General features: G+C 66.5%; 103 protein-coding genes, 1 tRNA gene and 1 other RNA gene (1 of these 105 running past the window's edge). 54 read left to right on the top strand and 51 right to left on the bottom strand.

Annotated elements, in window-relative coordinates:
- Positions 1-469: 469 nt before the first annotated feature.
- The 5 genes from ssrA (at position 470) to VGV41_RS22620 (ending at position 3,605) form a co-directional block, all read left to right on the top strand.
- Positions 470-886: a transfer-messenger RNA gene (gene ssrA, locus VGV41_RS22640) on the top strand.
- Positions 887-982: 96 nt separating this feature from the next.
- Positions 983-1,534, top strand: coding sequence for an SspB family protein (locus VGV41_RS22635; protein WP_326866501.1), 552 nt, complete (start codon positions 983-985; stop codon positions 1,532-1,534).
- Positions 1,535-1,583: 49 nt separating this feature from the next.
- Positions 1,584-2,984, top strand: coding sequence for a class II fumarate hydratase (gene fumC / locus VGV41_RS22630; protein WP_326866500.1), 1,401 nt, complete (start codon positions 1,584-1,586; stop codon positions 2,982-2,984).
- 199 nt (positions 2,985-3,183) lie between these two features.
- Positions 3,184-3,372 (top strand): DUF4169 family protein, encoded by a 189-nt coding sequence (locus VGV41_RS22625; RefSeq protein ID WP_326866499.1) that lies wholly within the window; start codon positions 3,184-3,186, stop codon positions 3,370-3,372.
- Positions 3,369-3,605 carry a ribbon-helix-helix domain-containing protein gene (locus VGV41_RS22620; RefSeq protein ID WP_326866498.1) on the top strand — a complete coding sequence of 79 codons (237 nt, stop codon included), beginning with the start codon at positions 3,369-3,371 and terminating at the stop codon, positions 3,603-3,605. Before VGV41_RS22625 ends, VGV41_RS22620 begins: the two co-directional genes overlap by 4 nt.
- Positions 3,606-3,609: 4 nt before the next feature.
- On the opposite strand, the gene VGV41_RS22615 is transcribed toward VGV41_RS22620, so the two are convergent.
- The 3 genes from VGV41_RS22615 to VGV41_RS22605 form a co-directional block, all read right to left on the bottom strand.
- A complete protein-coding gene (locus VGV41_RS22615; protein WP_326866497.1) occupies positions 3,610-7,104 on the bottom strand; it encodes an AsmA-like C-terminal region-containing protein in 3,495 nt (1,164 codons plus the stop codon).
- 169 nt (positions 7,105-7,273) lie between these two features.
- Positions 7,274-8,698 (bottom strand): FAD-linked oxidase C-terminal domain-containing protein, encoded by a 1,425-nt coding sequence (locus tag VGV41_RS22610; RefSeq protein WP_326866496.1) that lies wholly within the window; start codon positions 8,696-8,698, stop codon positions 7,274-7,276.
- Between the two features lie 97 nt (positions 8,699-8,795).
- Positions 8,796-8,933 carry a hypothetical protein gene (locus VGV41_RS22605; RefSeq protein WP_326866495.1) on the bottom strand — a complete coding sequence of 46 codons (138 nt, stop codon included), beginning with the start codon at positions 8,931-8,933 and terminating at the stop codon, positions 8,796-8,798.
- A gap of 198 nt (positions 8,934-9,131) precedes the next feature.
- Between VGV41_RS22605 and VGV41_RS22600 the strand changes: the two genes are divergently transcribed.
- The 3 genes from VGV41_RS22600 to VGV41_RS22590 are packed head-to-tail and all read left to right on the top strand — an operon-like array spanning position 9,132 to position 11,074.
- On the top strand, positions 9,132-10,091 hold the full coding sequence (locus tag VGV41_RS22600; protein ID WP_326866494.1) for a C-terminal binding protein: 960 nt from the start codon (positions 9,132-9,134) through the stop codon (positions 10,089-10,091).
- Between the two features lie 6 nt (positions 10,092-10,097).
- Entirely contained in the window at positions 10,098-10,601 is a 504-nt protein-coding gene (locus VGV41_RS22595; protein ID WP_326866493.1) for a thioesterase family protein, read from the top strand.
- Positions 10,602-10,639: 38 nt separating this feature from the next.
- Positions 10,640-11,074, top strand: coding sequence for a PaaI family thioesterase (locus VGV41_RS22590; protein WP_326866492.1), 435 nt, complete (start codon positions 10,640-10,642; stop codon positions 11,072-11,074).
- Positions 11,075-11,095: 21 nt separating this feature from the next.
- On the opposite strand, the gene VGV41_RS22585 is transcribed toward VGV41_RS22590, so the two are convergent.
- Complete coding sequence (locus VGV41_RS22585; RefSeq protein ID WP_326866491.1) at positions 11,096-12,094, bottom strand: NAD(P)H-quinone oxidoreductase; 999 nt, start codon at positions 12,092-12,094, stop codon at positions 11,096-11,098.
- 187 nt (positions 12,095-12,281) lie between these two features.
- Here VGV41_RS22585 and VGV41_RS22580 point away from each other — a divergent pair, with 187 nt between their 5' ends.
- From VGV41_RS22580 to VGV41_RS22570, 3 genes are all read left to right on the top strand, one after another.
- A complete protein-coding gene (locus VGV41_RS22580; RefSeq protein WP_326866489.1) occupies positions 12,282-15,092 on the top strand; it encodes an ATP-dependent helicase in 2,811 nt (936 codons plus the stop codon).
- A 162-nt stretch (positions 15,093-15,254) separates the two neighbouring features.
- Positions 15,255-15,449 carry a type II toxin-antitoxin system HicA family toxin gene (locus VGV41_RS22575; RefSeq protein WP_326866488.1) on the top strand — a complete coding sequence of 65 codons (195 nt, stop codon included), beginning with the start codon at positions 15,255-15,257 and terminating at the stop codon, positions 15,447-15,449.
- 3 nt (positions 15,450-15,452) lie between these two features.
- Complete coding sequence (locus tag VGV41_RS22570; RefSeq protein ID WP_326866487.1) at positions 15,453-15,743, top strand: type II toxin-antitoxin system HicB family antitoxin; 291 nt, start codon at positions 15,453-15,455, stop codon at positions 15,741-15,743.
- Positions 15,744-15,874: 131 nt separating this feature from the next.
- Here VGV41_RS22570 and VGV41_RS22565 read toward each other — a convergent pair whose 3' ends face one another.
- From VGV41_RS22565 to VGV41_RS22555, 3 genes are read right to left on the bottom strand one after another with little or no spacing between them, the layout of a single operon-like run.
- Positions 15,875-16,462, bottom strand: coding sequence for a hypothetical protein (locus VGV41_RS22565; protein ID WP_326866486.1), 588 nt, complete (start codon positions 16,460-16,462; stop codon positions 15,875-15,877).
- A 25-nt stretch (positions 16,463-16,487) separates the two neighbouring features.
- Positions 16,488-16,877 carry a HigA family addiction module antitoxin gene (locus VGV41_RS22560; RefSeq protein WP_326866484.1) on the bottom strand — a complete coding sequence of 130 codons (390 nt, stop codon included), beginning with the start codon at positions 16,875-16,877 and terminating at the stop codon, positions 16,488-16,490.
- Positions 16,877-17,899, bottom strand: a complete 1,023-nt coding sequence (locus tag VGV41_RS22555) for a hypothetical protein (protein ID WP_326866483.1) — start codon at positions 17,897-17,899, stop codon at positions 16,877-16,879. The genes VGV41_RS22560 and VGV41_RS22555 overlap by 1 nt, the downstream gene beginning before the upstream one ends.
- A 139-nt stretch (positions 17,900-18,038) precedes the next feature.
- On the opposite strand from VGV41_RS22555, the gene VGV41_RS22550 reads away from it, so the two are divergent.
- The 3 genes from VGV41_RS22550 (at position 18,039) to VGV41_RS22540 (ending at position 19,363) form a co-directional block, all read left to right on the top strand.
- Positions 18,039-18,524, top strand: a complete 486-nt coding sequence (locus VGV41_RS22550; protein ID WP_326866482.1) for a septal ring lytic transglycosylase RlpA family protein — start codon at positions 18,039-18,041, stop codon at positions 18,522-18,524.
- Entirely contained in the window at positions 18,521-18,937 is a 417-nt protein-coding gene (locus VGV41_RS22545) for a CAP domain-containing protein (protein WP_326866481.1), read from the top strand. Before VGV41_RS22550 ends, VGV41_RS22545 begins: the two co-directional genes overlap by 4 nt.
- Positions 18,938-19,060: 123 nt before the next feature.
- A complete protein-coding gene (locus VGV41_RS22540) occupies positions 19,061-19,363 on the top strand; it encodes a hypothetical protein (protein WP_326866480.1) in 303 nt (100 codons plus the stop codon).
- Between the two features lie 78 nt (positions 19,364-19,441).
- On the opposite strand, the gene VGV41_RS22535 is transcribed toward VGV41_RS22540, so the two are convergent.
- On the bottom strand, positions 19,442-19,753 hold the full coding sequence (locus VGV41_RS22535; RefSeq protein WP_326866479.1) for a polyhydroxyalkanoic acid system family protein: 312 nt from the start codon (positions 19,751-19,753) through the stop codon (positions 19,442-19,444).
- Between the two features lie 49 nt (positions 19,754-19,802).
- On the bottom strand, positions 19,803-20,075 hold the full coding sequence (locus tag VGV41_RS22530) for a GlsB/YeaQ/YmgE family stress response membrane protein (RefSeq protein WP_326866478.1): 273 nt from the start codon (positions 20,073-20,075) through the stop codon (positions 19,803-19,805).
- A gap of 105 nt (positions 20,076-20,180) precedes the next feature.
- On the opposite strand from VGV41_RS22530, the gene VGV41_RS22525 reads away from it, so the two are divergent.
- The 5 genes from VGV41_RS22525 (at position 20,181) to VGV41_RS22505 (ending at position 25,086) form a co-directional block, all read left to right on the top strand.
- A complete protein-coding gene (locus tag VGV41_RS22525; protein WP_326866477.1) occupies positions 20,181-20,645 on the top strand; it encodes a pyridoxamine 5'-phosphate oxidase family protein in 465 nt (154 codons plus the stop codon).
- Between the two features lie 147 nt (positions 20,646-20,792).
- The gene (locus VGV41_RS22520) at positions 20,793-21,536 is read left to right on the top strand and encodes a L,D-transpeptidase (protein ID WP_326866476.1); all 744 of its coding nucleotides are present in this window, start codon (positions 20,793-20,795) and stop codon (positions 21,534-21,536) included.
- Positions 21,537-21,608: 72 nt separating this feature from the next.
- Complete coding sequence (locus VGV41_RS22515; RefSeq protein WP_326866475.1) at positions 21,609-22,505, top strand: 50S ribosomal protein L11 methyltransferase; 897 nt, start codon at positions 21,609-21,611, stop codon at positions 22,503-22,505.
- Positions 22,506-22,515: 10 nt separating this feature from the next.
- Complete coding sequence (locus tag VGV41_RS22510) at positions 22,516-24,336, top strand: aminopeptidase P family protein (protein WP_326866474.1); 1,821 nt, start codon at positions 22,516-22,518, stop codon at positions 24,334-24,336.
- Between the two features lie 315 nt (positions 24,337-24,651).
- Complete coding sequence (locus VGV41_RS22505) at positions 24,652-25,086, top strand: hypothetical protein (protein WP_326866473.1); 435 nt, start codon at positions 24,652-24,654, stop codon at positions 25,084-25,086.
- Here the strand turns inward: VGV41_RS22505 and ligA are convergent.
- The 8 genes from ligA to VGV41_RS22465 all read right to left on the bottom strand — a co-directional run bounded on the left by ligA (position 25,080) and on the right by VGV41_RS22465 (position 37,271).
- A complete protein-coding gene (ligA, locus tag VGV41_RS22500; protein WP_326866471.1) occupies positions 25,080-27,230 on the bottom strand; it encodes an NAD-dependent DNA ligase LigA in 2,151 nt (716 codons plus the stop codon). The genes VGV41_RS22505 and ligA overlap by 7 nt on opposite strands.
- A 40-nt stretch (positions 27,231-27,270) precedes the next feature.
- Positions 27,271-28,941, bottom strand: coding sequence for a DNA repair protein RecN (gene recN / locus VGV41_RS22495; RefSeq protein WP_326866470.1), 1,671 nt, complete (start codon positions 28,939-28,941; stop codon positions 27,271-27,273).
- A gap of 243 nt (positions 28,942-29,184) precedes the next feature.
- Positions 29,185-30,045 carry an outer membrane protein assembly factor BamD gene (locus VGV41_RS22490; RefSeq protein ID WP_414705188.1) on the bottom strand — a complete coding sequence of 287 codons (861 nt, stop codon included), beginning with the start codon at positions 30,043-30,045 and terminating at the stop codon, positions 29,185-29,187.
- Positions 30,046-30,223: 178 nt separating this feature from the next.
- Entirely contained in the window at positions 30,224-31,174 is a 951-nt protein-coding gene (gene lpxC / locus VGV41_RS22485; protein WP_326866469.1) for a UDP-3-O-acyl-N-acetylglucosamine deacetylase, read from the bottom strand.
- 395 nt (positions 31,175-31,569) lie between these two features.
- Complete coding sequence (ftsZ, locus tag VGV41_RS22480; protein ID WP_326866468.1) at positions 31,570-33,288, bottom strand: cell division protein FtsZ; 1,719 nt, start codon at positions 33,286-33,288, stop codon at positions 31,570-31,572.
- A gap of 69 nt (positions 33,289-33,357) precedes the next feature.
- Entirely contained in the window at positions 33,358-34,683 is a 1,326-nt protein-coding gene (ftsA, locus tag VGV41_RS22475; protein ID WP_326866467.1) for a cell division protein FtsA, read from the bottom strand.
- A gap of 132 nt (positions 34,684-34,815) precedes the next feature.
- Complete coding sequence (locus VGV41_RS22470; protein WP_326866466.1) at positions 34,816-35,775, bottom strand: cell division protein FtsQ/DivIB; 960 nt, start codon at positions 35,773-35,775, stop codon at positions 34,816-34,818.
- Between the two features lie 362 nt (positions 35,776-36,137).
- Positions 36,138-37,271: a sensor histidine kinase gene (locus tag VGV41_RS22465; RefSeq protein WP_326866465.1), complete on the bottom strand. Its 1,134-nt coding sequence runs from the start codon at positions 37,269-37,271 to the stop codon at positions 36,138-36,140.
- 1,307 nt (positions 37,272-38,578) lie between these two features.
- Between VGV41_RS22465 and VGV41_RS22460 the strand changes: the two genes are divergently transcribed.
- Both VGV41_RS22460 and VGV41_RS22455 read left to right on the top strand, forming a co-directional pair.
- Positions 38,579-39,229 carry a hypothetical protein gene (locus VGV41_RS22460; protein ID WP_326866463.1) on the top strand — a complete coding sequence of 217 codons (651 nt, stop codon included), beginning with the start codon at positions 38,579-38,581 and terminating at the stop codon, positions 39,227-39,229.
- A 67-nt stretch (positions 39,230-39,296) separates the two neighbouring features.
- Positions 39,297-39,539 (top strand): PilZ domain-containing protein, encoded by a 243-nt coding sequence (locus VGV41_RS22455; protein WP_326866462.1) that lies wholly within the window; start codon positions 39,297-39,299, stop codon positions 39,537-39,539.
- Between the two features lie 10 nt (positions 39,540-39,549).
- On the opposite strand, the gene VGV41_RS22450 is transcribed toward VGV41_RS22455, so the two are convergent.
- The 5 genes from VGV41_RS22450 to ftsW form a co-directional block, all read right to left on the bottom strand.
- Entirely contained in the window at positions 39,550-40,470 is a 921-nt protein-coding gene (locus VGV41_RS22450; RefSeq protein ID WP_326866460.1) for a D-alanine--D-alanine ligase, read from the bottom strand.
- Between the two features lie 141 nt (positions 40,471-40,611).
- Positions 40,612-41,526 (bottom strand): UDP-N-acetylmuramate dehydrogenase, encoded by a 915-nt coding sequence (gene murB / locus VGV41_RS22445; RefSeq protein ID WP_326866457.1) that lies wholly within the window; start codon positions 41,524-41,526, stop codon positions 40,612-40,614.
- A 17-nt stretch (positions 41,527-41,543) separates the two neighbouring features.
- Positions 41,544-42,947 (bottom strand): UDP-N-acetylmuramate--L-alanine ligase, encoded by a 1,404-nt coding sequence (murC, locus tag VGV41_RS22440; RefSeq protein WP_326866456.1) that lies wholly within the window; start codon positions 42,945-42,947, stop codon positions 41,544-41,546.
- Between the two features lie 59 nt (positions 42,948-43,006).
- On the bottom strand, positions 43,007-44,104 hold the full coding sequence (gene murG / locus VGV41_RS22435; RefSeq protein ID WP_326866455.1) for an undecaprenyldiphospho-muramoylpentapeptide beta-N-acetylglucosaminyltransferase: 1,098 nt from the start codon (positions 44,102-44,104) through the stop codon (positions 43,007-43,009).
- 132 nt (positions 44,105-44,236) lie between these two features.
- A complete protein-coding gene (gene ftsW / locus VGV41_RS22430; RefSeq protein ID WP_326866453.1) occupies positions 44,237-45,391 on the bottom strand; it encodes a putative lipid II flippase FtsW in 1,155 nt (384 codons plus the stop codon).
- Positions 45,392-45,661: 270 nt separating this feature from the next.
- Between ftsW and VGV41_RS22425 the strand changes: the two genes are divergently transcribed.
- Positions 45,662-46,621 carry a 2-dehydropantoate 2-reductase gene (locus VGV41_RS22425; protein ID WP_326866451.1) on the top strand — a complete coding sequence of 320 codons (960 nt, stop codon included), beginning with the start codon at positions 45,662-45,664 and terminating at the stop codon, positions 46,619-46,621.
- On the opposite strand, the gene murD is transcribed toward VGV41_RS22425, so the two are convergent.
- The 8 genes from murD to mraZ form a co-directional block, all read right to left on the bottom strand.
- Positions 46,578-47,975, bottom strand: a complete 1,398-nt coding sequence (murD, locus tag VGV41_RS22420; protein WP_326866450.1) for a UDP-N-acetylmuramoyl-L-alanine--D-glutamate ligase — start codon at positions 47,973-47,975, stop codon at positions 46,578-46,580. The two genes, VGV41_RS22425 and murD, sit on opposite strands and share 44 nt — an antisense overlap.
- 27 nt (positions 47,976-48,002) lie before the next feature.
- Positions 48,003-49,088: a phospho-N-acetylmuramoyl-pentapeptide-transferase gene (gene mraY / locus VGV41_RS22415; RefSeq protein WP_326866448.1), complete on the bottom strand. Its 1,086-nt coding sequence runs from the start codon at positions 49,086-49,088 to the stop codon at positions 48,003-48,005.
- A gap of 10 nt (positions 49,089-49,098) precedes the next feature.
- The gene (locus VGV41_RS22410; RefSeq protein WP_326866447.1) at positions 49,099-50,532 is read right to left on the bottom strand and encodes a UDP-N-acetylmuramoylalanyl-D-glutamyl-2,6-diaminopimelate--D-alanyl-D-alanine ligase; all 1,434 of its coding nucleotides are present in this window, start codon (positions 50,530-50,532) and stop codon (positions 49,099-49,101) included.
- 154 nt (positions 50,533-50,686) lie between these two features.
- A complete protein-coding gene (locus VGV41_RS22405; RefSeq protein ID WP_326866446.1) occupies positions 50,687-52,135 on the bottom strand; it encodes a UDP-N-acetylmuramoyl-L-alanyl-D-glutamate--2,6-diaminopimelate ligase in 1,449 nt (482 codons plus the stop codon).
- Between the two features lie 110 nt (positions 52,136-52,245).
- Positions 52,246-53,979 (bottom strand): penicillin-binding protein 2, encoded by a 1,734-nt coding sequence (locus tag VGV41_RS22400; RefSeq protein ID WP_326866445.1) that lies wholly within the window; start codon positions 53,977-53,979, stop codon positions 52,246-52,248.
- A 5-nt stretch (positions 53,980-53,984) separates the two neighbouring features.
- Positions 53,985-54,356 carry a cell division protein FtsL gene (gene ftsL, locus VGV41_RS22395; protein WP_326866444.1) on the bottom strand — a complete coding sequence of 124 codons (372 nt, stop codon included), beginning with the start codon at positions 54,354-54,356 and terminating at the stop codon, positions 53,985-53,987.
- Between the two features lies 1 nt (position 54,357).
- Positions 54,358-55,389: a 16S rRNA (cytosine(1402)-N(4))-methyltransferase RsmH gene (gene rsmH, locus VGV41_RS22390; RefSeq protein WP_326866443.1), complete on the bottom strand. Its 1,032-nt coding sequence runs from the start codon at positions 55,387-55,389 to the stop codon at positions 54,358-54,360.
- Complete coding sequence (gene mraZ / locus VGV41_RS22385) at positions 55,386-55,865, bottom strand: division/cell wall cluster transcriptional repressor MraZ (protein ID WP_326866442.1); 480 nt, start codon at positions 55,863-55,865, stop codon at positions 55,386-55,388. The genes rsmH and mraZ overlap by 4 nt, the downstream gene beginning before the upstream one ends.
- 449 nt (positions 55,866-56,314) lie before the next feature.
- Here mraZ and VGV41_RS22380 point away from each other — a divergent pair, with 449 nt between their 5' ends.
- The 6 genes from VGV41_RS22380 to VGV41_RS22355 all read left to right on the top strand — a co-directional run bounded on the left by VGV41_RS22380 (position 56,315) and on the right by VGV41_RS22355 (position 62,595).
- Positions 56,315-57,133 carry an N-acetylmuramoyl-L-alanine amidase gene (locus tag VGV41_RS22380; protein ID WP_326866441.1) on the top strand — a complete coding sequence of 273 codons (819 nt, stop codon included), beginning with the start codon at positions 56,315-56,317 and terminating at the stop codon, positions 57,131-57,133.
- A 128-nt stretch (positions 57,134-57,261) separates the two neighbouring features.
- The gene (gene fliF, locus VGV41_RS22375) at positions 57,262-59,019 is read left to right on the top strand and encodes a flagellar basal-body MS-ring/collar protein FliF (protein ID WP_326866440.1); all 1,758 of its coding nucleotides are present in this window, start codon (positions 57,262-57,264) and stop codon (positions 59,017-59,019) included.
- A gap of 75 nt (positions 59,020-59,094) precedes the next feature.
- Positions 59,095-60,132, top strand: a complete 1,038-nt coding sequence (gene fliG, locus VGV41_RS22370; protein WP_326866511.1) for a flagellar motor switch protein FliG — start codon at positions 59,095-59,097, stop codon at positions 60,130-60,132.
- Between the two features lies 1 nt (position 60,133).
- Positions 60,134-60,751, top strand: coding sequence for a FliH/SctL family protein (locus VGV41_RS22365; RefSeq protein WP_326866439.1), 618 nt, complete (start codon positions 60,134-60,136; stop codon positions 60,749-60,751).
- Positions 60,752-60,770: 19 nt separating this feature from the next.
- Positions 60,771-61,121, top strand: a complete 351-nt coding sequence (gene fliN, locus VGV41_RS22360) for a flagellar motor switch protein FliN (protein WP_326866436.1) — start codon at positions 60,771-60,773, stop codon at positions 61,119-61,121.
- Between the two features lie 100 nt (positions 61,122-61,221).
- The gene (locus VGV41_RS22355) at positions 61,222-62,595 is read left to right on the top strand and encodes a sigma-54 dependent transcriptional regulator (protein ID WP_326866434.1); all 1,374 of its coding nucleotides are present in this window, start codon (positions 61,222-61,224) and stop codon (positions 62,593-62,595) included.
- Positions 62,596-62,675: 80 nt separating this feature from the next.
- Here the strand turns inward: VGV41_RS22355 and VGV41_RS22350 are convergent, their stop codons facing one another.
- Positions 62,676-62,858 (bottom strand): hypothetical protein, encoded by a 183-nt coding sequence (locus VGV41_RS22350; RefSeq protein WP_326866432.1) that lies wholly within the window; start codon positions 62,856-62,858, stop codon positions 62,676-62,678.
- Positions 62,859-62,982: 124 nt separating this feature from the next.
- Between VGV41_RS22350 and VGV41_RS22345 the strand changes: the two genes are divergently transcribed.
- From VGV41_RS22345 to flhA, 7 genes are all read left to right on the top strand, one after another.
- A complete protein-coding gene (locus VGV41_RS22345) occupies positions 62,983-63,327 on the top strand; it encodes a DUF952 domain-containing protein (RefSeq protein ID WP_326866430.1) in 345 nt (114 codons plus the stop codon).
- A gap of 84 nt (positions 63,328-63,411) precedes the next feature.
- Complete coding sequence (locus VGV41_RS22340; RefSeq protein ID WP_326866428.1) at positions 63,412-63,678, top strand: hypothetical protein; 267 nt, start codon at positions 63,412-63,414, stop codon at positions 63,676-63,678.
- Positions 63,679-63,726: 48 nt separating this feature from the next.
- Complete coding sequence (locus VGV41_RS22335) at positions 63,727-64,080, top strand: hypothetical protein (RefSeq protein WP_326866427.1); 354 nt, start codon at positions 63,727-63,729, stop codon at positions 64,078-64,080.
- 12 nt (positions 64,081-64,092) lie between these two features.
- Entirely contained in the window at positions 64,093-64,659 is a 567-nt protein-coding gene (locus tag VGV41_RS22330; protein WP_326866426.1) for a sigma-70 family RNA polymerase sigma factor, read from the top strand.
- Positions 64,656-65,348 (top strand): anti-sigma factor, encoded by a 693-nt coding sequence (locus tag VGV41_RS22325; protein WP_326866425.1) that lies wholly within the window; start codon positions 64,656-64,658, stop codon positions 65,346-65,348. Before VGV41_RS22330 ends, VGV41_RS22325 begins: the two co-directional genes overlap by 4 nt.
- An 83-nt stretch (positions 65,349-65,431) precedes the next feature.
- Positions 65,432-66,004: a fasciclin domain-containing protein gene (locus VGV41_RS22320; RefSeq protein WP_326866424.1), complete on the top strand. Its 573-nt coding sequence runs from the start codon at positions 65,432-65,434 to the stop codon at positions 66,002-66,004.
- A 223-nt stretch (positions 66,005-66,227) separates the two neighbouring features.
- Positions 66,228-68,342, top strand: a complete 2,115-nt coding sequence (gene flhA, locus VGV41_RS22315; protein ID WP_326866423.1) for a flagellar biosynthesis protein FlhA — start codon at positions 66,228-66,230, stop codon at positions 68,340-68,342.
- A 65-nt stretch (positions 68,343-68,407) separates the two neighbouring features.
- On the opposite strand, the gene VGV41_RS22310 is transcribed toward flhA, so the two are convergent.
- Together VGV41_RS22310 and VGV41_RS22305 are read right to left on the bottom strand one after the other, a co-directional pair.
- Complete coding sequence (locus VGV41_RS22310; protein ID WP_326866422.1) at positions 68,408-69,226, bottom strand: hypothetical protein; 819 nt, start codon at positions 69,224-69,226, stop codon at positions 68,408-68,410.
- 38 nt (positions 69,227-69,264) lie between these two features.
- A complete protein-coding gene (locus VGV41_RS22305) occupies positions 69,265-69,504 on the bottom strand; it encodes a hypothetical protein (protein WP_326866421.1) in 240 nt (79 codons plus the stop codon).
- Positions 69,505-69,784: 280 nt separating this feature from the next.
- On the opposite strand from VGV41_RS22305, the gene VGV41_RS22300 reads away from it, so the two are divergent.
- From VGV41_RS22300 to VGV41_RS22285, 4 genes are all read left to right on the top strand, one after another.
- A complete protein-coding gene (locus VGV41_RS22300; protein ID WP_326866420.1) occupies positions 69,785-70,468 on the top strand; it encodes a hypothetical protein in 684 nt (227 codons plus the stop codon).
- A gap of 163 nt (positions 70,469-70,631) precedes the next feature.
- Complete coding sequence (locus VGV41_RS22295; RefSeq protein ID WP_326866419.1) at positions 70,632-71,687, top strand: ABC transporter substrate-binding protein; 1,056 nt, start codon at positions 70,632-70,634, stop codon at positions 71,685-71,687.
- The gene (locus tag VGV41_RS22290; protein WP_326866418.1) at positions 71,684-72,487 is read left to right on the top strand and encodes an ABC transporter ATP-binding protein; all 804 of its coding nucleotides are present in this window, start codon (positions 71,684-71,686) and stop codon (positions 72,485-72,487) included. Before VGV41_RS22295 ends, VGV41_RS22290 begins: the two co-directional genes overlap by 4 nt.
- Positions 72,484-73,251, top strand: coding sequence for an ABC transporter permease (locus VGV41_RS22285; protein WP_326866417.1), 768 nt, complete (start codon positions 72,484-72,486; stop codon positions 73,249-73,251). The genes VGV41_RS22290 and VGV41_RS22285 overlap by 4 nt, the downstream gene beginning before the upstream one ends.
- A 25-nt stretch (positions 73,252-73,276) precedes the next feature.
- On the opposite strand, the gene VGV41_RS22280 is transcribed toward VGV41_RS22285, so the two are convergent.
- Positions 73,277-75,106 (bottom strand): radical SAM protein, encoded by a 1,830-nt coding sequence (locus VGV41_RS22280; RefSeq protein WP_326866416.1) that lies wholly within the window; start codon positions 75,104-75,106, stop codon positions 73,277-73,279.
- A gap of 217 nt (positions 75,107-75,323) precedes the next feature.
- On the opposite strand from VGV41_RS22280, the gene VGV41_RS22275 reads away from it, so the two are divergent.
- From VGV41_RS22275 to VGV41_RS22260, 4 genes are all read left to right on the top strand, one after another.
- On the top strand, positions 75,324-75,572 hold the full coding sequence (locus VGV41_RS22275) for a hypothetical protein (RefSeq protein ID WP_326866415.1): 249 nt from the start codon (positions 75,324-75,326) through the stop codon (positions 75,570-75,572).
- Between the two features lie 212 nt (positions 75,573-75,784).
- The gene (locus tag VGV41_RS22270; protein ID WP_326866414.1) at positions 75,785-75,994 is read left to right on the top strand and encodes a hypothetical protein; all 210 of its coding nucleotides are present in this window, start codon (positions 75,785-75,787) and stop codon (positions 75,992-75,994) included.
- A 102-nt stretch (positions 75,995-76,096) separates the two neighbouring features.
- Positions 76,097-77,236 carry a hypothetical protein gene (locus VGV41_RS22265; RefSeq protein WP_326866413.1) on the top strand — a complete coding sequence of 380 codons (1,140 nt, stop codon included), beginning with the start codon at positions 76,097-76,099 and terminating at the stop codon, positions 77,234-77,236.
- 129 nt (positions 77,237-77,365) lie between these two features.
- Complete coding sequence (locus VGV41_RS22260) at positions 77,366-79,033, top strand: NAD-dependent malic enzyme (RefSeq protein WP_326866412.1); 1,668 nt, start codon at positions 77,366-77,368, stop codon at positions 79,031-79,033.
- A gap of 67 nt (positions 79,034-79,100) precedes the next feature.
- Here the strand turns inward: VGV41_RS22260 and fliJ are convergent, their stop codons facing one another.
- Together fliJ and fliI are read right to left on the bottom strand one after the other, a co-directional pair.
- The gene (gene fliJ / locus VGV41_RS22255; RefSeq protein WP_326866411.1) at positions 79,101-79,523 is read right to left on the bottom strand and encodes a flagellar export protein FliJ; all 423 of its coding nucleotides are present in this window, start codon (positions 79,521-79,523) and stop codon (positions 79,101-79,103) included.
- A gap of 108 nt (positions 79,524-79,631) precedes the next feature.
- A complete protein-coding gene (fliI, locus tag VGV41_RS22250) occupies positions 79,632-80,957 on the bottom strand; it encodes a flagellar protein export ATPase FliI (protein ID WP_326866410.1) in 1,326 nt (441 codons plus the stop codon).
- A gap of 433 nt (positions 80,958-81,390) precedes the next feature.
- Here fliI and ctrA point away from each other — a divergent pair, with 433 nt between their 5' ends.
- A complete protein-coding gene (ctrA, locus tag VGV41_RS22245; RefSeq protein WP_326866409.1) occupies positions 81,391-82,092 on the top strand; it encodes a response regulator transcription factor CtrA in 702 nt (233 codons plus the stop codon).
- Positions 82,093-82,389: 297 nt separating this feature from the next.
- Complete coding sequence (locus VGV41_RS22240) at positions 82,390-82,809, top strand: DUF1236 domain-containing protein (RefSeq protein WP_326866407.1); 420 nt, start codon at positions 82,390-82,392, stop codon at positions 82,807-82,809.
- Positions 82,810-82,877: 68 nt separating this feature from the next.
- Here VGV41_RS22240 and VGV41_RS22235 read toward each other — a convergent pair whose 3' ends face one another.
- The 6 genes from VGV41_RS22235 to chpT all read right to left on the bottom strand — a co-directional run bounded on the left by VGV41_RS22235 (position 82,878) and on the right by chpT (position 89,131).
- Positions 82,878-83,747, bottom strand: coding sequence for a protein-glutamate O-methyltransferase CheR (locus tag VGV41_RS22235; protein ID WP_326866406.1), 870 nt, complete (start codon positions 83,745-83,747; stop codon positions 82,878-82,880).
- A complete protein-coding gene (locus tag VGV41_RS22230; RefSeq protein WP_326866405.1) occupies positions 83,744-84,859 on the bottom strand; it encodes a chemotaxis response regulator protein-glutamate methylesterase in 1,116 nt (371 codons plus the stop codon). The genes VGV41_RS22235 and VGV41_RS22230 overlap by 4 nt, the downstream gene beginning before the upstream one ends.
- A 19-nt stretch (positions 84,860-84,878) precedes the next feature.
- Positions 84,879-85,244 (bottom strand): response regulator, encoded by a 366-nt coding sequence (locus VGV41_RS22225; RefSeq protein ID WP_326866404.1) that lies wholly within the window; start codon positions 85,242-85,244, stop codon positions 84,879-84,881.
- A 29-nt stretch (positions 85,245-85,273) separates the two neighbouring features.
- Positions 85,274-85,735, bottom strand: coding sequence for a chemotaxis protein CheW (locus tag VGV41_RS22220; RefSeq protein WP_326866403.1), 462 nt, complete (start codon positions 85,733-85,735; stop codon positions 85,274-85,276).
- Positions 85,732-88,350 carry a hybrid sensor histidine kinase/response regulator gene (locus VGV41_RS22215; RefSeq protein ID WP_326866402.1) on the bottom strand — a complete coding sequence of 873 codons (2,619 nt, stop codon included), beginning with the start codon at positions 88,348-88,350 and terminating at the stop codon, positions 85,732-85,734. The genes VGV41_RS22220 and VGV41_RS22215 overlap by 4 nt, the downstream gene beginning before the upstream one ends.
- A 148-nt stretch (positions 88,351-88,498) precedes the next feature.
- Positions 88,499-89,131, bottom strand: a complete 633-nt coding sequence (gene chpT / locus VGV41_RS22210; protein ID WP_326866401.1) for a histidine phosphotransferase ChpT — start codon at positions 89,129-89,131, stop codon at positions 88,499-88,501.
- 117 nt (positions 89,132-89,248) lie between these two features.
- Here chpT and VGV41_RS22205 point away from each other — a divergent pair, with 117 nt between their 5' ends.
- A complete protein-coding gene (locus VGV41_RS22205; RefSeq protein ID WP_326866400.1) occupies positions 89,249-90,088 on the top strand; it encodes a 3'(2'),5'-bisphosphate nucleotidase CysQ in 840 nt (279 codons plus the stop codon).
- On the opposite strand, the gene VGV41_RS22200 is transcribed toward VGV41_RS22205, so the two are convergent.
- A complete protein-coding gene (locus VGV41_RS22200) occupies positions 90,089-90,586 on the bottom strand; it encodes a YHS domain-containing (seleno)protein (RefSeq protein ID WP_326866399.1) in 498 nt (165 codons plus the stop codon).
- Between the two features lie 168 nt (positions 90,587-90,754).
- Here VGV41_RS22200 and VGV41_RS22195 point away from each other — a divergent pair, with 168 nt between their 5' ends.
- From VGV41_RS22195 to VGV41_RS22185, 3 genes are all read left to right on the top strand, one after another.
- Positions 90,755-91,270, top strand: coding sequence for a DUF1134 domain-containing protein (locus VGV41_RS22195; RefSeq protein WP_414705191.1), 516 nt, complete (start codon positions 90,755-90,757; stop codon positions 91,268-91,270).
- Positions 91,271-91,439: 169 nt separating this feature from the next.
- The gene (locus VGV41_RS22190) at positions 91,440-92,747 is read left to right on the top strand and encodes a hypothetical protein (RefSeq protein WP_326866397.1); all 1,308 of its coding nucleotides are present in this window, start codon (positions 91,440-91,442) and stop codon (positions 92,745-92,747) included.
- 127 nt (positions 92,748-92,874) lie between these two features.
- Positions 92,875-92,949: transfer RNA gene (locus VGV41_RS22185), tRNA-Val, on the top strand.
- Positions 92,950-93,156: 207 nt separating this feature from the next.
- Here the strand turns inward: VGV41_RS22185 and VGV41_RS22180 are convergent.
- The 4 genes from VGV41_RS22180 to VGV41_RS22165 form a co-directional block, all read right to left on the bottom strand.
- On the bottom strand, positions 93,157-93,546 hold the full coding sequence (locus VGV41_RS22180; RefSeq protein ID WP_326866396.1) for a DUF971 domain-containing protein: 390 nt from the start codon (positions 93,544-93,546) through the stop codon (positions 93,157-93,159).
- Between the two features lie 25 nt (positions 93,547-93,571).
- Entirely contained in the window at positions 93,572-94,453 is an 882-nt protein-coding gene (locus VGV41_RS22175) for a helix-turn-helix transcriptional regulator (RefSeq protein ID WP_326866394.1), read from the bottom strand.
- A 62-nt stretch (positions 94,454-94,515) separates the two neighbouring features.
- Positions 94,516-95,760: an NAD(P)/FAD-dependent oxidoreductase gene (locus VGV41_RS22170; RefSeq protein ID WP_326866392.1), complete on the bottom strand. Its 1,245-nt coding sequence runs from the start codon at positions 95,758-95,760 to the stop codon at positions 94,516-94,518.
- A gap of 103 nt (positions 95,761-95,863) precedes the next feature.
- Entirely contained in the window at positions 95,864-96,115 is a 252-nt protein-coding gene (locus VGV41_RS22165; RefSeq protein WP_326866391.1) for a hypothetical protein, read from the bottom strand.
- Between the two features lie 219 nt (positions 96,116-96,334).
- Between VGV41_RS22165 and VGV41_RS22160 the strand changes: the two genes are divergently transcribed.
- The 3 genes from VGV41_RS22160 to VGV41_RS22150 all read left to right on the top strand — a co-directional run bounded on the left by VGV41_RS22160 (position 96,335) and on the right by VGV41_RS22150 (position 99,751).
- The gene (locus VGV41_RS22160) at positions 96,335-96,748 is read left to right on the top strand and encodes an Hsp20/alpha crystallin family protein (protein ID WP_326866390.1); all 414 of its coding nucleotides are present in this window, start codon (positions 96,335-96,337) and stop codon (positions 96,746-96,748) included.
- 19 nt (positions 96,749-96,767) lie between these two features.
- The gene (lon, locus tag VGV41_RS22155) at positions 96,768-99,197 is read left to right on the top strand and encodes an endopeptidase La (protein ID WP_414705190.1); all 2,430 of its coding nucleotides are present in this window, start codon (positions 96,768-96,770) and stop codon (positions 99,195-99,197) included.
- 182 nt (positions 99,198-99,379) lie between these two features.
- The gene (locus VGV41_RS22150; protein WP_326866389.1) at positions 99,380-99,751 is read left to right on the top strand and encodes a BA14K family protein; all 372 of its coding nucleotides are present in this window, start codon (positions 99,380-99,382) and stop codon (positions 99,749-99,751) included.
- Positions 99,752-99,806: 55 nt separating this feature from the next.
- On the opposite strand, the gene tcuB is transcribed toward VGV41_RS22150, so the two are convergent.
- Together tcuB and tcuA are read right to left on the bottom strand one after the other, a co-directional pair.
- Positions 99,807-100,907 carry a tricarballylate utilization 4Fe-4S protein TcuB gene (gene tcuB, locus VGV41_RS22145; protein ID WP_326866388.1) on the bottom strand — a complete coding sequence of 367 codons (1,101 nt, stop codon included), beginning with the start codon at positions 100,905-100,907 and terminating at the stop codon, positions 99,807-99,809.
- A complete protein-coding gene (tcuA, locus tag VGV41_RS22140; RefSeq protein WP_326866386.1) occupies positions 100,894-102,282 on the bottom strand; it encodes an FAD-dependent tricarballylate dehydrogenase TcuA in 1,389 nt (462 codons plus the stop codon). The genes tcuB and tcuA overlap by 14 nt, the downstream gene beginning before the upstream one ends.
- Before the next feature lie 119 nt (positions 102,283-102,401).
- On the opposite strand from tcuA, the gene VGV41_RS22135 reads away from it, so the two are divergent.
- Entirely contained in the window at positions 102,402-102,617 is a 216-nt protein-coding gene (locus VGV41_RS22135) for a hypothetical protein (RefSeq protein WP_326866385.1), read from the top strand.
- A 335-nt stretch (positions 102,618-102,952) separates the two neighbouring features.
- On the opposite strand, the gene VGV41_RS22130 is transcribed toward VGV41_RS22135, so the two are convergent.
- Together VGV41_RS22130 and VGV41_RS22125 are read right to left on the bottom strand one after the other, a co-directional pair.
- Complete coding sequence (locus VGV41_RS22130; RefSeq protein ID WP_326866384.1) at positions 102,953-103,144, bottom strand: hypothetical protein; 192 nt, start codon at positions 103,142-103,144, stop codon at positions 102,953-102,955.
- A gap of 169 nt (positions 103,145-103,313) precedes the next feature.
- The gene (locus VGV41_RS22125; protein WP_326866383.1) at positions 103,314-103,517 is read right to left on the bottom strand and encodes a hypothetical protein; all 204 of its coding nucleotides are present in this window, start codon (positions 103,515-103,517) and stop codon (positions 103,314-103,316) included.
- A gap of 186 nt (positions 103,518-103,703) precedes the next feature.
- Between VGV41_RS22125 and VGV41_RS22120 the strand changes: the two genes are divergently transcribed.
- Positions 103,704-104,343, top strand: the 5' portion of a protein-coding gene (locus VGV41_RS22120) for a hypothetical protein (protein WP_326866382.1). The gene runs 113 nt beyond the window's last position; the window shows 640 of its 753 coding nt (coding positions 1-640); its start codon is at positions 103,704-103,706; its stop codon lies off the right edge, out of view.

The raw sequence follows: 104,343 nt of genomic DNA, 5'->3' as shown, positions 1-104,343 counted from the left end.
GCTGGGCCACAGTGATGGTATTGCCGGCGCCGGTCACAGGACAACCGGCAATGATCGGGGCCCGTAGTGGTGGAAAGGCCTTGGCTGCGAAAGCAGGAGGGCCTGAAAGGAGAGTCCACCAGGGGCGGGGCGGAGCAGACCTATCAAACACCGCGCGCGGGACGCCTTGGGTCTGGCGGACTTGCGGTTATTCGGACTTCAGCATGCCTCGATGCTGCGAGGCGTCGAGGTCCGTGGGTCCTCAGGGCCCAAGAGCGTCCCGCGCGCCCTCGGTACTTCTCGGGAGCGGCGGAATGGGAATGCGGACTGCGGCTCACCCGGGGCCGACCAAAGAATACGGGCGATGAGTCACGCGTGGCGCGAAGCGGGCAAGCCCGCCGCGCGCGGCTGTTTGACATCTGAATCGACGAGACGCGTCAGGCTGAGCCACGATCTTGCCTCACCCTCCCCTGGAGGGGGAGACGGGTCAGCCCTTTTTTCCTTAAGCCTTCGGGCCTATATTCGGGATGCCGGGGCAACCCGGCTATGGCGATAAACGGCTGTCGTAATAAACCCATCGGACCCGGGGGCAGTACCCGGCGCCTCCACCAGTGCCGCTCGATTACGAAGGCCCCCTCCCAACTCGGGGTGGGACCGGTTCCCACCGCAAGGCGGAACCACCGGGCGGCACCGGCGGGGGCGAAATAGGATCGACGAGGGCGTAAAGGGCGGACTTTTGCTCGGCATGGTTCCGCCGTTATCGGGCCAATTCCATAGTTGCCAACGACAACTATGCTCCGGTTGCTCTGGCTGCGTAAGCAGCTCGACTAACCAAGCCTGCAAGCCCTAACCGTCTTAGCAGCGGTTAGGCGGGGTTCGGAGGCACCTGGCAACAGAAGCCTCCACTTCCTTCCCCTCGCCGCGACTCCCATCTAGAACAGCGACCCCGTGCCTTTGCCGCGGGCTCGCGCTAGCATCGGTACCGCCGTCCGGAAGACGTCACATGCCCGACCACATCCGCTACGATCTTCTCACCCAGCAGGCGCTGCGCAGCGTCGTGCGCAACGTGCTGACCGACGCGGCGAAGAAGGGTCTGCCCGGCGAGCACCACTTCTACATCTCGTTCGACACCCGCGCCGAGGGCGTGCGCCTGTCCGACCGGATCAAGGCGCAATACCCCGAGCAGATGACCATCATCCTGCAGCACCAGTTCTGGGATCTCGAGGTCGACGAATCCGGCTTCTCGGTCGGCCTTTCGTTCGGCGGCGTGCCGGAGAAGCTCGGCGTGCCGTTCGAGGCGATCAAGGGCTTCTTCGACCCGTCGGTGCAGTTCGGGCTGCAGTTCGAGGAGGTCGCGGAGACCGAAGGCCAGCCTGCCGCTGAGGCCGCCAAACCCGCGAGCAAGAAGAAGCTGCCGTCGACCCCTGCGCCGGCGGCCGCTCCCCCCGCCCCCGCTGCCCCGGCCGCCGCAGCGACCGAAACGCCGGAAAGTCCCGACGACAAACCGACCGGCGGCGCCGAAGTCGTCCGTCTCGATCGATTCCGCAAGAAGTAGCGGCGGCCCGAGCCTTGCCGCCGGCGGGGCACGGCCATAGGTGAACGATATGGCCGACGTACCGACGACCCGCACCGAAACCGACTCCTTCGGACCCATCGACATCCAATCCGACAAACTGTGGGGCGCGCAGACGCAGCGCTCGGTCGAGAACTTCCGCATCGGCAGCGAACGCATGCCGCTGCCGCTCATCCACGCCCTCGGCCTCGTCAAGCGCGCGGCGGCGGACGTGAATCGCGATCTCGGCAGCCTGGATGCGAAGCTCGCCGACGCGATCGCCGCAGTCGCGCAGGACGTCGCCGACGGCAAGCTCGACGATCAATTCCCCCTCGTCGTCTGGCAGACCGGCTCCGGCACGCAATCGAACATGAACGTCAACGAGGTGATCGCCAACGTCGCCAACGTGAAGCTCGGCGGCGCGCTCGGCGCCAAGAAGCCGATCCATCCGAACGATCACGTCAACATGAGCCAGTCGTCTAACGACTCGGTGCCGACGGCGATGCACATCGCGGCGGGAATCGAGATCGAGAAACGGCTGAAGCCCGCCCTCGAACATCTGCACGCCGCGCTCGATGCCAAGGCGAAAGAGTTCGAGCCGATCGTCAAGATCGGCCGCACGCACACGATGGACGCGACGCCGATCACGCTCGGCCAGGAGTTCTCCGGCTATGCGGCGCAGGTCGCATCGTCGCTCCGGCGCATCGACATGGCCCGGCACGAGCTCTATCCGCTGGCGCAGGGCGGCACCGCCGTCGGCACCGGGCTCAACAGCAAGCCCGAGTTTGCCCGGCGTTTCGCCGATCGCATCGCCGCCCTCACCGGCCTGCCCTTCACCTCCGCCGACAACAAGTTCGAGCACATGGCCGCGCACGACGCCTACGTGTTCGTCCACGGCGCGCTCAACGCCGCCGCGGCGGCGCTGTTCAAGATCGCCAACGACATCCGCCTCCTGGGCTCCGGCCCGCGCTCGGGGCTCGGCGAGTTGTCATTGCCGGAGAACGAGCCCGGCTCCTCGATCATGCCGGGCAAGACCAATCCGACGCAGGCGGAAGCGCTGACGATGGTGTGCTGCCAGGTGTTCGGCAATCAGACGGCGATCACCGCCGCCGGCAGCCAGGGCCACTTCGAGCTCAACGTCTACAAGCCGGTGCTCGCGCACTGCATGCTGCAATCGATCCGGCTCATCGCCGACGCAGCCGTGTCGTTCACCGACAATCTCGTCGTCGGCATCAAGGCCAACGAGGCGCGCATCCGCGAACTGCTCGAGAACTCGCTGATGCTGGTGACCGCCCTTTCTCCAAAAATTGGTTACGACAATGCGTCGAAAGTCGCCAAGGCTGCGCACGCAAACGGCACCACATTGCGCGAGGAGGCCGTGAAGCTCGGCTTCGTCAGCGCCGACGAATTCGACCGGATTGTCCAGCCCGGTCAAATGACTCGCCCGCGTTGAGCCGCTTGGTCGCTGTGCAGCGGCGTCAATCTTTCGCTAAGACTGTTCCCACGATATGCATGCGCAACCGGCGCGATGCCTGTACCGGAACACATCCGGCGGCTGTCATCGCGACGGCCGAAGGGGGTACCAATCGCTCGCGCAATAAGACCCATGCGCTATCGCGGCGCACTCATGGGTTGCGTTCTGGACGACTGTCATGGCCGAACTGATCAATCTCCGACTGGCGCGCAAGCGCGCGCAACGCCGCAAGGGCGAGCAGGATGCCGAGAACAACCGGCTCGTGCATGGCGAACCGAAAGCGCTGCGTGACCTGCGGCGTCTGGAGGCACAAAAGAACGCGCGCGCGATCGAAGCGCATCGCCGCGAGCGGGGGGACGGCGAATGAAGTCGCCGGTCGTCAAACGCTCGATCGTCATCGCCGGCCACAAGACAAGCGTCAGCCTCGAAGACGCCTTCTGGGCCGGACTGAAGGAAATCGCCCACGGCAAGGACATGACCCTGTCGGAGATGGTCGCATCGATCGATGGAGGCCGCGGCGACGGCAATCTCTCCTCGGCGATCCGTCTCTTCGTGCTCGATTACTATCGCGATGCGGCCAGAGCCGCGCGCGGGATTTGAGCCATCAGCGCACCGGCGGCTGCGGCAGCGCTTGCACCGACACCGGTGGCGGCAGCGGCGGCGCGGTCACCGATGGCATCAATACCGGCGGCGGCGACACCGGCGCGAACATCGGCACGGCGGCCTGCTCCTTCGCAGCCCGCTCCGCAGCGGCGCGCGCCCTGGCCGCCGCTTCCCTTTCCGCAGCGCGTGCCTTCGCGGCGGCATCTTCTGCGGCCTTGAGCTTCCTCGCCTCGTTGTCGACCGCGCGCAGCGTCAGCCAACCGGTCAAGGCCGACACGTCGACGCTGCGCGCCGGCGCGGACACCGGCCCTTTGATTGCCATGTAGATGTCGGGCCGTGCACCACCGGCGATGTCGGCGCCGGACAAGATGACATGCCCATCGACGAGACCGTTGGTCAGATCGAGCGCGCCCGACATGGTGAGATCGGCGGAGTCGCCGCTCGTCTTCGTGGTGTTGAGCCGCACCTGCCCGGCGCTGACCACGAGATCCGCCTTGGCGTGCTTCACCGCGAGCTCGCCGCTCTCCAGCGCCTTGCCGACGATGTCCGACACCCGCGACGTTTCGATGGGCACACCCTGATCGACGGCATGCGTGACGACATCGAAGGCGCGCGGATCGAGCCCGGCGATCTGCGCATTGTCGAGCGTCACCGCGCCGCCGCCTCGTAATGAGCCGACGAGCGCGGCCGGGCTCAGCCCGTTGCCCGCCATCTCCAGCTTGAATCCGAGCGTGCCGCCGAGCGGCGGACGGGCGCCGGACGAAAGCAACGCGGTCGCGTCGCCGCCCGTGAGCGAAAGCGTCATCGTCGTTTGCAGGCCGTCATCGCGCGTGAACGACAGCTGCCCCTTGAGCGCGCCGCCGGCCAGCGTCCCGGCGATGTCGTCGACCCGCGCCTCCCGCGCGCCGAAATGCAATTTGGCGGCGACTTCGCGCGCGGCGAGCTGCGGCGACAGCTCCACGCGGTGCGCCTTCACCGCGACGTCGCCCTGCACGCTTCCGATCACGCCGGCCGCGAACGGTTCGCTCGACCAGGACCAGCGATCCGCTTTCGGCGGCGCGGACGGCAAGCCGATCGCCGCCGCGATGACCGGCGGCGCATTCACCGTGTCCACCTCGAGGGCGCCGGCGACGCGATTGATGTCGCCGAATTTGATCTCGAGGTTGCCGTCGAGCTTGGCGCCGCCGACCGCCGCGCGGATACGGCGCAGGCTCAGGTCGTTACCGGCGAGCACGGCGCGGCTGGCATAGCTCACGGGCACGGTCCCGTTGGCTGCGAATGCGGCGCTGGCATGCGGCACCGCGACCTGCAGATCGGCGCTGCGCTTGACGATATCGGCCGTACCTTTGAGGCTGGCAGCGAGATTGCCCGCGCCGACGGCAGCCTCGACGTGCATGGTGCCGCGCGCCGGCCCGGATGCGGCAAAGGTCAAATGGCCCGGCCCGCTCGCGACGTTGAACACGCGGTCGAGGCGCAGCATCGACACGAGCGCCGAACCGTTATCGGCATCGAGCCGGCCGCCGACCCGCAGGTCGCCGAGCGTGCCGCTGTGCAGGTCGACCTTGCCGGAGGCGTCGACGGTAAACTTCGTCGTGCCGAGCGTGCCGGCCAGCGACACTTGCCCCGTGCTCGGCGGCGCGCCGTCGGCGACGGTGAAGCCGGCATGCAACTTCGCCGGCGACATCACCGCTGCGGCCGGTGTCAGCGCATTAGCGGTCTGCGGCGCCAGCCGCGACAGCACCGCCAGCACCGGCTTCATGTCCGGCGCGTCGAGATCGGCGGTGAGGCTGCCTTTCTGCCCGGTCTTCTCGAAACGGATGCGGCCCTGCGCCGAGAATTTGGCGCCGCCGAGATCGGCGACCGACAGGTTCTCGATGCGCAATCCATCGCGGCCCCAGGTCAGCGACGCCTCGGCGTCACGCGCGCTGAAGCCGGACAAGGTCGCGTGCTTGAGATCGGCCTTGAGCGCGATCTCCTGCGGCCCTTCGACCTGCGAGCCGGCCGCCATGGCCTTGCCGAGCGCGATCGCGGCGTCGAGATCGATGTCGTCGGCCTTGAGACGGGCGTCGAGTTTCGACGGCGCCCGGCCCGCCGCGTACGTGTAGACGAGACCGCCGGTCACCTGCTTGTCGTCGAAGCGCGCCTCCAAGCGCTCGATGGCGACCTTGTCGGTACCGAAGGTGACGTCGCCGCGCAGATGGAGCGGCTTGAGATCGCCGGCGGGATCGGCCTCGCGTCCTTGCCACCAGGCGAACAGCAGCTTCGGGTCGGTCGCATCGACCACTGCCGGCCCGGTGAACGACGTGCCGTTGTCCTTGATGGCAAGCTTGCCGCTGAGCGCCACCTGGCTGAATCCCGGCGCCTGGAATTCCAGCTTCTGCAGATTCCAGCCGCCGTCGACCGAATTGAAGTCGCCGCCGACGTTGCGCAGCGAGTGGCCGCCAAGCACGACCTCGTCGACGCTCAGGCCGATGTCCATCGGCAGCGGCGACACGAAGGCGGCGGCGCCGCTTCCCTGCGCCAGCTTGCGCAGGGCCTCGGCCGGCGTCGGGTGCTGGCCGTCCGGCCCGGCCAGCATGTGGTCGAGATCGAGGCGTGGCGTGTTGAGTTCGGCGGTGAGCGACGGCGCCTGGCCGAAATCGAGGCGCACCGATCCGGTCAACTTCAAGGCTTCGGTGTCGGCGCCGTAGACGACCTGGAGATTTTGCAGCAGCGCCGAATTGGCTCCTGCGGCGAGCTTGCCACTGATGTGCCACGGCGATGCGCTTTTCATTCCGGGCGGCGGACCGAGACTAAGGCTACCGTCGAATTTCGGCTTGCCATCGGTGAAGGTCAGCGCGCCGTCGCTGGCGATGCTGAACGGATGCTCGGCCGGCTGCAGGCCGATGCGCAGCTTGATGCCGTCCGACCCGTAGCGGCCGGAGGCGAGATCGAGTGAGTAATGGTCGCCGCCGGCGACGAGGCTGCCGCTGCCGTTGAACGGCCCGAGCAGCGAGCGGGCGCGGCCGTTGAAGAAGACGTGGTCGAGCGTCAGCGTCGTGGCGCCGCTGGCGTCCTTCACGATCAGCTTGCCGCCCTCGACCTCGAGCCGCTCGACCGTCAGCGCGTCGGGCGCGAAGCCGAAGGCAAACTTCGGCAGCCGCAGGTGGCCGCTGGCGTCGACGCCGACCGTGATTTCGGGATTGGCGAGACGCAGATCCTCCGCCTGCCACTGGCCGCGCATCAGCGGCGTCAGCGCGAACTGGACGTCGAGCGCGCCGGCGCGGATGGCGTTGCCGCCCTGCCCGACGGTGACGTCGTGCAAGGTGAGCCGCGGCGACGGCAGCAGGCGGCCGTCGATCGGCCCAGCGACATGGACGGGCGCGCCGACGAGGCGGCCCGCCTCCGCCTCGATCACCGGACGGTAGTTGCTCCAGTCGATGAACAGCGGCCCCACCAATGCGGCCACCAGCGCAATGATCAGGGCAATCGCAATGCCGAGGAGCGTCGTCTGCAAAGGCAACTCCGACGGCGCGCGCGGCACGCCGCAAACCTGTCAAAACCTGTCGAGATTTTACGCCAGTTCTGCTGATTGTTGGCGGCAAATGTGTGTCGGGGTGCCGCACCGGCGCGACAGCCGGCCGCGCGAACCGGCCGGACGTGACGACCTTAGCGGTACCGGCCCCTCAGATGGCGACGATCTTGCCCGGATTCATCAGATTCTGCGGGTCGAGCGCCGTCTTGATCGCCGCCATCGCGGCGAGCGCCGCGGGCCCGTGCTCGGCAAGCAGGTACTTCATCTTGCCCTGCCCGACGCCGTGCTCGCCGGTGCAGGTGCCGTCCATCGCCAGCGCCCGCTCGACCAGCCGTTCCGAGAGCGCCTTGGCGCGCGCGACTTCGTCGGCGTCTTTGGTGTCGACCAGCAGCGACAGATGAAAATTTCCGTCGCCGATATGACCCACGATCGGCGCCAGCAGCCGGCTGGCAGCGATGTCGGCCTGCGTCTCGGTCACGCAATCGGCCAGCCGCGAGATCGGCACGCAGACGTCGGTGGCGACCAAGGCGGAGCCCGGCCGCAGCGCGAGACACGACATCGCGGCGTGATGCCGCGCCTCCCAGAGCCGCGTGCGCTCCTCCGGCCGTGTCGTCCAGGTGAACGGACCGCCGCCGAATTCGGCCGCGATTTCGCCGAAACGCTGCGACTGCTCGGCGACCGAGGCGTCGGTGCCATGGAATTCGAGGAAGAGCATCGGCGTCTCGGGCAGGCCGAGCTTGGAATGCAGATTGACGGCGCGCACCTGCAAGGCATCGAGCAGTTCGATGCGCGCGATCGGGATGCCGGACTGGATGGTATGGATGGCGGTGTTGCAGCAGGCCTCGACCGAGGGGAACGGACAGATGCCGCCCGAGATCGCCTCGGGGATGCCGGACAGCTTCAACGTCAATTGCGTGATGACGCCGAGCGTGCCCTCGGCGCCGATCATCAGCCGCGTCAGGTCGTAGCCGGCCGAAGTCTTTTTCGCCCGCCGCGCCGTGTCGATAACCTCGCCGTTGGCGAGCACGACCTTCAGCGACAGCACGTTGTCCTTCATCGTGCCGTAGCGCACCGCATTGGTGCCGGAGCAGCGCGTCGCCGCCATGCCGCCGAGCGAGGCGTCGGCGCCGGGATCGATCGGGAAGAAGAGCCCTGAGTCGCGCAGCTGTTCGTTGAGAGCCTTGCGCGTGATGCCGGGCTGGACCACGCAGTCGAGGTCCTCGGCGTGCACGGTCAGCACTTTGTTCATGTCGCGGAAGTCGATGGAGACGCCGCCCTCCGGCGCATTGACGTGACCTTCCAACGACGAGCCGACGCCGAACGGGATGATCGGCAGATCGTGCTCGGCGCAGATGCGCACGATGCGCTGCACGTCCTCCGTGCTCTGCGGATAGATGACGGCGTCGGGCGGCTGGTTGGGGATCCAGGTCAGCGTGTTGCCGTGCTGCTCGCGCACGGCCTGCGAGGTGACCACGCGATTGCCGAAGGCGGCGGACAGTGCGGCGACGCCGGCGGCGCGCGCCGCGGGATCGCGAGAGTTCCGTGTGTCGCCGGGAGCGGCCGTAGCGCCTGCCATACTTGTTGTCCCTCGAAGAGCGGGCAACGTGTGGCGGGTCGTCCGGGTCAGGTCAAGCGCACAGGAGCGGTGGGAGATAATCCCGCTGCGCGTGGCGCTAGCACCACTCGAAGGGACCCTGGATTTCCGGGGCGCTGTTTTTCGCGGGCACGCTGTTGGTCGCCGACGCCGCATAAAACGCGATCATCGCCACCACGAACAGCAGATACAGCGCTCGCGCAAGCCGGACGAGCATTGCCCCGTCTCCTTTGACTTGCGCTCAGGATAGCCAAGGACACTGGCGCGGCGGCGGTATACTTAATGTTTGGTTAACGCCGGAGCCGGCCCTGTGGACGGTTCTGTATCGGATGCCGGGTTCCCTGCCCGATGGACGGGCAAATTCGGCTGGCGTAGGTTTTCGCCCCGTTCTCAATCGCCCAAACTGGAGTTCGCAATGGCCGGCCCCGTAATCGCCGTCACCGACAGCGTGTTTCCCACCCTCGACCCTGCCAAGGCGGCGCTGGCGCGGCTCAATCCGACCTATCGAATGGCGAAGAGCGCGAGCGCCGACGACATCCTCGCCGTCGCAAGGGACGCCGACGCCCTCCTTATTACCTACGCCAAGATCACGCGCGAGATCATCGGCCAGTTGACGAAATGCAAGGCGATCGGCCGCTTCGGCCTCGGCGTCGACAACATCGACCTGCCGGCGGCGAAGGAAAAAGGCATCGCCGTCAACTACGTGCCGGACTACTGCATCCGCGAAGTGTCCGACCACACGATGGCGCTGCTGCTGTCGCTGATCCGCAAGGTGCCGCTGTCGAACAAACTGGTGCAGGCCGGCCGCTGGGAGATGCCGGCCGTGGTGCCGATCCGCCGCATCGAGGGCACCGTGCTCGGCCTCGTCGGCTTCGGCCACATCCCGCGCCTCGTGGCGCCGAAGGCTCAGACCTTCCGCATCAAGGTCATCGCCTACGATCCCTTCGCCAAGGCGGAGTTGTTCAAGGCGGCCAATGTCGAGAGCGTCGATTTCGACACGCTGCTGCAGCGCTCGGATTATGTCTCAGTGCACGCGCCGTTGATGGCGCAGACGCGTGGCATGATGAACGCCGATGCCTTCGCCAAAATGAAGAAGGGGGCCTACGTTGTGAACACGGCGCGCGGGCCGCTGATCGACGAGCCGGCGCTGATCGCCGCGCTTGACGCCGGCCAGGTGGGCGGCGCCGGCCTCGACGTCGTTGCGACGGAGCCGCTCGCCAAGGATTCGCCGCTGCTCGGCCGCGACAACGTGATCGTCTCGCCCCACACGGCGTTCTATTCGATAGAAGCGCTGGAGGAATTGCAGAGCAAGTGCGCCAGCGACGTCGCCCGCGTGCTGAGCGGCGAGAAAGCCGTCTACCCGATCTCAGCCTGAGGCGCGATGCTCGACCGACCCGAACCGCTGTTCTTCGCCCCCTTCGTCTCGTCGATCATGACGGTCGAGCCGCAGTGGATCGACTACAATGGCCATCTCAACATGGCCTATTACAACGTGCTGTTCGACCGCGCGGTGGACGAGGCCTACGAGCTCATAGGTGTTGGTCTCGATTACCTCAAGCAGCACCGGCATTCGACCTTCACCGCCGAAGTGCACGTGCGCTACGTGCGCGAGCTGAAGCAAGGCGACCCGGTGCGAGTCACCTTCCAGTTGCTCGGCTACGATGCCAAGCGCATCCACTATTTCGAGCAGCTGTTCCACGCCACCGAAGGCTGGGTGTCGGCGACGTCGGAGAACATGACGCTGCACGTCGACATGATGGCCAAGAAAGTCGCGCCGTTCCCCGATTCGGTGATGCGCTCGCTGGCGGCGATGAAGGCGGCGCACGAGCGGCTGCCGCGCCCGGAAGCGGCGGGCCGGCGGATTGCAATGCCCGGCCGCGATTGACGGCTTCTTCTTCCCTCCGTTTGCAAGCGAGACGATTCATGTCGAACGACAAGCCTGCCGTGCCGCCTTTCGATCCCGCGGCCGCCGGTTGGGAGCCCTACGGCCACGAAGGCTTCATCGGCCTGGTCGGTCCATTCTGGGCGCGCAAGGCGGGCGACAGCTACGAGTACGCCTTCCTCGCCGAACCCAAGCACCACAATCGCCGCCACGTCGTGCAGGGCGGCATGCTGATGACCTTCGCCGACCGCTCGATGGGCATGGCGTGCTGGTACGCCAACGGCAAACGGCCGCAGGCGACCGTTCAGCTCGACATGCATTTCGTCGATGCGGTGCAGATCGGCGAGTTCGTCGAGGCGAAATGCGAGGTCGTCCGCCGCACCCGCGCTTTGATTTTCATGAACGCCGATCTTGTGGTCGGCACGCGCGTAGTGGCAACCGCAAAAGGCATTTGGAAAACGCTGGGCGTGTCGTAACGACAGGCCGCGCAGGCGCGTCTAGAGGACGAGTATCACCTTGCCGACGTGCTCGCCGCTTTCCATGCGGCGGTGCGCGTCCGCCACGCCGCGCAGCGGGAATGTCGAGTCCACGATCGGCTTGATCTCGCCGCTTTCGATCAGCGGCCACACCGCCTTGCGCACGGCGGACACGAGACGGCCCTTCTCTGCGATCGGGCGCGGGCGCAGACGCGAACCGGTGAGATACAAATTCCGGCCCTGGATGAGGCCGCAGTCGAGCTCGAGCCTGGCGCCCTGCTTGAGCGCCAGCATCACGAGACGCCCGCCCGGCGCCAGCAATTCGAGCCCGCGCTGGATGTAGTCGCCGCCGACCATGTCGAGGATGACGTCGACCGCGCCGACGCGGCGCGCTTCCGCGACGAAGTCCTGCGTCCTGTAATTGATCGCCTTGACCGCGCCGAGCTCTTCGCAGCGCCGGCATTTGGCGTCTGTCCCCGCTGTGGCGAGCACGCGCGCACCGAGTCTGTGCGCGAGCTGGATCGTGTGCGTGCCGATGCCGCTGGCGCCGCCGTGCACGAGGATGGTCTCGCCCGGCGCCAGCCGGCCGATCTCGAACACGTTGCTCCACACGGTCATCGCCACTTCCGGCAGGCCGGCCGCCTCGACGAGGCTGACGCCGGCCGGGATCGGCAGGCACTGCACGGCCGGCACCGCGCAATATTCCGCGTAGCCGCCGCCAATGAGCAACGCGCACACTTGCGCACCGACGGCCCATTCCGTCACCCCGTCGCCGACGGCGACGACGGTGCCGGCGCATTCCAGGCCGAGAATGTCGGGCGTGCCCGGCGGCAGCGGGTATTTGCCGCGCCGCTGCGATAAATCCGCGCCATTCACGCCGGCTGCCCCGACTTTGATCAATACTTCGCCGCAGGCGGGCTTCGGCACCGGCCGCTCGACGACTTGCAGAGCTTCAGGACCGCCCGGCGGCGGCGCGACGACAGCGAGCATGGTGCGGGGAATGGTCGGGTTCGTGCTCATGCCGGCTCCTTTAGCACGCCGGCACCGCGGTTTTTCCACGTGCCCACGCGATTTTCCCGCGAAATCCGCGCCGAATAGGCCCCCTGCGAGCGCGGCACCTCGAAATCGCCCCCCACGAATGCCATCTTTGCCCTAGACAGAATCATTGCGGGCGCTCGATGCGCCCTCCTCCTCCTTTCCGAGCAAAATGTCAGAGCCCAAGCGTCACGACCCTGTTCCATCGCGCCAACCCGCTGCGGGCGGGATTGGGGCGCGCGCCATGGCGGCGCGGGCCGGAAACATGCCCTTCGGTCATGAACTCAACCCGGAGCAGCGCGAGGCGGTCGAGACCCTGGACGGGCCTGTGCTGGTGCTGGCCGGCGCCGGCACCGGCAAGACCCGCGTGCTGACGACGCGCATCGCCCACATCCTCACCCTCGGCCGCGCCCACCCCTCGCAGATCCTCGCCGTCACCTTCACCAACAAGGCGGCGCGCCAAATGAAGGAGCGCGTCGGCACCATGGTCGGCCACGTCGTCGAGGGCATGCCGTGGATGGGCACGTTCCACTCGATCGGCGTCAAGATCCTGCGTCGCCACGCCGAGCTGGTCGGGCTCAAATCCGACTTCACCATCCTCGACGTCGACGACCAGGTCCGCCTGATGAAGCAGTTGCTCGAAGCCGAGAAGCTCGACGAGAAGCGCTGGCCGGCGCGCATGCTGGCCGGCCTGATCGACGGCTGGAAGAACCGCGGCCTCACCCCCGATCAGGTGCCGGCCGGCGAGGCGGCGAGCTTCGCCAACGGCAAGGGCCGGAAGCTCTATCAGGCCTATCAGGACCGGCTGAAGACGCTCAACGCCGCCGACTTCGGCGACCTGCTGCTCGAATGCATCCGCCTGTTCCGCCAGCACCCGGACGTGCTGCGGCAGTACCAGAGCCGGTTCAAATTCATCCTGGTCGACGAGTACCAGGACACGAACGTGGCGCAGTATCTGTGGCTGCGGTTGCTGTCGCAGAGTGCGCCGTCCCCCTCACCCGCCTCGCCGCTGCGCGGCTCGGCACCCTCTCCCACAGGGGGAGAGGGTGAGGAGAGCGCGCGGCATACTCCGTTACCCTCTCCCCTCGTGGGAGAGGGTGGATCGCCTGAGCGCAGCGAAGGCGAGCCGGGTGAGGGGGTGAGCCTCGAAGATACGTGGGATGCACCCGAAAAAAGTGCCCCTCACCCCGACCCTCTCCCCGCAAGCGGGGAGAGGGAGCAGGCAGCAAGCGGGGCGAGGGAGCAAAAAAACATCTGCTGCGTCGGTGACGATGACCAGTCGATCTATGGCTGGCGCGGCGCGGAGGTCGATAACATCCTGCGCTTCGACCATGACTTCCCCGGCGCCAAGGTCATCCGGCTCGAGCGAAATTACCGCAGCACCGGCCACATCCTTGCCGCCGCCTCGCAGCTCATCGCCCACAACGAAGGCCGGCTCGGAAAAACACTCCGCACTGAGGACGAGGACGGCGAGAAGGTGCAGGTCACCGGCGCCTGGGACTCGGAGGAAGAAGCCCGCGCCATCGGCGAGGAGATCGAGGGCCTGCAACGCGCCGCACGCGAGCGCGGCGAGGACCATCCGCTCGACGAGATCGCCATTCTGGTGCGCGCCTCGTTCCAGATGCGCGAGTTCGAAGACCGCTTCATCCAGCTCGGCCTGCCCTACCGCGTCATCGGCGGCCCGCGCTTCTACGAGCGCGCCGAGATCCGCGACGCGCTCGCCTATCTGCGCGTGATCGCGCAGCCCGCCGACGACCTCGCCTTCGAGCGCATCGTCAACACGCCGAAGCGCGGCCTCGGCGACGCCACCGTGCAGATGCTGCACGATTATGCGCGCAAGCAGCGCATTCCGATGACCGAGGCGGCCGACCGCATCTCCGCCACCGACGAGATGAAGCCGAAAGCGCGCGGCGCGCTGCGCGGCCTGATGGACAACTTCGCGCGCTGGCGCGAGCAGAAGGACAAGCTGCCGCACACGGAGCTGGCCGAGATCGTGCTCGACGAGTCGGGCTACACCGAGATGTGGCAGAAGGACCGCTCCGCCGACGCCGCCGGCCGGCTCGAAAACCTGAAAGAGCTGGTCAAGTCGATGGAGCAGTTCGAGAACCTGCAAGGCTTTCTCGAACACATCTCGCTGGTGATGGACACCGACCGCGGCGAGCAGGAGCAGTCGGTCAACATCATGACGCTGCACTCGGCCAAGGGGCTGGAATTCGACACCGTGTTCCTGCCCGGCTGGGAGGAAGGCTTGTTTCCGCACCAGCGCTCGCTGGACGACCAGGGCCGCGCCGGCCTCGAGGAAGAGCGGCGGCTGGCGCATGTCGGCCTCACCCGCGCGCGCCGGCGGGCGAAGATCTATTTCGCCGCCAACCGGCGCATCCACGGCCTGTGGACGTCGAACGTGCCGTCGCGCTTCCTCGACGAGCTGCCGGAGCAGCATGTCGAGGTGAAGGAGGCGGCCGGCGGCACCGGCGGCTTCGGCATGTCGGGCTACGGCCCGAGCCGCTTCGACGAGATGGGCGCGTTCGGCTCGTCCTATTCGACGCCCGGCTGGCAGCGCGCGCAGGCGCGCAAGGGTAAGGGCGGCTTCTCGGAGAACGGCGCGCCTTACGGCAAGACGGGCCGCCGCGGCGGCCCTGACGGCGACACGCCGGACGGCGTGTTCGACCAGCGCGACGAATACGATGAGGACGGGCACGGCGGCACCACAGCGTCCCCTCTCCCCTTGGGGGAGAGGGACAGGGAGAGGGGTGGCCGTGCGCACGGCGCCGCCCGCGCACCCAAACGCGCCCCCCTGACCATCGAAGGCGAGCTGATCGCCAAATCGACCGGCACCGCCTCGGCCTACGCCGTCGGCGACCGCGTCTTCCACCTCAAATTCGGCAACGGCAACGTCACCGCCGTCGACGGCAACAAGCTGACCATCCGCTTCGACAAGGCGGGGGAAAAGCGCGTGGTGGATAGTTTTGTGGAGAGGGTGTGAGGGGCTTCTCCCTCTCCCCGCCCTGCGGGGAGAGGGTCGGGGTGAGGGGCAGAGACAGCGCTCAGACTCGCGGAAACGCCCCCTCACCCGGTTCGCCTGCGCTATGCTCCGGCGAACCGACCTCTCCCCGCCCGCGGGGAGAGGTGAAAAACGGGGGCTCCCTTGCTCCGCGACAGCCGTGATATCGTTCGCAGGCTGCTGGACGACGGCTTCGAATTGAAGTCGGTGCAGGGATCGCACCACAAATATGTGCACCCGGCGAAGCGCCTGATGGTCATCGTGCCGCATCCGAAGCGCGACTTGCCGCCGGGCACCGTGCGCAGCATCTATAAGCAGGCCGGCTGGCCGAAGGACTGACCGATGCCCTACTACATCGCCCTGATCCACAAGGATGCCGACAGTAGCTACGGCGTGTCGTTCCCCGATCTGCCGGGCGTGGTCACCGCCGGCGACAGCATCGACGAAGCGATGCAGCACGCCGCCGAGGCGCTGGAATTCGCCGCCGAGGATTGGGAGAGCAACGGCCGCAAGGGCCTGCCCTCGCCGCGCACCATCGACGAGCTTCGCTCAAATGTCGAATTCCAGGAGGACGCCGCCGACGCGGTCGTCGCGGCCGTGCCGTTCCGCGCCAAGGCGGAAGCGGCCGAGTAAGGTGACCGCGCCCTCCACCTCAGGTTCGGCAATGGCAATGTCACCGCCGTCGACGGCAACAAGCTGACCATCCGCTTCGACAAGGCGGGGGAAAAGCGGGTGGTGGATAGTTTTGTGGAGAGGGTGTGAGGCTACCGGCGCCCCGCCTCATCCCAAGACTTCAAATTCGCCATAAGCGCTTTCAGTGCCTGACGAGGCTCATTAAAATGCTCTGATCGGTACTTGTCAAATTCATGGGTATCCAAAAGGCGAATATGAACGTTATTGCGATGATCCCACAGCTGTTTCAGGCTATCGCGCTCTTGTTCAGAGAGCCATCCGCGTATAGTTGCCCGATCGAGTCTCTTCTTAACGCCCGCCATCGAAGCGAATATGCCTTGCCCGGGAATGTGAAGCACAGCCTCAAGGACGGTCCCAAGCGTTATGATCGCCGACTTGATCGTCATTTCCTTCGCAATGCCCGACAAGTCAGTTCGCGCCAATAGCCACCAAACTACATCAATATACATAAATCCGTATGCGCAGCTGGATTTCTGCCTTTGGCTGAGGTACGAGGGACAAAGGTTCCGATATTGCTCCGCCGTTCCAATTAAGCCGCGAGGAAAATTAATTCTTGAGTTATCGCGTGCCGAGCGACCGCAATAGTCCTGTATTTCCTGCACGAGACGCCCAGCCGTCGAGACGGCTCGTATCAACTCAGCATCATTGGCAATAGCCATAACGATACACCCGCAATCTGCGCCTTCACTCTTCACCGATCGATAGATCGGCTTTCTTTGATTTTTGGGCAAGCGGGGATATTTGTTGTAAGTCCCTTCTTAATCCAAGCGCAGCATCATACAAGTCGACATTCATTTGCAGATTAAGCCACAGCTCCGGTGTCGTTCCCGTTGCCTTTGCAATTCGCAATGCCATAGCCGCCGTAATTGACCGCTTTCCACCCACAATTTGATTTACACTTAAACGTGAAACGCCGATCTTCTTGGCAAACTCTTCTTGGGTAATACCATGCTCCTCCAAGAAATCATCATGAAGAATTTCACCAGGCGTAGCAGGTCGGCGCGATACAGCCATTTCCGACTTCATCTTTTTCCCTGCTTCCTCACTTTTGTTCCAAGCGAACGTCAATCGCATCACGCCGCATCCATTCGAAGGTGATCCACCACCGATCGATGACGTGAATGTAATAGCGAGCAGGCTTTGACCGCGCACGTTTTGCGATACGCCCATGACCCGCAAATCGCGCGTCGTCGAGATTTGTCGCGGCAGCGAGAATGTCGAATTGACGCGCCGCCTTCGCAGCGACATACGTCGGCACGTTTTTGGCCGCGCCAACCGCGCATACGTCGCGCGCAGACCGATTTCCAAAGTACAACATTTGAAGTCTCCGGTTGAGAACAGGTGAACGAGGGACACTCGCTCTTCTCAGGCGGAGAAACTCCGGTGCGTAATGAATGAGTCAGAACCCAACGGTGCGTGTTTGGCGAACTATCTAGATCGCTGGCACCTGACGCGCTCCGAAAGCGAGCCCGGATGCGCGCAATCCGATATATCTTTTCCGAAAAGATCGCTTGCAGCGCCGACACCATCTCGTACAGCGACGAGAAACGATCTGCATATCGTAGTGCGGCCTCTTCCCAAAAAGACTCAATTTCTTTCGTGGAGATATGAAATACTTGGTCAAAGTCAGCCCAGTGCGGCTTAACCTCCGAGGCCAAAGAGAGCGCAGATAAAGATTTTCCAGAAATCGCCTCATATGAGAATGTCAGTCGATGCGCGTTGTCGATCTCATAAAAGAAACTCCAAAACTGTCTGGGATTGTGCAGCTTCTGAGATGAAACGAAGCCATTTAATACGCAACCAGTTCCGCTTTGATGAAGGGTCGGTAGATATAGCCAATCCTCATCTGCACGAACTATCGTCGCGCGGAACGGGCTAAGAACGTCGGCGAACGCTAATACATTCGAGACATTGAAGACATCGTCGACGGCATCCGGAGAGTTTTGAAGAAACTCCGGAATTACTATCGGATAGGAGAAGCGCGCGTTCGGATCGAAAAAATCCCGATGACCTATGTCATGCGCGATCGCAGCGCGGCGCGCTAGCCGAACCGCTTCCAGATCTAATCTTTCAGTTATCACCCGCGTCGAAAGCATGCATACTTGTAATGCTCCTGATTGCATTAGTCAACCGAGTTGCGACTTGCTCACCAGCCCCCCGATTTGACCCTACCCCCCTACCACCACCTCCTTTCCGCCTTGTTCTCGCCCTTATTGACCCGCTAGTTCCCATCCCATGATGGGGACAAAATCCTGCAAATCGTACCACTTTGCGTCACGCGCCGCGACAGCGGCGCTGATCGCAACGGCCGCGATTTTCGGCGCCACCGCGCAGGCGAATGCCGGCGGCTGGCGCACCGTGCACAAATACGTCAAGCGCACCGGCAAATGCTCGGGCGAGGAAATCCTCGCCAGCTATTACTGGACCGGCAAGCGCACCGCGACCGGCGAAGCCTTCGACGCCAACGGCAACACCGCGGCGGCGCGCACCTGGCCGCTCGGCACGCATCTCACCGTCGTCAATCCGCATAACGGCCGCTCGGTCACCGTGCGCATCAACGACCGCGGCCCCTACGGCGTCGCCTTCGCGCAGGGCGCGCGGCTCGATCTGGCGCGCGGCGCCGCGCACCGGCTCGGCATGAGCGGCGCGCAATATCTCTGCGTGACGACCGGCGCGGCCAAGGTGATGACCGCGCAGGAAACGGCCGGCGCGATCCCGTGACGACGCCGCTGCGCGCCGTGCGGCCGTTGCGCGCGATCCTCGCCGCGGCCGCGTGCCTCGCGCTCGTCACGCCGGCTGCCGCCCTCGATCTCAATGCGTTTCGCCGCGAGCATCATCTGCCGCCGCTGCACGTGAGTTCGGCGATGGCCGGCGCGGCCTCCGCGCACGCGCACGATCTCGCCGCGCGCCAGCATCTCGACCACGACGGCTTCCGCAGCCGGCTGTCGAGGTCGACGATGGCGGCGGAGAACGTCGCTTATGGGTGCGGCACGCAGGACTGCGTCATCCGCATGTGGGCGCGCTCGCCCGGCCACCGCCGCAACATGCTGATGAAGGGCGTCACGCATTACGGCCTCGCCTCGGCGCGCGGCGCCAACGGCCAGACCTACTGGGTGCTGGAGATGGGGAATTAAGGGCCTCGTGTCCCGGGCGCAGCGCAGCGCCTGCGCGCGTGACTATCCGCGCCCACTATCCCCGCGCCCGCACGCGCCTATAATCCCCGCCCGGGGAGACGCGTTTCCGGGGATTTTTCGATCATGCGGACTTTGACCGCGCTGCTCGTGCTGAGCGGCACACTCCTGCTTGGCGTCGCGCATGCGAGCGACATCAGGCTGCCCAAGGCCAGCGCCGACGAATTGCAGAAGATTTGCACCAATGTCGGCGGCTCGTTCTCGCCGGGCACGGACCGCTACGGCTGCGGCACCGACTGCAAGGGCGGCAAGGGCACCGACTGCCTCGTCACCTGCGCGCCGGATAAGCCCTGCACCGCGCAGGTGATCGGGGCCAAGCGGCCGCGCACGATCGAGCAGGCGCTGGCGCCGGCGAAGAAGAAGCGGTGAAGGCTCTGCCCCGTTGATCGGGATCCCCGGGTCAAGCCCGGGGATGACAGCGCCGAAAGCCTGCGGCTTTCGCCGCCGTCACTTCTTCTCCAGCATCAACTGGCCCTTCCGGCCGATGACGCGCTGCGCGGCTTGCGCGAAGCGCTGCAGCAGCCAGGGCAGCCGCACCTCGACGCGCACGGCGCCGTCATAGACGGCGATCGTGCCGTGCGCCCGCTGGCCCAGCGACTTGCAGGCGAAATGCAGCGTGTCGCCGTCCCAGCGCTCGTCCTCCAGCGTGATCAGCATGGCGAACTCGCTCTTGGCGCGGCCGAGGCCGTCGCGGATGCGGCGCACCGCCTCGTCCTTGCCGAGGCGGTGCGGAATATTGACGACGAGCGGCTCGGACATGGCGGACTCCCGGCGGACTGCTCCCGTCATGTAGGCGCCGCCGCCGCGATCACCACCGGCGGCCGCCGCCGGACACCAGGCGGACGATGAGCAGCAGGATCACCGCGCCGATCGTGGCGTCGATGATCTCGCGCACGAGGCCGGCGCCGAGCCCGATGTGCAGCCGCGGCAGCAGCCAGCTGGCGATGAAGGCGCCGACGATGCCGATGCAGATGTCGCCGATCACGCCGAAGCCGGCGCCACGCACGATCTTGCCGGCGAGCCAGCCGGCCACCAGGCCGACCAGCAGGATGACCAGAATGCCTTGATCGCTGAAATTCATGATTTCCCCCCTGTGATGGACTGCGCCAGTATCGGCGCAGGACCGCGGCCGGAGGAACTCGTAACCCACCCCCAAAGTTCCATCCGGCTTGACGGGAGGCCGGCGATGGCCATGCTGGCGGCCCTTCCGCCGCACGAGAACCCCATGCCCTTCTCCGACACCCTGAAGACCCTGATCCGCAACGCTTGGGACGACGGCTATCCGCTGCTCGTCGCCACCTCCGGCCCGCTCGGGCCCAATATCACGCCCAAAGGCAGCATGATCGTCTACGACGACCAGCACCTCGCCTGGTGGGAGCGCTCCAAGCGCGCGGTGCTCGAGAACCTCGGCCACGACCGCCGCGTCTGCATCATGTATTCGAGCTTCAAGGCGCAGCGCGACGGCGTCCTCGAATCCGGCTTCCTGCGCTTCTTCGGCACGGTCGAACTGCACGAGAGCGGGCCGGTGCACGACAAGATCTTCTCCATGCTGCTGCCCCGCGAGCAGACACATGCCGGCGCCGACGCCGGCATCGGTGCGCTGGTCAGGATCGAGAAGGCGATCGACGTCCGCGGCAAGCCGTTCATGTGAGGCGGCTTCAGACCCCCTGCGAAGGAGGCATGGTGCGGCGCGGAACGCCAGCGCCGCCAAAGCATTGAATTTCCTGTGATCGCCTTAATCGGGCCTTGGCCACAGCCAAGGGTCGTCCTGAGTTGGGCTGGTTTCGGGAGTATCCAAATGCGTATCCGTCGGCTGGGCGCGCTTGCCGCCGCCACATTCCTCGTCGCGCTGACCGCGCCGGCGTCTGCCGACATCCTTATCCACGTGGACAAGACCTTGCAGCGCATGACCGTCAGCGTCGACGGCGTGCCGCGTTATGTCTGGCCGGTGTCGACCGGCGGAGCCCACTACGACACGCCGTCCGGCTCGTTCAAGCCGAACCGCATGGACAAGGACCATCACAGCGAGGAGTACGACAACGCGCCGATGCCCTACGCGATGTTCTTCGACGACAAGGGACACGCCGTCCACGGCACCTACGAGAAGTCGATCGGGCGGCCGGTGTCGCATGGCTGCGTGCGCTTGTCGGTCGCGCACGCCAAGACGCTGTGGGACTTGGTGAAGGAAGAGGGCATGCCCCACACCAAGGTCGTGCTCGACGGGCATATCCCGACCGGCGGCGCGCTGGTTGCGAGCCGCGGCTCCGCCGGGCGGCCGATGTCGATCGAGCCCGATCAGGACGACACGACCGGCTCCGTGCCGCCGGCCAACACCTATTCGCGTAGCTACGGCAATGGCGGCAATGGCGGTTACTACGCGCAGCCGCAATACCCGCAATCGAATGACGGCCCGCGCTACGCCGTGCAGCCGCAAAACGACGACGACCAGCGCTACGCGACGCGGCAGCGTTTCCAGCGGGTCTATCGCAACGACAATGACGACAACCGGCCGGCGCCCTTCCCGTTCTTCTTCGGGCGCTGACCGCCGGATTCTTGTGCCGTCGCCGCGCGATCCCATTGCGCGGCAACGGAACTCCGGCCACCTTCGGCCGGCATGACCGAAACCATTGCGGCCCGCCTGACCTGCGACGAGAAGACCGCCCGCCGGGTCGCTTCCTACCTTGCCGAAAGCCTCGACGCCGAGGAGGCCGCCTGCGCCGCCTTCGAAAACGAGCGCGGCCAATGGGAAGTCGCCGTGCACGTGCAGGGCGCACCCGACGAAGCGCGCCTGCGCGATCTGGTCGCGCTGGCCGCGGGAAACGACGCGGCGCAGGCCCTGCGCTTCGAACAGGTTAGCGACACCGACTGGGTACGGCAGAGCCTCGAGGGGTTGAAGCCCGTGCGCGCCGGCCGCTTCCTCGTGCACGGCTCGCATGACCGCGACCGCGTACATGCGAATGACATCGGCATCGAGATCGAGGCGGCGCTCGCCTTCGGCACCGGCCATCACGGCACCACGCGCGGCTGTCTGCTGGCGCTCGACGACCTGGCGCGGCGGCGGCGCTTCGCGCGCGTGCTCGACATCGGCACCGGCTCGGGCGTGCTCGCCATCGCGGCCGCCAAGCGCCTGCGTACCCGCGTCATCGCCAGCGACATCGATCGCGTGGCGGTGAACGCCGCGCGCAACAACGCGCGGCTCAATGGCGCGCCGCACATCGCCTTCATCCACGCGCCCGGCGCCAGCGCCCGCGCCATCACGGTCGCGGGACCGTTCGATCTGATCTTCGCCAATATCCTCCTCGGCCCCCTCACCCGCTTGGCCGTGCCGATCCGGAAACTCGCCGCGGCGAACGCGCGCGTGGTGCTGTCCGGGCTGTTGCCGTCGCATGCCAATGCGGCGCTAGCGCATTACGCGGCGCAGGGCTTCCATCTCGAACGCCGCATTCCGCTCGACGGCTGGATGACTTTGGTGCTCAGGCGCGGCGGTTGCGCGCGTGGCCGAGGCCGTTAGAGTGCCGGCCATGTTCGAAGCCAGGTTCCAGACCTTCGAGGATGCCAGCGAACGCGCCGAGAGTGCGGACCGCGTCGCCGCCTTGCGCACCGAACTGAAGCGGCGCGGTCTTAGCGGCTTCGTCGTGCCGCGCGCCGACCGGCAGCAGAACGAATATCTGCCGGCGAGCGAGGAACGGCTGGCCTGGCTGACCGGCTTCACCGGCTCGGCCGGCGCCGCGGTCGTGCTCATCGACAAGGCCGCCATGTTCGTCGACGGCCGCTACACCGTGCAGGCCGATGCACAGGTCGACAAGGCGGTATTCGCCATCGAGCATCTCGTCGACATGCCGCCGAGCCAATGGCTGGCGAAGAACGCGAAAGCGGGCGACAAGATCGGCTACGACCCGTGGCTGCATACGAGCGAGGGCGTCGAACGCCTGAAGCAGGCGGCGGCCGATGCCGGCGCAGAACTTGTCGCGGTCGACAGCAATCCGATCGATGTGCTGTGGCGCAATCGCCCGGCGCCGCCGTCGGGACCGGTCACGCTGCGCGACATCAAGTTCGCCGGCGAGAGCGCCGCCGACAAGCTGAAGCGCGTGCGTGCCGAGCTCGACAGACCGAAGGCCGATGTGCTCGTCGTCTCCGATTCGCAGAACGTCGCGTGGACTTTCAACATCCGCGGCTCCGACATCGCGCATACGCCGCTGGCGCTCGCCTTCGCCGTGATCCCGCGCGAGGGCCGCCCGCGCCTTTATGTCGAACCGAAGAAGCTCGACAACGCCGTGCGCGCGGCACTCGAAGACATCGCCGATATCGGCGCGCCCGACGACCTGACGCGCGACCTCGCGGCCCTCAAGGACAAGATCGTGCGGCTCGATCAGGCGAGCGCCGCCGACGCCCTGTCCAGGATCGTCAGCGAACACGGCGGCAAGCCGACGCGCGCCGCCGATCCGATCACCTTGATGAAAGCGGTGAAGAACCACGCCGAGATCGCCGGCACGCGCGCCGCGCATCTGCGTGATGGCGCGGCGGTGACGCGCTTCCTCGCCTGGCTCGACCGCGAGGCGCCAAAGGGCACGCTCACCGAGATCGATGCCGTCGCCGCATTGGAGAGCTTCCGCCGCGACACCGGGCTCCTCAAGGACGTGTCGTTTCCGACGATCTCCGGCGCCGGGCCAAACGCGGCAATCGTGCACTACCGCGTCACGCGCGACAGCAATCGCAAGCTCGGACTGAACGAGCTGTTCCTCATCGATTCCGGCGCGCAGTACGAGGACGGCACCACCGACATCACCCGCACCGTCGTCATCGGCGAGCCGAGCGAGGAAATGCGCGACCGCTTCACGCGCGTGCTCAAGGGCCATATCGCCATCGCCACGGCGGTCTATCCGGAGAACACCACCGGCGCGCAGCTCGACAGCCTGGCGCGCGTGTCGCTGTGGCAGGCGGGTCTCGATTTCGATCACGGGACCGGTCACGGCGTCGGCAGCTATCTGTCGGTGCACGAGGGCCCGGCGCGCATCTCCAAGCTCGGCCATGTGCCGTTGCGGCGGGGCATGATCCTGTCGAACGAGCCCGGCTATTACAAAACCGCCGCCTACGGCATCCGCATCGAGAACCTGGTGCTGGTGATCGCCGCGCCGGAGCCGGCCGGCGCCGAAAGGCCGCTCAACGCCTTCGAAACGCTGACGCTCGCGCCGATCGACCGCCGCCTCGTCGATATGCGCATGCTGGCGGCGAAGGAGCGGCATTGGCTCGACAGCTACCACGAGCGCGTGCGCGAGGAGGTCGCGCCGCTGGTGGACCAGCAGACGCGCACTTGGCTCGCGGCGGCGACAAGGCCGCTCTGACCTTCCCTCGCCCCGCGTTGCGGGGAGAGGGTGGCGAGCATGGAGCGAAGCGAGATGCGAGCCGGGTGAGGGGGCGTCGCATATCCACTCAGAATCGCGGCAAGGCCCCCTCACCCGACCCGCCTTCGCTCCCGCTTCGGCGGGTCGACCTCTCCCCGCACGCGGGGAGAGGTGAAGACAGGTTTTCCGCCTCAATATTGTAGCCTCGCTTGCCGTTGGAGCGGTGGCCGCATAGGCTCGCCGCATTCAGGGGGCGCTCGCATTTCGACATCCACCGACATCGGGACGTCGCGGCCCTACGGCCTGTTCGCGCTGATGGCGCTCGCCTGCCCGCTCTACGTTCTTATGATCGCTAACGCACTTAATACGACCGCCGGCGGCGGCGAGGCGGCCATGGCCAACGCCTTCGAGGCGCTGTTCGTCATCGCGGGACTCTGGATCCTGCTCGCAATCATGGTGATCGTCGCCGGCATCATGGGCGCCATGCCACGCTGGACGGCTGTCGCCTGGATCTTCCTCATTCCTTTTTCGGCGGTCGCGGCCTTCATCGCCATCGACATGTGCTCGCGCCACATACCGGGCGCCGTCATCTTTCCGGCCTTGCTGGCGCTGGCCATCGCCTTCTTCGCCTACTGGGCACGCTCGACGCAACTGCACGATGCGCTGCCACCGCGGGAGACCAGCCTGCTGACTTTGGGCGCGGTGCTTGTCCTGTCGCTGCTGCCGATGATGCTGGCGGCGGTCTACTGACCGACCAGCTTCAGCCACTCGTCCTCGGTGAGCACCGGGATGCCATGCTTCTTGGCTTCCGCGAGCTTCGAGCCGGCACCGGGACCGGCGACGACATAATCCGTCTTCTTCGACACCGAGCCTGACGCCTTGGCGCCGAGACGCTCGGCCGTCGCCTTCGCCTCGTCGCGCGTCATCTTCTCCAGCGAGCCGGTGAACACCACGGTCTTGCCGGCGATCGGTGAATCCTTCTTCGGCTTCTCGGCGTCGCGGATCGTCACCTGCCTCGTGAGCCGCTCGACGATGTCGCGATTATGCTTCTCGCCGAAATAGCTGCGCACAGCCTCGATCACCGTGTCGCCGATCTGATCGAGCGCGTCCATCTCGGCGACCGCCTCCTCGTCGCCCTTGGCGACCTTCAGCGCGGCGTCGTGGAACGCATCCCACGAACCGTAGCCGCGCGCCAGCGCCAGCGCCGTGGTTTCGCCGACGTGACGGATGCCGAGCGCATAGACGAAACGGTCGAGCCCGATCTCGCGCCGGGCATTGATGGCGTCGAACAGGTTCTTGACCGAGGTCTCGCCATAGCCCTCGATCTCTTCCAGCTTCAGCTTCGCGTTGCGCGCCTGCAGCGTGAAGATATCGGCGGGCTCCTTCACCCAGCCCTGGTCGAAGAAATATTCGATCTGCTTCTCGCCGAGGCCGTCGATATCGAAGGCGCGGCGCGACACGAACAGCATCAGATGCTGGATCTTCTGGAACGGACAGGCGAACTCGCCGGTGCAGCGGGCGCGCGCGCCCTCTTCGCCAGTCGCCGTCTCTTCGCGCACGACGTCGGTGTGCAAAGGGCACGGGCACTTCTTCGGAAAGTGATATTCCTTCGCGCCCTTCGGCCGTTTGTCGATGACGACGTCGACCACCTGCGGGATGACGTCGCCGGCGCGCTGGATGACGACGGTGTCGCCGATGCGGATATCGCGGCCCTCGCGCAGGCTCTCGCCTTTGCCGCCGATGCCCTTGATGTAGTCCTCGTTGTGCAGCGTCACGTTCTGCACGATGACGCCGCCGACGCCGACCGGGTCGAGCTTGCCGACCGGCGTCAGCGCGCCGGTGCGGCCGACCTGGACCTCGATGTCCTTGAGGATCGTCATCGCGCGCTCGGCCGGGAACTTGTGCGCAATGCCCCAGCGCGGCGTGCGCGACACGAAGCCGAGGCGCTCCTGCCAGTCGATGCGGTCGACCTTGTAGACGACGCCGTCGATGTCGTAGTCGAGCTCGGCGCGGCTCTCCTCGATCTTGCGATGGAAGGCGATGAGTTCCTCGGTCGAGTGCACGAGCTTCGTCAGCGGATTGGTCTTGAAGCCGCAGCGCTCGAACCACTTGATCATGCCGGACTGCGTGTCCTCCGGCATCTCGCTTATCTCGCCCCAGGCGTAGGCGAAGAAGCCGAGCGGCCGCGACGCGGTGATCGAGGCGTCCTTCTGGCGCAGCGAGCCGGCGGCCGAGTTGCGCGGATTGGCGAAGACCGGCTCGCCGGCCGCCTTCTGCCGCTCGTTGAGCGCGAGGAAAGCCTTCTTGGTCATGTAGACTTCGCCGCGCACCTCGGTGACGCGCGGAATGTTGCGGCCGGAGAGCTTGTGCGGCACGTCCTTCAACGTGCGGATGTTGGCCGTGACGTCCTCGCCTTCCTGGCCGTCGCCGCGGGTCGCCGCGGTGACCAGCTCGCCGCCCTCGTAGCGCAGCGACATCGACAGGCCGTCGATCTTCGGCTCGGCGGAGAAGTCGAGTCTGGCGTCGTCATCGAGCTTGAGGAAGCGGCGGATGCGGCCGACGAAGTCGACGACGTCTTCTTCGGCGAAGGCGTTGTCGAGCGACAGCATCGGCACGGCGTGCCGCACTTTCTTGAACCGGCCGGACGGCGCGGCGCCGACCTTCACCGACAGCGACTCCAGCGTGCGCAGGTCGGGGAAGCGCGCCTCGATGGCGTTGTAGCGCCGACGCAGCGCGTCGTATTCGGCGTCGGTCACGACCGGCCGGTCGTCCTGGTAGTAGCGCTTGTCGTGCTCGCCGATTTCCTTGGTCAGGCGCGCATGTTCTTCAGCCGCCTGCTTCCTGGTGAGCAGGTCGACGGGCGTCTTGTCGGTGCGGACTGTCGCTTTGGCCATGAGACTGACGTTACACCGCCGCGCTGACGCGGGGCACCCGCTACCCCGCCGCCTTGATCAGCCGCTCGGCGGCGGCGCGGGCCTCGTTGGTGATTTCGGCGCCGGCGAGCATGCGCGCGATCTCCTCGCGCCGCTTCTCCGCCGCCACCTCGGTGACGCGGGTGGCGACGCGCTTGCCCTTGTCGAGCGCGTCCTTGCTGATGACGTAGTGGCGCTGTGCCTGCGCCGCCACCTGCGGCGCATGCGTCACCGCCAGCACCTGCACGCCGCGGGCGAGCCGCGCCAGCCGCGAGCCGATGGCGTCCGCGACCGCGCCGCCGACGCCGGTGTCGATTTCGTCGAAGACGAGCGTCGGCGCCGAGCCGCGGTCGGCGAGCACGACCTTGAGCGCCAGCAGGAAGCGCGCCAGCTCGCCGCCGGAGGCGATCTTCATCAGCGGCCCCGGCTTGGTGCCCGGATTGGTCTGCACCCAGAACTCGACGCGGTCGATGCCGTTCGGGCCGGCGGCTTCGGCGTCGCTGACGATCTCGGTGGTGAAGCGCGCGCGCTCGAGCTTGAGCGGCTTGAGCTCGGCATTGACCGCCTTGTCGAGCGCCGTGCCGGCCTTGAGCCGCGCCTTCGACAGCGCCTCGGCCGCCTTGCGAAACTGGATATCGGCCTGCGTGGCCGCGGCCTGCAGCGTCTTCAGTCTCTCCTCGCCGGCGTCGATGAGGCCGATGTCGTCGTGATAGCGCTGCGCCAAAGCGGCGAGCGCGTCGACCTGCACATTGTATTTGCGGCCGGCGGCGCGCAGCGCGAACAGCCGCTCCTCGATGCGCTCCAGCTCGGCCGGATCGTAATCGGCGGCGCGAAGGGCGGCTTCGAGATGCGCGCGCGTCTCTTCCAGCGCGTTGAGCGCGACGTCGAGCGACTTCACCGCCGGCTCGACCAGCTGCGGCGCCTGCGTGGCGCGGCGCTCGAGACGGCGGATCGTGGCGGCGAGCTCGGGGACCGCCGAGTTGCTGCCGGCGAGCGTCTCGTGCGCCTCGCGCAGATCCTCGGCGACCTTCTCCGACTGCATCATCGTCGTGCGCCGGTCGGCGAGCGCGGTCTCCTCGCCGGCCTGGGGACTGAGCTTGTCGAGTTCGGCAACGGCGTGGCGCAGCCAGTCGGCCTCGCGGCGGGCGCGCTCGACCTCGGCCGCATGCGCTTCCGCCGCCTCCAATGTTTCACGCCGCGCGGTCCACAAGGCTTCGACCCGCGCCGCCTCGGCCTCCAGCCCGCCGAAGGCGTCGAGCAGGCGGCGATGCGTCGCGGCATCGACGAGCGCGCGGTCGTCGTGTTGGCCGTGGATCTCGACCAGAACCTGGCCGAGTTGCTTGAGGACGGTGACGCTGACCGGCTGGTCGTTGACGAAGGCGCGGGTGCGGCCGTCGGCAAGCTGCACGCGGCGCAGGATCAGTTCGTCCTCGTCGGCGATATCGTTGGCCTTGAGAATGGCGCGCGCCGGATGGCTACGACGCACCTCGAACACGGCGGTCACCTGTCCCTGATCGGCGCCCTGGCGCACGAGCGACTGGTCGCCGCGGCCGCCCAGGGCCAAAGCGAACGAATCGAGCAGGATCGATTTGCCGGCGCCGGTCTCGCCGGTGAGCACGGCCAGCCCCGCGGCGAAATCGATATCGAGCTTGTCGATCAGGACGATGTCACGGATCGAAAGTCGGGAAAGCATGGCGGCCGGGCATCCCGTAAGGCGTCAGAGCTCGCCCGCGACGGCGGACGATCCGGTCTGTTGCCGATTCGTGCTCATCATTCATGACGCGGGGGATGCACACAAGATGTGGGCACGATGCTGTTAATACCCGGTCATTCCGGACGGCGCGAAAGCGCCGATCCGGAATCCAGAAACGGATTCGGAGATTGTGTCTGGATTCCGGGTTCCGGCTTTCAGCCGGCCCGGAATGACGGGGTAAAACTAGCTCAGCCCGATCTTGCGGAAGGCCTTGCTGATCCACGAGCCCTTGTTCTCGAGCGGCTCGTGCCCGCCGGACTTCACCAGCTGGTAGGCGTTCTTGTACCAGGGGCTGTCGGGGAAGTTATGCCCGAGCACGGCGGCCGCCGTCTCCGCTTCGCCGGTGATGCCGAGCGCCATGTAGGCCTCGGTCAGCCGCTCCAGCGCTTCCTCGACCTGCCGCGTGGTCTGGTATTTGGTCACCACGACCTTGAAGCGGTTGATGGCGCCCGTGTAGTCGTGCTTGTCGAGATAGTAGCGGCCAACCTCCATCTCCTTGCCGGCGAGCTGATCGTTCGCGACCTGGAGCTTCTGCTTGGCGTTGGTGGCGTATTCGCTGTCCGGATATTTGCGGATCACCTCTTGCAGCGCGTTGAGCGCTTTTTCGGTCTGCGCCTGGTCCCGGGTGATGTCGGGAATCTGGTCGTAGTAGGACGAGCCGATGAGGAACTGCGCATAGGCGGCGTCCGCCGTGCCCGGATGCAGCGTGATGTAGCGCTGCGCGGCGGAGACGCACTCGTCGTATTCGCCGGACTGGTAATAGGAGTAGGCGGCCATCAGCAGCGCCTTGCGCGACCAGTCCGAGTAAGGATGCTGGCGGTCGACCTCTTCGAACTTCTTCACCGCGTCGCGCGGCTTGTGCTCGGAGTTGAGATAATAGAGCCCCTCGTTGTAGAGGCGGTCGGCGGGCTCGTCGGGCGCCACGTCGTTCTTGTGGAAGAAGTCGAAGCCGTTCGAGCACGCGCCGAGGCTCAGTCCGAGCAGCAGCATCGTTGCCGCGCGCGCCAAAGGACGCCGGACGGTGGCAAGCGGCAAAATGCTCATACGCGCGATATCCCCGAATTCGCTCGACACGGACGCTCAGAAACGGTTCGTGCCCGCTTTCCCTTATGCTCGGCCCGGGCCGCAGCCCGGTCGATTTAAACGAAAAAGCGTGAATCCGCCATGCGAATAGGCCGACATTCGGCCCGCATTAAGGCGGCGGAAAAGCGGTCGCGGCCGCTCAGGACACGTCCGGGCCGTAGGCCGGAGCGACCACGCCGGCCGTCTGGGCCTGGCCGCGGCGGCGCGCCGGCATCTCGGTCGCCTCGACGATGCGCCAGGCGCTGGTATCGGCCATCAGCGCCGACAGCACCGCGTTGTTGAGCTTGTGGCCGCCACGCACGGTCTTGTAGGCCGCGATCAGCGGCAGGCCGGCGAGCGCCAGGTCGCCCACCGCATCGAGGATTTTGTGGCGCACGAACTCGTCGGAAAAACGCAGCCCTTCCGGGTTGAGGACGCGATCGTCGCTGACGACGAGCGTATTCTCGAACGACGCACCCAGCGCGTAACCGGCGCCCCACAGCTTCGCGACATCCTTCATGAAGCCGAAGGTGCGCGCACGCGCGATCTCGTCGCGGAACGTCTTCGGCTCGATGTCGAGCCCGAGCGCCTGCTTGCCGATGAGCGGATGATCGAATTCGATCTCTGCCTCGACGCGGAAGCCGTGCGCATACGGGCGCAGTTCGCCGAACGATTTGTCCTTGGCGACGCGCACCGGCTTGAGCACTTCGATGTAGCGGCGCGGCAACGCGCGCGTGGTCAGACCGGCCTGATCGAGCGCGTCGACAAAAGCGGCCGCGCTGCCGTCCATGATCGGCACTTCCGGCCCGTCGATCTCGACCACGACGTTGTCGACGTACAGGCCGCGCAGCGCCGCGAGCAGATGCTCGGCCGTCGAGCAGAGCGGCCCCTTGGCGTCGCCGAGCACGGTGGCGAATTCGGTGGCGGTGACGGCGCGCACGTCAGCGCGAATCTCGCGCTCGACCGCGCCATCAGCAGAAACGCGCTGGAAAATGATACCGGTGTCGTCGTCGCCGGGATTGAGCGTGAGCGTCACGGGCTGCCCGGAATGGACGCCGATGCCGGACATGGCGACTTGCTCGCGCAACGTCGTTTGCTTGGCGCCCTTCATCAACCCTCACTCCGCCGGTTCGTCTTGAACCGTGCGGCCCATCGCCCCAATTTCGGCCTGCAAAACCGATCGCACGGTCGGCGTCGGTTACATCCCCCTGGACCGAAAAAGTCCGTTTTGTGGCTGCAACTTAGGCCGCGATACGGCCGTCTCCAACTCACCATTTCTTACTGACTGTTACTCTTTTTTGCCGCAATTCGCGCTGCAACCCAAGATCAGGATACCGTTTACCTTACCTAAACAAAGGTTGCGAAGATGCCAATGCTCGCGCCTGTCGCAGATCTGTGAAAATAACGCAGCAACATCATCAACTTACTAGAGCATCGCGCGCCGGCAAAAGGAAGCGGCCCCGAACCGCTGCGGGTTCGGGGCCGCTTTCAGCACGTTTGATGGTGTCAGTTTGCCTGGCGGCGGAGGAACGCCGGGATATCGAGTTGATCGTCCTCGGCCGGGTTATGCACAGGAGCCTGACGACCGTGCGGGTCCAACCCCTGAGGAGCGGCGCGCCGGGCGTATTCGGAAATCGGATCCACCGCCCGGCCTTCCGGCTGACGCGGGCTCGGGCGCTGCGGCTGCTCGAACTGCGGCATGGCGCGGGCCGTGCGCGGCGCCTGCGGCGCCTCCGGCTCGTCCGAGCGGCGGCCGAGGCCGACCGAGGCGAGCCGCTGCATCAGCGACTTGCGACGTTCTTCGGGATGGTTCTCCGGCGCCTGCCCCTGCTTGTCCATCATGGCGCGGGCCGGCAGCGGCAGTTCGTCGATGCGCGGCATGCGCGGCTGGCGCAGCACGCGTTCCGGCGCCGGCGGCACGAAGGTCGCGGCGGGCGGCTCGAAGTGGGCCGGAGTTTCCGGCTCCATCTGTTCGAACAGCGACGGTTTCACCGGCTTCGGCCGGATCGAGACCTCGTCGATGGCGGTCTGCTGCGGCAGGATGGCTGCGGCAACGGCAGCATGCGCGGCGGATTCGACCGTAGCGGCGGCGTTGGCGATCGCCGGATTCGGGATCGGCGGCTGCATCGGCGCGGGTGCCGGAGCGAAAGCGGCCGGGGCCTGCGGCATCGACGCGATGGTCCGGCGCTGATCGTTGCGCATCTTGCCGGCCAGTTCCTTGAGCGCGACTTCCGCCGGGCCGCCGTCCCGCATGCGGCCGGTGTTGTCGATGCCGGTGGCGACCACCGACACGCGGATGATGCCGTCGAGGCTTTCGTCGAAGGTGGCGCCGACGATGATGTTGGCGTCCTGATCGACCTCCTCGCGGATGCGGGTCGCGGCTTCGTCGACTTCGTACAGCGTCAGATCCTTGCCGCCGGTGATCGAGATGAGAAGGCCGCGAGCGCCCTTCATCGAGGCGTCGTCGATCAGCGGGTTGGAGATGGCCGCTTCGGCGGCGGTGAGCGCGCGCTTCTCGCCGGAAGCCTCGCCCGTGCCCATCATCGCCTTGCCCATCTCGCGCATGACGGCGCGGACGTCGGCGAAGTCGAGGTTGATGAGGCCTTCCTTGACCATCAGGTCGGTGATGCAGGCGACGCCCGAATAGAGCACCTGGTCGGCCATCGCGAAGGCGTCGGCGAACGTGGTCTTCTCGTTGGCCACCCGGAACAGGTTCTGGTTCGGGATGATCAGGAGCGTGTCGACGACCTTGTGCAGCTCGGTGATGCCCGCTTCGGCATAGCGCATGCGGCGCTGGCCTTCGAAGTGGAAGGGCTTGGTCACCACGCCGACCGTGAGGATGCCGAGCTCGCGTGCGGTCTTGGCGATGACCGGCGCTGCGCCGGTGCCGGTGCCGCCGCCCATGCCGGCCGTGACGAACACCATGTGCGCGCCCGAGAGGTGATCGCGGATCTCGTCGAGCACTTCCTCAGCCGCCGCGCGGCCGACTTCCGGCTGCGAGCCGGCGCCGAGGCCCTCGGTGACCTGCGTGCCCATCTGGACGATGCGCTCGGCCTTCGACATGGCGAGCGCCTGCGCGTCGGTATTGGCGACGACGAAGTCGACGCCTTGCAGGCCCGCCGTGATCATGTTGTTGACGGCGTTGCCGCCGGCGCCGCCGACACCGAACACGGTGATCCGGGGCTTCATCTCGTGGATGTCCGGAATCTTCAGGTTGATGGTCATGTTTGCCTCTTTATGCCCGCCGCGCGAGCCGGTCCGCCACCGGCCGCCCTGCGAGGTTGATCGGAAGGGTCAGAAACTCTCGCGCAGCCATCGCCCGACCCGTGCCATGTAGCCGCCGGTCCCCGTCATGAGGTGCCGTGTTCGCCGCGGTTCGAAGTGCTCGAGATGGGCCGCCTGCGGATACACCAGGAGACCCGCCGCGACAGCGAAGGCCGGGCCCTTCGCCGCCTCGGGCAGTCCGGACAAACCGAGAGGCCGGCCGATACGCACCGGTCGTTTCAGGATGCGGGCCGCCAGATCGGCGATGCCCGCGAGCTGGCTGCCGCCGCCGGTCAGCACCACCCGCCCGCGCGGCTCGGCCGCGAAAGGCGAGGACGCGAGCCGGTCGCGCACCATCTCCAGAATCTCCTCGACCCGCGGCTTGATGATCCGCGTCAAAGCCGCCCGCGATACGAATTGCGGCGGCTCGCGCTCGTCATCTCCCACGGGAGGCACTGTGATCATGTCGCGCTCGTCGGATCCACCCGACAACACACTGCCATAGATCGCCTTGATTCGCTCAGCATCCGCAATGCGCGCGTTCAAGCCGCGCGCAAGATCCATGGTCACATGGTACCCGCCGAGCGCGAACCCGTCGGCGTGCACGAAGCGGCCGCCGGCGAAGACCGCCATGGTCGTGGTGCCGGCGCCCAGGTCGATGGTCGCAGCGCCGAGATCCGCCTCGTCATCGGCGAGCGCCGCCAATCCGGCCGCGTAGGGCGCCGACACCATCGCCTCGACATTGAGATGGCTGCGCTCGACCGAGAGCATGAGGTTGCGCACGGTGGCGACGTCGGCCGTCACCATGTGCATGTCGACGCCGAAACGATGGCCGAGCATGCCGCGCGGTTCGCGAATGCCGGCCGCGGCATCGAGCGCGAAGCTGATCGGCAGCGCGTGCAGCACGGCGCGCCCGTCGCGCACCGAGTGGCGGCTCGCCGCCGCCAGTACGCGGGCGATGTCGGCGTCGCCGACGGCGCCGCCGGAAAGCTGGATGTCGGCGATGAAGCGTTCCGAGCCGAGGCGGCCGCCCGAGAGCGAGACGATCGCCGATTCAAGCTGCAGATGCGCGCCGTTCTCGGCGATGGCGATGGCGTTGCGGATCATCTCCTCGGCTTCGACGAGGTCGACGACGCTGCCGCCCTTCATGCCGCTGGCGGCGGTGTGGGAGAAGCCGAGCACGCGGACGCCGTGGCTGCGCCGCCGCAACACGTCGCGCGGCGCCTGCGGCTCCAGCCGCGCGATCATGCAGACGACCTTCGAGGTGCCGACGTCGATCGCGGCGACCACCGCCGAGCGCTTCGGCGAAACCGGCTTCATCTTGGGCGTGACGCCGAAACGAACGACGTTACTCATGCGGATTCCCCGACGTGCACCGCGGAGCCGGGGCCGTCACAAGCGCAGAGTTCGCGACGATCCCGGGTCTGGCGCGCAACACTGCGTGCTGCGCTGCGCCCGGGAAAAGCAGAACCGCGAGTCGAAGCTGCGTCACGCTTCGCCCCCCTTCTTTTTCTTTTTCGCCTTGGCGGCCGCCTTGAGCGCGTCCTCGCGCGCCGCGTAGGCCGCGTCGGAGAGCTTGACCGCGACGCGGTCGGGCAGCCGCAGGTCGACGACAGTGATGTCGCGCGACAGAAGCTTCTTTGCGTGATCGAGCTCGACCAGGGTGTGCAGCGCCTTGTCCGGCGCGGCGCCGGGGAGCTTCACGACCACCTTGTCCTTGAGGTAGAGGTCCCAGCGCCGGTCGGCGACCAGTACGGCGGCCTGCACGTGCGGCGCGATGTCGGGGAAGCGGTCGAGCAGCTTGAGGAACGCCGGCGCCTCGCGTTCGGCGCCGTCGCCGACCACCAGCGGCAGCGTCGCGAAGCGCTGCGGCACGAAGGCCTCGAGCACGGTGCCGTCCTCGGCGATGACGTAGACATTGCCGTCCTTCTGCCAGAGCGCGAAGGGCCTGCGCTCCTTCACGTCGATGCGCAGGCGGCCGGGATAGAGCTTGAGCACGGTCGCCTGCTCGATCCAGGGATTGGCCATCAACCGCTTGCGCGTCTGCGCCGGGTCGAGGAACAGCAGCGACGAGCGGCCGGTGATGCCGGCGACCGCCAGCAGGCGCCGGCGGCCGAGTTCGTGCTCGCCGGTCAGCGCGATTTCGGAGATGCGGAAGCCGAGCGTATTGGCGGCGTCGTCGCAGATATTCTGGATGTTGTCGGCGATCTCGGGACCGTGGCCGCCGCGCACCGCGCCGTAGATGGCGCTGGCGGCGAGCAGGATGGCCGCGGCCGAGGAGCCCAGCCCGTTCGGGATCTTCAGGTTGATGAGGACGATGAAGCCGCGGCGCAGGCTGCGCCAGCGCGGCGAGGCGCCATGCCAGCCGTAGTCGGCCGGCGCGGGCGCGGCGGCACGAGGCTTCGGCGTTTTCGTCCTAAGGCGATCGAGGAAGCCTCGAAAATCCATCGCGACCCGGCTCTTCACACGTTTGGTCCCGAGGGACGGCCGAAGTCCGGCGCGAGCGCCGCTCTGCCCCCTCGAGTGTGCGCCCCGGGCCGCCCGTTACATCCGCGGGGTCCGGTCCGGAGCCGGCCGTTTCGACGCGCGCGAATCGCATGGCGCGACCGCGCGCGGAAAACGAGCCAGCGCCTAGTCTTCGGGCCTTTTAGTAAACGATTGGTAAAGGTTTAGAGATTGGAAGGGATTAGGGGGGCCGGAGGGAGAGGCTTAAATGGAAGGTCCGCTAAGGGTCAGCAGCAGACCTAACGCGCCCTGCCCGACTAAGTCCGCTTTGGGCCAGAAGCAGTCACCTTACGGCTTCTTACTTACTAAGCGGCTGAAATGTCGCCCTTGCGCGGAAAAGTGACCACCCAACATGTTCCTCGGCCGTTATTAGAGTTGGTCGTCACTCCCCCACCGAGCTGCTTGGCTAAGACGTCGATAATCTTGATGCCTAAGCCGTTTTGAGCGGCAAAATCGAAGCCGGGCGGCAACCCCTTGCCCTCATCGCAAACGCTTAATTTACAATCTGATTTCGTAGCTGCGAAGCTAACGGTAATTGTTCCGGCGCCGTGCTTTGCTGCGTTCGTAACAAGCTCGTTAAGCAACAAGCCAACGGACTGAATAGTCTTCGTGTTCAGCTGCGCTTCTTCGCCATTGACGGCTACTGGCACACCAAGAATGTCAGCGAGATCTCCGCACAAACGCCTGATGTATGCGAGAGCAGAAACGTACGCTACATTTTCTTCGTTAAGTAAATGCCGATGCACGCGGGCGACGGCTCCGACTCGATGAGCGGCCCTTTCAAAGTGCTCAGCCACATCTTTCGGCACTTGCCTGCCCTGTAACCGCAATATTGAAGAAACAAATTGAAGGCTGTTGGCCACGCGATGCTCAATCTCGCGGCCCATTAAATTTGCTTGTTCGTTAGCTCGGGTCGCGCGCTCAAGCTCCGTACGGGCTGAAAGACGCAACTCCATTTGGTCCATGACGAGGCTTGCCAAGTCACGAAGATCATCAATCTGGCGCTCAGTGATCGGTCGGACTTCTCTATCAATCACGCAGAGCGTGCCGAGGTTATAACCGTCATGAGTGTGGAGCGGAACGCCGGCGTAAAAACGGAGGCCAAAATCTCCAGCAACCAAAGGGTTCGTCAAAGAGCGAACGTCCTTAGACGCATCCTCGAGAATATAAGGATCGGAGTGGAGGATCGCTGAGGCGCAAAGTCCCGGTTCTCTGTCGATTTGCTCTACCGGCAGGCCGTGATGAGATTTGAACCAAATGCGGTCGTGATCAACGATTGAAATAATGGCTATGGGGACATTGAAGATTCGAGCAGCAATTGCGGTTACCCGATCAAATGCGCCGTCAGGCGGGGTGTCGAGAACGTCATACCGACGCACCGCCTGCATGCGAGCAGCTTCATTAATTGGGATGATTGTCGACGGTACCTGAAATGCCAAAGTGTTTTCCTAATGCTGCGCCAGCGTACGCTTACCGTTGCGCTTTTGCACCTCGAAAATGTTGTATAATTATGGAACAAATGCTCCATCACGGCTTCAGGCTAGCAAGCTGCCGCGTTACAGCGCACTCGCGAAGTCCGCTTTGGAGGCAATAGCAGACCTACAGCGTCCTGCCTGTCCATGTCAGCTTGGGGCCACAAGCGGACCTGACGCGAATACGCGATCTCAGACGACCGTCCGCCTACGGGCGCGCTAGCCAGTCGATTCTCCGGATCGATATCTCACGAGCCTCCCACTATGACCGCTTGGCTTGCTACTGGCTTAGCGCTTGTCGTGGTGGGAATCGGTTTTCTGCTTCATGACAAGTGGAATTGGCAAAAATGCGGCCGGGATTGCGTTTTTCGCAGCCATTGCCGCTTATCCTGCTGCGTTGCTTGTTCGTCGGGCCCGACGAAAATGAATGTCACAATCGATGGTTACGACGACTGAGCCGTGTGCATCGGCGACGATCGTTGCTGCTTCCGACAGATAATCCTTTCCATCGTCGCACGAGCCGTCTAGATTTTTGCAAGTTGTCTCTTCGGCTGAGACTGATCACAGGCAAGGAAAACACGATGCGCGGTCAATTGGCGGCCACGGCGCTGACGCTCACCATCGCCTTGGTCGGGGCATTCGGCACTCCCAGGCAGCCGAACATGTCGACATCCACCGATCTCTCGCCATCCATCTCCTCGTCGGTCGGCACAAGTGTCGTTGTCGCTCAACGATGCCGCTGCGTCGAGCGTCGCTGGAATGGGTCGTGCAAAAGACGCGTGTGCAGGGATCACTGGTAACTCAGCTCAATTAAGAGGCTGTCTGATCGGCAGAGCGACACGCTGCTGTCGCCAGTCTGTCTTCCGCAGATTAGCCCGTGAAGGAATGCGGAATAGCGCACGATTCCGGCTTACGTCGGCTCAGGGTCAGAAGCAGACTTCAACCAGCCGCCGACAAACAGCTTGATTGAACGTTAGCCAGAAATTGCGCGGCTCACCGCACGAGACAATCACCCCCGGGAGCTTCGCCGTCCGCCACCTCGCCTGCTCCGCCTCACAGCCTCTCGCACGCAAGCGCGAACACGCGCCGGATCGACATCGAATGGAATCCGCCCCGGCGGTCATTCCGGCCGATCTCCCGGCTTCCAGCATTTATTCCTTGACGATCGTTACGCTCCTCTGCTAATATTCCTGCACGCTCGACAGCCGCGCCCGGAGGGCTTGCGGCGGAGCGGCACCCCAACAACCGGACCTGAACATCAGAGGAGCAGCGCCATGGCGCACTACGCGCCGGAATTCCTCGCCGCCGTGCGGCATCGTTACGAAAAGACCGACCAGCCGATGATCGAGATGGCCCGCGAGTTCGGCATCGGCATCACCACCTTGCAGGTGATGGTCGACAAGCAGGGCTGGGAGAAGCGCAGCCAGCGCCTGCGCGGCCTGCCGCGCGCGCTGCGGCTGCAAAGGGAGGCGGAGGCGCTGGCGGCAGGAGTGGCCTCTCCAGAAGAGAAAGAGCCCCCCGCCCCCGACCCCTCCCCGCCGCTCGTTTCACTCGCGGGTGGAGGGGAGCCGACGGCCGGTGCGCGTGGATTGGAGCCCTCGCCGATCGAACGGCTCGAAGCGCTCGTCGTACAGGAGATCGCCGATCTGGAATCCGCGCGCGAACTGCGCGCCGGCAAGCGCACGAGCGGCGCCGGGGCCGAGCGCACCGCGCAGGCGCTCGCCAGCCTGACGCGCACGCTGCAGACGATCCGCTCGATGCGCGGTGAGCGGCCGCCGGTCACCTTCGACGCGCCCGACGACATCGATCTCGACGCGCAACGCGAGGCCCTTGCCTACCGCATCGAGGCCCTCGTCGCCGAATGGCGGGCCGAGGAGGACAGGGAAAAAGCCGCCGGCGCGACGCTCGCGACCGGCGACGGTTAGCGGGCATTAACACCAAAATTGCCTCGCATTTTACTCGCCGATAAATCCGGCGGGCCTAGGCTGGGGCATGGTCGAACGACGCACCACGCCCCGACACCGGACCTTTAAAGGCGGCTCGATCTCGTTTACGGGAGCGGCCGCCATCGAATGCGTCGTGCGCAATCTCTCGGCGGCCGGCGCCTGCCTGGAAGTGATGAGCCCGATCGGCATTCCCGAGGACTTCGACCTGATCATCCGGCCGGAATACAAAAGACACCATTGCCATCTGGTCTGGCGCAAGGCGCAGCGCCTCGGCGTGCGCTTCGTCTGAGGCCGCGCGTTCAGCGGTCGAGCGAGGCGTCCTCGACCATCCACGCCACCAGTTCCTCGAACGAGATGCCCTCGTGCGCGGCAAGCTCCGGCACCAGCGAGGTGGCGGCCATGCCCGGCTGCGTGTTCACTTCGAGGCAGGCGAGGCCTTCGAGCCCGGGCTTGCTGTCGTCGTAGCGGAAGTCGGCGCGGGTGACGCCGCGGCAGGCGAGCGCGTTGTGCGCGGCGAGCGCAAGGCGCTGGCACGCTTCGTACACTTCGGCCGACACCGGCGCCGGCAGCAGATGCTTCGAGCCGCCCGGCGCGTATTTGGCCTCGAAGTCGTAGAACTTCGTCGCGGCGACGATCTCGATGACGCCGAGCGCGCGATCGCCGAGCACGGCGCAAGTCAGTTCCTTGCCGGCGATGTAGGGCTCGATCAGCACTTTCTCGCCGTAGGTCCAGTCGTCGCGCGTCAGTTCCTGCGGCGGATGCGCCTGGTCTTCGCGCACGATGAAGACGCCGACGCTGGAGCCTTCCGCCACCGGCTTGATGACGTAAGGCGGCGGCAGCACGTGCGCGCGCGCCGCCTCCATGCGGCCGACGAGGCGGCCGCCGGGCACCGGAATGCCGGCCGCCTTCATGACCGTCTTGGCGATGTCTTTCTGGTTCGCCACCGACGAGGCCATGACGCCGGAATGGCTGTACGGAATGCCAAGGATCTCGAGCATGCCCTGGATCGTACCGTCCTCGCCGGGCCGGCCGTGCAGGACGTTGAGGGCGCAGTCGGGTTTCAGCGCGCGCAGGGTGAGCGCGACGTCGCGGTCGACGTCGACGCGGCTGACCTTGTAGCGGCCGGTGCGCTCGAGCGCGTCGGCGCAGGCATTTCCCGACCACAGCGATACTTGCCGCTCCGACGACCAGCCGCCCATCAGGACTGCGACGTGTTTCATGCTCGCTTCCTTCTCCCTCTCCCCGCTTGCGGGGAGAGGGTCGGGGTGAGGGGCAATATCGAAGCGCTCAGAATAGCGGAAAAGCCCCCTCACCCGCTCGCTGCGCTCGCGACCTCTCCCCGCACGCGGGGAGAGGTGAGCCTACCTCACCCCGATTCTCTTAATTTCCCACTCCAACTCGACACCCGAATTCGCCTTCACGCGTTCGCGCACCGTCTCACCGAGCGTTTCGATGTCCGACGCAGTGGCATGACCGAGATTGATGAGGAAATTGCAGTGCAGCTCGGAGACCTGCGCGTCGCCGATCTTCAGGCCGCGGCAGCCGGCGGCGTCGATCACCTTCCAGGCGTTGTTGCCGGCCGGATTCTTGAAGGTCGAGCCGCCGGTGCGATTACGCGGCTGCGAGGCCTCGCGCTTGTCCTTGATCGCGGTCATCTCGGCAGCGATCGCCTCCGGATCGCCGGCGCGGCCCTGGAACACGGCGCTGGTGAAGATGACATCCTCGGGCACGGAGCAGTGCCGGTAGGAGAAGCCCATGTCGGCGTTCGCGAAGGTGCGGATGTTGCCGGCGCGGTCGATGCCGCGCGCCTCGATCAGGATGTCCTTGGTCTCGCCGCCATAGGCGCCGCCGTTCATGCGCAGCGCGCCGCCGATGGTGCCAGGGATACCGGAGAAGAACGCCAACCCGGCGATGCCGGCCTTCTGCGCCGCGCGCGCGACCATCACGTCGAGCATCGCGGTGCCGGCGGTGACGCGGTTGTTCGCATCGGTCGCGATCGCGTTGAAGCCGCGCCCGAGACGGATGACGACGCCTTCGACGCCGCCGTCCCGCACGATCAGGTTCGAGCCGGCGCCGATGACGGTGATGGGCACCTCGTGCGGCAGGTTGGCGAGCGCGTAAGCGAGATCGTTCTCGTCCTCCGGCATGAACAAAGCCTGCGCCGGTCCGCCGACGCGGAACCAGGTGAACTCGCCGAGCGGCTGATTGGCGAGCAGCCGGCCGCGCAGGTTCGGCAGGCGCTTTTTCAGATCGGGAACGATGTCGGGAAAAGCCATCGGCGTCGCGGAATCCCTCAACCCGGCGCTGCGAGTTCGGCCGGCAGCGCGTAGGCCCATTGCGTGATCGAGCCGGCGCCGAGACATACGACATAGTCTCCGGGCGCGGCGAGGCCCTTGATCAGGCCGGCGAGTTTCTCCGGCGCTTCCAGCGCCAGCGCCTGACGATGGCCGTGCGACCGCAAGCCGGCGACCAGCGAGTCGCGGTCGGCGCCGGCGATCGGCTGCTCGCCCGCCGGATAGACCGGCGCCACGATGACCGTGTCGGCATCGTTGAAGCAGGTGCAGAACTGCTCGAACAGATCGTGCAGGCGCGTATAGCGGTGCGGCTGCACCACGGCGATCACCTTGCCCTTCACGCTCTCGCGCGCGGCGCGCAGCACGGCGGCGATCTCGACCGGATGATGGCCGTAGTCGTCGATGATGGTGACGCCGTTCCATTGGCCGACGCGGGTGAACCGGCGTTTGACGCCGCCGAACTTGGCGAGCGCCGCGCGGATCACGTCGTCCTTGATGCCGAGCTGATGCGCCACCGCCACCGCCGAGGTGGCGTTGAGCGCGTTGTGGCGACCCGGCATCGGCAGCGTCAGCTTGTCGATCGTGTGCGTCACGGCGCCGTTGCGGTCGCGGAACTGGATGGTAAAGCGCGACGCGCCGTCGTGGTGATCGAGGCCGACGAGACGCACGTCAGCCTGCGGATTGGTGCCGTAAGTCAGGATGCGGCGGTCTTCCAGTTTGCCGACCAGGCTCTGCACCACCGGATGATCGGTGCACATCACCGCGAAGCCGTAGAACGGCACGTTCATCACGAAGGCGCGGAAGGCGTCCTGCACCGCCTCGAAAGTGTGGAAGTGGTCGAGATGCTCGGGATCGACATTGGTGACGATGGCGATGTCGGCTGGCAATTTGAGAAAGGTGCCGTCCGATTCGTCGGCCTCGACCACCATCCAGTCGCCGGCGCCGAGACGGGCATTGGTGCCGTAGGCGTTGATGATGCCGCCATTGATGACGGTCGGGTCGAAGCCGCCGGCATCGAGCAAGGTCGCCACCATCGAGGTCGTGGTGGTCTTGCCGTGCGTGCCGCCGATGGCGACGCAGGATTTCAGCCGCATCAGCTCGGCCAGCATCTCGGCGCGGCGCACCACCGGCAGGCGCTTGCCGCGCGCGGCGACGAGTTCCGGATTGTCGCGCTTGATGGCGGAGGAGACGACGACCACGTCGGCGCCGTCGATGTTCTCGGCCTTGTGGCCGATCATCACCTTGATGCCCTTGTCGCGCAGGCGCTTGACGTTGGCGCTATCGGCGACGTCGGAACCGGTGACGGTGTAGCCGAGGTTGCACAGCACCTCGGCGATGCCGCTCATGCCGATGCCGCCGATGCCGACGAAGTGCACGGGTCCGATATCGCGCGGCAGTTTCATGCTGGTTCAGGCCCCTCGCTGCTCATGGCCGGCGCTTGTCGCGGCCACGGCGGAAAAAGTCAAATACCGGCTGTTTTCATCACTAAATCGGCCAATCGCTCGGCCGCGTCGACCGTGCCGGCGCCTTTCGCCGCCGCCGCCATGGCGGCGAGCCGGTCCGGCGCGGCGGCGAAAGCCGCGATCTCGCGCGCCAGCCGCTCCGGCGTGAAATCGCGCTGCACGATGGTGATGGCGCCCCCGGCGCTTTCCAGCACTCCGGCATTGGCGAGCTGGTCCTGATCCAGCGCGTGCGGCAGCGGCACCAATAGCGCGGGGCGACCGATCGCCGAAAGCTCCGCGACCGTCGAGGCGCCGGAGCGCGAGACGACGAGATGCGCCGCCGCCATGCGCGCCGGCAAATCGGGAAAGAACGGCTCGCATTCGGCCTTCACGCCGAGCCGGCCGTAGGTGGTGCGCACGGCATCGAGATCCTCGGCGCGCGCCTGCTGCACGATCGTGAGCCGCGCGCGCAAAGAAGCGTCGAGTTGTTCGAGCGCCGGCGGCACGATCTCCGACATCACGCGCGCGCCCTGGCTGCCGCCGAACACCAGCAGCTTCAGCGTGCCGCCAGGCTGCGGCGGGTCGTAGGACGTCGTCGCGGCGGCAAGCACCGCCGGACGCACCGGATTGCCGGTGAAGGTGATCTTGTTCTGGAACGCGTCGGCGTTCTTCAGCGTGCGGAAGCCGGTGGCGATCGCGGTCACGCGCGCGGCGAGCAGCCGGTTGGCGCGGCCCATGACGCCGTTCTGCTCGTGCAGCACGGTCGGGATATTGCGCATGGTCGCCGCCATCATCGGCGGCACGGTCGGATAGCCGCCGAAGCCGACCACGGCGGCCGGGCGGATGCGCTTCAGGACGCGCCCCGCCTTCCAGGTGCCGTAGGTTAGAAGTGCCGCCGTCTTGACGATGCTGACGGGCGTGCGGCCGCGCAACGTCGCGCTCGGAATGAGGTGCACGTTGCGCGCCGGGAATTTGAAATGCGCAGCGCGAGCGTCGGTGGCGAGGTCGATGGTGAACCCGCGCCGCTCGAGCACGACGGCCAGCGACTCGGCCGGGAACAGGTGCCCGCCCGTGCCGCCGGCGCAGAGGAGGATGAGTTTGTTTTTCTCGGTGCTCATGAGATCACGACGCGCATCCATCCCGCCGTCATTCCGGGGCGCGTGCCTAGCACGCGAACCCGGAATCCAGAAACGTCGTGCCTGTCGCTGAATTCCGGGTTCGCTCACGTCGTGAGCGCCCCGGAATGACGACTAATGGCTCCCCGCCGCCTCCGGCTCCAGCATCGGCTGCGGCAGCATGGCGGCGCGCGGCTGCTCGCGGGTAAGCGCCAGCAGCATGCCCATGGCGTAGGCAAGCGAGATCATCGACGAGCCGCCGTAGGAGATGAATGGCAGCGTCATGCCCTTGGCCGGGATGAGCCGCAGGTTCACCGCCATGTTGATCGCCGACTGCGTGGCGAACAGCATCGTGAGCCCCGCGGCGGCGAAGCGCGTGAAGGCGTCGTCGTTGCGCATCGCGCGCAAGAGCGAGCGGACGACGATGAAACAGAACAAAGCCGCGAGCGCGAGGCACAAAGCGACGCCGAACTCCTCCCCCGCGACGGCGAACACGAAGTCGGTGTGGCTCTCCGGCAGGAGGCGCTTGATCGTGCCCTCGCCCGGCCCGGTGCCGAACCAGCCGCCGCGCATGAAGCTCTCGGTGGCGATATCGATGTTGTAGGTGTCGCCCGACGTCGGGTTCATGAATTTCTGAATGCGCGCGGCGACGTGCGGCACGGTGTAGTAGGCGACCGTCAGGCCGGCGGCGGCGATGCCGGCGATGCCGAACACCCAGATGACGCGCATGCCGGCCATGAAGAACAGCGCGCTCCACACCATGACGACGAGCATGGTCTGGCCGAAATCGGGCTGGATGACGAGCAGCGTCACGACCGTCAACAGCAGGACCAGCGAGATGAGGTTCGCCGGCATGTCCGGCCGCTTCGAGGATTCACCGAACAGCCAGGCGACCAGGATGACGAAGGCGGGCTTGAGGAACTCGGACGGCTGGATGTTGACGCCGAAGATGATCAGCCAGCGCTTGGCGCCTTTGATCTCGGCGCCGAACATGGGCGTCAGCGCGACCAGGATCAGGCTGACGATGAAGATGGCGAGCGATACGCGGCGGATCTGCTGCGGATTGAGGAAGGACACCCCGATCAGCACGATCACCGTCGGGATCAGGAAGAGGATGTGGCGGTCGACGAAGTAGAACGGATCGAGCCCGAGGCGGCTCGCCACCGGCGGGCTGGCGGCGAGCGACAGCACCACGCCCGCGAGCATCAGGGCGCCGATCGCGAACAAAGTCAGCCGGTCGACCGTCCACCACCACTCCGCGAAGGGGGTGCGTTGCGTGCGGGAGACCATGGCGATTCCTCGGACGGCGGGGACGCTCTAGTCCTGACGCGTCACGGTTTACGGAGCATTAACGTTGGCGCCGCTTCACCTCTCCCCGCAATGCGGGGAGAGGTCGACCGAGCGAAACGAGGTCGGGTGAGGGGCTGTGCACGGCCCCTCACCCGTCTCGCGCCCTTCGGGCGCGCGACACCCTCTCCCCGCTCTTGCGGGGAGAGGGAAGAAAGCCCGGGTCGCGCCGCATTTATTTGACTTTGTCAACTAACAGCCCGAGGATGCCGCATGACCTCGCCAAGCCCTGAACGTCAGTCGGTCGCCATCCTGGGCCTCGGCAGCATTGGCGGCATCGCCGCCGCGACGCTGGCCGACGCCGACAGGCACGACGTCATCGGCTGCGCCCGGCGGCCGCTCGATGGTCTCACGCTCGAGACGCCCGAGCGGACCATTAAGGCGCCTTTGCGCGTGCTCAGCGATCCGGCTACGGCCGCGCCGGTCGACTGGGTGCTGCTCGCCACCAAGGCGCAAGACACCGAGGCGGTCGCGCCCTGGCTCACCCGCCTCTGCACGCCCGCGACGCGCGTCGCGGTGCTGCAGAACGGCATCGGTCACGTCGAGCGCGTCGCGCCGCTGGCGAACGGCGCGCGCGTCGTGCCGGCCATCGTCTATTACAACGGCGAGCGGCTGGCGGCGGACCGCGTGCGGCTGCGCTACGTCAGCGACCACGAGCTTGCGGTTCCCGACGACGACGACGGCCGCGCCTTCGCCGCCCTGATGGCCGGCACGGCGCTGCGCGTGCGGCCGTCGGCCGATTTCGTCACGCTGCAATGGCGCAAGCTGTTGCTCAACGTGGTGGCCAATCCGATCACCGCGCTGACGCTGCAGCGGCAGACGGTGCTGCGCCGCCCGGACATTTACGCGCTCGGTCTCGACCTGCTGGCCGAGACGGTGCAGGTCGCGCGCGCCGACGGCGCGCGCTTCGACGCGGACGAGCCGGCGCGCGCGATGGACGTCTTGATGACCTACGGGTCCGAGCTCGGAACGTCGATGTATTTCGATCGTCTGGCCGGGCGGCGGTTCGAGATCGACGCGCTCAACGGCGCCGTCGTCGCCGCCGGCGAGCGCCACGGCATTCCGACGCCGCTCAACCGCATGCTGCTGGCACTGCTGCGGGCCATCAACGACACGCAGGACGGCAGCGCTATGCCGGAACGAGCCCCGGCAGCGCGCGCACCAGATCGGTGAATGCTTTCCCGCGCACTTCGAAGTTCGGATACTGGTCGAACGAGGCGCAGGCGGGCGACAAGAGCACCACGGGCTCCTTCAGGCCGGAGGCCTCCGCGTCGCGCGTCGCCGCATCGACCGCCGCCGACATGACGCCGACGATCTCGTACTCGACCTTGCCGTCGAGTGTCCGGGCGAAGTCCTCGGCCGCCTCGCCGATCAGATAGGCCTTGCGGATGCGCGGGAAGAATTCGGCGAGGCTGACGATGCCGCCGGTCTTCGGCTTGCCGCCGGCGATCCAGAAGATGTCATGAAAGCTGCCGAGCGCCTTCGCCGCCGAATCGGCATTGGTCGCCTTCGAGTCGTTGACGTAGAGGACGTTCCCCTTGCGGCCGACCTGCTGCATGCGATGCGCGAGGCCGGGAAAAGAGACGAGGCCTTTCTGGATCGCCTGAAGATCGATGCCGATGGCGACGCAGGCGGCGATGGCGCAGGCGGCGTTTTGCGCATTGTGCTGGCCGCGCAACGAACCGATGCCGGCGAGCTGCGCCACCGCGTGCGCCTTGCCGCCGGACGCCTGCATGATGCGCGTGCCTTCCGCGTAGTAGCCGTCGCGCAACGGGCCCTCGACCGAGACGCGCACGACGTTGCGGCCAGCCCGCTCGATGCGATCGGCGCCGGAGCGCGTCCAGCGGTCGTCGACGGCGACCACGGCGGTGCCGCCCTTCTCCACGCTCGCCGGCAGCAGCGTCTTCAGCGCGGCGTAGTTCTCCATCGTGCCGTGGCGGTCGAGATGGTCCTCGGTGACGTTGAGCAGGATGCCGACCGTCGCGCGCAGCGAAGGCGCCAGATCGATCTGGTAGGACGACACTTCGAGAACGTAGACGCGGTTGGCGGCGAAGGGCTCGAGCGCCAGCACCGGCACGCCGATATTGCCGCCCATTTGCGCGTCGCGGCCGGCGGCCTCGACGAGATGCGCGGTCAGCGCGGTGGTCGTCGATTTGCCGTTGGTGCCGGTGATGGCGATCAGCGGGCACTGCGCGCCGGCTTTGACGCGCTCGCGGCAGAACAGCTCGATGTCGCCGATGACCTCGACCTCCGCCTTGTGCGCGAGCTGTACGGTCCAGTGCGGCGTCGGATGCGTCAGCGGCACGCCGGGCGCCAGCACCAAAGCGGCAATGGCGGACCAGTCGGCCTCGTGCAGGTTTTCTACGGTGAGGCCGGCCGAAGCGGCCTCGCTACGCATCGTCTCATTGTCGTCGTAGACGATGACCTCGGCGCCGCCCTTGATCAACGCTCCGGCGGAGAGCAGTCCGGACTTGCCGAGGCCGAAGACCGCGACCTTCCTGCCGGCGAAGACGGTGATGGGGATCATGGTCTGTCGTCCCGGCTGCGCAGGGCCTTACCGCAGCTTCAGCGTCGCAAGGCCCGCAAGCGCCAGCACCACGGCGACGATCCAGAAGCGGATGACGATCTGCGGCTCGGTCCAGCCGAGCTGCTCGTAGTGGTGATGGATCGGCGCCATCTTGAACACCCGCTTGCCGGTCAGCTTGAACGACACGACCTGCACGATCACCGATACCGCCTCGAGCACGAACAGGCCGCCGACGATGGCGAGCACGATCTCGTGCTTGATCGCGACGGCGGTCGCGCCGAGCATGCCGCCGAGCGCCAGCGAGCCAGTGTCGCCCATGAAGATCGAGGCCGGCGGCGCGTTGAACCAGAGAAAGCCGAGACCCGCGCCGATCATGGCGCCGCACAACACCGACAGTTCGCCGGTGCCGGAGACGAAGTGCAGCTGCAGGTATTCGGAGAACAGCGCGTTGCCGACGATGTAGGAGATCAGGCCGAAGGTCCCCGCCGCGATCATCACCGGCACGATGGCGAGCCCGTCGAGGCCGTCGGTCAGGTTCACGGCGTTGCCGGCGCCGACGATGACGAAGGCGCCGACGATGACGAAGAACATGCCGAGGTTGAAGACCATGTCCTTGAAGAACGGAAACACGATCGAGGTGGCGATCGACCCGCGGCCGAGCTTGGTCAGCACGATGCAGGCGGCCAGCGCCACCACCGCCTCGACGATCAGGCGGGTGCGGCCGGAGAAGCCGTGATGCGTCTGCTTGGTGACCTTCAGATAGTCGTCATAGAAGCCGATCAGCCCGAAGCAGAGCGTCACGCCGAGCACGACCCAGACATAGGGGTTGGCCGGGTTGGCCCACAGCAGCGTCGACACAAAGAGCCCGGAGAGGATCATCAGGCCGCCCATGGTCGGCGTGCCCTTCTTGGTGACGAGGTGCGAGGCCGGGCCGTCCTCGCGAATCGGCTGGCCCTTGCCCTGCTTCAGCCGCAGCATGTCGATGATCGGCTGCCCGAACAGGAACACGAAGACCAGTGCCGTCACCACCGCGCCGCCGGTGCGGAAGGTGATGTAACGGAAGACGTTGAAGAACGAGATCTTGTCGGACAGTTCGGCCAGCCAATAGAACATCGGGTCGTCCTCAGCCTTCCGCCTGGGCGAGTGCGCTCGGTCGGGGGAATTGGCGCTCCATTGCCTTCACCAGCGGGCCCATTTTCGACCCGTTCGACGCCTTGACCATGATGGCGTCGCCGGCGTGGATGGCGCCGAGCACCGCCGGCTCCAGCGCCGCGGCTGTCTCCGCATAGCCGCCCCGGACGCCGGGGGGAAGAGCCTGCCACAGGGCGTGCATCAGAGGACCGGCGCAATACACAAGATCGATGCCGTTGGCGGCGATCGCCTCGGCCAGTTCCGCATGCAGGCGCGGGCCGAGATCGCCCAGTTCCAGCATGTCGCCGAGCACGGCGATGCGCCGGCCCTGCGCGCCGACCGCGGCCTGGCCGAGCAGCGCGATGGCCGCGCGCGTCGAGGCCGGATTGGCGTTGTAGCTCTCGTCGATGAGCAGCGCCTCGCCGTTGGGGAAGCCGAGCGGGATGCGGGCGCCGCGGCCGGCCGCCGCCTTCAGCCGCCCGAGCGCCAGCGCCGCCACCGCCAGATCGGCGCCGGCGAGCGAGGCCGCCGCGAGCACGGCGAGCGAGTTCATGACGATGTGGCGGCCGGGCGCGCCGAGCTTGTAGGCGATCGGCGTGCCGAAGATGACGGCCTCGACAGTCGAGGAGTCGGCCTGCAGCGCGTGCCGCACCAGCCGCGCATCGGCCTGCGGATCGGCGCCGAAGGTGGCGACGCGCGAGACGTTTGCGGCTTCAGCCGCCGCGGCGAGCCGCGCGTACTGCTCGTTGTCGCGGTTGAGCACCGCCGCGCCGCCCTCGACGATGCCGGTGAAGATCTCGGCCTTGGCGTCGGCGATCTTCTCCAGCGAGCCGAAATATTCCAGATGCACGGCCTCGATGGTGGTGATGATGGCGACGTGCGGCCTGGCCATCTGCGTCAGCGGCGTGATCTCGCCGGCATGGTTCATGCCGATCTCGAACACCGCGTATTTCGCCGCGGCCGGACAGCGCGCGAGCGATAAGGGCACGCCCCAGTGATTGTTGTACGAGGCGGCCGAAGCGTGTGTTTCGCCGTCGGCGCCGAGCGCAAGCCGTAAGGCTTCCTTGGTCGAGGTCTTGCCGACCGAGCCGGTGACGCCGATCACCTGGCCCTTGAAGCGCGCGCGGGCGGCCCGGGCGAGATCGCGCAGGCCTTCGAGCACATCGTCGACGATGAGCAGCGGCGCGTGGGCCGGAAAGCGCGCACACTTGTCGCGCGCCACCACCGCGAGGCCGGCGCCGCCCTTCAAAGCATTGTCGACAAAGTCGTGACCGTCGCGCGCGTCGCCCTGAATGGCGAAGAAGGCGTCGCCGCGGCCGATGCTGCGGCTGTCGATCGAAATGCCGGAGATCGCGTCCGGCAGTCGGCCGGACTTGTCCGCGCGCATGGCGGCGGCCATGTCGGAAATGGTCCAAAGGGGAGTCATGCGAAAGCTCTGCCTCGTGTCCCGGGCGCAGCGCAGCGTGAAACGGTGCGCTGCCGACCCGGGAGCCCGGTTGGAGATAAAGCAAGCTGGGTCCCGGGTCTGCGCCGCAACACTGCGTGTTGCGACGCGCCCGGGACACGCTGTCCGTAAATTCTCATGCCCCCACATCCTTCAGCGCCGCCGCTACGGCGTCGTGGTCCGAGAACGGCACCACCCGGTCGCCGATGATCTGGCCGGTTTCATGACCTTTGCCGGCGATCAGCAGCACATCACCCTGTACGAGCCCGGCAATGGCGGAGCGGATCGCTTCGCCGCGGTCTCCGATCTCGATGGCGCCCTTCGCCTCGGCGAGGATCGCAGCCCGGATCGCCGCGGCGTTCTCGCTGCGCGGATTGTCGTCGGTGATAACGACGCGGTCGGCGTTCTCGGCGGCGATGCGGCCCATGATCGGCCGCTTGCCGGTGTCGCGGTCGCCGCCGGCGCCGAAAACGACGACGAGCCTGCCGGTCGTGTAAGGCCGCAGCGCCTCCAGCGCCTTCTGCAGGGCGTCGGGCTTGTGCGCATAGTCGATGAAGATCGGCGCGCCGTTGCGTTGGCCGGCCAATTCGAGGCGGCCTTTGGCGCCTTCCAGCTTTTCCAGCGCGGCAAAGACGCGCGCCGGCTCTGCGCCGGTGGCGATGCACAGACCCGCGGCGACCGCCGCATTGTGCACCTGGAAGCCGCCGACCAAAGGCAGCTTGATTTTGTACTCGCGCCCGGCATGCGCCAGCGTCACGACCTGCGCGAAGCCGTCAATGGCGCCGCCGACGAGTCGAATGCCCTCACCCTTTTCGCCGACGGTCATGATCTTCAGACCGCGCTTATTCGCCGTCTCGACCACCTGTCCGGCATAGCAACCGTCGATGTCGATCACCGCCGTGCCGCCCGCGACGATGAGGTCGCCGAACAGCCTGAGCTTGGCGGCGAGATAGGCCTCGATGGTCGGATGATAGTCGAGGTGATCGCGCGACAGATTGGTGAAGCCGCCGGCGGCGATGCGCACGCCGTCGAGCCGGTGCTGGTCGAGCCCGTGCGAGGAGGCCTCCAGCGCCAGATGCGTGACGCCCTCGCCGGCCAGCCGGTCGAGCATCCTGTGCAATTCGATCGGGTCGGGCGTGGTCAGCGAGCCGTAGGTGTTGGTCTTGGCCGAGACGACGCCGACCGTACCCATGCTCGCGGCATTGAGGCCAAGCGACGCCCAGATCTGCCGCGTGAAGGCGGCGACCGAGGTCTTGCCGCTGGTGCCGGTGACGGCGGCGATCGTGCCGGGCTGACGCGGAAAGAAGGACGCGGCGGCGAGCGCCAGCGCGCGGCGCACGTTCGGGACGACGATCATCGCGACGCCGGCCGGCACCTCGGCGGCACGCTCCGCCATGATCGCGGCGGCGCCGTTCGCGAGCGCCTGCGGCACGAAGGAAAGGCCGTCCGCCTTGGTGCCCGGCACGGCGACGAACAGGCCGCCACGCTCGACCTTGCGGCTATCGGAGGCGATGCTGTTCAGTGCGACGCCCGCGAAGCGCGGGTCGAAGGCGGCATCGGTCAGCGGCAGATCGGAAAGTTTCATCGAGCCTGTTCCGGACCGTTCCCGTTCGCGCCCGCGACAGCGGGATCGGAGGGCACCCTCGGCACTGGGATACTGGATTCCCGCGCGCGCGGGAATGAGCGGTCGCCTGCTTAGCGGCTCGCCACCTGGTTGGCCAGAATGAGCTGATCGGCCGGCGGCAGGTCGAAGCGCGGCTCAAGATCGAGCAGCGGCGCCACCCGCGCGATCACCTTGGCGGCGGTCGGCGCCGCGTTCCAGCCGGCGGTGGCGAAGCCGTGCGTCTCCGGCGTCGGCTGCGGCTCATCCAGCATGATCAGCATCAGGTATTTCGGCTTGTCGGCGGGCAGCACGGCCATGAAGTCGGTCAGCAGCTTGTGCTTGGCGTAGCGGCCGTTGACGACTTTCTCGGCGGTGCCGGTCTTGCCGCCGACGTAGTAGCCGGGGACGTTGGCCTTGGTGGCGGTGCCCTTCTCGGCGTTGAGGCGCAGCAGATAGCGCAGCTTGACGCTGGTCTCCGGCTTGATGACCTGCTTGCCGAGCGCCAGCGCCTGCTCACGCGTGCGCTTGAGGAAGGTCGGCGGGATCAGCAATCCGCCGTTGACGGTGGCGGCCACCGCCATCAGCGCCTGCAGCGGGGCGACGGAGAGGCCGTGACCGAAAGCGATGGTGACGGTGTTCAATTCGCCCCAGTGCTTCGGCACGATCGGCTCGGCGCTCTCCGGCAATTCGGTGCGCAGCCGGTCCAGCAGGCCCATCTTCTTGAGGAACGCTTTGTGCGCGTCGACGCCGCAGGCGAGCGCGATCTTTGCCGCGCCGATGTTCGACGAAAAGGTGAACACCTCCGGCAGCGAGATCAGCCGGTGCATCGGCTCGTAGTCGTGGATGGCGAAGTGGCCGTAGTGCAGCGGCTGACGCACGTCCCACATCGAGTTCATCGTCGCCTTGCCGGAATCGAGCGCCATCGCCAGCGTCAGGATCTTGAAGGTCGAGCCCATCTCGTAGACGCCGGTGGTGAGGCGGTTGATGCGGGTCGGATCGTTGGCTTCCTTCGGATTGTTCGGGTCGAAGTCAGGCTCCGACACCATCGAGACGATCTCGCCGGTGTTGACGTTGAGGATCAGACCGGCCGCCGCCTTCGCCTTGAATTTCTCGCGCGCCTTGACGATCTCGTCGCGCATCGCGAACTGCACGCGCAGATCGAGCGCGAGATCGACGGGCTGCATCTGCCGGTCGCTCGCCAGCCCGGCCATGTGCAGCGCGGCCAGCCCCTGCGTGTCCAGCCACTTCTCCATGCCGGCGATGCCCTGGTTGTCGATGTTCACGAGACCGATCTCGTGCGACACGACGGGGCCGTTCGGATAAACGCGCTTGTTCTCCGTGAGGAAGCCGATGCCGGGAATGCCGAGCCGATGCACTTCGCGCTGCTGCTTGGGCGTGATCTCGCGCTTGAGCCAGACGAAACCGCGCTTCGACGACAACCGGTCGCGCAACTCCCTGGCGTCCAGATCGGGCAAGGTCGCGGTCAGGAGCTCGACCGCCTCGTCGACGTCGATGAGCTTGCGCGGCTCGGCGAACAGCGACGGCGACTTCACGTCGGTGGCGAGGATCTCGCCGCGGCGGTCGAGGATGTCGGGGCGCGCGGTGGCGACCGCGTCCTGGCCGACGGTGCGGCGGCCGCCATGGCCCTCGCCCATATAGGCGAACATCACCAGCTTGGCGGCGATGACGCAGTAGACGCCGGCGAAGATGACGACGGCGAGGCCGAGCCGGGCCTTCGCCTTGACGTTGCGGTCGACGTCCTTGCCGTAGAGCAGCGAACTCAGCATGCGCTGCCAGCGGGTGTTGTTCTGCGGGTTCGCGGACATGGGCGTCACCGCGCGGCCGGCGCCGGAATGCTGCCGGTGGTTTCCGGCGCAGACGGCGTCAGCATGGCGCCGATCGGATCGGCGGCCGCGGGCGCTACCGCGGGCGGCCGCGGCGGCAGGTTGTCGAAGGTGTCGATCTGGTTCGACTGCATCGGCTGCAGCTTGAGGTGCCGCTCGGCCAGGTCCTGGATGCGGCCGGGTGTCTCGAGCTCCGCCCATTCGGCGCGCAGCGAGGCGATGGCATTACGCTGCTTGCGGATCTCAAGATGCATCTTGGCGACGCGCTCGGCCTGCAGCGTCGAGTCGAACTTGATCTTGTAGACGTAGGTCGCCGCGACGATCAGCGCGGCGATGACCAGGATGTTGAGGAGCCGCATGTCAGCGCCCCCTCACGACGTCGTCGAGCGAAGGCAGGCGCGGCAGCAGCGCGGCGGCATCATCGCGGTGAGCCGGCGCATCGGTGCGCTCGCCGGCGCGCAGCTTGGCCGAGCGGGCGCGCGGATTGCGCGCGATCTCGTCGTCGTCGGCAATGACCGGACGCTTGGTCAGCACCGTGAAGCTCGGCGCCGCGCGCTTGACTTCCGGCGCATGGCGCGAGCCGCCACGCGTTTCGCTGCGTGCGGCGAGGAAGGATTTGACGATGCGGTCTTCGAGCGAGTGGAACGAGACCACCGCCAGCCGGCCGCCCGGCTTGAGCACCTGTTCGGCGGCGACGAGCGCGTTCGCCAGTTCGCCGAGCTCGTCGTTGACGAAGATGCGCAGCGCCTGGAACGTGCGTGTCGCCGGATGAATCTCGTGCGGCTTGGCGCGCACCACCGAGGCGACGATGTCGGCGAGTGCGCGCGTCGTCGTAATCGGCGCCTCGCCGCGCGCCTTGACGATGGCGCGGGCGATGCCGCGCGAGAAACGTTCTTCGCCGAGGATATAGATGATGTTGGCGAGGTCGCGTTCCGACGCGGCGTTGACCACGTCGGCGGCGCTCGCACCCTCGCCGCTCATGCGCATATCGAGCGGGCCGTCGTTGCGGAACGAGAAGCCGCGCTCAGCCTGATCGAGCTGCATCGACGAGACACCGACGTCGAGCACGATGCCGTCGACCTGTTCGAAGCCGCAGTCGCGCGCGGCCGCGGCGAGATTGGAGAAGCGGTCCTCGACCAGAGTGAGCCGGCCGCCGGCCTCTGCGACGAGACCGGCGCCGAGCGCGAGCGCGGCCGGATCGCGATCGATGCCGATCACCTTAGAGTTCGCAGCTTGCAGAATGGCGCGGGAATAGCCGCCGGCGCCGAAGGTGCCGTCGATATAGACGCCGCCGTCATGCACGTTGAGCAGCGCGAGCGCCGGAGTCCCGAGCACGGGAATGTGGAGGGCTGGTCCGCCAGCGACAGCAGAGCTGCCGCCGCCCGCCGTCATTCCCGTGCTCCTGGGGCGTCTCGTGCCGCCATCGGAGAACCCAGATCGGCCTTGAGCGCGCGCACCTTTTGGGTGGCCTCCGCGAGCTCGTTCTGGAACCGGCCGGGCTCCCAGATCTGAAACTTGTGACCCAGACCGACGAACGTCACCGCGTCCGCGATCCCCGCATGGCGCTTCAAACTCTCGCTCAGCGCAACGCGTCCCTCGCCATCGACCTTCAGCGTCTCGCTGGTGCCGTAGAGCGCGAGCGACAGTTGCTCCCGCGCCTCCGAGAACGGCGTGTATTGCCCGATCAACGCCTCGATCTCCGCCATCAGCGCATTCCCGCCGGCGTCGATCGCGGGGCGATCCAACGCCGGATAGCAGTAGAGGCCGGCATAGCCGTCGCGGCCGAGCACCGAGCGAAATGAAGCGGGGATCGATACGCGTCCCTTGGAGTCGAGCCGCAACGTGACGTTCGACACGAAGCGGTCCATGACCCGCACCCCACGCGCACCGGAGATCGGCCGGGATCGTCACGCCGGCTGGATCCCTGCGGACGGACCCACCTCGGTCGCTGATCCGGAGCGCCGCTCCGGGGTCCGACATCCGCAATGACAATTCGTGGGATACCATGGGATATTATGGGCGTCAATGGAACGAGCCACCCGCCAGCCCCTCGTCCGGCCGGCGAAGCAGCCCCCCGCGTTCCCGCATTAAGCAGCGCTTAAACTTAAGGATTTCTTGCCGGACAGGGCGTAACCGGTTCCGCGGCCATGGATTTTTCGCGCCGGAGCGTCCGGCGGCGGAACGCGCGCGGCGAATTCGTCGTTTCGACGTGATCGGGGGTCATGATCCGGCCATGGACGAATCGCGTATGAAGCCCACCCTCGCTGCGGCGTCGCCCGCGCGAAGCGTCCGACCCTCGTCCAGTGTGCGTGCCGCAATGCCTCAGCCCCGAACCGACGCCGCGCCGCTGTTCGGGCCCACGCCCTTCGAACCGGACTCCTACATGGTGGCCGACGTCGTCCCCTCGCCCAATTTCGACGACCGCAAGGGCGGCCCGGCCGACATTCTGCTCCTGCACTATACCGGCATGCGCACCGGCGACTCCGCGCTCGAGCGCCTCACCTCGACCGAAAGCAAGGTGTCGTCGCATTACGTGGTGTTCGAGGACGGCCGCATCGTCCAGTGCGTGCCGGAAGACAAGCGCGCCTGGCACGCCGGCGTCTCATTCTGGGCGGGCGAGACCGACATCAACTCGCGCTCGGTCGGCATCGAGATCGTCAATCCGGGCCACGAGTTCGGCTACACCGACTTCCCGCGACGGCAGACGGCGGCGGTCATCACGCTGTGCAAGTCGATCCTCAAGCGGCACCCCGGGATCGTGCCCGAGCGCGTCCTCGCGCATTCCGACGTGGCGCCCGCGCGCAAGCAGGATCCGGGCGAGAAATTCCCCTGGGAGTTGCTCGCCGACTCGGGCGTGGGCCACTGGGTGCGCGCGGCGCCGCTCGATGTGCCCGGCATGACGCTGATGACGGGCTACACCGGCGAGGCGGTCGGCCGGCTGCAGCGGCTCCTGAAGACCTACGGCTACGGCATCGACGAGAGCGGCCACTACGACGAGACGACGCGCGACGTCGTCGCCGCCTTCCAGCGCCATTTTCGTCAGGCGCGCGTCGACGGCGTCGCCGATCCGTCGACGCTGATGACGCTGCGCGCGCTGATCGAGACGCGGCCGAAGCCGTTTGGCGCACCGCGCTGACCCACGCACGGCAGCGCAATACCGCATCGCGCCTCCCGTCGCCGCCGTTAACCTGACGCTAACCATGAGCTGGGCAAATCTTGCCGGGGCAGGCGCGATGAACGTCGCGCGGTCGTGGGAAGATACCGGTGCAAGGTTTTTTCGATTTCGTGAAGTCGATGGGTGCGCCGCGTCTAGCCGCTATGGGCGCGGTCACGCTCGCGCTCATCGGCTTCTTCGCGTTCCTGATAGTCCGGATGACGACCCCGCAGATGGTGCCGTTGTTCACCGATCTGGCGCTCGCCGACTCCGCCTCGATCGTGAAGGACCTCGACCGGCAGGCGATCACCTATCAGCTCAAGAATGACGGCGCGATCATCCTCGTTCCGAAGGAACAGGTCGCGCGCCTGCGCATGAAGCTCGCCGAGGACGGGCTGCCGAAGGGCGGCGGCGTCGGCTACGAGATCTTCGACAAGTCGGACGCGCTCGGCGCCACCACGTTCATCCAGAACATCAACAAGCTGCGCGCACTCGAGGGCGAGCTCTCCCGCACCATCCGCACCATCGACGGCGTCGAGGGCGCGCGCGTGCACCTCGTGCTGCCGGACCGGCCACTGTTCTCGCGCGACAAGATCGAGGCCTCGGCCTCTATCGTGCTGAAGGTGCGCGGCAGCCTGGCGGCCGGCCAGGTTCGCGCCATCCGCCATCTCGTCGCCAGCGCGGTGAACGGCCTCAAGCCCGACCACATTTCGGTGGTCGACGAAACAGGCCGTCTGCTCGCCGACGGCGCCGGCTCCGACAATCCGTTCGCCGCCGGCAACGGCGACGAGCGCCAGCTCGCCTACGAGAACCGTTTGCGCCAGCAGGTCGAGAGCATCGTCGATTCGGTCGTCGGTCCCGGCCATGCGCGCGTGCAGGTCAACGCCGAGTTCGATCTCAACCGCATCACTCAGACCTCCGACAAGTTCGACCCCGACAGCAAAGTCGTGCGCTCGAGCCAGACGCGCGAGGAATCCTCCTCCAACGGCGGCAGCGGCGGCCCGGTGTCGGTGAGCAACGAATTGCCCGGTACAGGCGCGGGCGCCGACAACGGCAATGGCGGCGGCAACCGCGATCGCGACCACAAGACCGAGGAAACGGTCAATTACGAGATCTCGCGCACGACCAAGACGGAGGTCACCGAAGCGGGCCGGCTCAAGCGCGTATCCGCCGCGGTGCTGGTCGACGGCATCTACACCAAGGACGCCAAGGGCAACATGGTGTACCAGCCGCGCTCGAAGGAAGAGATCGACCGCATCGCCGCGCTGGTGCGCACCGCGATCGGTTTCGACGCTAAGCGCGGCGATCAGATCGAGGTCGCCAACCTGCGGTTCGCCGAGCCGACTCCGGAGCCGATCGAGAAGCCGACCGGCTGGATGAGCTATTTCAACTTCACCAAGGACGACATCATGAGCGGCGCCGAGATGGGCGTGATGGCGCTGCTCGGCATCCTCGTGATGTTCATGGTGGTGCGTCCGCTCGTGCGCCGCATCGTCGCGCCCGACGAGAACCCTGCCGCCCGCGGTTCGCGTACCGCCGTTGCGCTCGGTCCCGGCGGCATCCTGGTCGACGCGCGCGGCCAGCCGCTCACAGACGCCAATGGGCAGCCGATCGTGCCGGGCAGCGGCATGACGATTTCCGGCCCCGGCGGCGGCAGCATTACCGCAGGCGCCGGGCCGAACGTCTCCCTCGTCGGCGCCGACGAGCAGGTCAACATCTCCAATCGCACGTCGGCGATGATCGACATCGCCAAGGTGCAGGGACAAGTGCACGCGCAATCGGTCGAAAAGGTCGGCGAACTCGCCGAGAAGAACCCGCACGAGGCCGTGTCGATCATCCGCAACTGGCTGCACGAGGAAGCTGCCTAAGCCATGCCGTCCGCCTACGCCGACCTCAAAAAAGATCAGAACGCGACGGGCGTCCGCGAGGATATCGGCGGGCTGATGGCCGAGCTCGCGAGCCGGCCGCAGGTCGCCGCCGCGCGCCGCAAACTGACCGGCCCGGAGCGCGCCGCGGTGCTGATGCTGGCGCTGGGTGAGCGCTACGGCGGCAAGATCTTCAGCCTGCTCGACGACGACGAATTGCGCGAGATTTCGGTCGTGATGTCGTCGCTCGGCACCATCGAGTCGGAAACGGTCGAGCAACTGCTGCTCGAATTCGTCGGCCGCATGTCGGCGTCCGGCTCGCTGCTCGGCAACTACGACGCCACCGAGCGTCTGCTGCAGCAGTACCTGCCATCCGACCGCGTCCACACGATCATGGACGACATCCGCGGTCCGGCTGGCCGCAATATGTGGGAAAAGCTCGCCAACGTGCAGGAAGAGGTGCTGGCGAACTATCTCAAGAACGAATACCCGCAGACGGTCGCGGTGGTGCTTTCCAAGCTGCGCGCCGAGCACGCCGCGCGCGTGCTGTCGATCCTGCCCGAGGACCTCTCGCTCGACGTCGTCTCACGCATGCTGCGCATGGAATCGGTGCAGAAAGACGTGATCGAGCGCGTCGAGCAGACCCTGCGCACCGAGTTCATGTACAACCTGTCGCAGAAGCGCCGCCGCGACGCGCATGAGGTCATGGCGGAGATCTTCAACAATTTCGACCGCCACACCGAGCAGCGTTTCCTGACCGCGCTCGAGCAGTCGAATCGCGACGCGGCCGAGCGCATCAAGGCGCTGATGTTCACCTTCGACGACCTGACCAAGCTCGACGCCGCCTCGGCGCAGACCCTCCTACGCAACATCGACAAGGACAAGCTCGCCATCGCGCTCAAGGGCGCCTCCGAGCCGGTGCGCCAGTTCTTCTTCGGCGCGATGTCGACCCGCGCCGCCAAGATGCTGGTCGACGACATGCAGGCGATGGGCGCGGTGCGGCTGCGCGACGTCGACGAGGCGCAGGCGCTGCTCGTCAACAAGGCAAAGGACATGGCGGCCAAGGGCGAGATCCTGATCGCCAAGAACCGCAGCGACGAAGAGTTGGTGTACTGAAATGAAGACGGCGGCGAAATATCTGTTCGACGAAGATTTCGCAAGCGGCGAGAAGCCGACCATCACCTTGGTCGAGGCCGAGCGCCGTCGCGTCGACGCCGAATCCGTCGCCTATCGCAACGGCTTTGCCGCCGGCCAGGCGCAAGCGCAAAGCGAGATCGCGCAAAACACGGCCAGCGCGCTGGCAGTCATCGCCGATGGGCTCGATCGCATCCACCGCGCGCTCGGCGAGGTCGAAACGCGACTGGAGACCGAGGCTGTCGAAGTCGCCGTCGCCGTTGCCGGCAAACTGGCGCCGGAATTGATCGCGCGCGAGCCTTTCGCCGAGATCTCCGCGCTCGCCACCGAATGCTTCCGCCACCTGGTGAAGACGCCGCACGTGTCCGTGCGCATCAGCGCCGATCTCTACGCGGCCGGCAAGGACAAGCTCGAGGAGATCGCGCAGGCGCGCGGTTTCGAAGGCCGCCTGGTGGTGCAGCCTGACGCGGCGCTCGCGCCCGGCGACTGCCGCATCGAATGGAGCGAAGGCGGCGTGAACCGCGACCGGGCGGCGATGCTCGCCGTCGTCGACGACGTGGTCGCCCGCTACGTCGCGGCGCGCACCGCAACGGCGCATTGAGGATCGCAGGAGACGCGAGATGAGTGACGAGACAAAAGTTCCGCTCCCCGACCTCGAGAACGGCGGCATCCCGACGGTCAGCGACGCCGGCGCGCTGGCGCCGGACAACGAGCCGACGACGCGCGGCGCCGCCGACCTGGAAGCAGTGTTCGACGTGCCCGTGCAGGTGTCGGCGGTGCTCGGCCGCGCGCGCATGGAAGTCGGCGAACTGTTGCGGCTCGGTCCCGGCACGGTGCTCGAGCTCGACCGCAAGGTCGGCGAGGCGATCGACATCTACGTGAACAACCGCCTGGTGGCGCGTGGTGAAGTCGTCCTCGTCGAGGAAAAGCTCGGCGTGACCATGACGGAAATCATCAAGGCGGACCGGTGATGAGGCAGTGCCCCGCCCCATTCTCAGCCGTCACGCCCGGGCTCGTCCCGGTCATGCCGCGGGAGTGGCCGGTGCGATTGCAGGATAAAGGAAGACTGACATGCGCCTCTTGATCATCGGCTCGCTCGGTGGCCAGCTCACCACGGCGACCAAGATCGCGATGGACACGGGCGCGAGCGTCACGCACGCCGAGAGCAACGAACAGGCGCTCGCCGTGCTGCGCTCGGGCCGCGGCGCCGATCTCCTGTTCGTCGACGTCAGCCTCGACATCCGCGATCTGGTCGCGCGGCTCGACGCCGAGCGCATCCACGTGCCGATCGTTGCCTGCGGCGTCACCAACGACGCGCGCGCCGCGGTGCGCGCCATCCACGCCGGGGCCAAAGAGTACATTCCGCTGCCGCCCGATCCGGAGCTGATCGCGGCGGTGCTCGCCGCCGTCGCCGACGACGTGCGCGACATGATCTATCGCGACGACGCCATGGCGCGCGTCGTCAAGCTGGCGCAGCAGATCGCCGGGTCGGAAGCGTCCGTGATGATCACCGGCGAGAGCGGCACCGGCAAGGAAGTGCTGGCGCGCTTCGTGCATTCGCGGTCGCAGCGCGCCAAGAAGCCGTTCATCAGCGTCAACTGCGCGGCGATCCCCGAGAACCTGCTCGAATCGGAGCTGTTCGGCCACGAGAAGGGCGCCTTCACCGGCGCGCTCGCCCGCCGCATCGGCAAGTTCGAAGAGGCGAACGGCGGCACGCTGCTGCTCGACGAGATTTCCGAGATGGACGTGCGCCTGCAGGCCAAACTTCTGCGCGCCATCCAGGAGCGCGTCATCGATCGCGTCGGCGGCAACCGGCCGGTGCCGGTCGACATCCGCATCATCGCCACCTCCAACCGCAACCTGACCGAGGCCGTGCGCGCCGGCACCTTCCGCGAGGACCTGCTGTTCCGCCTGAACGTGGTCAATCTGAAGATCCCGGCGCTGCGCGAGCGGCCTGCCGACATCGGCGAACTGGCGCAGCATTTCATCAAGAAATATTCGGCGACGAACGGGCTGCCGGTGCGCGCGCTCTCGGCGGAGGCGCGCCGCGCGCTCAGCACGCACCGCTGGCCGGGCAATGTGCGCGAGCTGGAGAACACGCTGCACCGCGCCGTGCTGCTTTCGACCGGGCCGGAGATCGGCATCGACGGCATCCTGTCGCCGGACGGCGCCCGTCTCGGCGAAGTGCGCAGCAACGACATCGCCGCCAATGCCGCCTTCGCGGCCGAGCAGGTCACGCGCAACCTCATCGGCCGCACCGTCGCCGAGGTCGAGCGCGACCTCATCCTGGAGACGCTCAAGCACTGCCTCGGCAACCGCACGCACGCCGCCAACATCCTCGGCATCTCCATTCGCACGCTGCGCAACAAGCTCAACGAATATGCAGCCGACGGCGCGCCGATCCCGCCGCCGAACGGCGGCGAGGCGATGCGCGGGGCGGCGTAAGGCGCGCGCTGCCGAATGCCCACAAAAAAAAGCCCGGCACGAAGCCGGGCTCTTTGAGGTCCAACAACCGGGTTGAGCCTTCAGGAACGGGACGTCTTGGTCTGCGCCGTGCGCTCCCTGTCTTGCGCGGTGTTGATTTCGACCGCTTTGGCCAGAAGCTCATGGCTCATGGCCTCCAGATCGACCGCCAGTTCCCGCCCGAGGCGAGCGAGCCTCGTGCAACGATCGGCGGCATCGATCAGGTATTGCTCCGTTTCGGACATAAAGGCTCCGTAGCAAGGCTCTGTAGAGGCATTTCACGCGCAGATATGAGATCGTATCGGTCGCGATCAATATTGATGATCGCGACTCACGATGCCTTCCCGCCATGCGCTCAGGTCCGAACACATGCCCGTGATCTACAAGATCTGTCCCGTCGAGCTCTGGCGCGCGGCCGAGCGCGACGGCGTCTTCCGCGGTGCGCCGGTCGATCTCGCGGACGGCTTCATCCATTTCTCGACCGCGGCGCAGGCCGTGGAAACGGCGGCGAAGCACTTCGCCGGGCAGTCCGATCTCCTGCTCGTGCGCGTGCACGCCGAGAAACTGGGCGACGCTCTGAAATGGGAGCCGTCACGCGGCGGCGCACTATTCCCGCACCTTTACGGCGTGTTGCACGTGAGCGATGTGCACAAGGTCGAGCCGTTGCCGCCCGGAAAAGACGGGAAGCACGTGTTTCCGCCGCTGGAGCCCTGAGGCATTCGCAACCCAGCTGCCCGTTCGGAACGCGCCCGAACCGACGCGGTTGTCGCTGCAATGCAACAAGAAGACGAGGGAGACATGGCGTCATTGCCCTTCGGTACCGTTCATCCGTCTGCCTTGCGTCAGGGCCTCCTGCCGCACTGGGTACCTACCGTCGCCACCCCGCGCGGCGCCCTGCGCTATCGCTGTCCGGTCGCCGGCAGCTTCGTCCTTCTCACCGATGCCGACGCGCTCGACGCGCTCGCTGGCGAAACCGCGACGCATCGTTGCTCGGCCTGCGGCGACGTGCACGTGCTCGAGCGCACGGAAGATGCCGGCGTTGCTGCGGTGAAGCCCCTCGCCTAGTCTTTCCCCCGGGCTACCGGCGCGCGCCGGTTTCAGGGGGAGGGATTCATGAAATCGTTGCTTGCAGCCGGCATGGCTGCGCTCCTGTGGAGCGCGGCCGCTTTCGCTGCCGATCCGGTCGGCTCCTATAACGTCGAGGGCGCCAATCCCGGCGGCAGCGGCAAATACCGCGGCACCGTCACGGTCGAGAAAACCGGGCAGACCTATCGCGTCGTATGGGTCGTGGGCGGCACGCGCTATATCGGCACCGGCATCGGCAACAAGGATTTCCTCGCCGTCTCCTACCGCTCGGGCAACGACACCGGGCTCGCTTTGTACGGCGCCGACGGCGGCAACTGGTCCGGCATCTGGACCTATGCCGGCGGCCGCGACGTCGCCCCGGAAGTGTGGAAGCGGCAGTAAGGCAAGGGGCACTTGGATCTGGAGGCAAACCGCGCGCTGCTCGTCGCCGCGCTGGCCCGTATCCCGGCCGGCGACCGTGCGGCCCTCCAGACGGTATACCGCCTGACCTCGGCGAAGCTTTTTGGCGTGGTGCTGCGTATCTTGGATGAACGCAGCGAGGCCGAAGACGTGTTGCAGGAAGTCTATCTCACGATCTGGCGCAAGGCGGGCGACTTCGATGCCGCCCGCGCGAGCCCGATGACGTGGCTGATCGCGATCGCGCGCAACCGCGCCATCGATCGCCTGCGCGCCGGCCGGATCGCGCGCCGCATGGAGCCGATCGAGGCCGCGACCGAGATCACCGACGGCGCGGCGAGCGCCGAAAGCGCGCTCGCGGACAGCGAGACTGCGGCGAGACTGGCCGGCTGCCTCGATACGCTTGCCGCGCACGAGCGCACGGCGCTGCGCGGCGCCTTCTTCGACGGCAATACCTACGAGGAACTCGCCCAGCGCATGGCGGTGCCGCTCGGCACGATGAAGAGCTGGATCAGGCGGGCGATGATCAAATTGAAGGCGTGCCTGGAGCCAGGGGACCCGTGAGCGACCCGATCGACCATAGCCCTCTGCCCGAGGACGAGTTCCTCGCCGCCGAATATGCGCTCGGCGTGCTCGGCGCCGCCGAGCGGCAGACTGCCGCGCGTCGCGTCGCGCGCGAGCGCGCGTTTGCCGCGATGGTCGCGGCATGGAACCAGCGGCTGGCGCCGTGGGCCGGAGAAATCGCCGAAGTCGCACCGCCGCCGCAGGTCTGGGAGCGGATCGCCGCGTCGCTGCCGCAAGCGGCTGCGCGTGCGGGCCTCTGGCAGAGCCTCGCCTTCTGGCGCATCTTCGCGCTCGCCAGCGTGCTCGCCGCCGCCTGCCTCGCCATCGTGATCTATCTCGGCGCGGCGCGGCCGGGCGAATCCTTGGTCGCGGCTATCGAAGGCGGCGGCCAGCGCAGCTTCGTCGCCACGGTCGACGTCAGGCGCGGCACCATTGCCGTCGTGCCGGCCGCTTTCACAGGCGACGCGACACGCGTGCCCGAACTTTGGCTGATCCCGCCGGGCGGCAAGCCGTTGCCGGTCGGCTTGTTGAAGGGCGACAAGCCGGTCGTCATCGCGATTCCCGCGGCTCTCGTCGCACGCACCGCAAGCGGCGCGACGCTCGCCGTCTCGCTCGAACCGCCGGGCGGCTCGCCGACCGGCGCGCCGACCGGTCCGGTGATCGGCGCCGGCAAGCTCACGGCCCTGTGATCGCAACGCGCGCATCCGCGCGGGAAGAGGCTCCGTAGCTCCCGATGTCCTCGCCACGGGGACAGAACAACAGGGAGCACCCCATGAATCGTCTGACCTCATTCGCCTTCGCCGGCGCCGCCGCGCTGAGCCTGGCTTTCGGCGCCACGGCGCTGCCCAGCTTCGCCAAGGAACCGACCAAGATGGTCGGCGGAGCGCCGATGTATCCGTCGAAGAACATCGTCGAGAACGCGATCCACTCGAAGGACCACACCACCCTCGTCGCCGCGGTGAAAGCCGCCGGCCTCGTGCCGACCCTGGAATCGAAGGGTCCGTTCACGGTCTTCGCGCCGACCAACGAGGCCTTCAAGAAGCTGCCAGCGGGCACCGTCGACACGCTGCTCAAGCCCGAGAACAAGGACAAGCTCAAGAGCATCCTCACCTATCACGTCGTCCCCGGCCGCATCACGGCGAAGGAACTGATGGAGAAGGTGAAGGCCGGCAACGGCAAGGCCGAACTCAAGACCGTCGAAGGCGAGCCGCTGACCTTCGAGATGAAGGACGGGCACCTGTGGGTCATGGACGTCAAGGGCGACACCGCCGAGGTGACCATCGCCAACGTCATGCAGTCGAACGGCGTCATCCACGTCATCAACACCGTGCTGTTGCCGGGCTGATCCGCGCCGCCGCCACACCGAGCCCGCCGCGCGCGCCGCGGCGGGCTTTTCGCTCGCCCGGACGGTTCCCGTTAACCTCCCGCTAACCATGAAGTGGGCAAATATTACCCAGGGGTGGGGTCATCATTGCGCACGGAGCCGTCCGGCTCCGGCCTCTCATTTGATGACGTCCGTATTTTGCGCGCGTCCGCACCGCTCGGGATCTGGCGGCTATTAGGGAAGCATGAGCGACATCACGGCCGCGCCGACGTCTGCGACCGGCGGTATCAAGCTCCCGGGCCTCGGCGAGATCGGCGCCTTCCTCAAGCGCGGCGACATCGCGCTCGCCGTCGGCGTGCTCACCATCCTGGTGGTGCTGATCCTGCCGCTGCCGCCGCTGCTGCTGGACTTCGCGCTCGCTATCTCGATCATCTTCTCGGTGCTGATCCTGATGACGGCGCTGTTCATCCAGACGCCGCTCGAGTTCTCCTCCTTTCCGACCGTGCTGCTGATCGCGACCATGCTGCGGCTGGCGCTCAACCTCGCCTCGACCCGCCTGATCCTCGCGCACGGACACGAAGGCACCGACGCCGCCGGCCACGTCATCCAGGCGTTCGGCAACTTCGTGATGAGCGGCAACTTCGTCATCGGCATTATCGTCTTCATCATCCTGGTGATCGTGAACTTCGTCGTCATCACCAAGGGCTCGGGACGCATCGCCGAGGTCGCCGCCCGCTTTCACCTCGACGCCATGCCGGGCAAGCAGATGGCGATCGACGCCGAATTGTCGACCGGCGCCATCGACGACAAGGAGGCGCGCCGCCGCCGGCAGAAGCTCGAGGACGAAGGCGGCTTCTTCGGCGCCATGGACGGTGCCTCCAAGTTCGTGCGCGGCGACGCCATCGCCGGCCTGCTGGTGACCTTCATCAACGTCATCGGCGGCATGATTATCGGCATCGCGCAGCAGGGCCTGACGTTCTCCGACGCGGCGCACTCCTACACGATCCTCACCGTCGGCGACGGCCTCGTCACGCAGGTGCCGGCGCTGATCGTGTCGACCGCGGCCGGCCTGCTCGTGTCGAAGGCCGGCGTCTCCGGCTCCGCCGACAAGGCGCTGCTGCGGCAGTTCTCCGGCTATCCGAAAGCGCTCGGCATGGCCGGCGGCGTCATGCTGGTGATGGCGCTCCTGCCCGGCATCCCGATGATCCCGTTCCTGGCGCTCGGCGGCGGCGCCGTCTCGCTCGCCTTCATCGCCGACAGGCGCAACAAGCTCACCGCGACGGAGACGAAGGCGGAAGAGGCCAAGGCGACCGAGCCGAAGGAAGAGCCGATCTCCGCAGCGCTGAAGATCGACGATCTCAAGGTGGAGATCGGCTACAGCCTGCTGCCGCTGGTCAACGCCCCGGACGGCACCGACCGCCTGACCGAGCAGATCAAGGCCTTGCGGCGCTCTTTGGCCGCCGAGATGGGCTTCGTCATGCCAGCGGTGCGCATCGTCGACAACGTGCAGCTCGACGCCAACGCCTACGTCATCCGCATCAAGGAAGTGGAGGCCGGCACCGGCAAGGTCTGGGCGGGCCAATACATGGTCATGGACCCGTCGGGCGGCCAGGTGAAGCTCCCGGGCACGCACACCACGGAGCCAACCTTCGGCCTGCCGGCGACCTGGATCGACGCGTCGCTCAAGGAAGAGGCGTCGATGCAGGGTTACACCGTGGTCGACGCCGCGACCGTGCTGTCGACGCATCTGACCGAATTGCTCAAGGGCAACATGTCGGAGCTGTTGTCCTATGGCGAGGTGCAGAAGCTTCTGAAGGAGCTGCCGAAGGAGCAAACGGAGCTGTTGAAGGAGATCGTGCCGTCGCAGATCACCACCTCCGGCCTTCAGCGCGTTCTGCAGTTGCTGCTCACCGAGCGTGTCTCGATCCGCGATCTCGCCACCATCCTGGAAGGCGTCGCCGAGGGCATCACCGGCTCGCGCAATCCGATGACTCTGACCGAGCACGTGCGCCAGCGGCTGTCGCGACAAATCTGCGCGCAGCACATGAGCCCGTCCGGCTATCTGCCGCTGATCCCGCTATCGGCGGCATGGGAACAGTCCTTCGCCGAATCCCTGATCGGCCAGGGCGACGACCGCCAGCTGGCGATGCAGCCCTCGAAGTTGACGGAGTTCATCACGCTCGTGCGCGAGCGCTTCGAACAGGCCGCGCGTGAGGGCGAGGCGCCGGTGCTCGTCACGTCGGCCGGCATCCGGCCCTTCGTGCGCGGCATCGTCGAGCGCTTCCGCGCGCAGACCCCGGTGTTGTCGCAGGCGGAGATTCATCCGCGCTCGCGGCTGAAGACCGTGGGGAGCATCTAAGGCGCCGGCCAAGCGGCTGCCCCCTCTGCGCGTCAAGCCATCCCCGCATTCCGTCAAGCCGGCGGCTAATGCCGGTTGTTCTGGATGACGAGCTCGTTGCTGATCGCGTTGATGATCAACTGCTGCAAGAATTGATTGGCCGCGGCATTTGGCGCGCGCACGCGCGCGAGGCGCTTCCCGCGATTGGGGCCCGGTGCAAACGAAAGAGTGATCTTGTCGGTGTTTATTTCCGACAAGTTGGCCAATGCGGCAATGTTTTTGAACCGAACGAGCTGCCAACTGGGCCCGAACGCGGAGAGACTCTTCGTGACGACGAATTGGATTGAACCGCCGAAGACGGTTTGTCCGGTCTTTTCCTCGTTCAAGCCGGGAGAAGACGTGGCCATCGATACGAGATCTTTGATACCGAGCGTGCCGGCCAGATTCGTTGCGGCGGGCGGACAATCGTAGAGCTTCAGGTTGGATTTCCAGTCTTGGTATATTTGACGGGTCGACAACTGGATATTCTCGCTGAACGTATGGTCGCGCGCTTCACTCACCGAGGCGCTCCCGCCCAGGGTCACCGTCGAGGCCGCCGTCCCGAGCAAAGGCGTGACGTAGGACACGCTTGGGGCCACGCCGCCACTTTGGTTCACCTCGAGCGACAAATTGACCACGACTTCGTAATCGTTGTTCATGAGGAAAAGGCGATGGAATGACGCCGGGTCGTCGGGCCGGTCGTCGCGGACCATATCGCGTATCTCGCATTGGACACGATCGACGATGGTGCGGACCGTAGGCTGGTCATATTTGTCCCGCGGCACATCGTAGGACGGGACAGCGCATCCCGCGCATAACGTCGCGCACGCAGCCGCGACGAAGAACGATTGACGCAAGTTACCCATTGGCCCCCCCGAGCCGACCAGTTCGGTTCACCGAAACGTCAGCTAGGCTGCGCGCACTGCCCCGCCACCCATTGGAAGTTCCTGTCTTCTTTGATGGCGAGCAGCCGGCACTCTTCGCGGGTGAGGCCTTCGTGCTGCTCGTCGGGCCCCTCGCCGATAAGAGTGCAACAGCCGCGCACAGCCGCCGCAGCGAGCCGACTTTTCGCTGCAGTCGATTTTACGATCGGCTTTTTTGCTTTGCTCGTTTTCTTCGTGGCTTTCTTCGTCGTTTTCGCCATCGCAACCTCCCGCGCCGCATCGAAGCCGGCTCAATGCGTCCGTCACGATTTTATTATTCTGCCCGGACTCTTTTTATATTGCAACCTTCGCGCTATCTATCTTGATTTAAACAACTTTTGGGAGCGTCGCTGTGTGTCGGCGGCGAGGAGCGGCGCACCCGTCGTGGCCCGGAGTGCGGATAATTGTCGTCAATTCAGACGCGCAGATGTCGTCTTCCATCAATCCATGGGCGCTAGACTGACACTTCCATAGGCGCGCATCGCGCGCAGGGAGGCAGACGTGGCGATCAGCCCTATCGGCAGCGTGACGACGAGCTTCGCGATCGGCGGTGGCACGCCACAGCCGCGCGGCGCCGATGCGCTCGCCATGCTGGCGCAGTCCGGCATGCTGCGGACGCTCGATAACAGCCGCAGCGGCATCGACCGCATCAAGGCGGCTCTCACGGGGCTGCGCGACGCGCTGCAGACGGCGCGCGGCACGGCCAGCGCGGTGCCCGGCGGCACCGAGCTCACACCGATCGTCGCGCAAATCGAGCAGACGCAGGACCAGCCGACCTTCGTCACCGTCAATGGCCAGCCAGTACAGAACGGCACGATCACCGTGTCGCTCGGCACCCGGCCGGTCGTCGTCGGCTACGAGGCCGGCAATCGCCCCTCGCTCGCGGTGCACGACGCGGTCCGCGCTCTCGCCTCGAGCGTGGCGCAGGTGGTCGCCACCGTCGGCGGCGCCACGCGCGGCTTCGCCTCGGATGTTTCCGCGCTGCTCAAGAGCCGCGACCTGGCCACAGCAATGAATGCGCCGGATGTGGCGTCGATCGACGCCGCGCTCGGACAGATCGATGGCGTGCTGGCGAAGGCGGACGGGCTGCGCAGCACGCTGGCGTCGCAGGCTTCGGCGACGGCGCTGGTCGATCTCGGCGGGGCGCTGCTCGCCGCGAGCGGCGACGCCCAAAGCAGGCGATAACTCTCGGAACGCAAGCGGCCGATTCCGCCTGCTTTCTGCCATGTGCCCAAAGACAAGGCAGAGAACCCGAACGCCGCTTGGCCTCGCCTCGCGAGGCAATGGTTTCACGGCGTAGCCGCTCGTCAGTCGCTTTCAACTTATTTGGAACCGCACGCTTGCCGGAATGTCCGGCGACATGGTTCGGTGGTCGCGTCCCCGATGTGGAGTTGACGCGATGCATATCTACCTTCTGACGCACGGCAAAAGCTTCGTCCGATCCCGGATTCTAGCGATAACGGTCGCCGCTGGATTGCTGGCGACCGTTACAAGTCCCACGCGCGCGCAAACGGTGCTTCGCGTCGGGCATTTCCCGAACATCACGCACGTTCAAGGCTTGATCGCGCATCATCTCACGCGCGAAGGCAAGGGCTGGTTCGAGCAGCGTCTCGGCCCGGGCGTAAAAATCGAATGGTATGTCTATAATGCCGGCCCGAGCGCGATGGAGGCGGTGTTCGCAAAATCGATCGATCTGACTTACGTGGGTCCCAACCCGGCGATCAACGCCTATTTCAAATCGAACGGAGGCGAAGGTCACATCATCGCAGGCGCAGTCAATGGCGGCTCGGCGCTCGTCGTGCAACCCGACTCGGCCCTGAAGACGGCCGCGGATTTCCGCGGCAAAAAGATCGCGACTCCGCAGTTCGGAAATACGCAAGACGTCGCCGCACGCGCGTGGCTCGTTGCCGGTGGATTGAAAATCCGCCAGACCGGTGGCGATGCGCAAGTCATTCCGACGGCCAATCCGGATCAGCTCACGCTGTTCAAAGAAAAGCAACTCGATGCCGTATGGACCGTCGAGCCGTGGGTGTCGCGGCTGGTGCATGAGGCCGGCGGCAGTATCCTGGTCGACGATCGAGACGCCATCACGACGGTGGTGGTCGCGCGCGCGGACGTCATCCAGAAGCAGCGCGATCTCGTCCGCAAGTTCGTCGCCGCCAACCGGGAGCTCACCGACTGGATCAAGGCGCATCCTTCCGAGGCGCAGCAGATGGCACTCGACGAACTCGATGCCGAAATGCACGTCAGGATGCCGCCGGAACTGGTGAAATCGTCCTGGGGCCGGATCGTCTTGACAAGCGACGTATCGCTTGATGCCCTCAAGCGCTTCATCACGAGCGCGCAGGCCGTCGGATTTCTGCGCGGTTCGCCCGACCTGTCCCGACTCGTCGAGACCCCATGAGCGCAGACCAAGACAAGCCGAAACCGGACAAATTGCTCGTCGAAGGCGTTTCCAAGTGGTTCCGCACGCCACGCGCGACGGTGCAGGCGCTCGATGACATGAACTTGCGTGTCACCGAAGGCGAGTTCGTCTGCCTCGTCGGCCCGAGCGGCTGCGGCAAGACGACGCTGCTCGACATCATGGCGGGCCTGACCAGACCCGACGAAGGCCGCGTGGTCGCCGACGGGCAGCTCGTCGAAGGCCCCGGCCGGCACCGCCTCGTGATGTTCCAGGAATCGGCGCTTTTCCCCTGGCTAACGGTGTTCGGCAACGTGATGTTCGGGCTCAAGCGCAAGCCCGGCCTGACCAATGCCGAACGCCGGGACATCGCCGACGCGCATCTGCGCCTCGTCGGCCTGGAGAAATTCAAGAAGTCGTTCGTGCACGAACTCTCGGGCGGCATGAAGCAGCGCATCGCGCTCGCCCGCTCGCTCGCCCCGGACCCGCAGGTGCTGCTGATGGACGAGCCGTTCGGCGCACTCGATGCCATCACGCGCGAGCATCTGTACCAGGATCTGCAACAGATCTGCCGCGAGCGAAAAAAGACCATCATCTTCGTCACGCACAACGTGCGCGAAGCCGTATGCCTCGGCGACCGCGTGTTCATCCTGTCGCCGAGCCCGGGCCGCATTCGCGAGGAATTCCGCATCTCACTGCCACGACCGCGCGACATCAACAGTCCGGAGCTGGCCGTCATCGCGCAGCGCATTACGCAGGCGTTGAAGTTTTATCTGGTCGGCTCGCGAGACGCCGCAGCATGAAGCGCGCCGTCGTCGTCATCGTTTTCTTCGCCGCGCTGGTGGGCATCTGGCAAGTCGCCACGATGAGCGGCCGCTGGTCGCCGGTGCTGCTGCCGCCACCGCGCGCGGTCGGCGAGTATCTGTGGGCGGCGCTGAGCGACGGCACGCTCGTCGATGCCGCGATGGTGACGCTGCGGCGACTGCTGATCGGCTATGCAATCGGGCTCGCCATCGGCCTGCCGCTCGGACTTGCAGTGAGCACCTCGCAATATCTCGAAGACACGGTCGGCGCGCTGGCACTCGGGCTGCAAACGCTGCCCAGCGTATGCTGGGTGCCGCTTGCGCTCCTGTGGTTCGGACAGACCGAGGCGGCGATGCTGTTCGTCGTGGTCATGGGCACGGTATGGTCGGTGGTGCTCGCCACCTCCGCTGGTGCACGAACGATTCCACCGATCTATGCGCGCGCGGCGCGCACGATGGGCTCGCAAGGATTCGACAAGTGGACGCGCGTCATCTTGCCGGCATCCCTGCCCTTCGTAGTTAGCGGCATGAAGCAGGGCTGGGCTTTCGCCTGGCGATCGCTGATGGCAGCGGAAATATTCGTCACCATTCTCACCGGTTTCGGTCTTGGCCACCTCCTGCAGTATGGGCGCGAGCTCAGCGCCATGGATCAGGTGATCGGGGTGATGGTGGCGATCGTTCTCATCGGCCTCGTCGCCGACAAGCTGTTGTTTTCGCCGTGGGAGCGATTCGTGCACCGGCGCTGGGGCACGGGGCTGATCTAGTGCGACGGCCAGCGACCGCGCAACACTACTCCGCCGCCTGGACCGGCAGGATGTCCGCCGCCGGCACGATCGGCGCCTCATGCGCGTGCGTGCGCGCGCGGATCACCTCGTCGCGCGCCTTCCGCGCCAGCGCCGCCTCGCCGCCCGTGGTCGCGTGATAAAGATCGAGCGCCTCGAACTCGTCGGCCTTCGGCGGCGCGATCGCGAGATCGCTGTAGGTCCAGCGGTCCTCGGCTTTGAGCGCGCGGTCGAGCATGCGCTTGCAGCGCAGATAGACGCGCGCGTACTGCACGACCTTCAGCGCCGTGCCGCCCCAGTACTTCGCGTAGAACGCCAGCGGATTTTCGATCGGCATACCGCGGCGGCGATCGCGCCGCGGCTTCAGGCGCAGCGCGCCGCCTTCGAGCGGGTGCACGCCTTCGAACAGGATCATCAGGTAGAACCAGAGGATCGTCGACAACGTCGTGCCGGGCCGGCCGAGCCTGTTGGCGCAGGTGCGGCGCAGGATCGTGTCGATGTGCTGCGGCGTATAGAAGGTCGCCCACGCGGCGCGATAGGCCTCTTCCCACTCTATGTCCGGCATCGTGCCGTGATGCGAGACGCGGTGGTTGAGGTCGTATTTGTTCATGTCGGGATCCATCCAGATCCCCTTGGCCGAGAGCACCTTGTGGTCTTCCGAGCCCGGCAGCGGTGTCAGGAAGAAGAACTCCAAAATGTCGATCGGCAGTTCGCGCTTGATGATCTCGATGTCGCGCAGGATCGACGCCTTGGTGTCGGCGGGGAAGCCGAGGATGTAGCCGGCATAGGTGATGGCGCCGTGGTTGCGCCACATCTGCAGCATCTCGCGGTATTCGGTGATCTTGTTCTGCCGCTTCTTGGCGGCGATCAGGTTGTCCGGGTTGATGTTCTCCAGCCCGATGAAGACGCGGCGCACGCCGGCGCGCGTCGCCTTCTCGATGAAGCCCGGGATCTTGTGGCAGAGGGTGTCGACCTGGATGGTGAAGCCGATGTTCATGCCCTCGCCTTCGCGCATCTGGATCATGCGGTCGAACAAGGGCTCCCAGTCCTTGTTGCGGGCAAAATTGTCGTCGGTGATGAAGAAGCGCTTGATGCCCTCGGCGAAGTTCTCGCGCACGATCTTTTCCAGATCGTCGGCGGAGCGGATGCGGCTCTTGCGCCCCTGCACGTTGATGATGGTGCAGAACGAGCACTGGTAGGGACAACCGCGGCCGAGATCGATCGACGACAGCGAGCCCGACGTGCGCTTGACGTGCTGCTTCGGCAGGAAGGGCGGCGGCTCGCCGGCGAGCTGCGGCAAGTCGTCCATATGATTGTAGAGCGGCTTGAGGCGGCCTTCGTAGGCGTCGACCAGCACCTCGTCGAGCCGTCTCTCCTCGGCTTCGCCGGCGAAGAAGGAAATGCCCATCGCCTGCGCGGCTTTGATGTCGGGCGGCAGTTCGGGAAGCATGGCGATGCAGCCGGACACGTGGAAGCCGCCGATGGCGACCGGCAGCCCGGCGTCGAGGAACGGCTGCGCCAGATCGACGGCGCGCGGGAATTGATTGGACTGTACGCCGACGAGGCCGATCAGTGCCCGGCCGCCTTCGCGGCGGATCATGTCGATGATCTTGTCGGGCCGGACGCGCCGGTTGGTCTCGTCGAAGGTGTGCAGGCGCATCTCGACGCCGGGGCCGAGGATCGCGCGGCGGCGGGCATCTTCGGCGAGGGCGTTGAGGCAGGCGAGCGTGTTGGAGGGGATCGCCGAGCGGAGCCACTGGATGGGGTAGCCGGCGTCGTCGTAATGGGTCGGCTTGACCATTACGAAGTGAAACAGGCCACCCGCTGGATGCGACATTGCCGTACGCCCCACATCAACGTTCTCACCACGGGCCGTGCAAGTCCGGGACCAAGAATGAAGCAAACGCACGCATAAGTCGAGGTTTGGCGTCAAATTAACCGCAGAACGGCGCCGAATGCCGGCCAGCGCCGAATGCCCTTCCAAATGCCCCATTTATCCCCATATACATTGCATCCATTCATCCTGGATGATTGTATCTGTGCTGGAGTTCACGATGCAGAAATTCGATTTCGAAGCCCCCGCCGAGCTGTTTCCGTCGCGGAATCGAAAGGTGGCGAGCAAGATCAAATACCGCCGTTTCGACAACGCCGCGGCCGCGATCCGCTACGCGATGGAGGAACTGCCGGAGCCGCTCCTGCTCGGCGCCTGCATCGAGATCAACGAGCGCCGGCTGGGCCACCAGGAAATCCGCGCGCTCTATACCAGCGAGTTCTATCCGCTGAAGAAGAAGCAGGCGGCTTAAGTCCCGCTCGCGACTGTAATTTCGCCATTCATCGCTGTCGAACCGCCCGCTGCCGCGGCACTTTGCGCCGGCGGTGCGGGCGGATCACACCTTTTCAACGATCCGTGATGCGCCCTCGGGAACACGTCGCCCCGCCCCTACGTTGGTAAGCGAACGATTTGAACCTTCGCCGGGGCTCGGCCGACCAATGGTCGAGACCTTGGGAGAGCGACATGAACTGGTCAATATACACCGCCGATCGCGCCACCCACCTGAAGATCGTGGTGGTCGGACTTTTCGCCGCGCTCATGATCGCGGTGCTCGGCATTTCGGCGCACGAACTCAATCTCGGCACCGACATCCTCACCGCCCAAGGCCCGACCGTAATCAGGGCCGGCGGCCCCATCCAGTTCAGCGACCGCACCGGGCCCCAGATCCGTTAGCATTTGATTGCTTTATCCTTCCCCCGCCTGGCGCGCCGCATTTGCGGCGCGTTTTTTTGTGAGAAGCGGCGAATCGCTCCCGCCCTCCGTTATCCTCACGGCATGTTCCGCTCCTTTCCGCTGGTTCCCGCCCTCCTCGTCGTCCCCCTGTTGGTATCGGCTCCCGCCGTCGCGCAACATCAGCCGGACGCGGCCGCCAGCTATCGCGCGCAGCTGAGCCTGTGGGAGCGCGTGCACGGCTTCTACGAGCGCGCCGCCAACGCCTACTGGAACGACATCGCCGACAAGCGCCGTATCCGTATCGCCAAGCGCCGCGCGCACGAGCAGATCGGCGCGACCGACTACGTGCTGACGCAGCCGCCGGTCTATTCGGGCCCGCCACGGCCGGCCGATCCGTTCGCGCCACCGCGGCCGCCGGTGGAGCAAGAGCCGATTCCCGTCGTCGCCGATTTCCTCAAGGCCGCCGCCGATGCGTTCGGTTTCGTGCCCGACCTTCCGCATAACGACAGTGCGTTCAAGCAGGCCTATGCCATGGCCGCTTTGGCCGCCGGACTGACGCGCGACCAGGTGGTCGGCGTCTACGCCTTCGAAACCGGCGGCAACGGCAGCTACGATACCCAAGCGGGCATTACGCCAAAGCGCTCGCGCGCCATCTCGCCGGCGCTCGGCTACAATCAGTTGCTGTCGACCAACACGGTCTCGCTGCTCGCCGAGTTCGGCAACCGCTACCTCGCCGCGCTGCGCCAGAAGGCGGTGATGCTTCGCGGCGAACAGCGGCACGCCTTCGACCGGAAGATCGAGGCGCTGCGGCGCATGATCGACTTCTGCCGTTCGATCCCGCCGCACTGGAGTGACTACGATCGCGTCGCCAAGACGACGCAGCGCGGCTGGGGCGTGCATGCCGCTGTGCTCGATATCGACATCGGTCCGCTGCTGCAGGTGCAGAAGCTGGTCGACTCCGTCAATTTCGCCCGCGCCAAGGGCCACACATCGCCGCTCACCGCGCCCGAGCTCGAACTGATGAACCTCACCGGCGACGGCAACGGCATCGATATGGTGATGATGCCGCCATCGCTGCGCGCCCGCGTGCCGACCGCCAATTTCTTCCAGCCGCGCGGCTACGAGCGAAATCCGGTCGCCCGCCGCACCGGCGTGGTCGCCAACCTCCTCGCCGAAATCGAGCAGACGATGCGGCGCGAGGAGCAGACGCAGGGCGCAAGGGACTTGGCCGCAGCGTTCTGATCGCCTATTCCGCTGTGCGCAGGGGCGCGGGCGCCCCGCTGGCTGAGCTTTGTCCGCTGTATCGTCGTCCGCGCCGCCTCGCCGGAGCCATTGTCCTTGTCGTCGTCACCGTCTGAAACCTGCGTTCCCGTGCCGGGGGGCCTCTTCGGATACCGCCTGCTTGCCGATCCGCGCTTCAACAAGGGCACGGCCTTCACCGAGGACGAGCGCGACGCTTTCGGCCTGCACGGGCTGCTGCCGCCGCGGGTCGCGACCATGGACGAGCAGGTGAGCCGCCGGCTCGCCGCCTTCCGCGAGTTCGCCACCGATCTCGAGCGCTACGCTTTCCTGCGCGACCTGCAGGACACCAACGAGACCCTGTTCTACGCCCTGCTGGCGCAGAACCTCGAAGAGCTGCTGCCGATCGTCTACACGCCGACGGTCGGCGCCGGCTGCCGCTCCTTCAGCCGCCTGTTCCGCAAGCCGCGCGGCCTGTTCCTCTCGCTGCCGCGCAAGGGCACGCTGCGCCAGATCCTGGCCAATCCGCTGTTCGACAAGACCGAGGTGATCGTCGTCACCGACGGCGAGCGCATCCTCGGGCTGGGCGACCAGGGCGCCGGCGGCATGGGCATCCCGATCGGCAAGCTCGCGCTCTATACGGCCTGCGGCGGCATCGATCCCGCCGCCGCGCTGCCGGTGCTCATCGACGTCGGCACCGACAATGCCGAGAACCTGCGCGATCCGCTCTATGTCGGCTGGAATCATGCTCGCACGCGCGGCGAGGAGTACGACGCCTTCATCGAGGAGTTCGTCAGCGCCGTCACCGAGCGCTGGCCGCACGTGCTCTTGCAGTGGGAAGACTTCGCCAAGGGCAACGCCAACCGCCTGCTCGAGCGCTATCGCGACCGGCTCTGCACCTTCAACGACGACATCCAGGGCACAGCGGCGGTGGCGACCGGCACGCTGCTCGCGGCGATCAACGTCACCGGCCTGCCGCTATCGGAGCAGCGCATCGCCATCTTCGGCGCCGGCTCGGCCGGCTGCGGCATCGCCAAGCTGTTGCTGGCAGCGATGGTCGCAGAAGGCCTCGACGCCAAGGACGCGGCGCGGCGGTTCTATCTCGTCGACCGCGACGGCCTGCTCATCGAAGGCATGAACGGCATCGCCGAATTCCAGCGGCCGTTCCTGCAGCCGCGCGCGGCGGTCGACGGCTGGGGCAATGGCGGCGTCATCTCGCTGCGCGACGTCATCGACAAAGCGAAGCCGACGGCGCTGATCGGCGTCTCCGGCCAGCCCGGCGCCTTCAGCGAGGAGATCGTACGTGCGATGGCGGCGCAGCACGCGCGCCCGATCATCTTCCCGCTGTCCAATCCGGTATCCTGCGCCGAGGCGACGCCGGCCGACATCGACCGCTGGACCGAAGGCCGCGCGGTGGTCGGCGCCGGCAGCCCCTTCCCGCCGTTGATGCGCCGCGGCGCGTCCTTCAGCGTCGACCAGACCAACAACTCCTACATCTTCCCCGGCGTGGGCCTGGGCGCTATCGCCACGCAGTCGCGGCGGATCACCGACACGATGTTCATGGCGGCAGCCCGCGCGCTCGCCGACCTGTCGCCGGCGAAGAACGATCCGGAAGCCAACCTGCTGCCGAGCGTCACCGCCCTGCACGAGGTCGCGATTGCCGTGGCGATCGCCGTCGGCAAGCAGGCTTATGCCGAGGGGCTGACCACGGGCGTCACTGCCGACACCGTCGAGGCCGCCGTGCACGCCAGGATGTGGACGCCGCGTTACGCCACCTATTGCGTCGGCGGCGCGGGTTGAACCCGCAAACGAAAACGGCGCCGTCATGGGCGGCGCCGTTCAATTCGGAAAACCGGAACGGTTCGCTTTAAACTCTCGCCCCGCTTGCGGAGTAGCGGATCGCGGCGATGCGATCGAGCTCGGCCTGCTCACGCGCCGATGCTTCGGCCTTCTCGCGCGCCTGGTCGCGCTCGTCGAGCATCTCGACCTTCTTTAATTCCTCGAAGGCCTCGCCGAGGGCTGCCTGCGCGTCGTCAAGCTGGGCCTTGAGTTCCCCGGTCGAGCGCCTGAGGTTCTCGCGGCGCGTGATCGCCGCCTTGGCGTAGGTCGGATAGGCGAAATGAGCAGGATCGTGGATGCCGGCGCGGTCTTGCTCGACCTTGATCTCGCGGTCGAGCTCGGTCGCGATGCGATCGAACTCCGCAATCATGGCTTCGATCTGCGCGACCTTGCGCCGCTTCTCGTCGACCTGAAATTTCTTCAGGCGGATGAGGGTCTCGCGTGACTTCATCGACTGGATACTCCCCAGAAGCCCCGAATTGTCGCCCGACGCGGTCGAAATAGTGCGTGGCCCGCGCAGGCGGTCCGGACGTATCGCAGCCACTGTGGGGCAATAACGTTAGTTTTCGGTTTCCGCGCCGGCCAGAATCGCCTGCAGGCGCCGATATCCGTCCCCGAGGGAGGTCGATTCCTCCTTGGCCTGGCCCAAAAAGGCCTCCAGGGGCTTGTGCAGGCCGATGGCCTCGTCGACCTCCGGGCTCGACCCCTGCCGGTAGGCGCCCAGCCGGATCAGTTCCTCCATGTCGGAATAGGTCGCCATCACCTGGCGGGCGCGGGCGATCACCGGCACGAAATCGGGGTCGGCGGCGCGCGGCATGGTGCGCGAGATGGACTTGAGGATGTTGATCGCGGGATAGCGGCCGCGCTCGGCGATGGCGCGCTCCATAACAATGTGCCCGTCGAGGATGCCGCGCACGGCGTCCGCGACCGGCTCATTATGATCGTCGCCATCGACCAGCACCGTGAAGATGCCGGTGATGGTGCCTTCGTCGGTGCCGGGCCCGGCACGCTCCAGAAGCCGCGGCAGCTCGGTGAACACCGTCGGCGTATAGCCCTTGGCGGTCGGCGGCTCGCCGGCCGACAGGCCGATCTCGCGTTGCGCCATGGCGAAGCGGGTGACCGAATCCATCAGCACCAGCACGTCCTGGTGCAGGTCGCGAAAGAACTCGGCGATGGCGAGCGTCAGGTAAGCCGCCTGGCGGCGCATCAACGCCGGCTCGTCCGAGGTCGAGACGACGACGACCGAGCGCGCCAGGCCCGTCGGCCCGAGGTCGTCCTGCAAGAACTCTTGCACCTCGCGGCCGCGTTCGCCGACCAAGCCAATGACCGACACGTCGGCGGCCACATTGCGGGCCATCATCGACAGCAGCACCGATTTGCCGACGCCGGAGCCGGCGAAGATGCCCATGCGCTGACCGCGGCAGCAGGTGGTGAAGGTGTTGAGCGCGCGCACGCCAAGATCGAGCGGCGCGCCGACCCGCCGGCGGGCATGCGCCGGTGGGGGCGACGAGCGGAAAGAATATGGTGCCGGTCCCGGCGGCAGCGGCCCCAGTCCGTCGATCGGTTCACCCAGGGCGTTGACGACGCGCCCGAGCCAGGCCTCCGACGGCCGCACCGCGCCGGCGGCGGTCGAGACCACCGCGCGGCAGCCACGCCGCACCCCGTCAAGCGCCGCGAACGGCATTGCCAGCGCATTGCCGTCGGAAAAGCCGACTACCTCACAGGGAATGGCGCGGCCGGGACCGGTCTCGACGATCAGCCGGGCGCCAACCGACATGGCGTGGATCGGACCGGCGATCTCGACCATGAGCCCACGCACGCCGATGACGCGGCCGTAGATCTCCACGCCGTCGAGGTCGCCTATCTGCTCGGCCAGGGCCTTCATCCTGCGCGTGCCTCCGCACACCGTGCCGCAGGGGAACTCACGGGACTTTGCCGTAAACTCGCCCTTAGGCTTACCGCCTCTGTTCCGCCTTTAACCGATTGTTTACCCGCGTCGTTAATCATTGCGTCATCGTCTCGGGACAGACGGGCCGGATTCGAATCACCCCGGCCGGACGATAAGGGCGATCCTGAGCCGGTTAAGGCCGGTTCTTGAACTGGAGCACGAACCCGACGCGTGGCGGAAAACCGCTTCCTGGCAATCTCTTACGCCGATTCGGGCGGTAACGCCTACGGCGCCCTTGCCAGCGAGAATCAGGTTTTGTTAACCATGGCGGGATAGTGTCGAATCGGTTTGTCCCACCGCGTTTTTTTGACAACTCGCCGCCTCCCGCGGCGCTGAACTGAACGGCCCGTGCGGCGAGAAGGGGACTTCAATGCGCGTTCTACTGATCGAAGACGACAGTGCGACCGCACAATCCATCGAGCTGATGCTCAAATCCGAGAGCTTCAACGTCTACACCACCGATCTGGGTGAGGAAGGCGTCGATCTTGGCAAGCTCTACGATTACGACATCATCCTGCTCGACCTGAACCTGCCCGACATGTCGGGCTTCGAGGTTCTGCGCTCGCTGCGGGTGTCCAAGGTCAAGACGCCGATCCTGATCCTCTCGGGCCTTGCCGGCATCGAGGACAAGGTCAAGGGCCTCGGCTTCGGCGCCGACGACTACATGACCAAGCCCTTCCACAAGGACGAGCTGATCGCCCGCATCCACGCGATCGTGCGCCGCTCCAAGGGGCATGCCCAGTCGGTCATCAACACCGGCGATCTCGTCGTCAATCTCGATACCAAGACGGTCGAGGTCGGCGGCCAGCGCGTGCACCTGACCGGCAAGGAATATCAGATGCTCGAGCTGCTCTCCCTGCGCAAAGGGACGACGCTCACCAAGGAGATGTTCCTCAACCATCTCTACGGCGGCATGGACGAGCCGGAGCTCAAGATCATCGACGTGTTCATCTGCAAGCTGCGCAAGAAGCTGGCGAACGCGTCGTCGGGCAAGAACTACATCGAGACCGTCTGGGGCCGCGGCTACGTGCTGCGCGAGCCGGGCGAGGCCGACGAGAGGATTCCGGCGTAACGCTGCCTCCGCGGCGCGAATGCCGCGCAGACAGAACGTGAGGGATTTCCCCGCGTTGCGTCTGCGTACATCTTGACTGGGCCTTCGGGCTCTCTCCTCCCAACTGGAACCCCGGGCCTCTCGCCCGGGGTTTTTTAATTTCTGTTTCTTCGAATTCATGCCGCGAATTCATGCCGCATTGCAGTTCCTGCGGTCAGTCAATGGAACTTGCCTCAGGAACAAAGTGCCCGCTGCCGGATTGTTCAGGCTCCAAGTCGCCCTCTTTGGCGATTCCTTCGTTCAACAATGGAGCGACCGATGAAGACCCGGATTCTTGCTGCGACTGCCTTGGCCGCGGTGATCGCGATGCCGATCGCCGCCCAGGCGCAAGGCACCGTGCGCGGCGCCGCGGAAGGCGCCGATGCCGGCGCGCATGCGGCCGGCCCGATCGGCGCCGTCGTCGGCGGCACTGTCGGCGCGGTGGCCGGCACCGTCGGCGGCATTCTCGGCGTCGACGATCGTCCGCGCTTCCGCGAATACGTCGTGGAGGAGCACGTCCCCTCCTACACCTATCGCGAACCGGTGCGCGCCGGCGTCGTGCTGCCGTCGGACGGCGTCACTTACTACGAGGTGCCGTCCCGCTTCCACGTGCGCGGTAACTATCGCTATACGGTGATCAACGGCCACGCCGTCCTGGTCGAGCCGCAGACCCGTCGTGTGGTCGAAGTGATCGACTGATCGCGTGTGAGATCGGGCGCGGCGCAGGCCTCGCGGCTGGCGCCGCGCCCTCTGTTTTTGAGCTTTGCTCAGCGCAGCCGGTTGGCAAAGCGCGGCAGCGTGCCGGATTGGCCGCCGTGCCGCGCCGCGATGTTCGGCGCGTAGAGGCCGCGCCGATCCGGGACCGGCTTGAAAGCGTCGGTCAGGCCGACCACCGTCTCCGCCGCCCCGAGGATCAGATAGGATTCGTCCGGCATCTGGCGCGCGACGCGGTGCAGCACCGCCGACTTGGTCGGCTGGTCGAAATAGATCAGCACGTTGCGGCAGAACACGACGTCGAACTGACCCAGCGGCGAAAAATCGTGCAGCAAATTGAGCGTGCGGAATTGCACCATGGCGCGCAATTCCGGCGCGATCTCCCAGCCGTCACCGTTCTTGCTGAAATGCTTGACCAGCAGTTGGATCGGCAGGCCACGCTGCACCTCGAACTGCGAATAAACCCCGGCTTTGGCGCGCTCGATCACCTCCGACGACAGATCGGTCGCGAGGATGTCGACGCGGAATCCGGCGAGCTGTGGCGCCATGGCCTGCAGCAGCATCGCAATCGAGTACGGCTCCTGGCCGGCGGCCGCGGCGCTGCACCAGATACGGATGCGCTTCTCCCTCGCCCGCGCCGCGATCAGCACCGGCAGGATGGTGTCGCGCAGATGGTCGAACGGAATGCGGTCGCGGAAGAAGAAGGTCTCGTTGGTCGTCATCGCCTCGGTGACCGCGATGGCCAGCGCGGCACTGCCGGGCTGGCGCAGCTGCCCGACGATCTCGCCCAGCCCGGCGAGGCCGAGGCGTCGCGCTACCGGCGTCAGGCGGCTCTCGAGCAGATAATCTTTTTCGGCCGACAGCGTGAGGCCGGAGCGCTCCTTCAGGAGGCGGCGCAGATAGTCGAAATCGTCGGGGGTCATGCGCGCTCCCCCGTGAACAGACGCGTCAGTCGCGATGCGATGTCCGGCAGCGGCAGCACCGCCGAACAGAGGCCCGCATGCGCCACCTGTCCGGGCATGCCCCAGACGACGCTGGTCGCCTCGTCCTGGGCGACGACATGGCCACCGGCGGCGACCAGTTCGCGCGCGCCGGCGAGCCCATCCGAACCCATACCGGTGAGGATGAGCGCCAGCGCCTTCGAGCCCCACACCTGCGCCGCGGAGCTGAGCAATGGATCGACCGAGGGCTTGCAGAAATTGATCTGCGGGCCGTCATCGATGACGATCACCGCCGCGCCGTCGCGTGAGGCGACGCGCATGTGGTGGCCGCCCGGCGCGATGTAGATGCTTCCCGGCAGGATCGCTTCACCGTCGGTCGCCTCGCGCACCGGCACCTTGACCGCGCGCGACAGGTGCTCGGCGAGGATGGCGGTGAAGGTCGGCGGCATATGCTGCGTGATCAGGACCGGCGCGCGCGCGATCAGGCTGCCGCAGTGCGACAGCACGGCGTCGAGCGCCTGCGGACCGCCGGTCGACGAACCGATCAGCAGCACGCGCGGCGGCGTCAGCGGCATCGGCCGCAGCGCCAGCGGCACGTGCGGGCGCGCCGGACGAACCGCCGCGGCAGCGACGCGCGGGCGGCGCGCACGCGGACCGAGCTGCCGGATCTTCTCGATGAGCTCGCGGCGGAAATTGTCGGAACTGTTGACGTCGGCCGGCGAGGACGGCTTCGGAATGTAATCGGCGGCGCCGAGCGCCAGCGCCTTGAGACTGATCTCCGCGTTCCGGCGCGTGACCGTCGAGGCCATGATCACGACGACGTCGCGCTTCTTCGCCAGCAGCAGCGGCAGCGCGGAAATGCCGTCGAGCTCCGGCATCTCGACGTCGAGCACCACAACATCGGGATCGCTGCGCTCGATCTCGTCGACCGCGTCGCGGCCGGTACGCAAGAGCGCGACCACGTCGAGATCGGGCTCGGCCGTCACCCAGCGCGCGAACAGGCCGCGCACCACCGCGGCATCATCGACGATCATGACGCGGATGCGTTTGCGCGAGGTGGCCTCGGGCGCAACTGTGGCGGCGGCGACGTTCATGGCTTCAATTCCGGTGCGGTCAGAGCAGGCCGACTTCCTGGAATTTCGCCTCGACAATCTCCCGGTCGAACGGCTTCATGATGTACTCATTGGCGCCGGCGTGCAGCGCGCGGGCGATGTGCGCGACGTCGTTCTCGGTCGTGCAGAAGACGACCTTCGGCGAGTCGCCGCCGGGCATCCGGCGCAGCGAGCGCAGGAATTCGTAGCCGTCCATGTTCGGCATGTTCCAGTCGAGCAGGATCGCCTCCGGCAAACCCTTGCGGCAAACGTCGAGGGCTTGCTCCCCGTCCTCGGCTTCCTTGATCTGGAAGTCGAGCCCTTCCAGGATGCGCCGCGCCACCTTGCGGATGACGCTGGAGTCGTCAACGATGAGACAGGTCTTCATTTCGCGTCCTCGCTTCAGTCCTTGAGCGGTCACGCCGCCATCGATTCCACAGCGATGTCGAGCACGCGGTCGACATCGATCACCATGAGCAATTGGTCGTCGAGCCGGTGAATGCCGGTCGAGACCCGCGCCAGCCGCGGATCGAGATTGACCGGGTTCGGCTCCCGCGCCTCGTCGTCGAGCCGCAGCACTTCGCCGATGCCGTCGATGAGAAGGCCGTAGGACTCGCCGCGCATCTCCACGCCGATCGCCATCCTCGGCTTGTCCTCGGCCGACGGCGCGAGCCCGAGCCTGCGGCGCATGTCGATCAGGGTGACGATGCGGCCGCGCAGATTGAGCACGCCGGCGATCTCCGGCGGCGCCAGCGGCACGCGCGTCGGCCGCTCCGGGATGAAGACGTCCTGCACGCGCAGGATCGGCAGGCCGATCAGCTCGCCGCCGATCTGCGCCGTGACGTATTCGCGCTGCGTGCCGGTTTCGTTGCCGTTCATGCCGCCCGCCCGAATTCGCTCTGTTCCTTCAGCGCCGCGATGAGGCCCTGACGGTCGAACTTGGCTACGTAGTCGTGGAAGCCGACCTGCCGCCCACGCGCGATCGCTTCGGCGGAGACGACCGAGGACAGGCCGATGACCGGCAACTCGGCGCCGCGCGGATGCCGCCGCAGCGCCTGCGTCAAGGCGAACCCGTCCATCTCCGGCATCTCGATGTCGGTGATGACGATGTCGACGGCGCGGCCGCCGTCGATATGCGCGAGCGCTTCCGCGCCCGAGCCGACGGTCGTCACCTCGAAGCCGGCCGCCTGCAGCACCGGCGCCAGCATGTTGCGGAAGAATGGCGAGTCGTCGACCAGCAGCACCGAGCGCGGGCGCAGCGCGAGCTTCTGCTCCTTGCGGCGGAACCAGTCCTCGAAGGCGAGCGGCAGGAAATGGCCGACGTCGATGATCTCGGTCGCCTGGCCCTTGATGATCGCCGAGCCGATGACGCCGTCGCTGCCGGCGACTTCGATCTCGAGGCGGTCCTCGACGATGTCGACGATCTCGTCGACGACCAGCGCCATCGAGCGCGCGCCGTCGGAGAAGACGAGTAGCGGCTGCGCACCCTCGGCGCGCACCTGTACATTCGCGTTCATCGTCACCAGCGGCATCAATTGACCGCGGTACTGGACCATGTGGCGGCCGTTCGACAGCTCGATCTTGCGCGCGTCGATCTCTTCCAGACGCGTGACGAGCGCCAGCGGCACCGCTTTCGGCTGCGCCGAGCCCGCGCGGAAGACGAGCAGCGACGTGCTCTGCTCGGACGCCACGGCCGCGACCGCGGTCTCTTCGGCGGCCGCGCCGTGCAATTGCGAAGCGGCCGTGCGGCCGAGCGCCTGCGCGATCCCGTTCGGATCGATGATCATGATCACCGAGCCGTCGCCGAGGATGGTGTTGCCGCAGAACATTGCGATGTGGCGAAGCTTGCTCGACATCGGCTTCACCACGATTTCTTCGGTGTGAAACACGGCGTCGACGACGATACCGAACGTCTGCGGGCCGACTTGCGTCACCACGATGAAGCCGCCTTCGAGATCGTCCGCCGGCGCGCGCGCCAGTCCGAGCAGATTGCTCAGGCGCGCCAGCGGCAGCAGCTTGTCGCGCAGGCGTAGCACCGCGGTGTCCTTGATGCGCTCGATGCGATGATCGGAATCGGCGCGCGCCCGCACCAGCTCGATGACCGCGAGCTGCGGAATGGCGAAACGGTCGCCGGCGGCCTCGACGATCAGCGCCGAGACGATCGCCAGGGTCAGCGGGATCTTGATGGTGAAGCTGAGGCCGACGCCCGGAACCGAACGTACGTCGATGGTGCCGCCGATCTGATCGATGTTGTTGCGCACCACGTCCATGCCGACGCCGCGGCCGGACACGCTGGTGATCTCCGCGGCGGTGGAGAAGCCGGGCGCGAAGATGAATTTCTGGATTTGTGCTTCGGTCAGCTTCTCGATTTCGGTTTCGGTCGCGAGACCCTGCGCCAACGCCTTCGCTTTGATGCGCTCGGTGTTGAGCCCGCGACCGTCGTCGGCGACCTGGATGACGATGAAGCCGCCCTCGTGCCACGCCGAGAGACGGATTCGCCCGCGCTCCGGCTTGCCGGCCGCGCGCCGCTCCGCGGGCGTCTCGAGCCCGTGGTCGGCCGAATTGCGCAGCATGTGCGTGAGCGGATCCTTGATCAAGTCGAGCACCTGCCGATCGAGCTCGGTCTCGGCGCCCTGCATGTCGAGATCGATCTCCTTGCCGAGCTCGTTGCAGAGATCGCGCACGATGCGCGGCAGCTTCTGCCAGGCATTGCCGATCGGCTGCATGCGTGTCTTCATCACGCCTTCCTGCAACTCGGCGGTGACGTTCGACAGGCGCTGCAGCGGCGTCTTGAATTCCGACTCTTCGTGGCGGCGGCCGATCTCGAGCAACTGATTGCGCGTCAGCACCAGTTCGGAGACCATGGTCATCAGCCTTTCCAGCGTCTCGACCGAGACGCGGATCGACTGGTTGCCGTTCTTCTGATCGTCGTCCTTGCCGCCCTCGCCGAGCGGCGATTTCGTCTGGTGCTGCGGCGGCTCGACCGGCGTCGCGCGAAAGGCGCGCTCCAAATCGTCGAGCGAATCCTCACCGGGCAACAGCGGCCGCTCCAGCACCTGTTCGACCAGCGTGCCGACGCTGTGGTGCTGAACCTCTGCCGGCTCCGTCTTCGGTGCGCTCAGGCCCGCGGCCATGTGGGTCAGGCCGCCGATCAGGTCCGCGTCGCTGCCGTCGGGCTCACGCTGCTCCCGCTCCAGCGAGTCGAGAATGCCCTTGATCCGGTCGATGGCGGCGAGAATGAGCGTCACCGCGTCGCTCGTCGCCGGCACGCCGTCGCGGAAGCGTCCCATCAACGCTTCGGCGGCATGCGCCAGCGCCTCGAGGCGCGGCAGGCCGAGAAATCCGCAGGTCCCCTTGATCGTGTGAACGAGGCGGAAGACGTTATTGATGATCTTGGCGTTGTTCGGATCCTGCTCGAAACGCACGAGTTCGACGTCGACGAGATCGAGACTCTCGTTCGTCTCGGTCACGAACTCGCGCAGCAGGTCGTCCATTGAGAAAACGCTTTCACCGGCGGAAGCACGCCCGCCCTCACGCATGGCTTCGGATGCGCGTCAGTGTGTCGGTGAAGGGTTTAATTTTAGTTGCGGTAACGCCCTAATCGTCGGCGAATTAAATATTCATTAACGATCGGCGGCCGCCTTATTGCGCGGTGACCACCATCGCGTCGCCCTCCATGGCCGCGCTCGCCGTCAAGCCGCAGGCCTTGGCCAGGAGCCCGGCATAGAACGGCTGGATGCGGTGCGCATCGAGACCCTCCTCGCCGACCTCGCCCGAAATGAGCGCGGCGTTCGGCGGGACTTTGGCGTTGGTGCCGGCGGCGCTGACCTTGAAGCCCATGGCTTCGCCCTCGCCGATCGCGTCGACGCCGAGGCGGCCGCCGCGCGGGATCGCCTGCGCCGCCATCAGCAGCATGTTGAGCAGCAGCTTCACCCGGTTCTTCGGCAACAGCAGCCGCGGCAGGCGCCAGTCGAGCTTGGTCTTGTCGTCCTCGAGGAAGCCGCGCGCGACCTTCTCGGCGTCGCCGGAATCGATCTGCGCGCCGGCCGAGCCGGCGGCGCCGAAGGCGATGCGGCAGAACTGCAGCTTGGCAGAGGCTGTGCCGGCGCTCTTCTTGATCAGGTCGAGCGCGAATTTCTGCGTCTCTTCGTCCTTGTCCTCGGCCATCACTTCGAGCCCGTTGACGATGGCGCCGACCGGACTGATCAGATCGTGGCAGACGCGCGAGCACAGCAGGGCGGCGAGGTCGAGCGCTTCGATCGGGCTTCCGGACATGGACGAATATCTCCGCGGGGGCTTGCATCTGCGCCACAAAACAGGCGAATCGAGGCCCGCCGTGGTCCATCACGGCCATACACCGCGTCCTCCAGACCGCCAAGGACCGAAACCGACGTGACCGAAGCCTCCCGTATTGCCGCAATGACCGCCGATGACGCCGTCCGGCTGATAGACGACCTGACCACGATCGTATCGCGCGCGGCGGCGGCGACACTCCTGAAGCCTGTCGACGAGGTCGAACGGCGCATCAAGGCCGACCAATCGCCGGTCACCGCCGCCGACGAGGCCTCGGAAGCGGTCATCCTCGACGGGCTCGGCCGGCTGCTGCCGGGGCTTCCGGTGGTCGCCGAGGAAAGCGTCGGCCGCGCGCCGGCCGAGCTGGGCGAAAGCTTCGCCGTCGTCGACCCGCTCGACGGAACCAAGGAATTCATCGCCGGACGCGACGAATTCACCGTCAATCTCGCCATCGTCACCCATGGCGTCCCGATCGCCGGGCTGATCGCAGCGCCGGCGCAGGGGGTGATTTGGCGCGGCGTGCCCGGCCGTTTCGCCGACCGCCTGCGGCTCGCGCCGGGCGAACCGGCCGAAAAAGCGCAGGAGCGCACCGCGTTGCATGTGCGGATCGCACCCGACACCCTCAAAGTGGCGGTGTCACGCAGCCATCTCGACCCGAACAGCGAGGCCTTCCTCGGCCGCTTTGCCGCGGTGGAACGTTACGCCTGCGGCTCGTCGGTAAAGTTCTGCCACATCGCCGAAGGCAAGGCCGATCTCTATCCGCGGCTGGGGCCGACGAGCGAATGGGACATCGCCGCCGGCTGCGCCATCCTCGCCGCCGCGGGCGGTATCGTGACCGATCCCGACGGGCAGCCGTTGCGCTTCGGCGGTGGCGGCAAATTCCTGGTGCCGGGCTTCATTGCCTGGGGCGACCGGCGGCGGGCCGCGCTCGGGCGGTGATCAGCGGCCGATCATGCGCTGGATCTCGGGCCAGCGCCGTTCGGCGGCCTCGAGCGTTGGCCCCGGGGCGGCGAGAAACGCCCGTCGGTCCTTGTCGCTATAGAAGAGATAGAGCTTCTCGCCCACGATCGCCCAGACCAGCGGATTGCCCGGCACCGAGCGGCTGTGGGCGATGCCGACCGGGTCGTAGCCGCCGAAGCGAGGCCGATAGACGTCGGGATGGTCCTTGAAGGCCGCCTGATTGCCGACATTGCGGAAGCGCCAGACCGCGCCGTCGAAGGTGGTCTCGAGGCTCGCTTTGCCGAGCTCCGGCTGTCGGTTGGTGAAATAGGCGACCGGATCGTAGCCGCTGAGCGCCAGTCCGGTGCCGGCGTTCACGACCAGTGGATCGGCGGCAGCGGCCGGGAGGAGGCCGGCGGCCAGCGCCAGACCGATCAAGAGGCGTCGGAACGCGGGCTTTTCCGGCTGCCGTGCTGCGGTCATAGTCTGTGGCGACATTCGGGCGATTCGGGCGTGTCTGCCGGTGCCTCGAACCTTTAGGCGCCCGGCATGAGCATCCGGTTAAGGGGCTCGGGGGCCACCTCATCCATGGAGATTTCGATGCGCGCGACCTTGCGGCTGGCCGCTCTGATCCTGTGCCTGGTCGGCTTCGGCTCCGACCTCGCAATGGCGCAGGGGGCGCCGCCGCCTCACCGGCGCGACACTTTCCGCCCGGAAGAGATCGTCCAGGAAGGGCACCGCTTCTTCGGCTCCGTGTCGCAAGGCCTTGCCCAGATCGTCGAGAAGGCGGTCAGCCGCTGGGGCGAGCCGAACGGTTACATCCTCGGTCAGGAAGGCTCGGGCGCGCTGGTCGTCGGCCTGCGCTACGGCGACGGCAAGCTCTACACCCGCAATGCCGGCGACCGCCGCGTCTTCTGGGAAGGCCCGTCGGTCGGCTTCGACACCGGCGGCGAAGGCGCGCGCACCATGATGCTCGTCTATAACCTGCCCTCGACCGAGGCGATCTATCAGCGCTTCGCCGGCATCGACGGCTCCGCCTACTTCATTGGCGGTTTCGGCATGACCGCTCTGACGGCCAACAAGATCGTCGTGGTTCCGATCCGCTCCGGCGTGGGACTGAGGCTCGGCGCCAATATCGGCTATCTCAAATTTACGCAGCGCGCGACCTGGAACCCGTTCTGATCGCCGTCACCCGCGAAATAAGCTCCGTCCGCACGATGCACTTGAACCCGGCAGCCGCGACGCGGCGCCGGGTTTAGGTTAATGTGGGCTAGCGCTTGGTCGGCGCGGTATCTCCGTGCGATGGTTTCCGCGGGGTTGCCGGGTTGGGGTGAGTTGGAGGCGTTGTTTCATGATTGAACCGATCATGTATTTCGGGATCGGCTTCCTCGTCGCAGCCCTGATCGGCCTCGTCGTCGTCCCCCTCGTCCACAACCGCGCCGTCCGTCTGACCATGCGCCGGCTCGAAGCCGCGACGCCGCTGTCGATGGCGGAAATCCAGGCCGACAAGGATCAGTTGCGCGCCGAATTCGCCATGTCGACGCGGCGCCTCGAAATGAGCGTCGAGCAGCTCAAGATGAAGAGCACCGGCCAGCTCGCCGAGCTCGGCAAGAAGAGCGACGCCATCAACCGGCTCAAGATCGAGCTCGGCGAAAAGACCGCCACCATTTTCGCATTGGAAGCGCGCGACAAGGCGTTGCGCGACCAGTTGCGCGCCACCGAGGAAGAGTTCGCGTTCAAGACCAATGCGATGCTCGAGGCGCAGCGTGCGCTGACCGAGAAGGAAGCGGAACTCGCCCGCTTCGTCAGCGAGTACGACGACAAGTCGAGCGTCGCCGAGGCGCAGAAGGTCGAGATCGTCGCGCTGAAGACGCAGGTCGACGCGCTCAAGGACCGCCTCACCGCCGCCGGCAACGATCTGAAAGCGGTGGAAGACCGCCGCGACGCCGAGCGCGTCGAATTGAAGGCGGCGACGCAGGAGCTCGCGGAAGAGCGCGGCAAGGTGGAGAACCTCGGCCGCCGCGTCTCCGAGCTGGAGCACGCGCTGGTCGCGCAAACGACGGAAGCCGAGATCCTCGGTCGTCGGGCCCAGGACCTGGAGAACCGGCTCACCGAGCAGTCGCGCCTCCTGACCGAAAGCGATTTCGAGTTGCGCCAGATCCGCAGTCAGATTGAGACCGCGCAGAAGACCGAAGCCGACCTGCGCGCGGCCATCGCCGAACTCGACGGCCGTTCGTCCTCGGCCACCCAGAAGCTGAAGACCGAGAACAGCCAGCTTCAGGCCGAGCTCGAGCACACGCGCGACGACCGCGACCGCATCGCGCGCGATCTCGCCAACATTAAGCGCGAGACCGAAGAGACCTGGGCCAACGAGCGGGTCGAGAACGCGCTGCTGCGCGAGCGCATCAACGACGTGGCTGCGGAAGTGGCGCGGCTCGCCTCGTCGCTGGAAGGGCCGAACTCGACCATCGACGCGATCCTGGCGGCCGAGACCGCCCGCGACCGCGCCGTGGCCGCGGCGGCTCCGGTCACCGTGCATGGCGATGTCACGCTCGAGACCGCAGCCGAGGTCGGCGGCAATCTTGCCGACCGCATCCGCGCGCTGCAGAGCCAGTCCGTGCGCGGCCCCATCGCCGACGACCCGAAGACGCGGAACTAACGAGCTTTGTCCCGGGCGCCATGCAGCGCGAAGCGCTGCTTTGCAGACCCGGGACCGTGCATTCTGACGACCCCGGATCGCTTGACCCTCTCCGGCGCATTCCCTATACCCGCCACGCTTGGTGGCCGGGCGGTTAGCTCAGCGGGAGAGCACACCCTTCACACGGGTGGGGTCATAGGTTCAATCCCTATACCGCCCACCATCGCCTCCGAAACAATTGAAAGCGACCGAACGCGGCTGCCGCCGCGTCTGCCTCCTCAGGCGAACTGCCGCACCATGATCGCGACGACCGCGAGCACGACGAGACCGGCGAGAATGGTGCCGATCAGCTTGCCGATGCGCTCCGGTGCGCCGTTTTCAGGTTGGACATGGGTCATGACGGTGTGCCCTCCTCGATCGCCGCCCCGCGTCAGGATTTGCGCCGCGCTTGAGGCTCGCGCGTGAGATTCTTCGCGGCAAGCTCGTCGAGATAATCCTGCCAATACTTGCTGCGATTGCGTCCGAGCTCGGCGAGGTAGTTCCAGTCGAAGATGCCGGTCGAGTGCATGTCGTCGAAGACGAGCCGCACCGCGTAATTGCCGACCGGCAGCACTTCGAGCACGGCGACGTCGCGTTTGCCGGGAACGGTCTGCCGCTGATCCGGCGAATGTCCCTGCACTTCCGCGCTCGGGCTCTTCACGCGCAGATATTCGGCCGGCAATTCGAAGCGCTCGCCGCTGTCGAAGGAGACGGTCAGGGTCTTGCAGTCCTTGGCGAGCCGCAATTCGGTCGGCCAGGATTCGCGCTTTGCATCGGTCATGCGCCGTCTTCTAGCGCGCGGCGCGTCAGTTCACAAACCGCACCGTGCCGGCGGTCGACAGGTCGAAGCCGCCCATCTCGCCGGCGCGGGCGGCGAGATCCTGCGAACGCAGGAACTGCACCAGGGACTGCATCGCCGGACGGAAATAATCGCGCTGGCGCATCAGCAGATCGAACGCCTCCCAGACGATCGGCACGAAATCGAGCCCGGCGGAATTGGCCACCGAGCGGGTGGCGATGCCGGTATCGGCGCGCCCGGCGCGGATCGCCTGCGCGATGTCCGGCCCGGTCGGGCACATCGGCCCGGTCTGCACCGCCTCAAGCGTCGCCCTGGACCGATTGAGCAGCGCGAGCAGCAGGAGCTGCGCACCGGCGCCCTTCGGCCGCATGCAGACGCGCGCGTGCTTTTCCAGCACGTCCTCGATGCGGGTGATCTTGCCCGGGTTGCCCGTGGGCACGAGGAAGCCCTGCTCGCGCCGGCAAAACCCGATGAGCACCGCGTCGCCGACGTCGTTGCGCGCCTCTAGCATGGCGACATTGGCATCCGCTTCCGGGTTGTCGAGCGCGTGCAGGTGCATGCCGGCGGCGATCGCCTCGCCGGCGAGAAAGCGCTCCATGCCGGCCTCGCTGCCGATGGCGAGCGTCGCCAGCCCGCAGCCGCTCTCGCGCAGCGCCCATTCGAGCAGCGGATCGTGACTGCCGGCGACGATCGGCGCCGGCTCCGGCCGCGACAGCCCCGGCGGACGCTGGATGCTCGTTGTCAGCCAGTGATCGAGCTCAACCTTCGGGAACAGCCAGCGGCCCGTCACCTTGGTGCAGGGAATGCTGCCCTCGGCGACCATCTCGTAGATCTTGCGTTCCTTCAGGCGCAGATAGCCGGCGGCTTCGGACGTCGTGAACAGCTGCATGGGAAATGCCCCGGGTGCAAAGTGAGCAAGGCTATCCGACGCCGCCTCGCGGCGCCATGCGCTCAGCCGGCCGCCGCGCGCGGCAGGCTGGCCAGCCTCGCCTTGAAATCGAAGGAGAGGTCGGCGGCTTCCTCAGGCGTGAGCGACTGTCCGGCACCGATGAGCCGCCGTCCGAACATATGGTCGGCGCCGCGATTGATCGACTCGATGCCGAGCAGCCGGTCGCCCTTGAAGCAGAACACCGAGAACGCCCGCGTCGCCGGATCGCCGCGCACCACCGTGCGGTCGCAGCCGCCGGTCAGACCGACCATCTGCAGCTTTAGGTCCCTTTGGTCGCTCCAGAACCAGGGCACCGCCGCATAGCCGCCGTCGGACTTGCCGACGATGCGCTGGGCGACGTAGCGGCCCTGGTCGACGGCGTTCTGCACCGATTCAAGGCGCAGGCGCGCGCCGGTGGCCGCGTCGGGGAACGACGCGCAGTCGCCGATGGCGGAGATGGCGGGATCGCTCGTGAGCAATTGCGCGTCGACGGCGATGCCGTTGTCGAGCGCAAGGCCGGCCGCCTGCGCCAGCCCGGTCTCCGGCAGGATGCCGATGCCGACCAGCACGAGGTCGGCCGGGATCCTGCGGCCGTCGGCCGTGGTCACGCCGGTGACGCGCCCGCCCGCGCTGTCGATGCTGGCGAGCCGCGCCTCGAACAGGAGCTGCACGCCCCAGGCGGCATGCGCCTCGGCGAAGAAGCTTGAGACCGGCATCGACACCGCGCGGCTCATGCACCGTCCGAGCGCCTCGAGCACGGTCACCTGTTTGCCGAGCTTGCTCGCCACCGCCGCGAGCTCGAGGCCGATGAAGCCGGCGCCGGCGACGACGATCGACTGCGCGGCGTGGAAACGCTCTTTGATGGCGTCGGCTTCGGCCAAAGTGCGCAGGTAAAGGACGCCGTCGGCCTCGGCACCGTGCACCGGGAGCGTGCGGTTGCGCGCGCCGGTCGCCAACACCAGATGGTCGTAAGCGAGCGTCTGGCCGGAGGCGAGCGTCACGCGCCGCGCCGGCCGGTCGATACCGGTGACGGTCTCGCCGACGATCAGGCCGATCTCGTGCTTGTCGTAATAGCTCTGCGGGCGGAGCTGCAGCCGTTCGGCCGTGGTGTCGCCGAGCAGGTAAGCCTTCGACAAAGGCGGCCGCTGATAGGGAAGGACGGGCTCGTTGCCGACGATGAGGACCGGCTCTGCGTAGCCGGCTTCGCGCAGCGACGCGGCGACCTGGTAGCCACCCTGCCCGCCGCCGAGGATAAGCGTTCCGGCCATCAGCCCCTGCTCACGCGCACCGCGAAACGGCAGGGGTCTTATGCGCTTTGGCCGGCAATGTCACCCGGCCGGGGACCGGCAGGGGGTCCGCAACAACGGGGCGTCAGGCGTGCGCGAGCGCGCGGACCGTCCGACGGGCGGCGCGGCGGCGCGGCAGTTGGGTTTCGGCGACCGCCGGAACGATGCTGACTTCGGCCAGCTCGGAGCAGACGCAGGCCGCGGCCTTGCGCGCGGGCAGCGTCACCCGGCGGCCGTCCGGAAACTCCACGAACCGGCGCACCATGCCGCCATGGCTTTCCAGCACGTATTTCGCGCCGTCCGGAAACCGGGTCGGCAGACGGTTGCTCGAACGCATTGATCTCACCTTTGGCTGGTCTCGCCCCGCATCTGGAAAACACCCACCTCGTTACCAAGTTCTGGCAGCGCGCTGACAGCAGCCGACTTGTACCCACTATCCACCGGCCGAGCCGCCATCGTCTCTTGTTTGCCCAACCGGTAGGCAGTGCCGCATTGACGGGCATCAATCATTGAATTCCGCCCCGCCGCTATCAAATGAGGGCGGAAAGGTGAGTCGATGACGGATTTTCGCAACGATTGGATGTGGTCGGAGGCCTGCGAGGTGCTGGTCCGGGCCGAGCGCATGCATCGCGAGTTCTTCCGCCCGATCCGCACCGCCGCGCGAGTGCCCGCCTGGGAGCCGCCGGTGGACGTGCTGGAGACGGACCGGGACGTGCTCGTGTTCTTCGCTTTGCCCGGCGTCGACCCGGATCGGGTCGAGGCAGTGATCGAGGACGGCACGCTCCTGGTGGCCGGCCTGCGGGTGCTGCCCCCGGAGCTACAGACCGCGACCATCCATCGTCTGGAACTGCCGCAAGGCCGCTTCGAGAAGCGGGTGCGGTTGCCGGCGGGACGCTACGCCAATGTCCGCCGGTCCATGGCGAATGGCTGTCTGCTGATCACCCTCGAGAAAGGGACTTTCCGTGGTTGAGTCTGAAAATCTGCGCTCGATGAGCGAGGGCACAAGCCCATCCGGCGACGCCAACAAGGGTCGCCAGGAGAACCATCTCCCGCCACTGCCGGCCGACGCGATGATCATCGTGCCGGTGCGCAACTTCGTGCTTTTTCCCGGCATGGTGATGCCGGTCACGGTCGGCCGTTCGAAGTCGATCGCCGCGGCCCAGCAGGCCGTGCGCGAGCAGCGTCCGGTCGGCATCCTCAAGCAGCGCGATCCCGACGTTGCCGATCCGACGGCAATCGACATGCACCGCATGGGCACGGTGGCCAACGTCGTGCGCTACATCACCGGCCAGGACGGCGCCAATCACCTGATCTGTCAGGGCGAGCAACGCTTCCAGGTGCTCGAATTCCTGAGCGGCTGGCCGTTCATGGTCGCGCGCGTGCTGCGCATTCCGGAACCGACGACGCGCACGCCCGAGATCGAGGCGCGCTTCCTGCATCTGCGGGGGCAGGCCCTTGAGTCGGTCGAACTGCTGCCGCAGGCGCCGCAGGAACTTGTCGGCGCGATCCAGGGGATCGAGAATCCCGGCGCGCTCGCCGATCTCGCGGTCTCCTACATGGACGTGAAGCCCGAGGAAAAGCAGGAGATCCTGGAGACCGTCGACATTACCGCGCGCATGGAGAAGGTGTCCCGGCTTCTGGCGCAGCGCATCGAGGTGCTCAAGCTCTCCGCCGAGATCGGCAAGCAGACCAGGGCGTCGCTCGACGAGCGTCAGCGCGAGGTGCTGCTGCGCGAGCAGATGGCGGCGATCCAGAAGCAGCTCGGCGAGGGCGAGGAAGGCAAGGCCGAGGAATTGGCCGAGTTGGAGAAGAAGATCACTGACGCCGGCATGCCGAAGGACGTCGAGGACCAGGCCAGAAAGGAACTGCGCCGGCTGCAGCGCATGCCGGAGGCGCAGGGCGAATACGGCATGGTGCGCACCTATCTCGATTGGCTGATCGAGCTGCCCTGGAAGCTGCCGGAAGAGCAGACGATCGACATCGCCGAGGCTCGCCGCATCCTCGACGCCGACCACTACGGCCTCGACAAGATCAAGCGCCGCATCGTCGAGTTCCTCGCCGTCCGCAAGCTCGCGCCCGCCGGCAAGGCGCCGATCCTGTGCTTCGTCGGGCCTCCCGGCGTTGGCAAGACGTCGCTCGGCCAGTCGATCGCGCGCGCCATGAACCGCAAGTTCGTGCGCGTGTCGCTCGGCGGCGTGCATGACGAGGCGGAAATCCGCGGCCACCGGCGCACCTATATCGGCGCGTTGCCGGGCAACATCATCCAGGGCATCAAGAAGGCGGGTTCGCGCAATTGCGTGATGATGCTGGACGAAATCGACAAGCTCGGCGCCGGCATCCATGGCGATCCGTCCGCGGCCATGCTCGAGGTGCTCGATCCGGAGCAGAACAACACGTTTCGCGACAACTATCTCGGCGTGCCATTCGACCTGTCGCGCGTAGTGTTCATCGCCACGGCGAACATGCTCGACACCATCCCGGGGCCGTTGCGCGACCGCATGGAGATCATCAGCCTCTCCGGCTACACCGAACAGGAGAAGCTGCAGATCGCCTCACGCTATCTGGTCAAGCGCCAGATGGACGCGAACGGTGTCAAGGAGGGCCAGGTCGAGATCACGGAAAGCGCGCTGCGCGAGATCATCCACGCCTATACACGTGAAGCCGGCGTGCGCAATCTCGAGCGCGAGATCGGCAAGGTCCTGCGCAACGCGGCGGTGCGCATCGCCGAAGGCTCGGCGGAGAACATCCGCGTCGACGTCGGCGATCTCGCGGCGAGTCTCGGTCAGCGCAGGTTCGAGAGCGAAGTCGCCATGCGCACCAGTGTGCCTGGCGTCGCGACCGGGCTTGCCTGGACGCCGGTCGGCGGCGACATCCTCTTCATCGAGGCGACGCGCGTGCACGGCTCAGGCCGGCTGATCCTCACCGGCCAGCTCGGCGACGTGATGAAGGAAAGCGCGCAGGCAGCGCTGTCCATCGTCAAGAACCGCGCCGTGCTGCTGGGCATCGATCCCGACCGCTTCGAGAAGTCGGACATCCACGTGCACGTGCCGGCAGGCGCCATCCCGAAGGACGGGCCGAGCGCGGGCGTCGCCATGTTCATGGCGCTGACCTCGCTGATGACCGACCGCACCATCCGTAGCGACACCGCCATGACCGGTGAAATCTCGCTGCGCGGCCTGGTGCTGCCGGTCGGCGGCATCAAGGAGAAGGTCATCGCCGCGCATGCGGCGGGGCTCAAGCGGGTTATGCTGCCGGCGCGCAACAAGCGTGACTTCGACGATATCCCCGAGGAAGTGCGGCGCGACCTCGCGTTCGTCTGGCTCGAGCGCGTCGAGGAAGCCGTCGCCGCGGCACTGGAGGACAAGGTCGTCTCGCCGGCCTCGGCACCGGACGACACCCCGACGGAAGCGCTCGCGTAACACCGCGCGGGCAGGACGTCTCAATTGTGGCCGGGACCGTCCCGGCCACAATCGTTTGGTGGCGGCACCAAAGCCAATTCGCACGATTGCGTGTTCGATTCTGTCATCGTCGCAATATTCGGAACGGGCGCACCGGCCCCCGCGTTTCCGGGCAGAACCCACAGTCCCGAATGGAGCGCCCCATGGTGTCGAAACTCGCAATGACCGCAGCCGCGGTCGGAACTGCCTTCGTCCTCGCCGCAGCCCCCGCGCAAGCTCAACATTGGCATGGCCACCATCACGGCGGCGGCGGCTTTGGTGCCGGCATCGCAGGTTTCGCGGCCGGTGCGCTGATCGGCGGCGCGATCGCCGGCGGGCCGTATTACCGCGGCTACGGTCCCGATTACGGTTACGATTACGCCCCGGAGTATGGCTACGGTTACGCGCCGGGCCCAGTGGTCGTTGAACGCTCCGGCGGCGGCGGCGTGGCCTATTGCGAGCAGCGGTACCGCTCCTACGATCCGTCGAGCGGCACCTTCCTCGGCTACGACGGCATGCGCCATCCCTGCCCGTAACCCGACCTAGAACTGATATGAAACGCGCCGGACCTGGTCCGGCGCGTTTTCGTATCTACTCGATGAACTGGCCCGAGCGGCGCTCGCCGGCGTATTTCGCCAGCGCCAGGAAACGGTAGAGGCCGTGCACGAACTTGCCGTAAGGCAGGCTGAGGAACAGGCCGAGCACGAAGCCGAGATGCACGGCGAGCAGCATGCCCATTGCCGCCGTATCGCGCAGCACCAGCAGCAGAAGGCCGGTCAGGCCCGTGAGGAGCAGCATCAGCACGAACGCGACGTTCATGCCGCGATGCGCGGTGTCGGTGAGGATCGGATCGCGCTTGCCCTGCAGCGTCAGGAGCCCGAGCGGCCCGACGACCAGGCCGATGCCGCCGATGGTGCCGAGCACGACCGGCAGGCTCAGTACCGCGTAGGGCGCGTGCCAGCCGAAGGCGTAGTGATAGATCGTGGCGACGCAGGTCGCGGCGAAGGCGAACAGAAAGCCGTAGAAAGTGAAGTGGTGGAAGATGCGCCGCGCCGACGACGGCCGCTTGCTTTCGCTGGTGCACTCGCCGCCGCCGCCGTGCAGATAGGTCAGGTGCAGGGCGTCGCTCACCGCCCTGCCGAAGCCAGCGACGCCCGGTGACGATTGCGACCCGCCGATGTCGCGCCAGAAGGCGGCGAGGCTGACGACGAAGGCGAGGATGCAATAGAGCGCGACGATGCCGAACAGCAGGGCCATCGCGTTGTGCGGCATCACCTTGTAGAAGTCGCCCGCATTGCGCGAGAACAGCGCGGCCGGATCGCTCCACGCCACGAAGCCGATGATGAAGGCGGCGACGCTGAGCGCGGTCGCCAGCGTGACGAAGACGCCGTTGCGGGCGAACAGGCCGGAGAGAAATTTCGGCCAGACGTAGACGGCGTAGCTCTCGTTGCGAAGCTTGGCCATCGCCGCCGGGACGTTGACGTTGAACTCGTGCGGCGGCGAGTACTGGCAGTCGGTGTAGCAGGCGCCGCACTGGTGGCAGAGATTGGCGAGGTAATTGAGGTCGCCGGCGCCGAAGGTGCGGCGCATTTCCATGGCCGGGAATACGGCGCACAGGCCCTCGCAATAACGGCAGGCATTGCAGATCGTCATCAGACGATCGGCTTCGCGCAAATTCTCAGTTGCGAGCATGCTTGGCCGCTCCCTCCCCCGCGACGCGGCCGAACACGGCGCCGATGGTCATGCCGATACCGGCGAGATAGCCCTTGCCGAGCACGTTGCCGGCCATGATCTCGCCGGCCGCGAACATGTTGCCCGACGGCTTACCGCCCTCGAGCATCATCCGCGACTCTTCGTTCACGCGCACGCCGAGATAAGTGAAGGTGATGCCCGGCCGCAGCGGATAGGCATAGTACGGCGGCTTGTCGATGCGCCGCGCCCAGTGCGTCTTCGGAATGGCGAGCCCTTCCGTGCGGCAATCGTCGAGCCCCGTGTGGTCGAAGGTGCCCGGGCGCACCGCTGCATTGAAGTCGTCGACCGTCTTCGCCAGCGCGGCCGGATCGAGATCGAGCTTGCCGGCGAGCTCCGGGATCGACTGCGCCGTGATGGCCGGGAAGATCGACGGCATGAACAGGTGGATCGACTGGGAATCGATGATCGAATAGCCGATCTGTTCCGGCTGCTGCGCCACCAGACGGCCCCAGATGGCGTAGCGCTTGGGCCAGGTGTCCTCGCCCTCGTCGTAGAAGCGCTGCGCCTGGCGGTTGACCATGATGCCGAAGATGACGCTGTCGAGACGCGTGGCGATGCCGCCGTCGAACTTCGGCGCGCGCGCGTCAATCGCCACCGCATGACACTGCGTCGGGTCGCCGACGGCGGCGACGCCCTTGTCGAGCAGCATGCGCAGTACGTCGCCGCGATTGTACGGCGTGCCGCGGATGAGGAAGTTGTCGGCGGCCTCGCCCCAATACTGCTTCAGCCACTCGATGTTCGCCTCGAAGCCGCCGCAGGCTGCGACGAGGGCCTTGCCGCGCACCTGCTGCTCACGACCCTTGTGCTTGACGGTGGCGGAGACGAAGAAGCCGTCCTCGATGGTCAAACCGGTGACCGGCGTGTCGTAGAGACAGGTGACGCCCAAAGCCTCGGCGCGGCGGTACAGCGCGTTGAGCATGCCGCGGCCACCGCCCAGGAAGAAGGCGTTGGTCTTGCCCAGGCTGAGCGTGCCGCCGAGCGGCGGCTGAAAACGCACCCCCTGCTCGTCCATGAAGGGCAGAAGCTCGCGCGAACGCGCGATCGTCATCTCGGCAAGGGTCTTGTCGGTCTGCCCGCCGGTGACGCGATAGAGGTCGTCGAGGAATTCCTGCTGCTCGTAGGGGCCGGTCATCGTCGGCGCCGTGCCGTCGTGCGAGCAGCGCAGGTTGCGGGTGTGGCGCGTATTGCCTCCCCGATAGAACTCTGGGGCGCCTTCCAGCACCACGGTGCGGCGCCCGGCCCGCGCGGCGCTGATCGCAGCGCACAAGGCGGCGTTGCCGCCGCCCAGAACCACAACATCGAAGGGGTCGCTCAAAGTGTCATGACTCATGTGGCGCATAGAGCACAGGGTGGCGCCCATATCAATTCCGCACATGCGGAACAGCCGTCCGCATCCATGCGTTGAACGTCTTGCAGTCATGCAGGAGGCATCCCATGCCGACGCACCTCCCGCGCCGCGAAGCGCAGCTGCCGTCGAGCCACCGCACGAGCCCCCGGATGGACGGGTTCGGCACCTGGATCAGCATCGTCGTGCTGGTCGGCGCGGTGACTGCGGCTTTCGTCATGCGACAGAACATCGACGATCATATCTACAGTGCCGTCAGCGCCTCCCACGCCGCGACGACCGGTGCCGTCGCCCACGATCAGTGAGCCGACGGCACATCGACGACCTCCCGGAACGGCGATCGCCGGGGCGGCGTTGGCATTGCAGACAAGCAATCTCACGCATGGAATGCGCAGCCAACGCTTCGGCCGGCTGCGGGACCCCGCAATGCCAGCACAACAGCGTCGGTCATTCGCACTCAAAGCCGCCGGGTGGATCAGCACACCGTTTCTGTATGCGCTGATGGTCGGAATCGTCATCCGCGCGGCGCGGCAACGGCCGGCCAGACACACATAGACTTATTGCTAATCTGAGGCCGACGCCCAAAACGGCGAAGGCCGCGCCCGCGGCGCGGCCTCGTCGTCGGCAATCCCGCAGCGCTTCAGGCGCGCCGGCGGCGATGGCCCATGGAAAGCCCGAGAGAGTAAGCCTTCATGCGGATCGTCGCTTCGGTCCGCTTCATCATCTTCGACACCTTGGAGACCGGTGTCTTGTCGCGCGAATGCTTTTTCAGAGCCTTGAGGTCCGCGTCAGTCCAGCGCTTATATGCGCGAGTTTTTCGCTTCTTAGCCATTTGTTGAATCCGAATGATGAGGAAGCGCCATAGTGCACATCTCAAATCGTAAGTCTACTACGCTTAGATGGTATCATAATGGGGGAAGCAAGCAAATTTGGCGTTTCGCGGGACTACACTTCTAATTGTGTAAATAAATTTACATTCATACGTTCGCATTTGCGCTGTTTCATTGCATTTTCGAGTCAGAGGCTTGCTCCAAATTGCGCTCCAACTCGGCCAGGCGCGTATGCAATGCTCGCAGACGTTGTGCCACCTCCGCCTCCACTGCGACATTTTGCACATTTCTGCGCGCGTGCGCCTTCTGCTCCTCGATCGCCTCCTTCATCGCGGCAATCTCCTTGCGAATCCGATCGGCAAGCCCCTCGGTCATCGACAATCTCCCTGAGCGTGCGGAGAACGGTTTGCCGCCGAACCGCGTTCCGAAGGTTAAGACCCTCGCCTGCGAGGACGTTCCGGTCAGGCGAAATCCGGTGCACAGCCCAAAACGAGGGCCCGTGACCCGGTTTCAAATCCGAGAGGCACCGGCTACAAATACGGGCCGGCGCCACACCCCATAATGGCTGCAATGATTCTTTTTCATTCGTTTATCCTCGTGGTCGTCGGTCTCGCCTTCGAGGCCCGCATCGCGGGCTCCTGCAAAGGGGCGTCGGTTTGTTGCCGGCGCGGTGGTGAGGCCGAGGCCGCCATGACCCGGGCGCTGGACGATCCGCGCTGCCGCGGCGCCATCAGCTTCGGCATCGCCGGCGGCCTCGACCACGCATTACCGACCGGCTCGCACCTGATCGCGTCGGAGGTCATCACCTCGGCGGGAACCGTCGCCACGGATCTGCGCTGGTCGCAGACGCTGCTGGCGGCCTGCCCGACCGCGCGGCACGCACCGATCCTGGGGGCCGACCACGTGATCATCGAACCGCAGGAGAAGCGCGACCTGTTCGAAACCACCGGCGCGCTCGCCGTCGATACCGAGTCGCACATCACCGCCTTGATGGCCAAAGAGCGCAATCTGCGCTTCGCAGCCTTGCGCATCGTGGCCGACCCCGCCCACCGCAAAGTGCCACAGGCGGCGATGTCGGGGCTGCATCCGGACGGCCGCGCCAATCCGCGCGGCGTGTTGGGAGCGTTGTTGCGGCGGCCGCATGAGACGCCGGCCCTGCTCGCGATCGCGCGCGACACCTGGCGGGCGCGGCGCAGGCTGT

The sequence above is a fragment of the Pseudolabrys sp. genome (genome assembly GCF_035943735.1).
In the GTDB taxonomy this organism is placed as follows: Bacteria; Pseudomonadota; Alphaproteobacteria; order Rhizobiales; family Xanthobacteraceae; genus Pseudolabrys.
Note: the sequence above shows the minus strand (reverse complement) of the source record. Positions and strands in the feature narration are given on the sequence as shown.

What these genes read in the sequence shown, in the direction of transcription:
- VGV41_RS22635 (WP_326866501.1), top strand. Translation starts at nt 983, where the DNA reads ATGCCCGACCACATCCGCTACGATCTTCTCACCCAGCAGGCGCTGCGC.
- fumC (WP_326866500.1), top strand. Translation starts at nt 1,584, where the DNA reads ATGGCCGACGTACCGACGACCCGCACCGAAACCGACTCCTTCGGACCC.
- VGV41_RS22625 (WP_326866499.1), top strand. Translation starts at nt 3,184, where the DNA reads ATGGCCGAACTGATCAATCTCCGACTGGCGCGCAAGCGCGCGCAACGC.
- VGV41_RS22620 (WP_326866498.1), top strand. Translation starts at nt 3,369, where the DNA reads ATGAAGTCGCCGGTCGTCAAACGCTCGATCGTCATCGCCGGCCACAAG.
- VGV41_RS22610 (WP_326866496.1), bottom strand. Translation starts at nt 8,698, where the DNA reads ATGGCAGGCGCTACGGCCGCTCCCGGCGACACACGGAACTCTCGCGAT.
- VGV41_RS22605 (WP_326866495.1), bottom strand. Translation starts at nt 8,933, where the DNA reads ATGCTCGTCCGGCTTGCGCGAGCGCTGTATCTGCTGTTCGTGGTGGCG.
- VGV41_RS22600 (WP_326866494.1), top strand. Translation starts at nt 9,132, where the DNA reads ATGGCCGGCCCCGTAATCGCCGTCACCGACAGCGTGTTTCCCACCCTC.
- VGV41_RS22595 (WP_326866493.1), top strand. Translation starts at nt 10,098, where the DNA reads ATGCTCGACCGACCCGAACCGCTGTTCTTCGCCCCCTTCGTCTCGTCG.
- VGV41_RS22590 (WP_326866492.1), top strand. Translation starts at nt 10,640, where the DNA reads ATGTCGAACGACAAGCCTGCCGTGCCGCCTTTCGATCCCGCGGCCGCC.
- VGV41_RS22585 (WP_326866491.1), bottom strand. Translation starts at nt 12,094, where the DNA reads ATGAGCACGAACCCGACCATTCCCCGCACCATGCTCGCTGTCGTCGCG.
- VGV41_RS22580 (WP_326866489.1), top strand. Translation starts at nt 12,282, where the DNA reads ATGTCAGAGCCCAAGCGTCACGACCCTGTTCCATCGCGCCAACCCGCT.
- VGV41_RS22570 (WP_326866487.1), top strand. Translation starts at nt 15,453, where the DNA reads ATGCCCTACTACATCGCCCTGATCCACAAGGATGCCGACAGTAGCTAC.
- VGV41_RS22565 (WP_326866486.1), bottom strand. Translation starts at nt 16,462, where the DNA reads ATGGCTATTGCCAATGATGCTGAGTTGATACGAGCCGTCTCGACGGCT.
- VGV41_RS22560 (WP_326866484.1), bottom strand. Translation starts at nt 16,877, where the DNA reads ATGCGATTGACGTTCGCTTGGAACAAAAGTGAGGAAGCAGGGAAAAAG.
- VGV41_RS22555 (WP_326866483.1), bottom strand. Translation starts at nt 17,899, where the DNA reads ATGCTTTCGACGCGGGTGATAACTGAAAGATTAGATCTGGAAGCGGTT.
- VGV41_RS22550 (WP_326866482.1), top strand. Translation starts at nt 18,039, where the DNA reads ATGATGGGGACAAAATCCTGCAAATCGTACCACTTTGCGTCACGCGCC.
- VGV41_RS22540 (WP_326866480.1), top strand. Translation starts at nt 19,061, where the DNA reads ATGCGGACTTTGACCGCGCTGCTCGTGCTGAGCGGCACACTCCTGCTT.
- VGV41_RS22535 (WP_326866479.1), bottom strand. Translation starts at nt 19,753, where the DNA reads ATGTCCGAGCCGCTCGTCGTCAATATTCCGCACCGCCTCGGCAAGGAC.
- VGV41_RS22530 (WP_326866478.1), bottom strand. Translation starts at nt 20,075, where the DNA reads ATGAATTTCAGCGATCAAGGCATTCTGGTCATCCTGCTGGTCGGCCTG.
- VGV41_RS22525 (WP_326866477.1), top strand. Translation starts at nt 20,181, where the DNA reads ATGGCCATGCTGGCGGCCCTTCCGCCGCACGAGAACCCCATGCCCTTC.
- VGV41_RS22520 (WP_326866476.1), top strand. Translation starts at nt 20,793, where the DNA reads ATGCGTATCCGTCGGCTGGGCGCGCTTGCCGCCGCCACATTCCTCGTC.
- VGV41_RS22515 (WP_326866475.1), top strand. Translation starts at nt 21,609, where the DNA reads ATGACCGAAACCATTGCGGCCCGCCTGACCTGCGACGAGAAGACCGCC.
- VGV41_RS22510 (WP_326866474.1), top strand. Translation starts at nt 22,516, where the DNA reads ATGTTCGAAGCCAGGTTCCAGACCTTCGAGGATGCCAGCGAACGCGCC.
- VGV41_RS22505 (WP_326866473.1), top strand. Translation starts at nt 24,652, where the DNA reads ATGGCGCTCGCCTGCCCGCTCTACGTTCTTATGATCGCTAACGCACTT.
- ligA (WP_326866471.1), bottom strand. Translation starts at nt 27,230, where the DNA reads ATGGCCAAAGCGACAGTCCGCACCGACAAGACGCCCGTCGACCTGCTC.
- recN (WP_326866470.1), bottom strand. Translation starts at nt 28,941, where the DNA reads ATGCTTTCCCGACTTTCGATCCGTGACATCGTCCTGATCGACAAGCTC.
- VGV41_RS22490 (WP_414705188.1), bottom strand. Translation starts at nt 30,045, where the DNA reads ATGAGCATTTTGCCGCTTGCCACCGTCCGGCGTCCTTTGGCGCGCGCG.
- lpxC (WP_326866469.1), bottom strand. Translation starts at nt 31,174, where the DNA reads ATGAAGGGCGCCAAGCAAACGACGTTGCGCGAGCAAGTCGCCATGTCC.
- ftsZ (WP_326866468.1), bottom strand. Translation starts at nt 33,288, where the DNA reads ATGACCATCAACCTGAAGATTCCGGACATCCACGAGATGAAGCCCCGG.
- ftsA (WP_326866467.1), bottom strand. Translation starts at nt 34,683, where the DNA reads ATGAGTAACGTCGTTCGTTTCGGCGTCACGCCCAAGATGAAGCCGGTT.
- VGV41_RS22470 (WP_326866466.1), bottom strand. Translation starts at nt 35,775, where the DNA reads ATGGATTTTCGAGGCTTCCTCGATCGCCTTAGGACGAAAACGCCGAAG.
- VGV41_RS22460 (WP_326866463.1), top strand. Translation starts at nt 38,579, where the DNA reads ATGGCGCACTACGCGCCGGAATTCCTCGCCGCCGTGCGGCATCGTTAC.
- VGV41_RS22455 (WP_326866462.1), top strand. Translation starts at nt 39,297, where the DNA reads ATGGTCGAACGACGCACCACGCCCCGACACCGGACCTTTAAAGGCGGC.
- VGV41_RS22450 (WP_326866460.1), bottom strand. Translation starts at nt 40,470, where the DNA reads ATGAAACACGTCGCAGTCCTGATGGGCGGCTGGTCGTCGGAGCGGCAA.
- murB (WP_326866457.1), bottom strand. Translation starts at nt 41,526, where the DNA reads ATGGCTTTTCCCGACATCGTTCCCGATCTGAAAAAGCGCCTGCCGAAC.
- murC (WP_326866456.1), bottom strand. Translation starts at nt 42,947, where the DNA reads ATGAAACTGCCGCGCGATATCGGACCCGTGCACTTCGTCGGCATCGGC.
- murG (WP_326866455.1), bottom strand. Translation starts at nt 44,104, where the DNA reads ATGAGCACCGAGAAAAACAAACTCATCCTCCTCTGCGCCGGCGGCACG.
- ftsW (WP_326866453.1), bottom strand. Translation starts at nt 45,391, where the DNA reads ATGGTCTCCCGCACGCAACGCACCCCCTTCGCGGAGTGGTGGTGGACG.
- VGV41_RS22425 (WP_326866451.1), top strand. Translation starts at nt 45,662, where the DNA reads ATGACCTCGCCAAGCCCTGAACGTCAGTCGGTCGCCATCCTGGGCCTC.
- murD (WP_326866450.1), bottom strand. Translation starts at nt 47,975, where the DNA reads ATGATCCCCATCACCGTCTTCGCCGGCAGGAAGGTCGCGGTCTTCGGC.
- mraY (WP_326866448.1), bottom strand. Translation starts at nt 49,088, where the DNA reads ATGTTCTATTGGCTGGCCGAACTGTCCGACAAGATCTCGTTCTTCAAC.
- VGV41_RS22410 (WP_326866447.1), bottom strand. Translation starts at nt 50,532, where the DNA reads ATGACTCCCCTTTGGACCATTTCCGACATGGCCGCCGCCATGCGCGCG.
- VGV41_RS22405 (WP_326866446.1), bottom strand. Translation starts at nt 52,135, where the DNA reads ATGAAACTTTCCGATCTGCCGCTGACCGATGCCGCCTTCGACCCGCGC.
- VGV41_RS22400 (WP_326866445.1), bottom strand. Translation starts at nt 53,979, where the DNA reads ATGTCCGCGAACCCGCAGAACAACACCCGCTGGCAGCGCATGCTGAGT.
- ftsL (WP_326866444.1), bottom strand. Translation starts at nt 54,356, where the DNA reads ATGCGGCTCCTCAACATCCTGGTCATCGCCGCGCTGATCGTCGCGGCG.
- rsmH (WP_326866443.1), bottom strand. Translation starts at nt 55,389, where the DNA reads ATGACGGCGGGCGGCGGCAGCTCTGCTGTCGCTGGCGGACCAGCCCTC.
- mraZ (WP_326866442.1), bottom strand. Translation starts at nt 55,865, where the DNA reads ATGGACCGCTTCGTGTCGAACGTCACGTTGCGGCTCGACTCCAAGGGA.
- VGV41_RS22380 (WP_326866441.1), top strand. Translation starts at nt 56,315, where the DNA reads ATGCCTCAGCCCCGAACCGACGCCGCGCCGCTGTTCGGGCCCACGCCC.
- fliG (WP_326866511.1), top strand. Translation starts at nt 59,095, where the DNA reads ATGGCCGAGCTCGCGAGCCGGCCGCAGGTCGCCGCCGCGCGCCGCAAA.
- VGV41_RS22365 (WP_326866439.1), top strand. Translation starts at nt 60,134, where the DNA reads ATGAAGACGGCGGCGAAATATCTGTTCGACGAAGATTTCGCAAGCGGC.
- fliN (WP_326866436.1), top strand. Translation starts at nt 60,771, where the DNA reads ATGAGTGACGAGACAAAAGTTCCGCTCCCCGACCTCGAGAACGGCGGC.
- VGV41_RS22355 (WP_326866434.1), top strand. Translation starts at nt 61,222, where the DNA reads ATGCGCCTCTTGATCATCGGCTCGCTCGGTGGCCAGCTCACCACGGCG.
- VGV41_RS22350 (WP_326866432.1), bottom strand. Translation starts at nt 62,858, where the DNA reads ATGTCCGAAACGGAGCAATACCTGATCGATGCCGCCGATCGTTGCACG.
- VGV41_RS22345 (WP_326866430.1), top strand. Translation starts at nt 62,983, where the DNA reads ATGCCCGTGATCTACAAGATCTGTCCCGTCGAGCTCTGGCGCGCGGCC.
- VGV41_RS22340 (WP_326866428.1), top strand. Translation starts at nt 63,412, where the DNA reads ATGGCGTCATTGCCCTTCGGTACCGTTCATCCGTCTGCCTTGCGTCAG.
- VGV41_RS22335 (WP_326866427.1), top strand. Translation starts at nt 63,727, where the DNA reads ATGAAATCGTTGCTTGCAGCCGGCATGGCTGCGCTCCTGTGGAGCGCG.
- VGV41_RS22320 (WP_326866424.1), top strand. Translation starts at nt 65,432, where the DNA reads ATGAATCGTCTGACCTCATTCGCCTTCGCCGGCGCCGCCGCGCTGAGC.
- flhA (WP_326866423.1), top strand. Translation starts at nt 66,228, where the DNA reads ATGAGCGACATCACGGCCGCGCCGACGTCTGCGACCGGCGGTATCAAG.
- VGV41_RS22310 (WP_326866422.1), bottom strand. Translation starts at nt 69,226, where the DNA reads ATGGGTAACTTGCGTCAATCGTTCTTCGTCGCGGCTGCGTGCGCGACG.
- VGV41_RS22305 (WP_326866421.1), bottom strand. Translation starts at nt 69,504, where the DNA reads ATGGCGAAAACGACGAAGAAAGCCACGAAGAAAACGAGCAAAGCAAAA.
- VGV41_RS22295 (WP_326866419.1), top strand. Translation starts at nt 70,632, where the DNA reads ATGTCCGGCGACATGGTTCGGTGGTCGCGTCCCCGATGTGGAGTTGAC.
- VGV41_RS22290 (WP_326866418.1), top strand. Translation starts at nt 71,684, where the DNA reads ATGAGCGCAGACCAAGACAAGCCGAAACCGGACAAATTGCTCGTCGAA.
- VGV41_RS22285 (WP_326866417.1), top strand. Translation starts at nt 72,484, where the DNA reads ATGAAGCGCGCCGTCGTCGTCATCGTTTTCTTCGCCGCGCTGGTGGGC.
- VGV41_RS22280 (WP_326866416.1), bottom strand. Translation starts at nt 75,106, where the DNA reads ATGTCGCATCCAGCGGGTGGCCTGTTTCACTTCGTAATGGTCAAGCCG.
- VGV41_RS22275 (WP_326866415.1), top strand. Translation starts at nt 75,324, where the DNA reads ATGCAGAAATTCGATTTCGAAGCCCCCGCCGAGCTGTTTCCGTCGCGG.
- VGV41_RS22270 (WP_326866414.1), top strand. Translation starts at nt 75,785, where the DNA reads ATGAACTGGTCAATATACACCGCCGATCGCGCCACCCACCTGAAGATC.
- VGV41_RS22265 (WP_326866413.1), top strand. Translation starts at nt 76,097, where the DNA reads ATGTTCCGCTCCTTTCCGCTGGTTCCCGCCCTCCTCGTCGTCCCCCTG.
- fliJ (WP_326866411.1), bottom strand. Translation starts at nt 79,523, where the DNA reads ATGAAGTCACGCGAGACCCTCATCCGCCTGAAGAAATTTCAGGTCGAC.
- fliI (WP_326866410.1), bottom strand. Translation starts at nt 80,957, where the DNA reads ATGAAGGCCCTGGCCGAGCAGATAGGCGACCTCGACGGCGTGGAGATC.
- ctrA (WP_326866409.1), top strand. Translation starts at nt 81,391, where the DNA reads ATGCGCGTTCTACTGATCGAAGACGACAGTGCGACCGCACAATCCATC.
- VGV41_RS22240 (WP_326866407.1), top strand. Translation starts at nt 82,390, where the DNA reads ATGAAGACCCGGATTCTTGCTGCGACTGCCTTGGCCGCGGTGATCGCG.
- VGV41_RS22235 (WP_326866406.1), bottom strand. Translation starts at nt 83,747, where the DNA reads ATGACCCCCGACGATTTCGACTATCTGCGCCGCCTCCTGAAGGAGCGC.
- VGV41_RS22230 (WP_326866405.1), bottom strand. Translation starts at nt 84,859, where the DNA reads ATGAACGTCGCCGCCGCCACAGTTGCGCCCGAGGCCACCTCGCGCAAA.
- VGV41_RS22225 (WP_326866404.1), bottom strand. Translation starts at nt 85,244, where the DNA reads ATGAAGACCTGTCTCATCGTTGACGACTCCAGCGTCATCCGCAAGGTG.
- VGV41_RS22220 (WP_326866403.1), bottom strand. Translation starts at nt 85,735, where the DNA reads ATGAACGGCAACGAAACCGGCACGCAGCGCGAATACGTCACGGCGCAG.
- VGV41_RS22215 (WP_326866402.1), bottom strand. Translation starts at nt 88,350, where the DNA reads ATGGACGACCTGCTGCGCGAGTTCGTGACCGAGACGAACGAGAGTCTC.
- chpT (WP_326866401.1), bottom strand. Translation starts at nt 89,131, where the DNA reads ATGTCCGGAAGCCCGATCGAAGCGCTCGACCTCGCCGCCCTGCTGTGC.
- VGV41_RS22200 (WP_326866399.1), bottom strand. Translation starts at nt 90,586, where the DNA reads ATGTCGCCACAGACTATGACCGCAGCACGGCAGCCGGAAAAGCCCGCG.
- VGV41_RS22195 (WP_414705191.1), top strand. Translation starts at nt 90,755, where the DNA reads ATGGCGCAGGGGGCGCCGCCGCCTCACCGGCGCGACACTTTCCGCCCG.
- VGV41_RS22190 (WP_326866397.1), top strand. Translation starts at nt 91,440, where the DNA reads ATGATTGAACCGATCATGTATTTCGGGATCGGCTTCCTCGTCGCAGCC.
- VGV41_RS22180 (WP_326866396.1), bottom strand. Translation starts at nt 93,546, where the DNA reads ATGACCGATGCAAAGCGCGAATCCTGGCCGACCGAATTGCGGCTCGCC.
- VGV41_RS22175 (WP_326866394.1), bottom strand. Translation starts at nt 94,453, where the DNA reads ATGCAGCTGTTCACGACGTCCGAAGCCGCCGGCTATCTGCGCCTGAAG.
- VGV41_RS22170 (WP_326866392.1), bottom strand. Translation starts at nt 95,760, where the DNA reads ATGGCCGGAACGCTTATCCTCGGCGGCGGGCAGGGTGGCTACCAGGTC.
- VGV41_RS22165 (WP_326866391.1), bottom strand. Translation starts at nt 96,115, where the DNA reads ATGCGTTCGAGCAACCGTCTGCCGACCCGGTTTCCGGACGGCGCGAAA.
- VGV41_RS22160 (WP_326866390.1), top strand. Translation starts at nt 96,335, where the DNA reads ATGACGGATTTTCGCAACGATTGGATGTGGTCGGAGGCCTGCGAGGTG.
- lon (WP_414705190.1), top strand. Translation starts at nt 96,768, where the DNA reads ATGAGCGAGGGCACAAGCCCATCCGGCGACGCCAACAAGGGTCGCCAG.
- VGV41_RS22150 (WP_326866389.1), top strand. Translation starts at nt 99,380, where the DNA reads ATGGTGTCGAAACTCGCAATGACCGCAGCCGCGGTCGGAACTGCCTTC.
- tcuB (WP_326866388.1), bottom strand. Translation starts at nt 100,907, where the DNA reads ATGCTCGCAACTGAGAATTTGCGCGAAGCCGATCGTCTGATGACGATC.
- VGV41_RS22135 (WP_326866385.1), top strand. Translation starts at nt 102,402, where the DNA reads ATGCCGACGCACCTCCCGCGCCGCGAAGCGCAGCTGCCGTCGAGCCAC.
- VGV41_RS22130 (WP_326866384.1), bottom strand. Translation starts at nt 103,144, where the DNA reads ATGGCTAAGAAGCGAAAAACTCGCGCATATAAGCGCTGGACTGACGCG.
- VGV41_RS22125 (WP_326866383.1), bottom strand. Translation starts at nt 103,517, where the DNA reads ATGACCGAGGGGCTTGCCGATCGGATTCGCAAGGAGATTGCCGCGATG.